This window comes from Enterobacter soli (assembly GCF_964208575.1).
GTDB classification, from domain to species: domain Bacteria; phylum Pseudomonadota; class Gammaproteobacteria; order Enterobacterales; family Enterobacteriaceae; genus Enterobacter; species Enterobacter soli_A.
This window is the reverse complement of the sequence record NZ_CAXOFU010000013.1, coordinates 1-114,028: the sequence shown is the minus strand read 5'-3', so window position 1 is coordinate 114,028 and position 114,028 is coordinate 1. Positions and strand designations below refer to the sequence as shown.

General features: G+C 56.6%; 107 protein-coding genes and 1 tRNA gene (1 of these 108 cut by a window edge). 57 read left to right on the top strand and 51 right to left on the bottom strand.

Features of this window, described 5'->3' with window-relative positions; genetic code table 11:
* Together tamB and AB6V08_RS14775 are read left to right on the top strand one after the other, a co-directional pair.
* Positions 1-1,060 carry the end of an autotransporter assembly complex protein TamB gene (tamB, locus tag AB6V08_RS14780; RefSeq protein WP_368543604.1) on the top strand. It extends 2,717 nt beyond the left edge of the window, so 1,060 of the gene's 3,777 nt are visible here — the last part of the coding sequence; its start codon lies beyond the left edge, outside the window; its stop codon occupies positions 1,058-1,060.
* A gap of 2 nt (positions 1,061-1,062) precedes the next feature.
* Positions 1,063-1,407: a gamma-glutamylcyclotransferase gene (locus AB6V08_RS14775; protein ID WP_368543603.1), complete on the top strand. Its 345-nt coding sequence runs from the start codon at positions 1,063-1,065 to the stop codon at positions 1,405-1,407.
* A gap of 230 nt (positions 1,408-1,637) precedes the next feature.
* Here the strand turns inward: AB6V08_RS14775 and ppa are convergent, their stop codons facing one another.
* Complete coding sequence (gene ppa, locus AB6V08_RS14770) at positions 1,638-2,168, bottom strand: inorganic diphosphatase (protein ID WP_010427397.1); 531 nt, start codon at positions 2,166-2,168, stop codon at positions 1,638-1,640.
* A gap of 308 nt (positions 2,169-2,476) precedes the next feature.
* On the opposite strand from ppa, the gene ytfQ reads away from it, so the two are divergent.
* From ytfQ to AB6V08_RS14745, 5 genes are all read left to right on the top strand, one after another.
* Positions 2,477-3,433, top strand: a complete 957-nt coding sequence (gene ytfQ / locus AB6V08_RS14765; protein ID WP_368543602.1) for a galactofuranose ABC transporter substrate-binding protein YtfQ — start codon at positions 2,477-2,479, stop codon at positions 3,431-3,433.
* 145 nt (positions 3,434-3,578) lie between these two features.
* Entirely contained in the window at positions 3,579-5,081 is a 1,503-nt protein-coding gene (ytfR, locus tag AB6V08_RS14760; RefSeq protein ID WP_368543601.1) for a galactofuranose ABC transporter, ATP-binding protein YtfR, read from the top strand.
* Between the two features lie 10 nt (positions 5,082-5,091).
* Positions 5,092-6,117 carry a galactofuranose ABC transporter, ATP-binding protein YtfT gene (ytfT, locus tag AB6V08_RS14755; protein ID WP_368543600.1) on the top strand — a complete coding sequence of 342 codons (1,026 nt, stop codon included), beginning with the start codon at positions 5,092-5,094 and terminating at the stop codon, positions 6,115-6,117.
* Complete coding sequence (yjfF, locus tag AB6V08_RS14750) at positions 6,104-7,105, top strand: galactofuranose ABC transporter, permease protein YjfF (protein ID WP_368543599.1); 1,002 nt, start codon at positions 6,104-6,106, stop codon at positions 7,103-7,105. Before ytfT ends, yjfF begins: the two co-directional genes overlap by 14 nt.
* 93 nt (positions 7,106-7,198) lie before the next feature.
* On the top strand, positions 7,199-8,767 hold the full coding sequence (locus tag AB6V08_RS14745; protein WP_368543598.1) for a methyl-accepting chemotaxis protein: 1,569 nt from the start codon (positions 7,199-7,201) through the stop codon (positions 8,765-8,767).
* Here the strand turns inward: AB6V08_RS14745 and AB6V08_RS14740 are convergent.
* Together AB6V08_RS14740 and fbp are read right to left on the bottom strand one after the other, a co-directional pair.
* A complete protein-coding gene (locus AB6V08_RS14740; RefSeq protein ID WP_368543597.1) occupies positions 8,742-9,101 on the bottom strand; it encodes a LysR family transcriptional regulator in 360 nt (119 codons plus the stop codon). The two genes, AB6V08_RS14745 and AB6V08_RS14740, sit on opposite strands and share 26 nt — an antisense overlap.
* A gap of 143 nt (positions 9,102-9,244) precedes the next feature.
* Positions 9,245-10,243 (bottom strand): class 1 fructose-bisphosphatase, encoded by a 999-nt coding sequence (gene fbp / locus AB6V08_RS14735; protein WP_368543596.1) that lies wholly within the window; start codon positions 10,241-10,243, stop codon positions 9,245-9,247.
* Positions 10,244-10,441: 198 nt separating this feature from the next.
* On the opposite strand from fbp, the gene mpl reads away from it, so the two are divergent.
* Positions 10,442-11,809, top strand: a complete 1,368-nt coding sequence (gene mpl / locus AB6V08_RS14730; protein ID WP_368543595.1) for a UDP-N-acetylmuramate:L-alanyl-gamma-D-glutamyl-meso-diaminopimelate ligase — start codon at positions 10,442-10,444, stop codon at positions 11,807-11,809.
* A gap of 61 nt (positions 11,810-11,870) precedes the next feature.
* Here the strand turns inward: mpl and AB6V08_RS14725 are convergent, their stop codons facing one another.
* Entirely contained in the window at positions 11,871-12,197 is a 327-nt protein-coding gene (locus AB6V08_RS14725) for a DUF5862 family protein (RefSeq protein ID WP_368543594.1), read from the bottom strand.
* 322 nt (positions 12,198-12,519) lie between these two features.
* Positions 12,520-13,068, bottom strand: coding sequence for a ribosome biogenesis factor YjgA (gene yjgA, locus AB6V08_RS14720; protein WP_368543593.1), 549 nt, complete (start codon positions 13,066-13,068; stop codon positions 12,520-12,522).
* A gap of 95 nt (positions 13,069-13,163) precedes the next feature.
* Between yjgA and pmbA the strand changes: the two genes are divergently transcribed.
* From pmbA to AB6V08_RS14650, 14 genes are all read left to right on the top strand, one after another.
* Entirely contained in the window at positions 13,164-14,516 is a 1,353-nt protein-coding gene (pmbA, locus tag AB6V08_RS14715) for a metalloprotease PmbA (protein WP_368543592.1), read from the top strand.
* Positions 14,517-14,556: 40 nt separating this feature from the next.
* Entirely contained in the window at positions 14,557-14,943 is a 387-nt protein-coding gene (cybC, locus tag AB6V08_RS14710) for a cytochrome b562 (RefSeq protein WP_368543591.1), read from the top strand.
* A gap of 319 nt (positions 14,944-15,262) precedes the next feature.
* Positions 15,263-15,601, top strand: a complete 339-nt coding sequence (locus tag AB6V08_RS14705; protein ID WP_368543590.1) for a glycine dehydrogenase — start codon at positions 15,263-15,265, stop codon at positions 15,599-15,601.
* A gap of 10 nt (positions 15,602-15,611) precedes the next feature.
* The gene (locus tag AB6V08_RS14700) at positions 15,612-15,974 is read left to right on the top strand and encodes an SFCGS family glycine-rich protein (RefSeq protein WP_003830384.1); all 363 of its coding nucleotides are present in this window, start codon (positions 15,612-15,614) and stop codon (positions 15,972-15,974) included.
* A gap of 2 nt (positions 15,975-15,976) precedes the next feature.
* Positions 15,977-16,276 carry a DUF4312 family protein gene (locus AB6V08_RS14695; protein ID WP_063926351.1) on the top strand — a complete coding sequence of 100 codons (300 nt, stop codon included), beginning with the start codon at positions 15,977-15,979 and terminating at the stop codon, positions 16,274-16,276.
* 22 nt (positions 16,277-16,298) lie between these two features.
* The gene (locus tag AB6V08_RS14690; protein ID WP_368543589.1) at positions 16,299-17,075 is read left to right on the top strand and encodes a DUF4311 domain-containing protein; all 777 of its coding nucleotides are present in this window, start codon (positions 16,299-16,301) and stop codon (positions 17,073-17,075) included.
* Positions 17,076-17,088: 13 nt separating this feature from the next.
* A complete protein-coding gene (locus AB6V08_RS14685; protein WP_260660326.1) occupies positions 17,089-17,730 on the top strand; it encodes a DUF4310 family protein in 642 nt (213 codons plus the stop codon).
* A gap of 42 nt (positions 17,731-17,772) precedes the next feature.
* Positions 17,773-18,906 carry an amidohydrolase/deacetylase family metallohydrolase gene (locus AB6V08_RS14680; protein WP_368543588.1) on the top strand — a complete coding sequence of 378 codons (1,134 nt, stop codon included), beginning with the start codon at positions 17,773-17,775 and terminating at the stop codon, positions 18,904-18,906.
* Positions 18,890-20,008 (top strand): DgaE family pyridoxal phosphate-dependent ammonia lyase, encoded by a 1,119-nt coding sequence (locus AB6V08_RS14675; RefSeq protein WP_368543587.1) that lies wholly within the window; start codon positions 18,890-18,892, stop codon positions 20,006-20,008. Before AB6V08_RS14680 ends, AB6V08_RS14675 begins: the two co-directional genes overlap by 17 nt.
* Positions 20,005-20,745 (top strand): 2-dehydro-3-deoxy-phosphogluconate aldolase, encoded by a 741-nt coding sequence (gene dagF, locus AB6V08_RS14670; RefSeq protein WP_368543586.1) that lies wholly within the window; start codon positions 20,005-20,007, stop codon positions 20,743-20,745. Before AB6V08_RS14675 ends, dagF begins: the two co-directional genes overlap by 4 nt.
* Positions 20,746-20,859: 114 nt before the next feature.
* On the top strand, positions 20,860-22,002 hold the full coding sequence (locus AB6V08_RS14665; RefSeq protein WP_368543585.1) for a lactonase family protein: 1,143 nt from the start codon (positions 20,860-20,862) through the stop codon (positions 22,000-22,002).
* A gap of 19 nt (positions 22,003-22,021) precedes the next feature.
* Positions 22,022-23,932: a transcription antiterminator gene (locus tag AB6V08_RS14660; RefSeq protein WP_368543584.1), complete on the top strand. Its 1,911-nt coding sequence runs from the start codon at positions 22,022-22,024 to the stop codon at positions 23,930-23,932.
* Positions 23,933-24,009: 77 nt separating this feature from the next.
* Positions 24,010-24,252 (top strand): type II toxin-antitoxin system RelB/DinJ family antitoxin, encoded by a 243-nt coding sequence (locus AB6V08_RS14655; RefSeq protein WP_368543583.1) that lies wholly within the window; start codon positions 24,010-24,012, stop codon positions 24,250-24,252.
* Positions 24,242-24,526: a type II toxin-antitoxin system RelE/ParE family toxin gene (locus AB6V08_RS14650; protein ID WP_368543582.1), complete on the top strand. Its 285-nt coding sequence runs from the start codon at positions 24,242-24,244 to the stop codon at positions 24,524-24,526. The genes AB6V08_RS14655 and AB6V08_RS14650 overlap by 11 nt, the downstream gene beginning before the upstream one ends.
* Positions 24,527-24,529: 3 nt before the next feature.
* Here the strand turns inward: AB6V08_RS14650 and nrdG are convergent, their stop codons facing one another.
* The 6 genes from nrdG to treR all read right to left on the bottom strand — a co-directional run bounded on the left by nrdG (position 24,530) and on the right by treR (position 32,059).
* Positions 24,530-24,994 carry an anaerobic ribonucleoside-triphosphate reductase-activating protein gene (nrdG, locus tag AB6V08_RS14645; protein WP_368543581.1) on the bottom strand — a complete coding sequence of 155 codons (465 nt, stop codon included), beginning with the start codon at positions 24,992-24,994 and terminating at the stop codon, positions 24,530-24,532.
* On the bottom strand, positions 24,995-25,309 hold the full coding sequence (locus AB6V08_RS14640) for a hypothetical protein (RefSeq protein ID WP_368543580.1): 315 nt from the start codon (positions 25,307-25,309) through the stop codon (positions 24,995-24,997).
* Between the two features lie 36 nt (positions 25,310-25,345).
* Positions 25,346-27,484: an anaerobic ribonucleoside-triphosphate reductase gene (nrdD, locus tag AB6V08_RS14635; protein WP_368543579.1), complete on the bottom strand. Its 2,139-nt coding sequence runs from the start codon at positions 27,482-27,484 to the stop codon at positions 25,346-25,348.
* Positions 27,485-27,859: 375 nt separating this feature from the next.
* A complete protein-coding gene (gene treC / locus AB6V08_RS14630) occupies positions 27,860-29,515 on the bottom strand; it encodes an alpha,alpha-phosphotrehalase (protein WP_368543578.1) in 1,656 nt (551 codons plus the stop codon).
* Positions 29,516-29,566: 51 nt separating this feature from the next.
* Positions 29,567-30,985 (bottom strand): PTS trehalose transporter subunit IIBC, encoded by a 1,419-nt coding sequence (gene treB, locus AB6V08_RS14625; protein WP_368543577.1) that lies wholly within the window; start codon positions 30,983-30,985, stop codon positions 29,567-29,569.
* A 126-nt stretch (positions 30,986-31,111) separates the two neighbouring features.
* A complete protein-coding gene (gene treR, locus AB6V08_RS14620; RefSeq protein WP_368543576.1) occupies positions 31,112-32,059 on the bottom strand; it encodes a trehalose operon repressor TreR in 948 nt (315 codons plus the stop codon).
* 386 nt (positions 32,060-32,445) lie between these two features.
* Here treR and mgtA point away from each other — a divergent pair, with 386 nt between their 5' ends.
* Positions 32,446-35,154 (top strand): magnesium-translocating P-type ATPase, encoded by a 2,709-nt coding sequence (gene mgtA / locus AB6V08_RS14615; RefSeq protein ID WP_368543575.1) that lies wholly within the window; start codon positions 32,446-32,448, stop codon positions 35,152-35,154.
* Between the two features lie 263 nt (positions 35,155-35,417).
* Positions 35,418-37,802: a beta-N-acetylhexosaminidase gene (locus tag AB6V08_RS14610; protein WP_368543574.1), complete on the top strand. Its 2,385-nt coding sequence runs from the start codon at positions 35,418-35,420 to the stop codon at positions 37,800-37,802.
* Positions 37,803-37,925: 123 nt separating this feature from the next.
* Here AB6V08_RS14610 and gbpA read toward each other — a convergent pair whose 3' ends face one another.
* The 10 genes from gbpA to arcA form a co-directional block, all read right to left on the bottom strand.
* Positions 37,926-39,380: an N-acetylglucosamine-binding protein GbpA gene (gbpA, locus tag AB6V08_RS14605; RefSeq protein WP_368543573.1), complete on the bottom strand. Its 1,455-nt coding sequence runs from the start codon at positions 39,378-39,380 to the stop codon at positions 37,926-37,928.
* A 161-nt stretch (positions 39,381-39,541) separates the two neighbouring features.
* The gene (ridA, locus tag AB6V08_RS14600) at positions 39,542-39,928 is read right to left on the bottom strand and encodes a 2-iminobutanoate/2-iminopropanoate deaminase (RefSeq protein ID WP_014068687.1); all 387 of its coding nucleotides are present in this window, start codon (positions 39,926-39,928) and stop codon (positions 39,542-39,544) included.
* 76 nt (positions 39,929-40,004) lie between these two features.
* Complete coding sequence (gene pyrI / locus AB6V08_RS14595; protein ID WP_368543572.1) at positions 40,005-40,466, bottom strand: aspartate carbamoyltransferase regulatory subunit; 462 nt, start codon at positions 40,464-40,466, stop codon at positions 40,005-40,007.
* Positions 40,467-40,478: 12 nt separating this feature from the next.
* Positions 40,479-41,411, bottom strand: coding sequence for an aspartate carbamoyltransferase (gene pyrB / locus AB6V08_RS14590; RefSeq protein ID WP_014068689.1), 933 nt, complete (start codon positions 41,409-41,411; stop codon positions 40,479-40,481).
* 34 nt (positions 41,412-41,445) lie between these two features.
* Positions 41,446-41,550 carry a pyrBI operon leader peptide gene (locus AB6V08_RS14585; protein WP_022646880.1) on the bottom strand — a complete coding sequence of 35 codons (105 nt, stop codon included), beginning with the start codon at positions 41,548-41,550 and terminating at the stop codon, positions 41,446-41,448.
* Positions 41,551-41,650: 100 nt separating this feature from the next.
* Positions 41,651-42,130 carry an arginine repressor gene (locus AB6V08_RS14580; protein WP_368543571.1) on the bottom strand — a complete coding sequence of 160 codons (480 nt, stop codon included), beginning with the start codon at positions 42,128-42,130 and terminating at the stop codon, positions 41,651-41,653.
* Between the two features lie 80 nt (positions 42,131-42,210).
* A complete protein-coding gene (locus AB6V08_RS14575) occupies positions 42,211-43,614 on the bottom strand; it encodes a YfcC family protein (protein ID WP_368543570.1) in 1,404 nt (467 codons plus the stop codon).
* A 47-nt stretch (positions 43,615-43,661) separates the two neighbouring features.
* Complete coding sequence (gene argF / locus AB6V08_RS14570; protein ID WP_368543569.1) at positions 43,662-44,666, bottom strand: ornithine carbamoyltransferase; 1,005 nt, start codon at positions 44,664-44,666, stop codon at positions 43,662-43,664.
* 127 nt (positions 44,667-44,793) lie between these two features.
* Positions 44,794-45,705, bottom strand: coding sequence for a carbamate kinase (locus AB6V08_RS14565; RefSeq protein WP_368543568.1), 912 nt, complete (start codon positions 45,703-45,705; stop codon positions 44,794-44,796).
* 10 nt (positions 45,706-45,715) lie between these two features.
* Positions 45,716-46,936 (bottom strand): arginine deiminase, encoded by a 1,221-nt coding sequence (arcA, locus tag AB6V08_RS14560; RefSeq protein WP_368543567.1) that lies wholly within the window; start codon positions 46,934-46,936, stop codon positions 45,716-45,718.
* A gap of 673 nt (positions 46,937-47,609) precedes the next feature.
* Here arcA and AB6V08_RS14555 point away from each other — a divergent pair.
* The 5 genes from AB6V08_RS14555 to AB6V08_RS14535 all read left to right on the top strand — a co-directional run bounded on the left by AB6V08_RS14555 (position 47,610) and on the right by AB6V08_RS14535 (position 54,428).
* The gene (locus AB6V08_RS14555; protein ID WP_368543566.1) at positions 47,610-48,062 is read left to right on the top strand and encodes a YhcH/YjgK/YiaL family protein; all 453 of its coding nucleotides are present in this window, start codon (positions 47,610-47,612) and stop codon (positions 48,060-48,062) included.
* A gap of 243 nt (positions 48,063-48,305) precedes the next feature.
* Complete coding sequence (locus AB6V08_RS14550; protein ID WP_368543565.1) at positions 48,306-49,214, top strand: dihydrodipicolinate synthase family protein; 909 nt, start codon at positions 48,306-48,308, stop codon at positions 49,212-49,214.
* 14 nt (positions 49,215-49,228) lie between these two features.
* Positions 49,229-51,196, top strand: coding sequence for a xylonate dehydratase YagF (gene yagF, locus AB6V08_RS14545; protein WP_368543564.1), 1,968 nt, complete (start codon positions 49,229-49,231; stop codon positions 51,194-51,196).
* A gap of 227 nt (positions 51,197-51,423) precedes the next feature.
* The gene (locus AB6V08_RS14540; RefSeq protein WP_368543563.1) at positions 51,424-52,806 is read left to right on the top strand and encodes an MFS transporter; all 1,383 of its coding nucleotides are present in this window, start codon (positions 51,424-51,426) and stop codon (positions 52,804-52,806) included.
* An 11-nt stretch (positions 52,807-52,817) separates the two neighbouring features.
* Positions 52,818-54,428: a glycoside hydrolase family 43 protein gene (locus AB6V08_RS14535; RefSeq protein ID WP_368543562.1), complete on the top strand. Its 1,611-nt coding sequence runs from the start codon at positions 52,818-52,820 to the stop codon at positions 54,426-54,428.
* A gap of 4 nt (positions 54,429-54,432) precedes the next feature.
* Here the strand turns inward: AB6V08_RS14535 and xynR are convergent, their stop codons facing one another.
* The 3 genes from xynR to argL all read right to left on the bottom strand — a co-directional run bounded on the left by xynR (position 54,433) and on the right by argL (position 56,434).
* Positions 54,433-55,191, bottom strand: coding sequence for a DNA-binding transcriptional repressor XynR (gene xynR / locus AB6V08_RS14530; RefSeq protein ID WP_368543561.1), 759 nt, complete (start codon positions 55,189-55,191; stop codon positions 54,433-54,435).
* A 173-nt stretch (positions 55,192-55,364) separates the two neighbouring features.
* Positions 55,365-56,369: an ornithine carbamoyltransferase gene (gene argF, locus AB6V08_RS14525; protein ID WP_368543560.1), complete on the bottom strand. Its 1,005-nt coding sequence runs from the start codon at positions 56,367-56,369 to the stop codon at positions 55,365-55,367.
* Positions 56,339-56,434, bottom strand: a complete 96-nt coding sequence (gene argL / locus AB6V08_RS14520; protein WP_368543559.1) for a putative translational regulatory protein ArgL — start codon at positions 56,432-56,434, stop codon at positions 56,339-56,341. Before argL ends, argF (AB6V08_RS14525) begins: the two co-directional genes overlap by 31 nt.
* Before the next feature lie 99 nt (positions 56,435-56,533).
* On the opposite strand from argL, the gene rraB reads away from it, so the two are divergent.
* The 5 genes from rraB (at position 56,534) to AB6V08_RS14495 (ending at position 59,122) form a co-directional block, all read left to right on the top strand.
* The gene (rraB, locus tag AB6V08_RS14515; RefSeq protein ID WP_014068697.1) at positions 56,534-56,956 is read left to right on the top strand and encodes a ribonuclease E inhibitor RraB; all 423 of its coding nucleotides are present in this window, start codon (positions 56,534-56,536) and stop codon (positions 56,954-56,956) included.
* A 44-nt stretch (positions 56,957-57,000) separates the two neighbouring features.
* On the top strand, positions 57,001-57,759 hold the full coding sequence (miaE, locus tag AB6V08_RS14510) for a tRNA isopentenyl-2-thiomethyl-A-37 hydroxylase MiaE (RefSeq protein ID WP_368543558.1): 759 nt from the start codon (positions 57,001-57,003) through the stop codon (positions 57,757-57,759).
* 30 nt (positions 57,760-57,789) lie between these two features.
* Positions 57,790-58,521: a topoisomerase II gene (locus tag AB6V08_RS14505; RefSeq protein ID WP_368543557.1), complete on the top strand. Its 732-nt coding sequence runs from the start codon at positions 57,790-57,792 to the stop codon at positions 58,519-58,521.
* Positions 58,522-58,626: 105 nt separating this feature from the next.
* Positions 58,627-58,711, top strand: a tRNA-Leu gene (locus AB6V08_RS14500).
* 279 nt (positions 58,712-58,990) lie between these two features.
* Positions 58,991-59,122, top strand: coding sequence for a hypothetical protein (locus AB6V08_RS14495; protein ID WP_368543556.1), 132 nt, complete (start codon positions 58,991-58,993; stop codon positions 59,120-59,122).
* A gap of 48 nt (positions 59,123-59,170) precedes the next feature.
* On the opposite strand, the gene AB6V08_RS14490 is transcribed toward AB6V08_RS14495, so the two are convergent.
* The 3 genes from AB6V08_RS14490 to AB6V08_RS14480 form a co-directional block, all read right to left on the bottom strand.
* The gene (locus AB6V08_RS14490; RefSeq protein WP_368543555.1) at positions 59,171-59,365 is read right to left on the bottom strand and encodes a helix-turn-helix transcriptional regulator; all 195 of its coding nucleotides are present in this window, start codon (positions 59,363-59,365) and stop codon (positions 59,171-59,173) included.
* A 138-nt stretch (positions 59,366-59,503) separates the two neighbouring features.
* Positions 59,504-60,142 carry a hypothetical protein gene (locus AB6V08_RS14485; protein WP_368543554.1) on the bottom strand — a complete coding sequence of 213 codons (639 nt, stop codon included), beginning with the start codon at positions 60,140-60,142 and terminating at the stop codon, positions 59,504-59,506.
* Between the two features lie 114 nt (positions 60,143-60,256).
* On the bottom strand, positions 60,257-60,394 hold the full coding sequence (locus AB6V08_RS14480) for a hypothetical protein (protein WP_368543553.1): 138 nt from the start codon (positions 60,392-60,394) through the stop codon (positions 60,257-60,259).
* 160 nt (positions 60,395-60,554) lie between these two features.
* Here AB6V08_RS14480 and AB6V08_RS14475 point away from each other — a divergent pair, with 160 nt between their 5' ends.
* From AB6V08_RS14475 to AB6V08_RS14460, 4 genes are all read left to right on the top strand, one after another.
* The gene (locus tag AB6V08_RS14475) at positions 60,555-61,334 is read left to right on the top strand and encodes an HNH endonuclease (protein WP_368543552.1); all 780 of its coding nucleotides are present in this window, start codon (positions 60,555-60,557) and stop codon (positions 61,332-61,334) included.
* Positions 61,335-61,402: 68 nt separating this feature from the next.
* Positions 61,403-61,780: a hypothetical protein gene (locus tag AB6V08_RS14470; RefSeq protein ID WP_032724090.1), complete on the top strand. Its 378-nt coding sequence runs from the start codon at positions 61,403-61,405 to the stop codon at positions 61,778-61,780.
* Positions 61,781-62,104: 324 nt separating this feature from the next.
* On the top strand, positions 62,105-65,620 hold the full coding sequence (locus AB6V08_RS14465) for an AAA domain-containing protein (RefSeq protein ID WP_368543551.1): 3,516 nt from the start codon (positions 62,105-62,107) through the stop codon (positions 65,618-65,620).
* Between the two features lie 139 nt (positions 65,621-65,759).
* A complete protein-coding gene (locus AB6V08_RS14460) occupies positions 65,760-66,749 on the top strand; it encodes a restriction endonuclease (protein ID WP_077905616.1) in 990 nt (329 codons plus the stop codon).
* A 201-nt stretch (positions 66,750-66,950) separates the two neighbouring features.
* On the opposite strand, the gene AB6V08_RS14455 is transcribed toward AB6V08_RS14460, so the two are convergent.
* The 4 genes from AB6V08_RS14455 to AB6V08_RS14440 form a co-directional block, all read right to left on the bottom strand.
* Positions 66,951-70,178: a type I restriction endonuclease subunit R gene (locus AB6V08_RS14455; protein ID WP_368543550.1), complete on the bottom strand. Its 3,228-nt coding sequence runs from the start codon at positions 70,176-70,178 to the stop codon at positions 66,951-66,953.
* A gap of 9 nt (positions 70,179-70,187) precedes the next feature.
* Positions 70,188-71,462 carry a restriction endonuclease subunit S gene (locus tag AB6V08_RS14450; protein ID WP_368543549.1) on the bottom strand — a complete coding sequence of 425 codons (1,275 nt, stop codon included), beginning with the start codon at positions 71,460-71,462 and terminating at the stop codon, positions 70,188-70,190.
* A 1-nt stretch (position 71,463) separates the two neighbouring features.
* Complete coding sequence (locus AB6V08_RS14445) at positions 71,464-74,055, bottom strand: type I restriction-modification system subunit M (RefSeq protein ID WP_368543548.1); 2,592 nt, start codon at positions 74,053-74,055, stop codon at positions 71,464-71,466.
* Between the two features lie 307 nt (positions 74,056-74,362).
* Entirely contained in the window at positions 74,363-75,661 is a 1,299-nt protein-coding gene (locus tag AB6V08_RS14440) for a Fic family protein (RefSeq protein ID WP_368543547.1), read from the bottom strand.
* A 124-nt stretch (positions 75,662-75,785) separates the two neighbouring features.
* On the opposite strand from AB6V08_RS14440, the gene AB6V08_RS14435 reads away from it, so the two are divergent.
* Entirely contained in the window at positions 75,786-76,208 is a 423-nt protein-coding gene (locus tag AB6V08_RS14435; protein WP_368543546.1) for a FosA family fosfomycin resistance glutathione transferase, read from the top strand.
* A 132-nt stretch (positions 76,209-76,340) separates the two neighbouring features.
* Here the strand turns inward: AB6V08_RS14435 and AB6V08_RS14430 are convergent, their stop codons facing one another.
* Positions 76,341-77,210 (bottom strand): phosphorothioated DNA-binding restriction endonuclease, encoded by an 870-nt coding sequence (locus AB6V08_RS14430; protein WP_368543545.1) that lies wholly within the window; start codon positions 77,208-77,210, stop codon positions 76,341-76,343.
* Between the two features lie 299 nt (positions 77,211-77,509).
* On the opposite strand from AB6V08_RS14430, the gene AB6V08_RS14425 reads away from it, so the two are divergent.
* Positions 77,510-77,965, top strand: a complete 456-nt coding sequence (locus tag AB6V08_RS14425) for a SymE family type I addiction module toxin (protein WP_368543544.1) — start codon at positions 77,510-77,512, stop codon at positions 77,963-77,965.
* A gap of 43 nt (positions 77,966-78,008) precedes the next feature.
* On the opposite strand, the gene trpS is transcribed toward AB6V08_RS14425, so the two are convergent.
* Complete coding sequence (trpS, locus tag AB6V08_RS14420) at positions 78,009-79,013, bottom strand: tryptophan--tRNA ligase (RefSeq protein WP_368543543.1); 1,005 nt, start codon at positions 79,011-79,013, stop codon at positions 78,009-78,011.
* 199 nt (positions 79,014-79,212) lie between these two features.
* On the opposite strand from trpS, the gene fosA reads away from it, so the two are divergent.
* Complete coding sequence (gene fosA, locus AB6V08_RS14415; protein ID WP_368543542.1) at positions 79,213-79,641, top strand: FosA/FosA2 family fosfomycin resistance glutathione transferase; 429 nt, start codon at positions 79,213-79,215, stop codon at positions 79,639-79,641.
* Between the two features lie 29 nt (positions 79,642-79,670).
* On the opposite strand, the gene AB6V08_RS14410 is transcribed toward fosA, so the two are convergent.
* Positions 79,671-80,057 (bottom strand): VOC family protein, encoded by a 387-nt coding sequence (locus tag AB6V08_RS14410; RefSeq protein WP_368543541.1) that lies wholly within the window; start codon positions 80,055-80,057, stop codon positions 79,671-79,673.
* Positions 80,058-80,256: 199 nt separating this feature from the next.
* On the opposite strand from AB6V08_RS14410, the gene AB6V08_RS14405 reads away from it, so the two are divergent.
* Positions 80,257-80,862, top strand: coding sequence for an ATP-dependent Clp protease proteolytic subunit (locus AB6V08_RS14405; RefSeq protein WP_368543540.1), 606 nt, complete (start codon positions 80,257-80,259; stop codon positions 80,860-80,862).
* 126 nt (positions 80,863-80,988) lie between these two features.
* Entirely contained in the window at positions 80,989-82,110 is a 1,122-nt protein-coding gene (locus AB6V08_RS14400; RefSeq protein ID WP_368543539.1) for a ribosomal protein uL16 3-hydroxylase, read from the top strand.
* 39 nt (positions 82,111-82,149) lie between these two features.
* Here AB6V08_RS14400 and AB6V08_RS14395 read toward each other — a convergent pair whose 3' ends face one another.
* A complete protein-coding gene (locus tag AB6V08_RS14395; RefSeq protein ID WP_368543538.1) occupies positions 82,150-82,335 on the bottom strand; it encodes a DUF2767 domain-containing protein in 186 nt (61 codons plus the stop codon).
* Positions 82,336-82,567: 232 nt separating this feature from the next.
* On the opposite strand from AB6V08_RS14395, the gene AB6V08_RS14390 reads away from it, so the two are divergent.
* The 3 genes from AB6V08_RS14390 (at position 82,568) to foxA (ending at position 86,110) form a co-directional block, all read left to right on the top strand.
* The gene (locus AB6V08_RS14390; protein ID WP_368543537.1) at positions 82,568-82,801 is read left to right on the top strand and encodes a DUF2171 domain-containing protein; all 234 of its coding nucleotides are present in this window, start codon (positions 82,568-82,570) and stop codon (positions 82,799-82,801) included.
* A gap of 122 nt (positions 82,802-82,923) precedes the next feature.
* A complete protein-coding gene (locus AB6V08_RS14385; protein ID WP_368543536.1) occupies positions 82,924-83,880 on the top strand; it encodes a helix-turn-helix domain-containing protein in 957 nt (318 codons plus the stop codon).
* 139 nt (positions 83,881-84,019) lie between these two features.
* The gene (gene foxA, locus AB6V08_RS14380; protein WP_368543535.1) at positions 84,020-86,110 is read left to right on the top strand and encodes a ferrioxamine B receptor FoxA; all 2,091 of its coding nucleotides are present in this window, start codon (positions 84,020-84,022) and stop codon (positions 86,108-86,110) included.
* A gap of 467 nt (positions 86,111-86,577) precedes the next feature.
* On the opposite strand, the gene AB6V08_RS14375 is transcribed toward foxA, so the two are convergent.
* Positions 86,578-87,993, bottom strand: a complete 1,416-nt coding sequence (locus tag AB6V08_RS14375; RefSeq protein ID WP_368543534.1) for a PLP-dependent aminotransferase family protein — start codon at positions 87,991-87,993, stop codon at positions 86,578-86,580.
* A gap of 176 nt (positions 87,994-88,169) precedes the next feature.
* Between AB6V08_RS14375 and AB6V08_RS14370 the strand changes: the two genes are divergently transcribed.
* Complete coding sequence (locus tag AB6V08_RS14370) at positions 88,170-88,331, top strand: DUF1127 domain-containing protein (protein WP_368543533.1); 162 nt, start codon at positions 88,170-88,172, stop codon at positions 88,329-88,331.
* Positions 88,332-88,402: 71 nt separating this feature from the next.
* Here the strand turns inward: AB6V08_RS14370 and AB6V08_RS14365 are convergent, their stop codons facing one another.
* Positions 88,403-89,794, bottom strand: coding sequence for a PLP-dependent aminotransferase family protein (locus AB6V08_RS14365; RefSeq protein ID WP_368543532.1), 1,392 nt, complete (start codon positions 89,792-89,794; stop codon positions 88,403-88,405).
* 102 nt (positions 89,795-89,896) lie between these two features.
* On the opposite strand from AB6V08_RS14365, the gene AB6V08_RS14360 reads away from it, so the two are divergent.
* From AB6V08_RS14360 to AB6V08_RS14330, 7 genes are all read left to right on the top strand, one after another.
* Positions 89,897-90,376 carry a carboxymuconolactone decarboxylase family protein gene (locus AB6V08_RS14360; RefSeq protein WP_368543531.1) on the top strand — a complete coding sequence of 160 codons (480 nt, stop codon included), beginning with the start codon at positions 89,897-89,899 and terminating at the stop codon, positions 90,374-90,376.
* 152 nt (positions 90,377-90,528) lie between these two features.
* Positions 90,529-90,852 (top strand): antibiotic biosynthesis monooxygenase, encoded by a 324-nt coding sequence (locus AB6V08_RS14355; protein WP_368543530.1) that lies wholly within the window; start codon positions 90,529-90,531, stop codon positions 90,850-90,852.
* Positions 90,845-91,243 carry an amino acid-binding protein gene (locus AB6V08_RS14350; protein ID WP_368543529.1) on the top strand — a complete coding sequence of 133 codons (399 nt, stop codon included), beginning with the start codon at positions 90,845-90,847 and terminating at the stop codon, positions 91,241-91,243. Before AB6V08_RS14355 ends, AB6V08_RS14350 begins: the two co-directional genes overlap by 8 nt.
* Positions 91,215-91,910: an ArsR/SmtB family transcription factor gene (locus AB6V08_RS14345; protein ID WP_368543528.1), complete on the top strand. Its 696-nt coding sequence runs from the start codon at positions 91,215-91,217 to the stop codon at positions 91,908-91,910. The genes AB6V08_RS14350 and AB6V08_RS14345 overlap by 29 nt, the downstream gene beginning before the upstream one ends.
* A 118-nt stretch (positions 91,911-92,028) precedes the next feature.
* Positions 92,029-92,496 (top strand): MarR family winged helix-turn-helix transcriptional regulator, encoded by a 468-nt coding sequence (locus AB6V08_RS14340; RefSeq protein ID WP_368543527.1) that lies wholly within the window; start codon positions 92,029-92,031, stop codon positions 92,494-92,496.
* A complete protein-coding gene (locus AB6V08_RS14335) occupies positions 92,496-93,563 on the top strand; it encodes an HlyD family secretion protein (RefSeq protein WP_368543617.1) in 1,068 nt (355 codons plus the stop codon). Before AB6V08_RS14340 ends, AB6V08_RS14335 begins: the two co-directional genes overlap by 1 nt.
* Positions 93,553-94,629, top strand: a complete 1,077-nt coding sequence (locus AB6V08_RS14330) for a DUF2955 domain-containing protein (protein ID WP_368543526.1) — start codon at positions 93,553-93,555, stop codon at positions 94,627-94,629. Before AB6V08_RS14335 ends, AB6V08_RS14330 begins: the two co-directional genes overlap by 11 nt.
* On the opposite strand, the gene AB6V08_RS14325 is transcribed toward AB6V08_RS14330, so the two are convergent.
* Genes AB6V08_RS14325 through AB6V08_RS14315 form a run of 3 tightly spaced genes read right to left on the bottom strand, consistent with a single transcriptional unit; the run spans position 94,626 to position 97,383 of the window.
* Positions 94,626-95,897 (bottom strand): DUF445 domain-containing protein, encoded by a 1,272-nt coding sequence (locus AB6V08_RS14325; protein ID WP_368543525.1) that lies wholly within the window; start codon positions 95,895-95,897, stop codon positions 94,626-94,628. The two genes, AB6V08_RS14330 and AB6V08_RS14325, sit on opposite strands and share 4 nt — an antisense overlap.
* Before the next feature lie 55 nt (positions 95,898-95,952).
* Entirely contained in the window at positions 95,953-96,591 is a 639-nt protein-coding gene (locus tag AB6V08_RS14320) for a LysE family translocator (protein ID WP_368543524.1), read from the bottom strand.
* A gap of 48 nt (positions 96,592-96,639) precedes the next feature.
* The gene (locus tag AB6V08_RS14315; protein WP_368543523.1) at positions 96,640-97,383 is read right to left on the bottom strand and encodes an AraC family transcriptional regulator; all 744 of its coding nucleotides are present in this window, start codon (positions 97,381-97,383) and stop codon (positions 96,640-96,642) included.
* A gap of 224 nt (positions 97,384-97,607) precedes the next feature.
* On the opposite strand from AB6V08_RS14315, the gene AB6V08_RS14310 reads away from it, so the two are divergent.
* Complete coding sequence (locus AB6V08_RS14310) at positions 97,608-100,148, top strand: penicillin G acylase (RefSeq protein WP_368543522.1); 2,541 nt, start codon at positions 97,608-97,610, stop codon at positions 100,146-100,148.
* Positions 100,149-100,286: 138 nt separating this feature from the next.
* Positions 100,287-101,657 carry an NAD-dependent succinate-semialdehyde dehydrogenase gene (locus AB6V08_RS14305; RefSeq protein ID WP_368543521.1) on the top strand — a complete coding sequence of 457 codons (1,371 nt, stop codon included), beginning with the start codon at positions 100,287-100,289 and terminating at the stop codon, positions 101,655-101,657.
* 55 nt (positions 101,658-101,712) lie between these two features.
* Here AB6V08_RS14305 and AB6V08_RS14300 read toward each other — a convergent pair whose 3' ends face one another.
* Positions 101,713-102,258, bottom strand: coding sequence for a YfaZ family outer membrane protein (locus tag AB6V08_RS14300; protein ID WP_368543520.1), 546 nt, complete (start codon positions 102,256-102,258; stop codon positions 101,713-101,715).
* 486 nt (positions 102,259-102,744) lie between these two features.
* Here AB6V08_RS14300 and AB6V08_RS14295 point away from each other — a divergent pair, with 486 nt between their 5' ends.
* Positions 102,745-103,713: a hypothetical protein gene (locus AB6V08_RS14295; protein ID WP_368543519.1), complete on the top strand. Its 969-nt coding sequence runs from the start codon at positions 102,745-102,747 to the stop codon at positions 103,711-103,713.
* A 48-nt stretch (positions 103,714-103,761) separates the two neighbouring features.
* On the opposite strand, the gene yjiA is transcribed toward AB6V08_RS14295, so the two are convergent.
* The 10 genes from yjiA to hpaH form a co-directional block, all read right to left on the bottom strand.
* Entirely contained in the window at positions 103,762-104,715 is a 954-nt protein-coding gene (yjiA, locus tag AB6V08_RS14290) for a GTPase (RefSeq protein ID WP_368543518.1), read from the bottom strand.
* Between the two features lie 10 nt (positions 104,716-104,725).
* The gene (locus AB6V08_RS14285; protein ID WP_368543517.1) at positions 104,726-104,929 is read right to left on the bottom strand and encodes a YbdD/YjiX family protein; all 204 of its coding nucleotides are present in this window, start codon (positions 104,927-104,929) and stop codon (positions 104,726-104,728) included.
* Positions 104,930-105,025: 96 nt separating this feature from the next.
* A complete protein-coding gene (locus AB6V08_RS14280; RefSeq protein WP_368543516.1) occupies positions 105,026-107,179 on the bottom strand; it encodes a carbon starvation CstA family protein in 2,154 nt (717 codons plus the stop codon).
* A 219-nt stretch (positions 107,180-107,398) separates the two neighbouring features.
* Complete coding sequence (locus AB6V08_RS14275; protein WP_368543515.1) at positions 107,399-107,656, bottom strand: HTH domain-containing protein; 258 nt, start codon at positions 107,654-107,656, stop codon at positions 107,399-107,401.
* A gap of 137 nt (positions 107,657-107,793) precedes the next feature.
* Positions 107,794-108,306: a 4-hydroxyphenylacetate 3-monooxygenase reductase subunit gene (locus tag AB6V08_RS14270; protein ID WP_368543513.1), complete on the bottom strand. Its 513-nt coding sequence runs from the start codon at positions 108,304-108,306 to the stop codon at positions 107,794-107,796.
* Positions 108,307-108,323: 17 nt separating this feature from the next.
* Positions 108,324-109,886: a 4-hydroxyphenylacetate 3-monooxygenase, oxygenase component gene (gene hpaB / locus AB6V08_RS14265; protein WP_368543512.1), complete on the bottom strand. Its 1,563-nt coding sequence runs from the start codon at positions 109,884-109,886 to the stop codon at positions 108,324-108,326.
* 218 nt (positions 109,887-110,104) lie between these two features.
* Positions 110,105-110,995: a 4-hydroxyphenylacetate catabolism regulatory protein HpaA gene (gene hpaA, locus AB6V08_RS14260; RefSeq protein WP_368543511.1), complete on the bottom strand. Its 891-nt coding sequence runs from the start codon at positions 110,993-110,995 to the stop codon at positions 110,105-110,107.
* A gap of 9 nt (positions 110,996-111,004) precedes the next feature.
* Positions 111,005-112,348, bottom strand: coding sequence for a 4-hydroxyphenylacetate permease (gene hpaX, locus AB6V08_RS14255; RefSeq protein ID WP_368543510.1), 1,344 nt, complete (start codon positions 112,346-112,348; stop codon positions 111,005-111,007).
* A 21-nt stretch (positions 112,349-112,369) separates the two neighbouring features.
* Positions 112,370-113,167: a 4-hydroxy-2-oxoheptanedioate aldolase gene (gene hpaI, locus AB6V08_RS14250; protein ID WP_368543509.1), complete on the bottom strand. Its 798-nt coding sequence runs from the start codon at positions 113,165-113,167 to the stop codon at positions 112,370-112,372.
* A 9-nt stretch (positions 113,168-113,176) separates the two neighbouring features.
* Positions 113,177-113,980, bottom strand: coding sequence for a 2-oxo-hept-4-ene-1,7-dioate hydratase (gene hpaH, locus AB6V08_RS14245; protein ID WP_368543508.1), 804 nt, complete (start codon positions 113,978-113,980; stop codon positions 113,177-113,179).
* Between the last annotated feature and the right edge of the window lie 48 nt (positions 113,981-114,028).

Below are 114,028 nucleotides of genomic sequence, written 5' to 3'. Positions count from 1 at the left end.
GATGAACTTCAACGGCATGAGCTCCACCCTGGCCGGGGTGGTGCGCACGCAGCAGGGGCAAATCAACCTCAGCGGCGACGCCGACTGGAGCCAGATAGACAACTGGCGCGCGCGCATTGCCGCGAAGGGCAGCAAGGTGCGCATTACCGTGCCGCCGATGGTGCGTCTGGACGTATCGCCCGACGTGGTGTTTGAAGCCACGCCGAGCCTGTTTACGCTGGACGGACGCGTGGACGTGCCGTGGGCGCGCATCGTGGTGCACGACGTGCCGGAAAGCGCGGTAGGGGTCTCCAGTGATGAAGTTATGCTCAACGAAAATCTGAAACCTGTCGAACAGAAGAGCGCTGGCATCCCGATCAATAGTAATCTTATCGTGCACGTGGGAAATAACGTGCGCCTCGAGGCATTTGGGCTGAAGGCGAGACTAACGGGTGATTTGAAAGTCGCGCAGGATAAACAAGGGCTTGGCCTCAACGGGCAGATCAATATTCCTGAAGGGCGCTTCCACGCCTACGGTCAGGATCTGATTGTGCGTAAGGGCGAGCTGCTGTTCTCCGGCCCGCCGGACCAGCCGCTGCTGAATATCGAAGCCATCCGTAACCCTGAAGCCACGGAAGACGATGTGATCGCCGGCGTGCGCGTGACCGGCACCGCCGACGAACCGAAGGCGGAAATCTTCTCCGACCCGGCAATGTCGCAGCAGGACGCCCTCTCTTATCTGCTGCGTGGGCAGGGGCTGGAGAGCGGTCAAAGCGATAGTGCCGCGATGACGTCAATGTTAGTCGGTCTGGGGGTTGCACAAAGTGGTCAGGTTGTGGGTAAAATCGGCGAGACCTTTGGCGTAAGCAATCTTGCGCTGGATACCCAGGGCGTTGGTGACTCTTCGCAGGTGGTGGTCAGCGGCTATGTACTGCCGGGTCTGCAGGTGAAATATGGTGTGGGGATCTTTGACTCACTCGCCACGCTCACGTTACGTTATCGCCTGATGCCTAAGCTATATCTGGAAGCAGTGTCCGGCGTAGACCAGGCACTGGATTTGCTCTATCAGTTTGAGTTTTAGCAATGCGAATATTTGTTTACGGCAGTTTACGAACCAAGCAAGGCAACAGTCACTGGATGACGAACGCCCAGCTGCTGGGTAATTACAATATCGAGAACTACCAGTTGTACAGTCTGGGCCACTATCCAGGCGCGGTTCCGGGGAACGGAACGGTACAGGGTGAGGTTTATCGAATTGATAATGCCACGCTTGCCGAACTTGATGCCCTGCGCACCAGGAACGGTGAATACGCTCGCCAGTTGATCCAGACGCCGTACGGAAGTGCATGGATGTACGTGTACCAACGTCCGGTAGAGGGATTAACGCTGATTGAAAGCGGTAACTGGTTAGACCGAGACCAGTACTGATATGAACAACGCCACCGAAAGGTGGCGTTGTTTTTTTATGCCTTTTGCCGGGTGGCGCTGCGCTTACCCGGCCTACAATCCACAATAATATTAAGAATAATGCACTATTTATTGTAGGCCCGTGCAAGCGTAGCGCCGCCGGGCGATACTTCCCGATCGCACGTAGTCACCAGGATTAAAAGACATAAAAAAGCCCCGACCAGCGGGGCTTAATCATTCGGCGATAAGAATTACTTCTTAGCAGCACGTTCGAAAGAGGCGATGATCTCCGCTTTCGCCGCTTCTGCGTTGTCCCAACCATCAACTTTAACCCACTTGCCTTTTTCGAGGTCTTTGTAGTGCTCGAAGAAGTGAGTGATCTGCGCTTTCAGCAGCTCTGGCAGGTCGTTCACATCTTTAATGTGATCGTACTCTTTGCTCAGCTTGGTGTGCGGAACCGCAACCAATTTCGCATCTTCACCGGATTCGTCGGTCATTTTCAGCACGCCAACTGGACGGCAGCGGATCACTGAGCCTGGCTCCAGCGGGTATGGCGTTGGGACCAGTACGTCAACCGGGTCACCGTCCAGAGACAGGGTGTGGTTGATGTAGCCGTAGTTGCATGGGTAGAACATCGCGGTAGACATGAAACGGTCAACGAACAGTGCGCCGCTCTCTTTGTCCACTTCGTATTTGATTGGATCTGCGTTAGCCGGGATTTCGATAACAACGTAGATGTCTTCTGGCAGTTCTTTACCCGCAGGGACGTTGAGTAAGCTCATGTCTGTGTCCTTCAAAATGGATGGTAAACAAGTGGCGAGTATTATAGCCAACTCGCGCTGAATGTCTTCGCTTGTTTTCGCCATTGCCCGCCGTCGTTTGCCCTTTTCAGCCTCTTCCGATGACAGAAAAATCCATAAACTCAGCCGCATTTTAAATGCGGAAATGAAAGCGATTACAAACTTGTGATTAACGTTTCATTCACTTTTCCGAAGTGTGATGTAACGCAATCCGTTACATCTCGCATTGTCTATAGTTTTTTCGCGAACACCTTTTAACCAACAATAAACACCCCTACGAGGACGTTCATATGTGGAAGCGCTTACTTCTTGTCACAGCAGTTTCGGCAGCCATGTCGTCTATGGCGATCGCTGCACCATTAACCGTAGGATTCTCACAGGTCGGCTCTGAGTCCGGCTGGCGCGCTGCAGAGACCAACGTTGCGAAAAGCGAAGCCCAGAAGCGCGGCATCACGCTGAAAATCGCCGACGGCCAGCAGAAGCAGGAGAATCAGATCAAAGCCGTGCGTTCCTTCATCGCCCAGGGCGTTGACGCCATCTTCATTGCCCCGGTGGTTGCCACGGGCTGGGAGCCGGTGCTGAAGGAAGCCAAAGACGCTGAAATTCCGGTCTTCCTGCTCGATCGTTCCATCGATGTAAAAGACAAATCTCTCTATATGACCACCGTCACCGCCAACAACGTTCTTGAAGGGCAATTGATCGGCGACTGGCTGGTGAAACAGGTGGATGGCAAGCCGTGTAACGTGGTTGAGCTGCAGGGCACCGTGGGCGCGAGCGTGGCGATCGACCGTAAGAAAGGCTTCGCCGAGGCGATTGCCAAAGCGCCAAACATCAAGATTATCCGCTCCCAGTCCGGCGACTTCACCCGCAGCAAGGGTAAAGAGGTCATGGAGAGCTTTATCAAAGCAGAAAACAACGGCAAGAACATCTGCATGGTTTACGCCCATAACGATGACATGGTCATCGGTGCGATTCAGGCCATTAAAGAAGCAGGCCTGAAGCCGGGCAAAGATATCCTGACCGGCTCCATCGACGGCGTGCCTGACATCTACAAAGCGATGATCGACGGGGAAGCCAACGCCAGCGTGGAGCTGACGCCAAACATGGCCGGCCCGGCCTTCGACGCGCTGGAGAAATTCAAGAAAGACGGCACGATGCCTGAGAAAGTGACGGTCACCAAATCCATCCTCTACCTGCCGGATACGGCGAAAGAAGAGTTAGAGAAGAAGAAAAACATGGGCTATTAAGGCCGCCTCTCCCCCCTCACCCTGACCCTCTCCCCGGAGGGGAGAGGGGATTGATCGTGCCAATTGTTACTATCCAGCTCCGCCCTGCCTTTCCCCCTCTCCCCTCCGGGGAGAGGGCTGGGGTGAGGGGCGAGTGGAGGACGTTATGACCACAGAACAACACCAGGAAATCCTCCGCACAGAGGGCTTGAGCAAATTCTTCCCCGGCGTGAAAGCGCTGGATAACGTCGATTTCAGCCTGCGTCGCGGCGAAATCATGGCGCTGCTCGGTGAAAACGGTGCGGGGAAATCGACGCTGATCAAAACCCTGACCGGGGTCTATCACGCCGATCGCGGCACCATCTGGCTGGAAGGCAACGCCATATCGCCAAAAAATACCGCCCACGCCCAGCAGCTGGGTATCGGAACGGTGTATCAGGAAGTGAACCTGCTGCCGAATATGTCGGTCGCCGATAACCTGTTTATTGGCCGCGAGCCAAAACGCTTTGGCCTGCTGCGCCGCAAGGAGATGGAGGCGCGCGCCACGACGCTGATGGAGTCCTACGGCTTCTCCCTCGACGTGCGCGAGCCGCTGAACCGCTTTTCCGTGGCGATGCAGCAGATCGTCGCCATCTGCCGCGCGATCGATCTGTCGGCCAAAGTGCTGATCCTCGACGAACCCACCGCCAGCCTGGATACCCAGGAAGTGGAGATGCTCTTTATCCTGATGCGCCAGCTGCGCGATCGGGGCGTCAGCCTGATCTTCGTCACCCACTTTCTCGATCAGGTGTACGAAGTCAGCGACCGCATTACGGTGCTGCGCAACGGCAGCTTTGTCGGCTGCCGTGAAACCCGCGAGCTGCCGCAGATTGAGCTGGTCAAAATGATGCTGGGCCGCGAGCTGGAAACCAACGCCCTCCAGCGCGCGGGGCGCACGCTGCTGAGCGACAAGCCCGTAGCCGCGTTCAGCGATTTCGGCAAAAAAGGGGTGATCTCGCCGTTCAGCCTCGAGGTGCGTCCCGGCGAAATTGTCGGGCTGGCGGGGCTGTTAGGCTCCGGGCGCACCGAAACCGCCGAGGTCATTTTTGGCATCAAGCCTGCCGACAGCGGCACGGCGCTGATCAAGGGCAAGCCGCAAACCCTGCGTTCGCCGCATCAGGCCTCCTGCCTCGGGGTGGGCTTCTGCCCGGAAGACCGCAAAACCGACGGCATTATTGCCGCCGCCTCGGTGCGGGAAAATATCATTCTGGCGCTGCAGGCCCAGCGCGGCTGGCTGCGCCCGATCCCTAAGCGCGAGCAAATCGCCATCGCCGAGCGCTTTATCCGCCAGCTTGGCATTCGCACGCCGAGCGCGGAGCAGCCGATTGAGTTTCTCTCCGGCGGCAATCAGCAGAAGGTGCTGCTGTCGCGCTGGCTGCTGACCAGGCCGCAGTTCCTGATCCTCGACGAGCCGACGCGCGGCATCGACGTGGGCGCGCACGCCGAGATTATCCGCCTGATCGAAACCCTCTGCGCCGACGGGCTGGCGCTGCTGGTTATCTCTTCCGAGCTGGAGGAGCTGGTCGGGTATGCGGATCGCGTGATTATCATGCGCGATCGCAAACAGGTGGCAGAGATCCCGCTGGATAAGCTGTCGGTTCCGGCGATCATGAATGCCATTGCGGCATAAGGAGTGACACGTGATGTCCCGTTCTCTTTCGCAAACCGGGCAGCCGAAGCGCCGCTTCACCTGGCCGACCGGCACGCCGCAAATCATTGCGCTGCTGCTGGTGCTGGTGGTGGACAGCCTGGTGGCGCCGCATTTCTTCCAGATAATCGTGCAGGATGGCCGCCTGTTCGGTAGCCCGATAGACATTTTAAACCGCGCGGCCCCCGTGGCGCTGCTGGCGATAGGCATGACGCTGGTGATCGCAACGGGGGGGATCGATCTCTCCGTGGGGGCGGTGATGGCCATTTCCGGCGCCACGGCGGCGTCGATGACCGTCGCCGGGCACAGCCTTCCGGTGGTGCTGCTGGCGGCGCTCGGCACGGGCGTGCTGGCGGGGCTGTGGAACGGCATTCTGGTGGCGGTACTTAAAATTCAGCCGTTTGTCGCCACCCTGATCCTGATGGTGGCCGGACGCGGCGTGGCGCAGCTGATCACCTCCGGGCAGATCGTGACCTTTAACTCGCCGAGCCTGGCGTGGATCGGCAGCGGCAAATTCCTCTACTTCCCGACTCCGGTGATCATTGCCCTGGTGACGCTGGTGGTCTTCTGGCTGTTCACCCGCAAAACGGCGCTCGGCCTGTTTATCGAAGCGGTGGGGATTAACATCCGCGCGGCGCGAAACGCCGGGGTTAACACGCGGCTGATGGTGATGCTCACCTACGTGCTGAGCGGCGTATGCGCCGCCATTGCCGGGGTAATCGTCGCGGCAGATATTCGCGGCGCCGATGCCAACAACGCCGGATTATGGCTGGAGCTGGATGCGATCCTGGCGGTGGTCATCGGCGGCGGTTCGCTGATGGGCGGGCGCTTTAACCTGCTGCTGTCGGTGATTGGCGCGCTGATTATCCAGGGGATGAATACCGGGATTTTACTGTCGGGCTTCCAGCCCGAGCTCAATCAGGTGGTCAAAGCGGTGGTCGTGCTCTGCGTGCTGATCGTTCAGTCGCCGCGCTTTATCAGCATCATTAAGGGGATCCGCGGTCATGATAAAACGTAATTTGCCATTGATGATCACGCTGGGGGTGTTTGTGCTGGGCTACCTCTATTGCCTGACCCAGTTCCCCGGCTTTGCCTCCACGCGCGTGATTTGCAACATCCTGACCGATAACGCCTTTTTAGGGATTATTGCCGTCGGCATGACCTTTGTGATCCTCTCCGGCGGCATCGATCTGTCGGTGGGCTCGGTGATCGCCTTTACCGGCGTGTTCCTCGCGAAAGCGATCGGCTATTGGGGGATCTCCCCGCTGCTGGCCTTCCCGCTGGTGCTGGTCATGGGCTGCGCCTTTGGCGCCTTTATGGGGCTTTTGATCGACGCGCTGAAAATCCCGGCCTTTATCATTACCCTCGCCGGGATGTTCTTCCTGCGCGGCGTGAGCTATCTGGTCTCCGAGGAGTCGATCCCGATTAACCATCCGATCTACGACACGCTCTCCAGCCTGGCGTGGAAGATCCCCGGCGGCGGTCGCCTGAGCGCGATGGGGCTGCTGATGCTCGGCGTCGTGGTTATCGGTATTTTCCTCGCGCACCGCACCCGGTTTGGCAATCAGGTCTACGCCATCGGCGGCAGCGCGACGTCGGCAAACCTGATGGGGATCTCCACCCGCAGCACCACGATCCGCATCTATATGCTCTCGACCGGGCTGGCGACGCTGGCGGGCATCGTGTTCTCTATCTACACCCAGGCGGGCTACGCGCTGGCGGGGGTGGGCGTAGAGCTGGACGCCATCGCCTCGGTGGTGATTGGCGGCACGCTGCTGAGCGGCGGGGTCGGCACGGTGCTCGGGACGCTGTTCGGCGTGGCGATCCAGGGGCTTATCCAGACCTACATCAACTTCGACGGCACGCTCAGCTCCTGGTGGACGAAAATCGCCATTGGCATCCTGCTGTTTATTTTTATCGCGCTCCAGCGCGGCCTGACGGTGCTCTGGGAGAACCGCCAGAGCTCGCCTGTTACACGCGTAAACACCTCCTTAACGGAGCGGTAACACGCTGAAATTGCTTGAAGTCTAAATTTATTTCGGTAGCGGCCGATAACCTTCTTTTATGCCAAGAAATATCTCGCTACCGGAAATAACATCATGCTTAAAACGCTATCGATTCGTACCGGCTTGCTTTCTTTACTGGCCGTCATGACCCTTCTGCTGCTGATTGTCAGCGGCATTGGTATTTATGCTCTCACTCAAAGCTCGTCTTCCCTCCAGCGCATTAACCACCTTCAGGGTGAGCAGATGGTGCAGCTTAACTCCGGCTATACGCTGATTTTACGCGCGCGCAACGAAGCCGGGCAGGCCGTCCGCATGATGGAGATCGGCATGCTGGACGACGCGGCGAAATCGGTGAAAACCATTAATCAGGAAATCGCCCGCGCGCAGAAAACGCTGAAAGGCGTGATCGACGGCGGCGTGGCGGACCCGCAGGGCCAGCAGCTTCTGGACAAGGTCGCCTTAAGCCTCACGGCCTATAACCAGCAGGGGATCGACCCGATGCTGAAGGCGCTGAACGAGCAGTCCGCTGACGGCTACTACGACCTGCTGGAGAACAAGCTTATTCCGGTGGCGAAGCAGTTCGATAACGACATGCAGGCGTTCCAGACCTGGAGCGAATCGCGCGGAAAAGCGGAAGTGAAAGCCGTACAGTCGAGCAAAAACCGGGTGCTGATCCTGATTATCGTGGCGGCGCTGTTGACCGCGGGCATTATCGTGCTGGCGTGGCTGGTGCTGCGCCATATGCTGTTAAAGCCGCTTTCCGCCTCGATTGCCCAGCTTGAAAACGTGGCGTCCGGTGACTTAACCCATACGCTGAACGCGCCGGCGAGCCAGGAGTTTAACCGCCTTAACGCCGCCATCGAAGAGATGCGCCAGTCGCTAATGGGCTCGGTGCTGCGCGTGCGCGACGCCAGCTCGCAGATTGATACCGGCAGCCGCGAGCTGACTGCGGGGAACATGCACCTCGCCCAGCGCACGGAATCCACCGCCACCTCGCTGGAGCAAACGGCGGCGAGCATGGAACAGATCACCGCCACGGTGAAACAGAACGCCGACAACGCCGAGCAGGCGCACCAGATGGCGAAAGCGGTGTCGGATACCGCCGACCACGGCAGCGAAATGGTCTGCTATGTGATTGAAAAAATGCGCGATATCTCCGGCAGTTCGGCGCGCATCGCCGACATCCTCAGCGTGATCGACGGCATTGCCTTCCAGACCAACATCCTGGCGCTGAACGCCTCGGTGGAAGCGGCGCGCGCGGGCGAGCAGGGGCGCGGGTTTGCGGTGGTTGCCGGAGAGGTTCGCAACCTCGCCAGCCGCAGCGCCGACGCCGCGAAAGAGATCCGCACGCTGATTAGCGATTCTCAGACCCAGGTGAGCGAGGGCAGCGAGCTGGCGCAGCAGGCGGGCGAAACGATGGATGAAATCGCCACCGAAGTGCTGCGCATGACCAAACTGATGCGCGAGATTGCCACCGCCTCTCAGGAGCAGAGCCGGGGTATCGAGCAGGTCAATATCGCCGTGAACCAGATGGACGAAACGGCCCAGCAAAATGCGGCGCTGGTGCAGCAATCTTCCGCCGCGACGCGCTCGCTGGAAGAGCAGTCCCGCGAGCTGATGGAAGCCATGTCCTCATTTAAGCTGACGGCGCAGGCTGTGTAATAGACATATCCAGCCCTGGTGCAGCCTGTGCCAGGGTTTTATGGGACGCTGAATTAAGCGCGCCAATATTATCGTGAATTCCCCCCATTAATATTTCCAGCGCAGTGGTTAAGGCCAATGCTTTTTCGGTTGGCTCAAGATATAAACCCCGACGGAAAAATAACGGTTCATTAAACAGCTGGTTAAAACGCTTCAGAGCCAGGCTTACCGCCGGGCGGGACATCTCCAGGCGTAGCGAGGCTTTGGCCATGCTGCCGCAGCGAACAACTTCGATAAAAACAGGAATGAGATTTAAATCGATGCCGGTATTAGCACGGGAAAAGTTTTTATTCACAACGACGCTCCAGGAAACTTTAATTAACTGTTTAAAATAATGCAGGAGGGATGCTGATTATTAAAGCGTCATTTTTATATTCATTTATACGGTAAAATATATAAATGAGAAGGGGAGCCAGCCGGCTCCCCTGTGGAAGGGTATTACGCGTCCGGGAACTCACGGATAAAACGCTCAACGTCTTCAACCATATGGTTGTTGCCGACGAAGAACGAGCGGCGCTGGTGCAGGCTTTCCGGCACGATGTCCAGAATGCGCTCTTTACCGTCGCTCGCCTTGCCGCCCGCCTGTTCCGCCAGGAACGCCATCGGGTTGCATTCGTACAGCAGGCGCAGCTTACCGTCCGGGTGGCTGGCGGTGCTTGGGTAAAGGTAAATGCCGCCTTTCAGCAGGTTGCGGTGGAAGTCCGCCACCAGGGAGCCGATATAGCGCGAGGTGTACGGGCGCTGGGTGTTTTTATCCTCTTCCTGGCAGAATTTGATGTACTTCTTCACGCCGTTCGGGAAGCGGATGTAGTTGCCTTCGTTGATGGAGTAGGTGTTGCCCTTCTCCGGGAAGCGCATACGCTCCTGGCTCAGGCAGAACACGCCCAGCGACGGATCGTAGGTAAAGGCGTGAACGCCGCAGCCGGTGGTGTACACCAGCATGGTGGACGAGCCGTAAACCACGTATCCGGCGGCAACCTGCTGGCTGCCCGGCTGGAGGAAGTCTTCTTCGGTCACCGGCGTGCCAACGGGCGTGACGCGGCGATAGATAGAGAAAATGGTGCCGACAGAAACGTTAACGTCGATGTTGGAGGAGCCGTCCAGCGGATCCATCAGTACAACGTATTTTGCGTGTTCGCAGCCTTCGAATACGACGATTTCATCTTCTTCTTCAGAGGCGATACCCGCAACGATGTCGCGCGCGCGCAGTGCAGCTTTCAGTTTTTCATTTGCGAACAGGTCGAGTTTTTGCTGAACCTCGCCCTGAACGTTCTCGGCACCGCTGGCACCCAGGATATCGACCAGACCGGCCTTGTTGATATCGCGGTGGATGATCTTAGCGCCCAGCTTTATTGCCGACAGCAAAGCAGTGAGTTCACCGGTAGCATGAGAGAACTCGTGCTGCTTTTCGACAATAAATTCACCTAACGTTTTCATAACACTTTCCCTGCATCTTATGTGAGTAGAGCGATCGTATGTTCACTAAAACGACTAAAGCCCAACAATCTTAACAAATATTCAAATAGTAGCGCAGAGGTGAATCGCGCCAGCAGGATACGGAATTTCCTGAAATGCGTTTCACACCCGCTGACATGTGAGTAAAATGTGCGCCACATTGAAGAAGGATAGTGACGTATGCGCATTCATATATTGGGGATTTGTGGCACTTTCATGGGCGGACTGGCAATGCTGGCGCGCTCTCTGGGCCATGAAGTGACAGGTTCGGACGCCAATGTGTATCCGCCGATGAGCACGCTTCTGGAGAAGCAGGGTATCGACCTGATTCAGGGTTACGATGCCAGCCAGCTAGACCCGCAGCCGGATCTGGTGATCATTGGTAACGCCATGACCCGTGGAAATCCGTGCGTTGAAGCGGTGCTGGAACGCAATATTCCGTACATGTCTGGCCCACAGTGGCTGCACGATTTCGTCCTGCGCGACCGCTGGGTGCTGGCTGTTGCCGGTACGCACGGTAAAACCACCACCGCCGGTATGGCCACCTGGATCCTCGAAGCCTGCGGCTATAAGCCTGGCTTTGTGATTGGCGGCGTACCGGGCAATTTCGACGTGTCTGCGCGTCTAGGCGACAGCCCGTTCTTTGTTATTGAAGCCGACGAGTACGACTGCGCGTTCTTCGATAAACGCTCCAAGTTCGTGCATTACTGCCCGCGCACGCTGATCCTCAACAACCTTGAGTTCGACCACGCGGACATCTTCGACGACCTGAAAGCCATTCAGAAACAGTTCCACCATCTGGTGCGTATCGTGCCGGGTCAGGGGCGTATCATCCTGCCGGAAAACGACATCAACCTGAAGCAGACGCTGGCGATGGGCTGCTGGAGCGAGCAGGAGCTGGTGGGCGAGCAGGGCCACTGGCAGGCGAAGAAAACCAACGCCGATGCGTCCGAGTGGGACGTGTGGCTGGACGGTGAAAAAGTCGGTGAAGTGAAGTGGAGCCTGGTCGGCGAGCACAACATGCATAACGGCCTGATGGCGATTGCCGCCGCGCGCCACGTGGGCGTACAGCCTTCGGATGCCGCCAATGCGCTGGGTTCATTCGTCAACGCCCGTCGCCGCCTGGAGCTGCGCGGGGAAGCCAACGGCGTGACCGTGTACGACGACTTCGCGCATCACCCAACCGCGATCCTCGCCACCCTTGCAGCCCTGCGCGGCAAAGTGGGCGGCACCGCGCGTATTCTCGCCGTGCTGGAGCCGCGCTCGAACACCATGAAGATGGGGATCTGCAAAGACGATCTGGCCCCGTCGCTGGGTCGCGCAGACGAAGTGTTCTTGCTTCAGCCGCAGCACATTCCGTGGCAGGTGGCAGAGGTGGCCGACGCCTGCGTACAGCCTGCACACTGGAGTGCGGACGTGGACGCGCTGGCGGATATGGTGGTGAAAACGGCCCAGCCGGGCGATCACATTCTGGTGATGAGCAACGGCGGTTTTGGCGGTATTCATCAGAAGCTGCTGGACGGTCTGGCGAAAAAAGCCAGCGTCTAAGATCCGTTAATGCTCTCCGGTCGCGATGGCCCTGCGCAATGCAGGGCCATCATTTTGCAAATCAGAGAGAACCGAAGCCCTGGCTTGCAGAACCAAAGGTTTCACGGTAGTTCTGTGCCGTTTCGGCAATCATGTCGCGACCCCAGATGAAGCCACCGACGGTGCCTGCTATGCCCCCGGCGACGACGCCGATAATAGCGGAGACCAGCTGGTTAACCGCACCGGCAATAAAACCGCCGGAACCGCTTACCTTCCCACCAATCGCAACCCCGGTAATCAGCCCGTCACCCAGACCCCAAAGCGCACCTTCAAGACGCTGAGTAAAACTCAGATCGTACCAGGCACCACCGCTAACGTCCTGCATTTCAATTAAGTTTAATTCACGCATTACTTATCTCCATTAATTTATATTCAGGTTATTTATTCCAATAACCGATTGAGCTAACAGCATTAATTAGCGGCGAGGATGCTAACAAAAGACGGGCGGCTTAAGAACTCAGCGCTCTGTGAATTGTTTTAATTCATATTTGATTTTAATTATCTCAATGATTTCACTGGTATTTTTATAGGGCGTGCGGAATCTACTTCATCATGCTTCAACAATGATGAATTGAGATTAATTATGTTATTGCGGTAGGAATATAAATGACGTGATTGATAAGAGGTAAAACGGAGGAATAATACGCAGGGCAAGCCTGCGTATTATTTAATTACTCGGCTTCCGCCAGTTCGCGTAATAACTGGAAGATCAGACGCGCAGACTTCGGCGGCTTATTCCCTTCTTTCTCTTTCTTGGCGTTACGAACAAGCGTGCGCAGCTGCTGGCGGTCGGCGTCCGGCCACAGGTTCAGCACCTCTGCCAGAGCATCATCACCATTATCAATCAGGCGATCGCGGATCTGCTCAAGCTTGTGGAACAGCGCAACCTGCTGGTTGTGACGGTTTTTCAGCTTGTCCAGCGCCTGGCGAATCGGATCGACATCGCGCTGGCGCAGCATTTTACCGATCAGCTGAAGCTGACGGCGACGACCTTCTTTTTTGATTTTCTGTGCCAGTTCAATGGCATCGCGCAGATCCTGGTCGAGCGGGATCTTGTCCAGCGCGTTTTTACCCAGTTCTACCATTTCCGCGCCAAGCTGTTTTAACTCTTCGGCGTCGCGTTTAATTTCACTTTTACTGACCCAGATGATCTCATCATCTTCGTCTTCGATGTCATCACCGGGAACGTCGTCGAGCCAGTCTTCGGGCTGCTTAGTCATGTCAGGCTCCTTAAAAAAAGAGGCTAATGTTACCAGTTAAGATGCGCACTGAAAAACGGTTCTCTGATAGACTTCACTTAACTCTCTCTTACAGTATGGCATTTGCGATGAAAGTAACCTCACAAGTTGAAGCGCAGCGTAAGATTCTGGAAGAAGCGGTCTCCACAGCGCTGACGCTGGCTTCAGGGAAATCAGATGGCGCCGAAGTGGCGGTCAGCAAAACCACCGGCATTAGCGTGAGTACCCGCTACGGCGAAGTGGAAAATGTTGAATTTAACAGCGATGGCGCACTCGGGATCACGGTGTATCACCAGAACCGCAAAGGCAGCGCGTCATCCACCGATCTCAGCCCGGATGCCATTGCCCGCACGGTGCAGGCCGCGCTGGATATCGCCCGCTATACCTCTCCCGATCCTTACGCAGGCGTGGCGGACAAAGAGCTGCTGGCGTTCGACGCCCCGGATCTCGACCTGTTCCATCCGGCAGAAGTGACCCCGGACGAAGCCATCGAGCTGGCGGCGCGTGCGGAGCAGGCCTCTTTACAGGCGGACAAACGCATCACCAATACTGAAGGCGGCAGCTTTAACAGCCACTACGGCATTAAAGTGTTCGGCAACAGCCACGGCATGCTGCAGGGCTACTGCTCGACCCGCCATTCCCTCTCCAGCTGCGTGATTGCCGAAGAAAACGGCGACATGGAGCGCGATTACGCCTACACCATCGGGCGCGCGCTCGGTGATTTACAGTCTCCCGAGTGGGTCGGCGCCGAGTGTGCGAAGCGCACCCTGTCGCGCCTGGCGCCGCGCAAACTCTCCACCATGAAAGCCCCGGTTATCTTCGCCAACGAAGTGGCAACTGGCCTGTTTGGGCATCTGGTGGGCGCGATTGCGGGCGGTGCGGTGTACCGTAAATCCACCTTCCTGCTGGACTCCCTCGGCAAGCAGATCCTGCCCGAGTGGCTGACCATCGAAGAGCATCCGCACCTGCTGAAAGGGCTGGCCTCCACGCCGTTCGACAGTGAGGGGGTGCGCACCGAGCGTCGCGATATCGTCAAAGACGGCATCCTGACCCAGTGGCTGCTGACCAACTACTCCGCACGCAAGCTGGGGCTGAAGAGCACCGGGCACGCGGGCGGCATCCACAACTGGCGCATCCCGGGGCAGGGCCTGAGCTTTGAGCAGATGCTTAAAGAGATGGGCACCGGCCTGGTGGTGACCGAGCTTATGGGCCAGGGCGTGAGCGGCATCACCGGGGACTACTCCCGCGGCGCGGCGGGCTTCTGGGTCGAGAACGGCGAAATCCAGTATCCGGTGAGCGAAATCACTATCGCCGGAAACCTGAAAGAGATGTGGAGCAACATCGTTACGGTCGGTAACGATATTGAAACGCGTAGCAATATACAGTGTGGTTCTGTGTTACTCCCGGAGATGAAAATCGCCGGCCAGTAATACCCGTTAAAGCGTTACATAATAAAAAAGGAAGTGAGCAATGCGTAAACACCTGTTAGCGATCGTCGCAGCTTCAACGCTGGTTCTTGGCTCTTCTGCGTTCGCCGCCGATCTTGCAGACGACATGGATACCCTCAGCGAAAATCTGAAGGTCGTTCAGAAGACAAACGATGCGGCGGAAATGAAAGACGCCTTGACCAAAATGCGTGTCGCCGCGCTGGATGCACAAAAAGCCACGCCGCCGAAGCTGGAAAACAAAGCGCCTGACAGCCCGGAAATGAAAGACTACCGCCACGGCTTTGACGTGCTGGTGGGCCAGATTGATAACGCGCTCAAGCTGGTGAACGACGGCAAAGTGAAAGAGGCGAAAGCGGACGCCGAGCAGTTCGCGACCACCCGCAACACCTATCACCAGAAATACCGCTAACAGACTGCGCGTCTGCACAACATCCAGGGCGAGGGCGTTATGTCCTCGCTTTTTTTATGCGACGTAATAAGTAAACCCTATCGCGGTCACATTTCTGCGAATCCTTTACCTGTTCTATTCCTTTCCTCCCCGCCGATTTACCAACGCATTGCGTGACATTCATCACGTAAAACCAGCGAAATGTCGTTATTCAGCGCATTTATGTGGCACAGATCACTGCCGCCGCTCTCCTTTCCACTTCGAAGTGGAAAACAACTCGCTACAAACAATCCACCGCCAACGTTAGTTTTAACCCAGAGACATTAACGGGGTAAGACGAGTGATTAACGGAGCGGTAATGAACGACGTTGGAGACCAGGCGGTGCAAACAGAGCAGCTCGCTAACACCATGCTTAAGCAGGTTTATGCCCTGCTGGCCCGGCACGACATCATCCCCAACGCAGTACAGGAGCAGATGCTGACGTCACACGTTCGCGCAATGGCGCACCGGTCGGTGACCGGCGAGCCGCTGCCGGAAGTGGAAGCAGAGCTGTTCGACGAAATTTCACCCGATTCAATGCGGCTGGCACGCGAAGTGGTGGCGCAGTTTGGCAACCTTCCTGATGAAGAAGCCTGGCTGCTCTCGGTTCACTTCGAAGTCGCGAAAGACAACCTTTAAGGAGCAACACATGGAACAGATTACAGTCGTGATTGGCGATCGCCTGGGTAAAGGCCAGAAAGTGGCGGCAGGCGTAGAGAAAGCAGGTGGACGCGCGGTTGTCGTGCCAGGCGTGGCAGCGGATATGAAGCTCGGTGACGTGATGAAAGCGGAAAACGCCACCTTCGGCATCTCTTTCTGCGGCAGCGGCGGCGCGGGTGCTATCACCGCCCAAACCAAATATGGCTACAAAGCGAAATACGGCATGCGCTCTGTGGACGAAGGCGTGACCGCCATCAACGAAGGCTGCAACGTGCTGGGCTTTGGCTTTATGGATAAAGAAGAGCTGGGCGAGCGTCTGGTGCAGGCGTGGCAGAAGAAGCACGGCGCGTAAGCATGAAAGAACAGTTCACAACCACGGTGAGAGTCAAAGGGAAAGGCGACGCCAAAGCGCGCGCCTTTGCCGACGCACTCAACCACGTTCAGGCCGCGGTGATGAAATCTTCACCGCATATCTTACTGCGTATTGAGCCACAGGATGTGCAGGTCGTTCAGGCGCAAGAAGCGGTGCGTAAAGAAGCTTTTCTGTTCTTCTTTTTGCGCCGGGAAAGACGCACCTACAGCGTGGAGCTGGATGTGACCGTCAACGTGACCGCCATCAATCTCGACCAGGTGGACTTTGTCACGCAACGCTGATTATTCATAAAAGGGCAGACTGATGTTCTTAATTATATTAATAAAATCGCTCATCATTGGCGGCCTGGTTGGCGTCGGTGTGGGAGCCGGGGCTGCACGCATGTTTCATGCGCCTACCACTCAGGGTATGGGCGCGTTTCGTACGTTGGGGGAACTGAACTCCTGTGAAGGGGATCCGGCTTCTCACTTCTCCTTTGGGTTAGGCTTCTTCTTTAACGCCTGGGCCTCTTCCGTCGCAGCAGGTGCATTCACGCAGGACGTTGACCACCGCATCATCCCGAACTGGGGCGCGGCGGCGCTGATGATCAAAAACCGCAACGTCGGCGAAACCCTTCACGATCCCCGCAAAATGGCGATTGCCTGCGGCCTGATCGGCATGATTGTCGTCACTTTCCTTAACCTTACCGCCTCGTCCGTTCCGGCGGCGCTTCAGGTCACCGCCGTGAAGGTGCTGGTGCCTGCGGCTAACCTGCTGGTAAACACCGTAATGCCGGTGATCTTCTGGCTGGCGGCCATCGACGCGGGCAAAAAATCCGGCTTCTGGGCGACCGTATTTGGCGGCGCGGCGCAGCTGATCATGGGTAACGCCGTACCGGGTCTGGTACTGGGTATTCTGATTGGTAAAGGCGTTGAAGAGAGCGGCTGGAACCACGTGACCAAGGTGATGATGGCGGCGATTGTTGCGCTGTTCGTTCTGAGCGGCTTCTTCCGCGGCTTTGACATGAAGATGATCGAATCCTTCCATCTGACCGTGCCGAACTGGCTCGACATGATTCACAACTCGCTCAGCGGTAAATAACAGGAGCCTCTAAATGGAACAGAATAAAGGTTTTTGGTATGCCGACTGGTCGTTCCCGATCTTCGTTGGCCTGCTCTCCTCCGGCGTGTTCGCCGGGACGCACATGTACTACCTCTACGGCATCGGCGCGTTCAACGAAGTGGCCTTCGTGGCGATGCTGAAGGCCGGGATTGATACCGGCGTATACGGCGCGGTGGCGGCGTTCGGCGCAAGCTTCCTGTTCGCCCGTATCATCGAAGGTTCCCTGGTCGGGATCCTTGATATCGGCGGTGCGATCCAGACCGGCGTGGGCCTCGGCGTTCCGGCGCTGCTGCTGGGCGCGGGCATCATGTTCCCGGTGACCAACTTTATTGCCTCGCTGATTACCGGCCTGGTGATTGGCCTGGCAATTGGTTACGTCATCATCCTGGCGCGTAAGTTCACCATCAATCAGAGCAACTCCACCTACGGTGCAGACGTGATGATGGGCGCGGGTAACGCCTCCGGTCGTTTCCTCGGGCCGTTGATTATCCTCAGCGCCATGACCGCCTCTATCCCTATCGGCGTTGGCTCCCTGCTGGGCGCGCTGCTGTTCTACATCTGGCAGAAGCCGATCACCGGCGGTGCCATCCTCGGTGCAATGCTGTTGGGCTGGCTGTTCCCGGTCGCTCTTTAATACCTGCGGGCGCTCCGGCGCCCGTCTTATCAGGAGAACCCCATGTTTGATTTACTCCTGCGCCGTGCGCGCCTTACCGACGATACCCTGACCGATATCGCCATTCAGGACGGGAAAATCGCGGCGCTTGGCGAGATTAACGCCCCCGCCCACAAAACGGTTGAGCTGAACGGCGAAGTGTTCGTCAGCGCAGGCTGGATTGACTCACACGTTCACTGCTACCCGAACTCCCCGATTTACCACGACGAGCCGGACAGCGTGGGCATTGCCACGGGCGTCACCTCGGTGGTGGACGCAGGCAGCACCGGGGCGGACGACGTGGACGATTTCTTTGAGATCACCCGCAAAGCTTCCACGGACGTTTTTGCCTTACTGAACATCTCCCGCGTGGGGCTGATTGCCCAGAACGAGCTGGCGAACATGGCCAACATCGACGCCGACGCGGTGAAGCAGGCGGTGAAACGCCACCCTGATTTTATCGTCGGCCTGAAGGCGCGCATGAGCAGCAGCGTGGTCGGCGAAAACGGCATTACGCCGCTGGAACGCGCGAAAGCGATTCAGAAAGAGAACGGCGACCTGCCGCTGATGGTACACATTGGCAACAACCCGCCGAACCTCGACGAAATCGCCGAGCTGCTGAGCTCCGGTGACATCATTACCCACTGCTACAACGGCAAGCCGAACCGCATTCTGACGCCGTCCGGCGAGCTGCGCGCGTCCATCACTTCCGCACTCAAGCGCGGCGTGCGCCTTGACGTGGGCCACGGGACGGCGAGCTTCAGCTTCGAAGTGGCGAAACGCGCCATCGCGATGGGCATTCTGCCGCACACCATCAGCTCGGACATCTACTGCCGCAACCGCATCAACGGCCCGGTCGGGTCGCTGGCGAGCGTGATGTCGAAATTCCTCGCCATCGGCATGTCGCTGCCGCAGGTGATCGAGTGCGTGACCGCGAACGCCGCCGACGGCCTGCGCCTGACGCGCAAAGGGCGCATCCAGCCGGGTCTGGACGCTGACCTGACGCTGTTCACCGTCAAGCCCCAGCCGACGGTATTAACGGATGCCGAAAACGACAGCCTGCAGGCTGAACACATTCTGGTGCCGCTTGCCGCGATCCGCGCGGGCAAGGGCTACATGACCGAACAAGGGAGCACGGAACATGCCTTCAATTTTTGAGAAGTACAACTTAAAGCAGGTTATCAACACCTCTGGCCGCATGACGGCGCTGGGTGTCTCCACGCCGCGCCCGGAAGTGGTGCAGGCGGCGATGGAAGGCATGAACCAGTACTTTGAGATCAAAGATCTGGTGAACAAAACCGGCGAATACATCGCAAAACTGCTGGATGTGGAAGGGGCGACGGTTGTCTCCTGCGCATCGGCGGGCATTGCGCAGTCCGTGGCGGCGGTGCTGGTGAAAGACAGCGACTGGCTGCTGGAAAAACTGCACGTCACCCCGATCGAGAACAACGAGATCGTGCTGCCGAAAGGCCACAACGTTAACTTTGGCGCACCGGTTGGCACCATGGTGGCGCTGGGCGGCGGCAGGCTGGTGGAAGCGGGCTACGCCAACGAATGCTCTGCCGATCAGCTGGCGGCGGCGATCACCCCGCGCACCGCGGCGATCCTCTACATCAAATCTCACCACTGCGTGCAGAAAAGCATGCTCAGCGTTGAGCAGGCCGCGGTCGTGGCGCGCAAGCACGATCTGCCGCTGATCGTCGATGCCGCAGCGGAAGAAGATCTGCACGCGTACTACCGCTCCGGTGCGGATCTGGTGATCTACAGCGGCGCGAAGGCGATCGAAGGCCCAACCAGCGGGCTGGTGATCGGCAAAACCCAGTACGTTGAGTGGGTGAAGCGCCAGACGGCGGGCATCGGCCGCGCCATGAAGGTCGGCAAAGAGGGCATTCTCGGCCTGACCTGCGCCATTGAACATTACCTGACGGCAACCAAAGAGAGCGGCGCGGAGATGGTGGCGAAAATGACCCCGTTCATCGACGCCCTCAACACCCTGAACGGCGTAACGGCGCGCGTGGTCTGGGACAGCGCGGGTCGCGACATCGCGCGAACTGAGATCAAGTTTGACGAAGCCACCACCGGCGTCGGCACCGGCGATCTGGTGGCGAAGCTGAAGCAGGGCGAATACGCCATTTACTTCCGCGGCTACAAGGCCAATGAAGGGATTATCGAAGCGGACGTGCGCAGCGTGACGGCTGACCAGCTGAACATCGTGTACCGCCGCATTAGCGAAGTATTAGGACAGGAGAAAAAAGCATGAAACTGACCCCCAATTTTTACCGTGACCGCGTGTGCCTGAACGTGCTGGCGGGCTCAAAAGCCAACGCCAGCGCCATTTACGAAGCGGCGGAAGGTCATGTTCTGGTGGGCGTGCTCTCCAAAAATTACCCGGATGTGGCAAGCGCCGTGGCGGATATGCGCGAATATGCAGCGCTGATCGATAACGCCCTGTCCGTTGGCCTGGGCGCGGGCGACCCGAACCAGTCGGCGATGGTGAGCGAGATCTCCCGTCAGGTGCAGCCGCAGCACGTCAACCAGGTCTTCACCGGCGTGGCCACCAGCCGTGCCCTGCTGGGGCAGAGCATGTCCGTGGTCAACGGTCTGGTCTCCCCGACCGGCACCGTGGGCATGGTCAAAATCTCCACCGGCCCGCTGAGCAGCAACGCGCCGGACGGCATCGTCCCGGTTGAAACGGCGATTGCCCTGCTGAAAGATTTCGGCGGCAGCTCCATCAAATACTTCCCGATGGGCGGCCTCAAGTGCCGTGACGAGTACAAAGCGGTGGCGGAAGCCTGCGCGCGTCACGACTTCTGGCTGGAGCCGACCGGGGGGATCGACCTGGAAAACTACGAGGAGATTTTGCAGATTGCGCTGGACGCTGGCGTGAGCAAAATCATCCCGCATATCTACAGCTCGATTATCGACAAAGCCAGCGGCGACACGCGTCCGGACGATGTTCGCACCCTACTGGCGATGACGAAGAAGTTGGTTAAGTAAAACAGCTCCTCACCCAAACCCTCTCCCAAAGGGAGAGGGAACCTTTACCCCCTCTCCCTTTGGGAGAGGGCTGGGGTGAGGGGAAACAAACCGCACATTCCCAAAGGAGCCGCCATGCACACCCGTAACCTGCTCGTCGCTTCACTCTCACTGCTCGCTACCGCCGCTGTCGCCCAGACGCACTATGCCTGGGTGGGGACCTACAATCCTAACGGCGAAGGGCTTTACCGCTTTACCGTTGACCCGCAAACCGGCGCGCTCGACCATAAAACCCTGGTCAGCAAGCTCCCGAATGCCGCACAGCTCACGGTCTCCAGCGACGGCAAAACGCTGTATCTGGCCAGCGAAGCAGAGCAGGGCGTGGTGCAGGCGCTGCGCGTGGGCGACGGCGGTGAGCTGACCGAGCTCAACCAGGTGTCCTCCGGCGGCGCGGGCCCGGTGTATCTTTCGCTGACGCCGAACGGCCAGCACCTGCTGGTGGCGAACTACGTCAGCGGCTCGATCGCAGTGCTGCCGGTTAAGGCCGACGGCAGCCTGGGTGACGCCACGGACACCCGTCAGGATCAGGGCGAACCCGGCGCGGCAAAACCGGAAGCGGCCGCCGAGGGGAGCTTTGCCATCAGCGATCATAATGGCCCCCATGCGCACATGATCGCCGCCGATCCGAGCGGGAAATACGTATTTTCTACCGATCTGGGGCTGGATCGCATCTACCAGTACCGTTTTGACGATCTAAGCGGAAAGCTCACCCCGAACGATCCGCCGTTTATCAGTGCGTCGTCGAAGGGGGCGGGCCCGCGCCACTTTGTCTTCACGCCGAAAGGGGATGCCCTGTGGCTGATCAACGAAGAGGCGTCGACCCTGACGCACTACGCGCTTGATGCCAACGGCAGGCTGAAAGAGGGCAAAACCCTCTCTTCGCTGCCCGCTGATTACAAAGGCACCAGTTTTGCCGCCGGGCTGGTGCTCAGCGCCGATGGAAAGCAGCTGTACGTAGCTAATCGTTTGCATAACAGCATCGGGCACTTTACCGTAACAGCGGATGGCACCCTGACGCATCAGGACGACGTCTGGACGCGCGGCGATTACCCGCGCACCCTGACGCTCGATAAGCAGGGGCGCTGGCTGTACGTCATGAACCAGCGCAGCGATAACATCACCCGCTTTCGCGTCGGGCAGGACGGCAAGCTGAGCTTTGAGCCGGGCTATACGGCAGTCGGCAGCCCATCCCAGATGGTCATTTCAACTACACCCTGAGCAGTAAGAGGACAACGACGTGCGATTTCCGAACCAACGTTTAGCGCAACTTTTCGATCTGTTGCAAAACGAAACGCTGCCGCAGGACGAGCTGGCGCAGCGATTATCGGTGTCCACGCGTACCGTTCGTGCTGATATCACCGCGCTGAATGCGCTGCTGGCAGGCCACGGCGCACAGTTTATTCTGAGCCGCGGCAACGGCTATCAGCTCAAGATTGACGACGCGGCGCGCTATCAGGCGCTGCAGGACTCTCACCCGCGCGCGCTGCGCATTCCCCGCACGGGGCCGGAGCGCGTGCATTATCTGGTGGTGCGCTTTCTGACCTCGGCGTTTTCGCTGAAGCTGGAAGATCTGGCGGACGAGTGGTTCGTGAGCCGCGCCACGCTGCAAAGCGACATGGTGGAAGTGCGCGAGTGGTTCCATCGCTACAACCTGACGCTGGAAACCCGTCCGCGCCACGGCATGAAGCTGTTTGGCAGCGAGATGGCGACCCGCGCGTGCCTGACGGATCTGCTCTGGGAGCTGGCGCAGCAGGACAGCCTCAACCCGCTGGTCACCGAAGTGGCGCTCAACGCGGGCGTGCCCGAGCAGATGGCGACGGTGCTGCACGATGCCCTGACCCGCCACCACATTCGCCTGACCGACGAAGGGGAGCTGTTCCTGCGCCTGTACTGCGCGGTGTCGGTGCGCCGCATCAGCGAGGGCTACCCGCTGCCGGAATTCCACGCGGAGGATGTGGAAGAGAACGTGCGCGACGCGGCGAAGGATATCGCGGTGTCTATTCAGCATCTGGCCGGGAAAACGCTTTCTCCCTCCGAGGAGAGCTGGCTGTGCGTCCACATTGCCGCGCGGCAGATCCAGGAGATCGCCCCGAGCGCCATCAACGCCGACGACGACGAGGCGCTGGTCAATTACATCCTGCGCTACATCAATACCCACTATAACTACAACCTGCTCAGCGACGAGCAGCTGCACGCGGATCTGCTCACCCACATCAAAACCATGATCACCCGCGTGCGCTATCAGATCATGATCCCCAATCCGCTGCTGGATAACATCAAGCAGCACTACCCGATGGCGTGGGACATGACCCTGGCAGCAGTATCGAGCTGGGGCAAATACACGCCTTACGTGATCAGCGAAAACGAGATTGGCTTCCTGGTGCTGCACATTGGCGTCGGGCTGGAGCGCCACTACAACATCGGCTACCAGCGCCAGCCGCACGTGCTGCTGGTGTGCGACGCCGGTAACGCCATGGTACGCATGATCGAGGCGGTGTTGCAGCGCAAATACCCGCAGATTGAGGTGACGCGCACCCTGACGCTGCGCGAATACGAGCTGGCGGAATCCATCAGCGAAGACTTTGTGATCTCCACCGCCCGCATCAGCGAGAAGGCGAAGCCGGTGGTGATGATTGCCCCGTTCCCGACCGACTATCAGCTGGAGCAGATCGGCAAGCTGGTGCTGGTGGATCGCACCCGTCCGTGGATGCTGGACAAGTACTTCGACGCCGCCCATTTCCGCATTATCGACAGGCCCGTCGACCAGCAAACCCTGTTCCGCGAGCTGTGCGAACAGCTTGAGCGCGAAGGCTTCGTCGGCGCCGAGTTTCTGGAATCGGTCGTCGAGCGTGAAGCCATCGTCAGCACCATGCTCGGCGACGGCATTGCCCTGCCGCACTCCCTGGGACTGCTGGCGCAAAAAACGGTGGTTTACACGGTGCTGGCCCCGCAGGGAATTCAGTGGGGCGACGAAACCGCGCACGTCATTTTCCTGCTCGCCATCAGCAAAAGCGAATACGAAGAGGCGATGGCGATCTACGATATTTTCGTCACCTTCCTGCGCGAACGCGCCATGACGCGGCTCTGCGCCTGCGAGGATTTTGCAGAATTTAAGGCGGTGGCGATGGAGAGTTTGAGTCGGTTTTGAGAGGCGCTATCCAGAATTCGATGTAATGCGAATGTAATGCTAAACTGCATTACACAATCATTTTTATCGGAGGCATAATGGCCACGCTTAACGTCCGTCTGGATGACAAACTCAAAAACGAGGCTTATGCCGTGCTGGAAAAACTGAATATCACGCCAACCGAGGCAGTACGTCTGCTGTTTCAGTACGTCGCTGAAACGGGGCGTATGCCGGTGAAAACCGTCACCATCAGCGACAGCGAAGACGCGCTGATTCAGACAGTCCGGGAGCGGCTGGCGAATCCACAAAAGGGAATTAAGGTCAATCTGGATGACTTATGAACTGGAATTTGACCCCAGGGCGTTCAAGGAGTGGCATAAGCTTGGCGATACGCTAAAAGCGCAGTTTAAGAAGAAGCTGGCAGGCGTGTTGTCCAATCCCAGGATTGAGGCGGCTCGCCTGCACGGGCTGCCAGATTGCTACAAAATCAAGCTGAGGTCTTCTGGCTATCGGCTGGTTTATCAGGTGCGGGATGAGGTGGTGATCGTCTTTGTTATTGCTGTTGGCAAACGTGAGAAATCAGCCGTTTATGAGGACGCCACGAAACGGCTGTAGCGATTACCGCAAATGATGCACAACCTGGTTGCTGCTGCCGCGCCAGATCAGCGCCGGGTCTTTTAAGTCCTGCACGAACTTGCCGTCGACCAGCACGTTGATCAGATCCACCACTTCCCTCTGGGCCGCGTTCAGCTCATCCAGCCTGTAGCCCGTCCAGATCCAGATATCTTTTCCTGCACATTCGCGGCGAATGCGTTTCACCAGCGCGAGGATCTCCGGCACGTTTTGCGGATGCAGCGGATCGCCGCCTGAGAGCGAAATCCCCTGACGCGCGATGCGCGTGTCGTTGAGGTCGTTAATGATGCGGTCGGCCATCTCGTCGGTGAACGGCATGCCGGAGTTCAGCCGCCAGGTGCTTTTGTTGTAGCAGCCGGGGCATTCGTGAACGCACCCTGAAACAAACAGGGTGCACCTTGTACCGGGTCCGTTGACTATGTCGACGGGGTAATATTGGTGGTAATTCACTTAGAGATTAACTTCGTAGTCGATCTGATCGACACAAGTTTGTGCTTTACTGTGATTATCTGCTGTGTACCATTTTCCATCTCGAATTTGCACATTTTCAAGATCCACCAATCTTAAACAACGCCAATTATAAGGAGATGAAGGATCGATTTTTCCTTTACTGCTTTCTCCACCGAATTGGAAAAACAATGCTTGCTGTTTCCCATTTTTGGTTCCTAAAGCATGTGGACACATTTCGCGATAGTAACCATCATATACAGCTGTAATTTGCTTTTTATTCAGAATTGCATCTTTGATTAACTCGTAAGTATTCATACTGCGATCTCCTGACTTTCTTGCTGTGAAAAGAACTTACCCGATCTGCCCATTCCCCAGATGCTTCACGCGGCGCTTAACCTCCTCCTGCTTCCCGGCGTTGAACGGACGGGCATCCGGGCTGCCGAGATAGCCGCACACGCGGCGGGTTACGGACACGCGGGCGGCATCGTGGTTACCGCATTTCGGGCAGGTGAAGCCTTTGCTGGTGCACTCAAACTCACCGGTAAACCCGCACTCGTAGCACTCGTCGATTGGCGTGTTGGTGCCGTAATACGGCACGTGCTGATAGCTGTAATCCCACACGTCTTCCAGCGCTTTCAGGTTGTGCTGGATGTTCGGGTACTCGCCGTAGCAGATGAAGCCGCCGCTGGCGATAGGCGGGTAGGCCGCTTCGAAGTCGATCTTGTCGTACGGGTTCACCTTCTTCTCCACGTCGAGGTGGAAGCTGTTGGTGTAATAGCCCTTGTCGGTCACCCCTTCCACCACGCCGAACTCGGCGGTGTCGAGGCGGCAGAAGCGGTCGCACAGGTTCTCGCTTGGCGTGCTGTACAGGCTAAAGCCGTAGCCGGTTTCCTCTTTCCACTGGTCAACCGCGTCGCGCAGACGCTGAACGATGGCGATGCCTTTCTCGCGCAGGGCTTCGCTGTCATACATATGCGCGTCGCCAAACAGCGCGTTGATGGTTTCATGAATGCCGATATAGCCCAGCGAAATCGACGCGCGACCGTTTTTGAAGATCTCAGACACGTCATCGTCCGCTTTCAGACGCACGCCGCAGGCCCCTTCCATATAGAGGATTGGCGCAACGCGGGCTTTCACCCCTTCCAGACGCGCGATGCGGGTCATCAGCGCTTTACGGGCCAGCAGCAAACGCTCGTCCAGCAGCGTCCAGAACGCCTCTTCATTGCCTTTGGCCTCAAGCGCGATGCGCGGCAGGTTGAGGCTGATTACGCCCAGGTTGTTACGCCCGTCGTGGATCTGCTCGCCGTTTTCATCTTCGTACACGCCGAGGAAGCTGCGGCAGCCCATTGGGGTTTTGAACGAGCCGGTCACTTTCACAACCTGGTCATAGTTCAGGATGTCCGGGTACATGCGCTTGCTCGCGCACTCCAGCGCCAGCTGTTTAATGTCGTAGTTCGGATCGCCAAACCTGTGGTTCAGGCCGTCGCGGATAGCGAACACCAGCTTCGGGAACACCGCGGTTTTGCGGTTTTTGCCGAGGCCGGAGATGCGGTTGCGCAGAATCGACTGCTGGATCAGGCGCGATTCCCAGCTGGTGCCCAGCCCAAAGCCGAAGGTCACAAACGGCGTCTGGCCGTTGGCGGTGTGCAGCGTGTTCACTTCATATTCCAGCGACTGGAAGGCGTCGTAACACTCTTTCTCGGTGCGGGAATGGGCGTAGCCGTCCGCGTCCGGGATCTGCCACTCTTCGGCAGTGCGGCGATGCTTGTTAAAGCTCGCGGTGACGAACGGCGCCAGCACCTCGTCGATGCGGTTGATGGTGGTGCCGCCGTAAATGTGGCTCGCAACCTGGGCGATAATCTGCGCCGTTACCGCGGTAGCGGTAGAGATAGACTTCGGCGGTTCAATCTCGGCGTTGCCCATCTTAAAGCCGTGGGTCAGCATGCCTTTCAGGTCGATCAGCATGCAGTTGAACATCGGGAAGAACGGCGAGTAGTCGAGATCGTGATAGTGAATTTCACCGCGCTCGTGCGCGGACACCACGTCGCGCGGCAGCAGGTGCTGACGGGCATAGTGTTTCGCCACGATACCCGCCAGCAGGTCGCGCTGGGTCGGGATAACTTTGCTGTCTTTGTTGGCGTTTTCGTTGAGCAGCGCGGAGTTGGTCTGCTCCACCAGGCCGCGAATATCCTGGTTCAGACGGCCGCGCTTCTCGCGCTGCACGTCGCGATCGTGACGATATTCAATGTACGCGCGCGCCAGCTGCTTGTACGGGCCAGACATCAGCTGGTTTTCAACCGCGGTCTGGATCTCGCTAATGTCGACCTGGCTGCGTTCGTTCATCTGGCTGCTGACGATCTCTGCGACGGTGGCGCAATAATCTGCGTCATCGACTCCCGCTGCTTTAGCTGCACGCAGAATAGCTTCTTTGATGCGCTCTGATTTAAACGGCACTTTACAGCCATCTCGTTTCATCACATGCGGTGTCATGCTCGCTCCATTTTAAAAACAGGTTATCCACAAAGGCGGAAAAGTATTCACCGGGCGAATCATCAGCCAGGCCAGAGACTTCCCTTATTCCCGACGCTTGTTATCCACAATTCCGGCACGCTGTGATGCCATGTCGTTGTTGGAATAGTAGACGATAAATACAAGATGTTGGGTCGGCGTGCATTTTAAGTGCTACATATAGTGATTTGCATCAAACATGTTTGCGATTTTTTTGATTCAGAACAAAGTAAAAAGACGAGAGTACAAATGGCGGGCGCTACAGCGAAGTGTAAATTCCGGCGGGAAAATTCTGATTAATTATTCAACAAAAACAGTAAAGTAAACCGGGCGCATCGCTGCGCCCGGCGCGCAAGATTATGACTGAAGCCACCAGACGGCCTCAAACGGACGCAGGGTCATGCTCTGCGGCGCGTTGGCGGTTTCATCATAGTTAGTGATAACAACCTGCCACTCGCCGCTGAGGGCGTCTGGCTGCCACTGCTGGCATTGGTTGCTGAGGTTCGCCGCCACAATCAGGGTCTGCCCCTGCCACTGACGACGATAGCACCACAGCGCCGGATGCTCAGGCAGCAGATCCAGATAATCCCCCCACGTCAGCACCGGCAGCGTTTTGCGCAGCGCAATCAGCGACTGGTAGGTGTAAAACACGGAGTCAGGATCGCTCAGCGCCGCGCTGGCGTTAATGCGCGGGAAGTTATCGCAGACCGCAATCCACGGCTCGCCGGCGCTAAAGCCCGCGTTTGGCGTGGCGTCCCACTGCATCGGCGTGCGGCCATTGTCGCGGGATTTGCTTGCCAGAATAGCCAGCAGCTCGTCCGCCTCACGGCCCGCGGCGCGCAGCTCGTTGAACATGTTGAGGCTTTCGACGTCGCGATAGTCGGTTATCTGGCCGAAGTGCGGGTTGGTCATGCCCAGCTCCTCGCCCTGATAGATATACGGCGTGCCCTGCATCCCGTGCAGCACCATCGCCAGCATTTTGGCGGACGGAACGCGGTATTCGCCCTCGTCGCCGAAGCGCGACACGATGCGCGGCTGGTCGTGGTTACACCAGAACAGCGCGTTCCAGGCGACGTTGTGCATCCCCTGCTGCCAGTGGCTGAACAGGGTTTTCAGCGCCACGTAGTCTGGCTTCGCCTTCGTCCATTTCTCCCCGCCGGGGTAGTCCACCTTCAGGTGGTGGAAGTTAAAGGTCATCGACAGCTCGCGTCCGTCCAGCGCGGCGTACTGCTGGCAGTTTTCCAGCGACGTCGAGGACATTTCGCCGACGGTCATCAGGCCGCGCGGGGCGAACACGTCGCGGCTCATCTCCTGCAAATATTCGTGGACGCGGGGCCCGTCGGTGTAGAAGCGGCGGCCATCGCCAACGGTATCCTCCGGGAAGTCCTGGTCTTTGGAGATCAGGTTGATCACGTCAAGGCGTAAACCGTCCACCCCGCGATCGGCCCAGAACTCGCACACCTTTTTCAGCTCGGCGCGCACGTCCGGGTTCTCCCAGTTCAGATCCGCCTGCTCCGGGGCGAAGAGGTGCAGATAATACTGTTCGCTGCCCGCGTGCCAGCCCCAGGCGTTGCCGCCAAACTTAGAGCGCCAGTGATTCGGAAGCTGCTCCGGCGTGCCGTCGCGCCAGATATAGAACTGCCGATACGGGCTGTCTTTGTTCAGCGACTCGCGGAACCACGGGTGCTGGGTCGAGGTATGGTTGAACACCATGTCGAGCACGATGCGGATCCCGCGTGAATGCGCCTGCGCCACCAGCTCGTCAAAGTCGTCCAGCGTGCCGTAAGCCGGGTCGATGGCGGTGTAGTTCGCCACGTCGTAGCCGTTATCGACCTGCGGCGAAATATAGAACGGCGTCAGCCAGATGGCGTCAATCCCGAGGGTTTTCAGGTAGTCGAGGCGCTGCGTTACCCCGCGTAAATCGCCCGTGCCGTTTCCTGTCGTGTCCTGAAAGCTTTTAGGGTAAATCTGGTAAATGACGCCGTTTTGCCACCAGTGAGGGAGGGTATTCATAGTGAGTTCCTGCAAATGCGAAGGGGCGCAACTGCGCCCCGAAAAAGAGAGTTAAACAATCTGGAGCGTTCCCTGACGGAACTTACGCTGATAGAGCACGGTGGTGAGCGCCATCGGGACGATAATCGCTACCGCCATTGCCAGCGCAAACACCTGCCAGAAGCTTGGCTGAATGGAGAGGATGCCCGGCAGCCCGCCGACGCCAATCCCGTTCGCCATCACGCCGTTCAGGCCGCACAGCAGGCCCGCCAGGCCGGAACCGATCATCGCGCAGAGCATCGGGAAGCGGTACTTCAGGTTAATGCCGTACATCGCCGGTTCGGTCACGCCGAGGTAGGCCGAGATAGCCGCAGGAACGGAGATTTCGCGCTCGTTGTGCTTGCGGCTGACGATGATGATGCCGGTTACCGCAGAGGCCTGGGCAATGTTCGACAGGGCGATAATCGGCCAGACCGGCGTCCCGCCGAGGCTCTGGATCATCTGCATATCAATCGCCAGCGTGGTCTGGTGAACGCCGGTGATCACCAGCGGCGCGTACAGGAAGCCAAACAGCGCGGCGCCAATCGGGGCGAAGCTGCCGGTCATCAGGTGGCGAACCGCGAAGGCCACGCCGTCGCCAATCATGCGCCCGAACGGGCCGATAAAGGCGTGGGCAAGGAACACGGCGATAATCAGGGAGCAGACCGGAACCACCACCAGGTAAAGGTAGTCAGGAACGATGCGCTTCAGACGCGTTTCAATAAAGCCCAGCGCCAGGCCCGCCAGCAGCGCCGGAATGACCTGCGCCTGATAGCCCACTTTGGCGATGGTAAACAGGCCGAAGTTCCACACTTCCGGCACCTGCTGACCAAGTAAGTAAGCGTTCATTAACTGTGGAGAGACCAGCGTGACGCCCAGCACGATACCCAGGATCGGCGTACCGCCCATTTTGCGCACCGCCGACCAGCAAATCCCGACGGGCAGATAGAAGAAGATCGCTTCGCCAATCAGCCACAGGAAATCGTAGATGCTTTGCAGCGCGGGATACATCTGCGCCAGGGTTTTGCCGTCGCTCATCGGCACGTCGCCGATAACGTTGCGGAAACCTAAGATCAGGCCCCCGCTGATCAGCGCCGGCAGCAGCGGGAAGAAAATCTCCGCGAAGTGGGAGATCAGCTGTTCGTGCCACTTCATATTCTGGCGCGCGGCCTTCTTCGCCTGCTCTTTATCCGCAGACGAATGCCCGGTTGTTGCCAGCAGAGCCTGATAGTAATCGCCCACTTCGGTGCCGATAACGACCTGGAACTGTCCGGCGTTGGTGAAGCAGCCTTTCACCATTTTCAGCTCTTCAATGGCCTTCGGATCGGCCTTAGCCGGATCGTTAAGCACAAAGCGCAGGCGGGTAATGCAGTGGCTGACGGTAGCAATGTTTTCGCGCCCGCCCACCAGGACGATCAACCGATCGATATCGGCTTGGTTAACTTTACTCATCATGAAACCTCATGACAGATTGATAGGGGTAATGACCTGAGCGCAAGCCTACTCCTTCGACGCCAATGCGAAAATGGGAACGTTCCCGAAATTAGGCGAAGATCACAATAAACCGATTTACGAGGGTTATGAAAGGCGGGCGGGAATCACTATCTGGCGGGGCTCTGCGCGGCCGTTAATCTGCTCGATAAGCTGCGCGGCGGCCTGCCGGCCCGACTCCGCGTAGCCCGGGTCGACGGTGATGATTTCCGGGTGCAGGAACTTCATCAGCGGCGTGCTGCCGACGCTGGCAATCTGCAGGCCGTCGATGCGTTGTTCCTGTAAATACTTGCTCGCGCCGAGCGCCAGGGTATCCGTGGCGCAGACCAGCGCGGTGGTTTGCGGCGTGAGCACGCTGGCGACCTGCTCGTAGCCCTGCTTCATGCCCAGCCCCGGCAGGGAGGCGACGGCAGGCAGGCTGTGCTTTTTGCAAAACGCCAGATAGGCTTCGTGGCGGCGCTTGCCGGTGGTGATATCCGCGTGGGGCACGCCGAGATAGCTGATGTGGCGATGGCCTTTATCGTACAGGCGCTGCATCAGCATAACGATCGCCCCTTCGTCGTCGTAGCAAACGGAGGCAAAGCCGCTGGCGTCGCGCGCCAGCATCACCAGCGAAGGCTGCCAGGGTTTGAGCATCTCTTCTTTGATGCCGGTAAAACCAAACAGCACCACGCCGTCGATGTTGCGGCGCTGCAGCATCCCCAGATGTTCTTCCACCATCTGCGGGGAGAACTGGCTCTCCATCATGATCGGGTCGTAACCCTGCTCGTAAAAGGCGGGCAGCATGGTCTGCACGGCGAGGTTTTCAGAAAGGGAATCCAGACGCGAAACGATAATCGCCACCACTTTGTCGCTTTGGCCGCGCATGGCGCGCGCGGAGCGGGAAGGGGAAAAACCGTGCTGATCCACCACCGCCATGACGCGCTCGCGCGTGCGCTCGCTGACACCACTTTCGTTGTTCAGCACGCGCGACACGGTGGATTTCCCCACGCCGCTTAAACGTGCAATGTCTTTAATCGTAAGGCGGTTTTGCATGCTGTATTCCCTGTAACAACGACAAAGTGGTCAATTGAGCCTAATGCGATAGCGTAATTTCGCTATGGGCAAAGTCTGGTTTACGTTCGGTTTATTAGCAGGGCGTTATAATACCGCCCGAATCGCTACGAACGGTACGGTTAAATCCTTATACTGCGCGGCGAAACCCTTAATTTACTTACCGGAGGTTACATGGATCCCGATCCCACGCCTCTCCTGAACGGGAGAGTTCTTTTTATCCGGTAAGCCAGCCTTTTGCTGTCTCACCGGCGTGAGGCAGCAACGTCCCCAACGTTCCTGCTAATAATTCGAGTGCCGTCAGGTACGGATTTACCGTGTCTGCCCGCAAAACTGCGTTCGCCGCTGCGCGCGCAGGAGAGTTTATTATGCTGAAAAATATTACCCGGCAGCTGTTTGCACAGCTGGGCCGCCACCTGCCACGCCGTCTCGTCCAGCGCTCCCCGCTGCCTGAGGCTAAAAACATGGCGGGTGCGACCATCCCATCTTCCCTGACCGAGCGCTGCCTGAACGTGGCGGCGATGGATGAAAACGAAGTCTGGCGCGCCTTTGGCGGCCATCCGGAAGGGCTGAACCCGGCGGAAGTGGAAAAAATCCGCGCGAAGCATGGCGATAACCAGATCCCGGCGCAAAAGCCGGCGCCGTGGTGGGTTCACCTGTGGCTCTGCTACCGCAACCCGTTCAACCTGCTGCTGACGGTGCTGGGCATTATCTCCTATGCCACCGAAGACCTGTTTGCCGCGGGCGTGATCGCGCTGATGGTGGGGATTTCCACGCTGCTGAACTTCATCCAGGAAGCCCGTTCCACCAAAGCGGCGGACGCCCTGAAGGCGATGGTGAGCAATACCGCCACCGTGTCCCGCGTGATCAACGATCTTGGCGAAAACGCTTGGCTTGAGCTGCCTATCGACCAGCTTGTGCCGGGCGACCTGGTGAAGCTGGCGGCCGGGGACATGATCCCGGCGGATTTACGCATTATCCAGGCGCGGGATCTGTTCGTCGCCCAGGCCTCCCTGACCGGGGAATCCCTGCCGGTTGAGAAGGTCGCCCGCACCCGCGACCCGCAGCAGGTCAACCCGCTTGAGTGCGACACCCTGTGCTTTATGGGCACCACGGTGGTCAGCGGCACCGCGCAGGCGATTGTCGTCGCCACCGGAGGAAACACCTGGTTCGGGCAGCTCGCCGGGCGCGTGACGGAGCAGGAGAGCGAGCCTAATGCTTTCCAGAAAGGCATTGGCCGCGTCAGCATGCTGCTGATCCGCTTTATGATGGTGATGACGCCGATTGTGCTGCTGATCAACGGCTACACCAAGGGCGACTGGTGGGAAGCGGCGCTGTTTGCGCTCTCCGTTGCCGTGGGCTTAACCCCGGAAATGCTGCCGATGATTGTCACCTCGACCCTGGCGCGCGGGGCGGTGAAGCTCTCTAAGCAGAAGGTGATTGTGAAACACCTCGACGCCATTCAGAACTTTGGCGCGATGGACATACTCTGCACCGATAAAACCGGCACCCTGACGCAGGATAAAATCGTGCTGGAGAACCACACCGATATCTCCGGTAAAACCAGCGACCGCGTGCTGCACAGCGCCTGGCTCAACAGCCACTACCAGACCGGGCTGAAAAACCTGCTGGACGTCGCCGTGCTGGAGGGCGTGGACGAAGAGTCTGCCCGCACGCTGTCCGGCCGCTGGCAGAAGGTGGATGAGATCCCGTTCGATTTTGAGCGCCGCCGGATGTCCGTGGTGGTCTGCGAGCAGCAGGATGTGCATCAGCTGATCTGCAAAGGCGCGCTGCAGGAGATCCTGGATGTCTCCACCCAGGTGCGCCACAACGGTGAAATCGTCCCGCTGGACGGCACCATGCTGCGCCGCATCAAGCGCGTGACCGACAACCTGAACCGTCAGGGGCTGCGCGTGGTAGCCGTTGCCAGCAAATTCCTGCCCGCCCGCGAGGGGGACTATCAGCGTATCGACGAATCCGATCTGATCCTCGAAGGTTACATCGCATTCCTCGATCCGCCGAAAGAGACCACCGCGCCGGCGTTAAAAGCACTGAAGGCCAGCGGCATTACCGTGAAAATCCTCACCGGCGACAGCGAGCTGGTGGCGGCAAAAGTGTGTCACGAGGTCGGTCTGGACGCCGGTGACGTGGTGGTGGGCAGTGACATCGAGCACCTGTCCGATGACGATCTGGCGAAGCTGGCCCAGCGCACCACGCTGTTCGCCCGCCTGACCCCGATGCACAAAGAGCGCATCGTGACGCTGCTGCGCCGGGAAGGGCACGTCGTCGGCTTTATGGGCGATGGCATTAACGATGCGCCGGCGCTGCGCGCGGCGGATATTGGCATCTCCGTGGACGGCGCGGTGGATATCGCCCGTGAGGCGGCGGATATCATCCTGCTGGAAAAGAGCCTGATGGTGCTGGAAGAGGGGGTGATCGAAGGGCGCCGCACGTTCGCCAACATGCTCAAGTACATCAAAATGACCGCCAGCTCCAACTTCGGTAACGTCTTCAGCGTGCTAGTGGCGAGCGCCTTCCTGCCCTTCCTGCCGATGCTGCCGCTGCATCTGCTGATCCAGAACCTGATGTACGATGTCTCTCAGGTGGCGATCCCGTTTGATAACGTGGACGACGAGCAGATCCAGAAGCCGCAGCGCTGGAACCCGTCCGATTTGGGCCGCTTTATGCTGTTCTTCGGGCCGATCAGCTCCATCTTCGACATTCTGACCTTCTGCCTGATGTGGTTTGTGTTCCACGCCAACACGCCGGAGCACCAGACCCTGTTCCAGTCCGGCTGGTTCGTGGTGGGACTGCTGTCGCAAACGCTGATTGTGCATATGATCCGCACGCGCCGCATTCCGTTTATCCAGAGCCGCGCCGCGTGGCCGCTGATCATCATGACCGGGATCGTGATGGCGCTCGGGATCGCGCTGCCGTTCTCCCCGCTGGCGAGCTACCTGCAGCTCCAGGCGCTGCCGCTGAGCTACTTCCCGTGGCTGGTGGCGATCCTCGCGGGCTACATGGTGCTGACCCAGATGGTGAAAGGGTTCTACGCGCGCCGGTATGGGTGGCAGTGAGTTTTTTACCCTCACCCTCACCCTAACCCTCTCCCTGGAAGGGAGAGGGGACTGTCCGGAGCTGTCTTTCTCCTGGGTAGAGGGATTGTCCGGAGCCGTCTTTCCCCCTCGCCCCTTTGGGGAGAGGGCCGGGGTGAGGGGAATAGCTTTCCTCCCAAATTCAACAACCTGTGATCTCCGTCATCCCATTCGCTTGACGACAAATTGAGCGCATGTTAACAGAATGTTTTGCCTTTTTTCGGCCCGTCAAATAAGGAACATTCATGTTACGGTACAGCCTCTTAACCGCCGGGCTTTTGCTCGGCACCTCCGCTTTCGCCGCGCCCGCTGGCGATCTCCCGTTAATGCCCTGGCCTGCAAAGGTCGAACGTCCTGCCACCCAGGGAGCGTTGGTGCTGACGGATAAGCTTTCCGTCAGCGTCAGCGGCGACGATCTCGGTGATGCGGTGACCCGTTTGCGCCAGCGCATCGCGCTGCAAACCGGCTGGACGCTCCAGCCGCAGGCCGCCGCGCCGGAAAGCCCGACCATCCGCATTACCATTGCCAAAAAGGTGAAGCCGCAGCCGCTGCCGCACAGCGATGAAAGCTACGCGCTAACGGTGGACGCCCGCGGCATCGCTATTGCCGCCAATACCCGCTTCGGCGCGCTGCGCGGGATGGAAACCCTGCTCCAGCTTATTCAAAACGGGCCGGAAAACACCTCGGTGCCGTGGGTGAACATTCAGGACTCGCCGCGCTTCCCGTGGCGCGGGCTGCTGCTCGACTCCGCCCGCCACTTCGTTCCGCTGGAGGACATCAAGCGCCAGATCGACGGCATGGCGGCGGCAAAGCTCAACGTGCTGCACTGGCATCTGACCGACGATCAGGGCTGGCGCTTTAGCTCGAAGCGCTATCCAAAGCTGACCCAGCTTGCCAGCGACGGCCTGTTCTATACGCCGGATCAAATGCGGGAGATCGTGCGCTACGCCACCGCGCGGGGCATTCGCGTGGTGCCGGAGATCGACATGCCCGGCCACGCCTCCGCCATCGCGGTGGCCTATCCGGAGCTGATGAGCGCCCCGGGCCCCTATGAGATGGAGCGCCACTGGGGCGTGCTCAAGCCGGTGCTGGATCCGACAAAAGAGGCGACCTACGCCTTTGCCGACGCGATGGTCAGCGAACTGGCGGCGATCTTCCCGGATCCGTATCTGCATATCGGCGGGGACGAAGTTGACGACACCCAGTGGAAAGAGAACAAGGCGATCCAGCAATTTATGCGCGACAACGGCCTGGCAGACAGCCACGCGCTGCAGGCGTACTTCAACCGCAAGCTGGAAACGATCCTCGAAAAATACCATCGCCAGATGGTGGGCTGGGATGAAATCTTCCACCCGGATCTGCCGAAGAGCATTCTGATCCAGTCCTGGCAGGGGCAGGACGCGCTGGGGCAGGTGGCGCAGCAGGGCTATAAAGGCATTCTCTCGACCGGCTTTTACCTCGATCAGCCGCAGTCGACGGCGTACCACTACCGCAACGAAATCGTGCCCCAGGGCTTAAACAACGTGGACGCGATCGGCGACAGCGACAGCGCCCAGAGCTGGCGCTTCTCGATGCCGCGCCTGAAAGGCAAGCCGGTGGAAGGCAGCTTTACCCTGGTGAAAGGGGAGTCCGGCTGGCGCGGGTTTATCGATTTCGCCGGAAAATCCCGCCGCGCGGTGCAGAACATCGAATGGCGCAGCGACGACCAGGTGACTTTCACCGTCGACACCTGGATGGGCGAAACGCGCCCGGTTGTCACGGTATCGGACAATAAATTGAGCGGCTACTTCCTGGTGGGCAACGCCCGCTATCCGGTCACCGGCCAGTCTCTTGACGAGGTGCCGAAGGGCATTCCGCCGGTGGTACCCGATGCCGCGCAGCAGGCAAACCTGCTCGGCGGCGAGGCCGCGCTGTGGGCGGAAAACGTGGTCGCCCCGGTGCTGGACATCAAGCTCTGGCCGCGCGCCTTCGCCGTGGCGGAACGCCTGTGGTCGGCCCAGGACGTGAACGATATCGACAGCATGTACACCCGCCTGCAGGCGATGGACGCGTGGACGACGGTGTCCGTCGGGCTGGAGCAGCACAGCCAGCAGCAGGCGTACTTTACCCGCCTGGCGAACAGCGCCGACACGCTGCCGCTGCAAATCCTCGCTCAGGCGCTGGAGCCCGCGCAGTATTACACCCGTCAGCATCTGAAGTTCCAGGCCGGAAACTACCACCAGTTTGAGCCGCTTAACCGCCTTGCCGACGCCCTCAGCGCCGAAAGCAACACCGTGCGGCAGATGAACAAGTGGGCCGACAGGCTGGTGAGCGATGCCGAAGACAGCGAAAGCGCCGAGGCGCTGCGCCACGTGTTTAACCGCTGGCAAAATAACACCAGCGACGCGCTGGCGCTCAGCGACGGGAACTATCAGCTGAAAGCGATCAAACCGGTGATTCAGGAGGTGGACAAGCTGGCGGCGATTGGCCTGCGGTTAACCGATCTGGTGGCGCGTCAGGGGACGCTGGATGATAAGGAGATCGATTCGATTCAGGCGGAGCTGGATAACGCGGCGAAAATTCAGGATGAAGTGGTGATTGCGGCGGTCTACCCGCTGGAAACGCTGCTGCGCGCGACGCGCAATCAGTGAAAAAAAGCCCGGTGGCGCTGCGCTTACCGGGCCTACAACGTCCGCACCAACCCGTAGGCCGGGCAAGCGCAGCGCCCCCGGCAAACAGATCGCACGGACCTGTTCACCGGGCATCAGAACAACTTAGTTCTTAAGCGTCCACGCCATTGACCAATGAGAACCTACGCCTGGTTCGAACTGGTTAGCGCCTGCTGCATACTGTACGCAGTAGCCGCTGTATGGCGCTTTCTTACACTGGTAAGTTTTGCCATCTTTAGGCTGCAGAACAACGGTACCCGCCTTGTAAGACGCGAGGTTCTGAGGGAAGGTGTAGTCGTATTTGCCGGTGGTGCTGCCAGAGGACGCATTTTCCAGCATCATATCAACCACGTCCTGCGCGAACAGCGTGCCGTCCTTGTTGGTTGCGTAGTATTTCAGCATGTGGTGACCCGCAGTCACGTCAGTCAGGTTCATGGTGACATCCTGGTTGGCGTTGTTCATTTCCTGCTTCACGTAGCCTTTTTCAGCACCCGCGTGGTTCATGACGCGTGCTTCCAGGTTGACGTTACCCTGGGTGTTTACGTGGAAGGTCACGGTCGCATTGCCGTTGTTGATTTTGCTGAACTGGACGTTAGTCACAGCGATATCTTCGCTCACCTGAGCCTGCTGCTCTTCATAAGAGATAGCAACGGATTTCAGGGTGCTGCCGTCTTTCACGTATACGCTATTTGCGCCGTGAACCGGGTTAACCACGCCGCTTTCGTCTTTCACGCCAACGCGCACGTCGCTGTGAGCGGCGTTGATCGCCTGCGCCAGGTCGTAAGACCACTGGCTTGCATTGCCCTGGGAAGCAGAAGCAACGGTCAGCTCGGTACGCATAGAGGTCACTTCGCCGTTAGCGTCGAAGAAGCGGGCGATAACTTTGTCGCCTGCGTTAACGTTATTACCGGCAATCTGACCATCCAGCGTTGTATTCCATTCGGAAACCACTGCTGGGGTATCGTCGCCCGGCGTAACGTTGCCGCCATTACCGAAATCTACGTCGATAGCCTGGTAGAAGCTATTAGTCGTATCGGCAATTTCCCATACGGCATAAATAACCTGGTAGCCAGTACGTTCTGGAACATTACAGGTCATTTCCTGACGCTGAGCTGGCGCCTGGCCATTTCCGTTAACGGTACAGAAAGGAGTGGATTCAAACTGATCGCGGGTCAGCGGTTTATTTGGATTCCAGTCTTGCTTGGTAATATACCAACGCCAGTTAACGGTTTTATGCGGTGCGGTGTGATACCAGGTAAAGGTATTTTTACCCGCAGTAATTGGCGTTTTAGTCCAGGCATTCAGGCTCTGACGATCGAGCTGTGAATACTGGGAGATACCGGCGCTTGCCAGCTGGCCGTCTGGCGGCAGTGCGCCAGTAGGGAAGCCTGAAGTACGCTCAACGCTCTGTGGTTCATATTGAACGGTACCGCAGTCGATATTTTTACCGAGCTTACACATATAAGCGCGGCTCGCTGGAGATTCAACATAACCGTGTGCTAAAGCCGATGAAGCAACCGTGAGTGTGGCAAGTGCCAGTGCAATTTTAGAAAGTTTCATTTTTTAGTCCATTAGAGGGGGATATAAAGCGGAGTGATTGTAAGAATGGAATGAAAGAACCGTCATCTAATGGTCAGAGTAAAAATATTTAAAATAACTTATCTGATGATTTAATTAAAAAAAAGGCAGCCATTGGCTGCCTTATATAATATTAAAAACAATTAGCGACGCACGGCAATCGCTTCAATTTCAATTTTCACGTCTTTAGGCAGACGGGCAACTTCCACACAGGAGCGCGCCGGGAAAGTGGCGTTGTGCTCGGTGAAGAACGCTTCGTAAGTGGCGTTAACGGTGGCGAAGTCGTTGAGGTCTTTCACGAAGACGGTGGTTTTAACGATATCGCCCACTTTCAGGCCTGCGGATTCCACAATCGCCTGCACGTTTTCCAGCGACTGACGCGCCTGTGCCGCCACGTCTTCCGGCACGGCGCCGGTTTTTGGGTTCACCGGGATCTGGCCAGAGGTAATGATCATGCTGCCCAGGTCAACGCCCTGAACGTATGGGCCGATAGCTGCTGGTGCATTTTCCGTCGCGAGTACTTTGGTCATGATTTCTCCAGAATTACAGCGTTAAGTATGTTCCCGGCCACATTATAGGGAGGCCGGGATCCTTTACCAACCTCAATTAGTTGGCCAGCACCACATAATGAGAAAACTCTTTTTCGCAGTATTTGCATTTGAGTGCGATGTCATCGGCGCGTTTTTTCACTGCAAAACTGGACGAAACCGGCTCAGCGTGGCTGATGCAGTTGCTGTTCGGGCAGACCAGCACGCTTTCGATACGATCCGGCAGATTCGGGCGCGATTTTCCGACCACTTCGTACTCGTCAATGCGGTTCACGGTGGCGTCCGGCGCGTACAGCGACAGCTGGTTAACCTGCTCGTCGGTCAGGAAGGTATTCTCGATCTTGATCAGATCCTTGCGGCCCATTTCCCCGGACGGCAGGTTCAGGCCGATGGTGATGCGCTGGTCGGTTTCGGTCAGCTTGAACAGCGTCAGCAGCTTAAAGCCAACCTGTGCAGGGATGTGGTCAATCACGGTGCCACGCTTGATGGCTTCAACCTGAAGTTTGTTATCGTGTGTCATTGTCATTTCCCCTTACAGAGCCAATTCGCGATTCAGAACCAGTGCCAGTAACGCCTGGCGGGCGAAGATGCCGTTTCCGGCCTGCTGGAAGTACCAGGCGTGCGGCGTCTTGTCTACGTCAGTGGTAATTTCGTCGATGCGCGGCAGCGGGTGCAGCACCTTCATGTTGTCGCGCGCGCCTTCCAGGTCGCTGGCGCGCAGCACGAACTGCGCCTTCACGTTGGCGTATTCCGACGGATCCAGACGCTCTTTCTGCACGCGGGTCATGTACAGAATATCCACGCTGTTCATCACCTCTTCGATGCTGGCGTGCAGGCTCCACTGAATGCCCTTTTCGTCCAGCATGTCGAGAATGTACTGCGGCATCGCCAGCGCGTCCGGGGCGATAAAGTAGAAGCGGTTGCCGTTGAACTTCGCCAGCGCCTGGGTCAGGGAGTGGACGGTACGGCCATATTTCAGGTCGCCGACCATGGCGATGTTCAGGTTTTCCAGGCTGCCCTGGGTTTCCTGAATGGTGAACAGATCCAGCAGGGTTTGGGTCGGGTGCTGGTTCGCGCCGTCCCCGGCGTTCAGGACCGGAATACCGCCGGAAAACTCGGTAGCCAGACGCGCCGCGCCCTCCTGCGGGTGACGCATCACAATCGCGTCAACGTAGGTGCTGATAACCGAAATGGTATCCGCCAGCGTTTCGCCTTTCTTACCCAGCGAGGTGTTGCTGCTGTCCGAGAAGCCGACCACGCTTGCGCCCAGGCGGTGCATGGAGGTTTCAAAGGAGAGGCGCGTGCGGGTAGAGGCTTCGAAGAAACAGCTCGCAATGACCTTATGCTTGAGCAGCTCGGGTTGCGGATTCGCTTTCAGTTTTGCCGCGGTTTCCAGAACCAGTTCCAGCTCTTCGCGGCTGAGGTCGTTTATGGAAATGATGTGTTTTTGATAAAGCGGATTCATGTTTATCTCCTGACGCCGGGCAAAAAAAAGCCCCTCAAATGAGGGGCTCTGGGAATAGGTTGAGCAACGGGAAGAAAAACGGCAGGCCAGCGTCTGATTTCAGACGCGGTAAGACGTTATGTCGTACACGCTTGACCATGCTTCCTCCCGGCAAATTGTCGGGCATTATACGCACCCCGATGTTCGGATCAAGCGATTTAATGCACGCTTTACTCAATGCAAACGGTTCTTTATGAATATTAATTCGTTCTGAGTAAATAATTAATTTGTTTATGCACCAGTGCCGTGCGCTTCACCACCCGCGGGGCGACCCAGACAATACTGCTTCCGGCAACCACGCCTAAAATTTCCGGTAACTGGTGATAATCCAGAATACGCGCCACCGCGCGGCCATATCCGGCGACGGTGTGGATAAGGATAAACTCGCTGTTATGCTCCACGCTGACCACCATTTCGGAAACGGTTCGCGCGGCGTCGGGGGCAGGGCGCAGTTGAGGATTCAACGAATAAATCTTTAGCCCTTTGGCATTTCGAATTTTTATGACTCCGAGCAACCTGAGCAGACGCGAAACGGTGGACTGACTGATGCTTTCAAACCCCCGCTCCTGCAAATCGCGGCGGATCTCCTCCTGGGAGAGATAGCTCTTTTCCGCGATCAAACGCTGGCAGACCGTTAGCTGTAGTTGCTCTTTGGGAGAGTGCTCTTCGTAATCCATCATAGTTCCCATATCAGTTCCCGAAATAACCGGTGGCACCGCACCGATCCGTAGGCCGGACACGCGCAGCGCCATCCGGCAAATTACAACAAGGCGCCCAGGCTCAAGGCCACCATAATCACCACCGTCAGGATCGCCAGCAGCGGCGCGACCCACTTCAGATAACGCACGTAGGGAACGCGAGCAATGGCCAGCCCGCCCATGACGACGGCAGAGGTGGGAGTGACGAGGTTAACGATGCCGGACGCCGACTGGTAGGCCGTGACCACCAGGTCGCGGTTGACGTTAGCGAAATCGGCAAGCGGTGCCATGATCGGCATCGTCAGAACGGCCAGGCCGGACGAAGAAGGCACAAGAAACGACAGCACCACCTCCAGCCAGTACATCACGTTGATGAACGCCACGGTCGGCAGTCCGCTTACCAGCCCCTCGGCGCTGTGCAAAATGGTGTGGGTAATCATGCCCTTATCCATGATCACTACGATACCGCGAGCGATGCCGATAATCAGCGCGACGCCCAGCAAATCTCGCGCGCCGTTGATAAAGGTTGAGGTCAGCTCCTCTTCGCTCATGCGGGCAATCAGGCCGACGATAATCGCGCTGGCGAGGAACACCGCGGAGATCTCCGCCATCCACCAGCCCAGCACCGCCACGCCGTAAATCATCACCGCGAAGGCGAGGGCGAAAATCACCAGAATCACCTTGCGCACCGGAGTGAATTCCAGCGACTGCTCGCCTTTATTCCCGAGGAAGTGGGCGAGGTTCTCTTCCTGCTTATCCGCGACGATGGAGAGGGACGGATCCTTGCGCACCTTGCGGGCGTAGCGCATCACCCACGCCACGCAGATCACCCAGCCGATCACCAGCAGCGCCACGCGCAGGGCGATACCGTTGGTGAAGGGAATGCCCGCGGCGTTGGCGGCGATCACCGTGGCGAACGGGTTGATCGTCGACCCGAGCGTGCCGATCCCTGCTCCAAGCAGCACGGTGGAGGCGGCCACCACCGGGTCAAAGCGCGCCGCCAGCATCACCGGCACCAGCAGGGTGTAAAACGGCAGCGACTCCTCCGCCATGCCGTAGATGGTGCCCCCTGCGGCAAACAGCGCCATCAGGATCGGGATCATCCACTCTTCGCGTCCGCGCAGTCGGGTGGTAACGCGCTCGATCCCCGCGTCGATCGCCCCGGTTTTGGTGACGATCCCCAGAAATCCGCCGATGATCAGGATAAACAGCGCCACGTCGATCGCGCCCGCCTGCCCGGACTCCGGATCGTATAGCCCGGCAATCGGCGCCATCAGCACGGAAACCAGCCCCTGAGGATGCGCCGCTACGGGCGCGTAAGTTCCGGCAACCGGCACCTCTTTGCCGAGGGTTTCATTCAGCGCCATATGGTACTGCCCGGCAGGGACGATCCACGTCAGCACCGCGACCACGGCAATCAGAAAGAAGAGAATGGTGTAAGCAGAGGGAAATTTGAACTTGCCCATGATGTGCTCCTTAAACCCGGCGCACCCCGCGGCGCGCCGGGCGGTGATTAGTCGCCGAGTGTCGCCACCATGACCGCTTTAATGGTGTGCATGCGGTTTTCGGCCTCGTCGAAGACGATGGAGTGGGGAGATTCAAACACCTCTTCCGTTACCTCCAGCCCCTTGAGCCCGTAGGCCATTTCGATTTCGCGGCCCACTTTGGTGTGCTCGTTATGGAACGCGGGCAGGCAGTGCATGAACTTGACGTTCGGGTTTCCGGTGGCCTTCATCACCTCGGCGTTGATTTGGTACGGCGTCATCAGGCTGACGCGCTCGGCCCAGGCCTCCTTCGGCTCGCCCATCGACACCCACACGTCGGTATAGAGGAAGTCGGCGCCGTGAACGCCTTCCTGCACGTCGTCCGTTAAGGTGATGCGCGCCCCGGTCTCTTTGGCGATGGCGCGGCACTGCGCCACCAGATCCGCTTCCGGCCAGAAGGATTTCGGCGCCACCAGGCGAATGTCCATCCCCATCTTCGCCGCGCCGACCATCAGGGAGTTGCCCATGTTGTTACGCGCGTCGCCCAGGTAGGCGAAGGTCAGCTCCGGCAGGGTTTTGCCCGGCGCGTGCTCGAGCATAGTCATCAGGTCGGCGAGGATTTGCGTAGGGTGGAACTCGTCGGTCAGCCCGTTCCACACCGGCACGCCCGCGTACTCGCCCAGCTCTTCGACGATGGCCTGCCCGTAGCCGCGGTATTCGATACCGTCATACATCCGGCCCAGCACGCGGGCGGTGTCTTTCATCGACTCTTTGTGCCCAATCTGCGATCCGCTTGGGCCGAGATAGGTGACCTGCGCGCCCTGGTCAAACGCGCCCACTTCAAAGGCGCAGCGGGTACGGGTGGAGGTTTTCTCGAAGATCAGGGCGATGTTTTTGCCCACCAGCGTTTGCTTTTCGCGCCCGGCTTTTTTGGCGGCCTTCAGCTCAATGGCGAGGTCGATCAGGTACTGGATCTCTGCCGGGGTGTAGTCCAGCAGCTTGAGGAAGTTGCGGTTTTTCAGGTTGATGGTCATGGGTAAATCCTTTTTAAAATTAATGTCTAAGACCTTACCCCTCACCCTAACCCTCTCCCCAAAGGGGCGAGGGGATGGTTTGCTCCCTCTCCCCTTTGGGGAGAGGGCAGGGGTGAGGGGAAGTTATTCAATTACGAATCAACGTGCCTTTCTCGCCCGCGAGGATCTCCGCGCCGTCCGCCAGCGCGCCGATCCCCGCTATCCCGCCGCAGGCTTCGACGAACTCCCGGCAGGCGCTGACCTTCGGCCCCATCGATCCGGCGTCGAACTGCATCTCTTTGAGCAGCTCCGGCGTGACCTGGGCCAGCGGGCGCTGGGTCGGTTTGCCCCAGTCGAGGTACACCGCGTCGGCGTCGGTCAAAATCAGCAGGGCGTCGGCCTCGATCTGGCGGGCGAGCAGCGCGGCGGAGAGGTCTTTGTCGATCACCGCCTCAATGCCGCGGTAGCCGTTGGCATTCTCCACCACCGGCACTCCGCCGCCGCCGTTGCAGATCACCAGGTGATCGCGCTGAATCAGCGCCGTAATGGCGTCGCGCTCAACGATGCGCTTCGGCTGCGGGGAGGGCACCACGCGGCGGAAGTAGCGGCCGTCGGCCTTAAACACCCAGCCTTTTTCCGCCTGCAAGGTTCTGGCCTGCTCTTCGCCGTACACCGGGCCGATGTACTTGGTCGGGTTGCTGAAGGCCGGGTCGGCGGCGTCCACTTCCACCTGGGTCAGCAGGACGCTCACCTCGCGCTGGGGCAGATGGTTTTTCAGCGCCTGCTGGAGCATGTAGCCGATCATTCCCTGGCTTTCCGCGCCGAGGATGTCGAGCGGGTAGGGCGTCACTTTGTCGTAGGCGCTGTTTTGCAGCGCCAGCAGCCCGACCTGCGGCCCGTTGCCGTGAACCAGCACCACGCGCCACTGCGCGGTGAGCCCGGCGATGGTGCGGGCGGCCAGCTCGATGTTCTGGCGCTGGACTTCCGCCTCCAGCGGCTCGCCGCGCTTGAGCAGCGCGTTGCCGCCCAGGGCGACGACCAGCGTAGGTTTTCTTTCCATGATGGCTCCTTTAAATTCCGTCACGTTCCAGCGGGCAGCTCATGCAGCGCGCGCCGCCGCGACCGCGTCCCAGCTCGTCCCCCGGGATCGGCAGCACGGTGATGCCCGCCTTGTCGTACTTCTCGTTGGTCCAGACGTTGCGCTCGTAGCCAATCACCACGCCCGGGCGGATGGTCAGGACGTTGTTGGCGTCGTTCCACTGCTCGCGTTCGGCTTCAAAGGCGTCGCCGCCGGTGGTGATCAGGCGCACCTGGCTAATGCCGAGGGCTTTTTCGATGGCGTGCAGCAGGTCGGTTTCCTGGGTGCGCAGCAGGCCGCCGCGTCCGTCCGGGGTGAGCGTCCAGCACTGGGCGTCTTTGCGCACCACTTCCGGGTAGACGGAGAAGGTGTCGACGTCGATGTGGGTCATGACGGTGTCGAGGTGCATACAGGAGCGGTGTTTTGGCAGCTCAACGGCGATCACGCGCTCCGCCTGGCGGTGCCTGAACAGGCTGTTGGCGAGGAATTCCACCCCCTGCGGCGTGGTGCGTTCAGACATGCCGATTAATACCGCGCCGCGTCCGATGACTAATACGTCGCCGCCCTCTAACGTGGCGTGGTCATAATTAATATTTTCGTCGCCGAAGTATTTAATAAAATCACCGTCGGCAAATGCCGGGTGCCAGCGATAAATCGCGCGAAGATTATTGGTTTCGCGCTGGCGCGCCGGTTTCGCCATCGGGTTAATTGACACGCCGTTATAAATCCAGCATGAGGTATCGCGGGTAAATAAATGGTTGGGCAGCGGCTTCATAATAAAATCATTCGCCGTGTGGGTATCCACCACCATATTTTTAATGGAGGCGGGAATTTCCCCGTAGGTTAATCCGCCGCTTAATCGACGCGCCAGCTCGCGGTGCGGCATATCCGCCAGCCAGCCGCGAACGTCGCCCGCGAAGGTCGGCCCAAGGCGGTAGTCAGAGATTTGCGTGTCGAGCAGCCAGGCTTTGGCGTCTGGAATATCAAGGGTTTGTGTCAGAAGGTCGGTCAACAGCAGGACTTCCACACCCTGCTCGCGCAGCGTGTTTGCGAACAGATCGTGTTCCTCACCCGCACGTTCAACCGACAGCACGTCGTCAAATAACAGCTCTTGACAATTCGACGGTGTTAAGCGTTTTAAACTGAGATTAGGGCGATGCAGCATCACGCTGCGCAATTGACCTATTTCAGAACCGACATAATGCTTTTCCATAATTATTCCTTTAACTGTTTTTCAGAATAAATAAGGCTGGGCCATGTATTTTGTTTAATGACATGGCGTCTGAGTGCAATTGATTTCACGGCTCATATTAGGCGGGTGGATATTTCATATTGTGATGCTGCTCACGCAAAGTCGGGTAAAGCAGGGTTTGTTTTAATATGCATGATGCGTATCAGACAATGACTAATTAGATATTATTTGCCGGTGAATAACTACGCGATGTTCTTTCGCTTTATTTGTATTTGTTATTATTATGTTGAATGTAATGGCTTGAAATATATATCTATATTATTGATTTTTAGCGTGTTTAATTTTCATCGAAAATGGTTATGCAATATCGCTAATTACTTATTTCCGGCTTAACCTAAATCAACAAATAATTATGGGTTTAAACCGCACAGAGTCAGGATAACGAAATGTGAGGTGGACGGGAGTTTTATGACGAGCTTTTTATAATCAGTCGGTTAGCGAAGCGCGTGAAAATCCCTTCGCCGGGGTTATGCATAACCACTGCATAATTGCCCGTAACGGTTTAACAGCCGGTTAACAGCTTTCCCGATAAACATGCGTTTGCGCAAATCTCTGCCAAAAAGTGGTGGTATGGCAGTGGGAATTCTCGTATAAAAGAAAAAATGAAACAGTGTTTTATATAAAGGATCGCATCATGATTATTGGCAACATCCATAACCTCCAGTCCTGGCTGCCGGACGCGCTGCGTCAGGCTATCGACCACGTGAAAGCGCACGTCACCGACGCCACCCCGCTTGGTAAACACGATATCGACGGCAACCGCCTGTTTTATCTGGTGTCCGAAGACACAACCCAGCCGTTCGCCGAGCGCCGCGCCGAGTATCACGCCCGCTATCTGGATATCCAGATCGTGATGAAGGGCCAGGAAGGCATGACCTTCAGCACTCTGCCGCACGGCGCGCCGGACACCGACTGGCTGGCGGACAAAGACATCGCGTTCCTGCCGGAAGGCGAGCAGGAGAAAACCGTGGTGCTGAGCGAAGGGGATTTTGTGGTGTTCTACCCGGGCGAAGTGCATAAGCCGCTGTGTGCGGTGGGCGCGCCGGCGAAGGTGCGAAAAGTTGTGGTGAAGATGTTGGTAGAGTAATTCCTTACCCCTCACCCTAACCCTCTCCCCACAGGGGAGAGGGGACTGCACCGAGCCGTCTTGTCTCCCTCGCCCCTGTGGGGAGAGGGCCGGGGTGAGGGGCAATATGTGATCCAGCTTAAATTTCCCGCACTCCCTCATCCCTTCCCATTTACCTGCGCTTTTTCTGCGTCATAGTATGATCGTTAAATTAATGAACGCTGTTCTATAATGTAGAACAAAATGATTCAGCAAGGAGATCGTATGCCGCAGTCCGCGTTGTTCACGGGGATCATCCCCCCTGTCTCCACCGTTTTTACCGCCGATGGCCAGCTTGACAGGCAGGGCACCGCCGCGCTGATCGACGATCTGATCGAGGCGGGCGTTGACGGCCTGTTCTTTCTGGGCAGCGGCGGCGAGTTCTCCCAGCTCAGCGCCGAAGAGCGTAAAACCATTGCCCGGTTTGCCGTCGAGCATGTCGATCGCCGCGTACCGGTGCTGATCGGCACCGGCGGCACCAACGCCCGGGAAACCATCGAGCTGAGCCAGCACGCGCAGCAGGTGGGGGCGGACGGTATCGTGGTGATCAACCCCTACTACTGGAAAGTGTCGGAAGCGAACCTGATCCGCTACTTCGAGCAGGTGGCCGACAGCGTCACGCTGCCGGTGATCCTCTATAACTTCCCGGCGCTGACCGGGCAGGATCTGACCCCGGCGCTGGTGAAAACCCTGGCCGACTCGCGCAGCAATATCGTCGGCATCAAGGACACCATCGATTCCGTCGCCCATCTGCGCAGCACGATCCTCACCGTCAAAGCCGCCCATCCTCACTTCTCGGTGCTGTGCGGCTACGACGACCATCTGTTCAATACCCTGCTGCTCGGCGGCGACGGGGCGATCTCGGCGAGCGGCAACTTTGCCCCGCAGGTGTCGGTAAATCTTCTGAAAGCCTGGCGGGATAAGGACGTGGCGAAGGCGGCTGAGTATCATCAGACCCTACTGCAAATACCGCAGATGTATCAGCTGGATACGCCGTTTGTGAACGTCATTAAAGAGGCAATCGTGCTCTGCGGACGGCCAATCTCCACCCACGTGCTGCCGCCCGCTTCACCGCTGGACGAGCCGCGTAAGGCGCAGCTGAAATCCCTGCTGCAACAGCTCAAGCTCTGCTGAGCCGGAAGATAATCATGACCATCGAGAAGATTTTCACCCCACAGGACGATGCGTTTTACGCGGTGATCACCCACGCGGCGGGGCCGCAGGGCGCGCTACCGCTGACCCCGCAAATGCTGATGGAATCCCCCAGCGGCAACCTGTTCGGCATGACGCAAAACGCCGGGATGGGCTGGGACGCCAACAGGCTGACCGGCAAAGAGGTGCTGATCATCGGCACTCAGGGCGGCATCCGCGCCGGGGACGGACGCCCGATTGCGCTGGGATACCACACCGGGCACTGGGAAATCGGTATGCAGATGAAGGCGGCGGCGAAGGAGATCGCCCGCAGCGGCGGCATCCCGTTTGCGGCCTTCGTCAGCGATCCGTGCGACGGGCGCTCGCAGGGCACGCACGGCATGTTCGACTCCCTGCCGTACCGCAACGACGCGGCGATTGTGTTTCGCCGCCTGATCCGCTCCCTGCCGACGCGGCGGGCGGTGATTGGCGTGGCAACCTGCGATAAAGGGCTTCCGGCGACCATGATTGCGCTGGCGTCGATGCACAGCCTGCCGACCATCCTGGTGCCGGGCGGGGCGACGCTGCCGCCGACCGCCGGGGAAGACGCGGGCAAGGTGCAGACCATCGGCGCGCGCTTCGCCAACCACGAGCTGTCGTTGCAGGAGGCCGCCGAGCTGGGCTGCCGCGCCTGCGCGTCGCCGGGCGGCGGGTGTCAGTTCCTCGGCACGGCGGGCACCTCGCAGGTGGTGGCGGAAGCGCTGGGGCTGGCGCTGCCGCACTCCGCGCTGGCGCCGTCCGGGCAGGCGGTGTGGCTGGAGATCGCCCGCCAGTCGGCGCGGGCGGTGAGCGAGCTGGATAACCGTGGCATCACCACGCGGGACATCCTCACCGATAAAGCCATTGAAAACGCCATGGTGCTGCACGCGGCGTTCGGCGGCTCCACCAACCTGCTGCTGCACATTCCGGCCATCGCCCACGCGGCGGGCTGCACCATTCCGGACGTTGAACACTGGACGCGCGTTAACCGTAAAGTGCCGCGCCTGGTGAGCGTCCTGCCCAACGGCCCGGACTACCATCCGACCGTGCGTGCCTTCCTGGCGGGCGGCGTGCCGGAGGTGATGCTTCACCTGCGCGATCTCGGCCTGCTCCATCTGGACGCCATGACCGTGACCGGGCAGACGGTGGGCGAGAACCTTGACTGGTGGCAGGCCTCCGAGCGTCGGGCCCGCTTCCGCCAGTGCCTGCGCGAGCAGGACGGCGTGGATCCGGATGACGTGATCCTGCCGCCAGGCCGGGCGAAAGCGAAAGGGCTGACCTCGACGGTCTGTTTCCCGACGGGCAACATCGCGCCGGAAGGATCGGTAATCAAGGCCACGGCGATCGATCCGTCGGTGGTGGGCGAAGACGGCGTTTACCGCCATACGGGCCGGGCGCGGGTGTTTGTCTCGGAAGCGCAGGCGATTGCGGCCATCAAGCAGGAGCAGATCAAAGAGGGCGACATCATGGTGGTGATCGGCGGCGGGCCGTCCGGCACCGGCATGGAAGAGACCTACCAGCTCACCTCCGCGCTGAAGCATATCTCGTGGGGCAAGACGGTCTCCCTCATTACCGATGCGCGCTTCTCGGGCGTGTCGACGGGGGCGTGCTTCGGCCACGTGTCGCCGGAGGCGCTGGCGGGCGGGCCGATTGGCAGGCTGCGCGACAACGACGTCATTGAGATTGCGGTCGACCGCCTGACCTTAACGGGCAGCGTGAACTTCATCGGCACCGCGGACAATCCGCTCACGCCGGAGGAGGGGGCGTACGAGCTGGCGCGGCGGCAGACGCACCCGGGCCTGCACGCCCACGACTTTTTGCCGGACGACACCCGGCTGTGGGCGGCGCTGCAGTCGGTGAGCGGCGGCACCTGGAAAGGCTGTATTTATGACACCGATAAAATTATTGAAGTCATTAACGCCGGGAAAAAAGCGCTCGGACTTTAATTATATTTTCAGCGAAAGTCGTCTACGGAAAATATTCCGTGGACGGCTTTCGATCGTCATTAATTTGTCAATATAAACAATAAGTTAAAATATATCGCGCGGCATCACAAAAGCAAAATAACGTAATTCGAAAATAAGATATGACCATTGCTGGTTAATTGAACAGCTCATTACACTCCTGTAACACGATGTTGTAATTCAGCACACTACATAAGGGTGTAATTCTGATGACGCAATTAACCATGAAAGACAAAATTGGCTACGGGCTGGGTGACACCGCCTGCGGCTTCGTCTGGCAGGCCACGATGTTCCTGCTGGCCTATTTCTATACCGACGTGTTTGGCCTGTCGGCGGGCATTATGGGGACGCTGTTTTTGGTCTCCCGCGTGCTCGACGCGGTGACCGACCCGCTGATGGGGCTGCTGGTTGACCGCACCCGCACGCGGCACGGCCAGTTCCGCCCGTTCCTGCTGTGGGGCGCCATCCCGTTCGGCATCGTCTGCGTGCTGACCTTCTACACGCCGGACTTCTCCGCGCAGGGCAAAATCATCTACGCCTGCGTGACCTACATTCTGCTGACCCTGGTCTATACCTTCGTTAACGTACCGTACTGCGCCATGCCGGGCGTCATTACCGCCGACCCGAAAGAGCGTCACGCCCTGCAGTCATGGCGCTTCTTCCTGGCCGCCGCCGGTTCGCTCGCCATTAGCGGCATCGCCCTGCCGCTGGTGAGCATCATCGGCAAGGGGGACGAGCAGGTGGGCTATTTCGGCGCCATGTGCGTGCTGGGGCTGGTGGGCGTGGTGCTGCTGTACGTCTGCTTCTTCACCACCAAAGAGCGCTACACCTTTGACGTGCAGCCGGGATCGTCGGTATCCAAAGATCTCAAGTTGCTGCTCGGCAACACCCAGTGGCGGATCATGTGCGCGTTTAAGATGATGGCCACCTGCTCCAACGTGGTGCGCGGCGGGGCGACGCTCTACTTCGTGAAATACGTGATGGATCACCCGGAGATGGCGACCCAGTTTTTACTCTACGGCAGCCTCGCCACCATGTTCGGCTCGCTCTGCTCCTCCCGCCTGCTGGGGCGCTTCGACCGCGTCACCGCCTTCAAGTGGATCATCGTCGCCTACTCGCTGATCAGCCTGCTGATTTTCTTCACCCCGGCCGAGCATATCGCGCTGATTTTCGCCCTCAACATCCTGTTCCTGTTCGTCTTTAACACCACCACGCCGCTGCAGTGGCTGATGGCCTCTGACGTGGTGGACTACGAAGAGAGCCGCAGCGGGCGCCGCCTCGACGGGCTGGTGTTCTCCACCTACCTGTTCAGCCTGAAGATTGGCCTGGCGATTGGCGGGGCGGTGGTGGGCTGGATCCTTGCCTGGGTGAACTACTCCGCCAGCAGCAGCGTGCAGCCGGTTGAGGTGCTTACCACCATCAAAATCCTGTTCTGCGTGGTGCCCGTCGTGCTCTACGCGGGCATGTTCATCATGCTGTCGTTCTACAAGCTCACCGACGCCCGCGTGGAGGTCATCAGCCAGCAGCTGATCAAGCACCGCGCGACGCAGGGCGAGGCCGTTCCCGACGCCGCGACAGCCGCATCCCATTAACCGGAGGCAATATGGAAATTACGAACCCGATCCTCACCGGCTTTAATCCTGACCCGTCCCTGTGCCGCCAGGGCGAGGACTACTACATCGCCACCTCCACCTTCGAGTGGTTCCCGGGCGTGCGCATCTACCACTCCCGCGACCTGAAAAACTGGTCGCTGGTCAGCACCCCGCTGGACAGGGTGTCGATGCTGGACATGAAGGGCAATCCGGACTCCGGCGGCATCTGGGCGCCGTGCCTGAGCTACGCCGACGGTCAATTCTGGCTGCTTTACACCGACGTGAAGATTGTCGATTCGCCGTGGAAAAATGGCCGCAACTATCTCGTCACCGCGCCCTCTATCGAGGGGCCGTGGAGCGAGCCGATTCCGATGGGCAACGGCGGGTTCGACCCGTCCCTGTTCCACGACGACGATGGCCGCAAATACTACGTCTACCGCCCGTGGGGGCCGCGCCACCATAGCAACCCGCACAACACCATCGTGATACAGGAGTTTGATCCGCAGACCGGGACGCTCTCGCCCGAGCGCAAAACCCTGTTTACCGGCACGCCGCTCTGCTACACCGAGGGCGCGCACCTGTATCGCCACGCGGGATGGTACTACCTGATGGTCGCCGAGGGCGGCACCAGCTACGAGCACGCGGTCGTGGTGCTGCGTTCAAAAACCCTCGACGGGCCCTACGAGCTGCACCCGGACGTGACGATGATGACCAGCTGGCATCTGCCGGAGAACCCGCTGCAAAAAAGCGGCCACGGCTCGCTGCTGCAAACCCACACCGGGGAATGGTATATGGCCTACCTCACCAGCCGACCGCTGCGCCTGCCCGGCGTGCCGCTGCTGGCCTCCGGCGGGCGCGGCTACTGCCCGCTTGGCCGCGAGACCGGCATCGCCCGCATCGAGTGGCGCGACGGCTGGCCGTATGTGGAAGGGGGCAAACACGCGCACCTGACCGTGAAAGGCCCGCAGATGGCCGAACAGCCTGCCATCGCTCAGGCGAACTGGCGGGACGATTTCGACGGCGGCGCACTTGACCCGGAGCTACAGACCCTGCGCATTCCGTTCGACGACACCCTCGGCTCGCTTACCGCGCGCCCAGGCTATTTGCGGCTCTACGGCAACGACTCGCTCAACTCGACGTTTACCCAGTCAACGGTGGCGCGCCGCTGGCAGCACTTTGCCTTCCGCGCGGAAACGCGGATGCAGTTCTCGCCGGTTCACTTCCAGCAGAGCGCGGGGCTGACCTGCTACTACAACAGCAAAAACTGGAGCTACTGCTTTGTGGACTACGAGGAGGGACGGGGCAGAACCCTCAAGGTGATCCAGCTCGACCACAACGTGCCGTCGTGGCCGCTGCACGAGCAGCCGATTCCGGTGCCGGAACATGCGCAGAGCGTCTGGCTGCGGGTGGACGTGGATACGCTGGTTTACCGCTACAGCTACTCGTTTGACGGCGAAACGTGGCATACCGTACCGGTGACGTATGAGGCGTGGAAGCTGTCGGACGATTACATCGGCGGGCGCGGCTTCTTCACCGGCGCGTTTGTGGGGCTGCACTGCGAGGACATCAGCGGCGACGGCTGCCACGCGGACTTCGACTACTTCACCTACGAGCCGGCCTGACGGCTCAGGCCGGGTAGCCCAGCGCGCGTGAGAGCTGGAGCCCGGCCTGCTGAAGCTGCTCGCGGAAATTAGCCAGCTCGGCGTCGTCCACGCGGGAGGTCAGCGTCGACAGGCTCAGGGCGGCAATCACGCGGGACTCGTGGTTACACACCGGCACCGCTACGCAGCGCACGCCCTGCTCGTTTTCTTCGCTGTCGAGGGCATAGCCCTGCTCGCGGGTCTGCGACAGGGCGGCCATTAAGGCTTCGCGTGAGGCGAGGGTGGCGGGAGTAAAGGTGGTGTACTGATAGCCCTCCAGCAGGGTGTTCAGCTCAGGCTCGCCCAGCCAGGCAATCAACACCTTGCCGATGGCGGTGGCGTGAACCGGCAGGCGGCGACCGATGCGCGAATAGGCGATGGCGGCGAGCTTGCCTTCAATCTTCTCGATATAAACTCCTTCACGCCCGTCGAGGATCCCCAGATGGGTGGTCTGCCCGGTCCGCTGTGACAGCTCCGTCAGCCAGCCTTTCGCCTTCTGGCGAATATCGATGGAGCCCACGACAAAATGACCGCGCTCGACCAGCTTCATGCCGAGGCGATATTTGCCGTTCTCCGGGTTCTGATCGATATAGCCGTGAAGCTGCAGGGTTTTCAGCAGCGAGTGGAGGGTGCTCTTGCTCAGCCCCATCAGTTTGCTGATGTCGGTGATCTTAAGCTCGGTGGCCTGCTCGTTGAACAGGTCGAGGATCTGCAACGCACGTTCAACAGACTGAATAATCGGCATAATGCTGGCATGTCCACGCTGGAATTAAGGCGAAAACGTACCTTTTTCGGGGTGAAAAATCAATGAAATGGAGGTAAAAGCAAAACGACAACAAGGTTGTCGTTTTTTAATGTTTGCTCCCTCTCCCCGTGGGAGAGGGCCGGGGTGAGGGCACCAGACCGCAGAGGACTCAATCACTCCCCAAGCGTCGCCACCATCACCGCCTTAATCGTATGCATCCGGTTTTCCGCCTGGTCAAACACGATGCTCGCCGCCGACTCAAACACCTCGTCCGTCACTTCCATCCCGCCGTGCAGATCAAACTCCTTCGCCATCTGCTTGCCGAGCGTGGTCTGATCGTCGTGGAACGCGGGCAGACAGTGCAGGAACTTCACGTCCGGATTACCCGTCAGCGCCATCATCTGCGCGTTAACCTGATACCCGCGCAGCAGCGCGATACGCTCGGCCCACTTCTCTTTGGCCTCGCCCATCGACACCCACACGTCGGTATAGATGAAGTCAGCGCCCTTCACGCCCGCCGCCACATCTTCCGTCAGGGTTATCTTCCCGCCATTCTTCTGCGCCAGCGCGCTGCACTCCGCCACCAGGCTCTCCTCCGGCCAGCAGGCCTTCGGTGCCACCAGGCGCAGATCCAGCCCGGTCAGCGCCGCCGCTTCCAGCATCGAGTTGCCCATGTTGTTGCGCGCATCGCCCGCATACACCAGCGTCATCTCGTTAAACGCTTTGCCCGGCAGGTGCTCCTGCATGGTCAGCAGGTCGGCCAGCAGCTGCGTCGGGTGGAACTCGTTGGTCAGCCCGTTCCACACCGGCACGCCCGCGTACTGCGCCAGGGTTTCAACCACTTCCTGCCCGTGACCGCGATACTGAATGCCGTCGTACATACGTCCCAGCACGCGTGCGGTGTCTTTAATTGATTCTTTATGCCCAATCTGGCTGCCGCTCGGCCCCAAATAGGTAACGCGTGCGCCCTGGTCAAATGCGGCAACTTCGAAAGAGCATCGTGTGCGGGTTGAGTCTTTTTCGAAGATGAGCGCGATGTTTTTGCCGGTAAGCTTTTGTACTTCCTTGCCATTTTTCTTATCAGCTTTGAGCTGTGCGGCAAGGGTCAGCAGAGAGGTGAACTGTGCAGGGGTAAAATCGAGCAATTTCAGAAAGTGTTTCTTGTACAGACTGGACATTTTATCCTCGCATGGCTAACGCCACTTATTGAATTAAAATTCACTTTATATGTGTAATTATTCATTTGCAACCCTGTTTCACAAATCTTTCTTACAAAGGTGGAGGCAAACACATCCGTGTGTGAAAATAGAAGTATCTGCCGCACTTTAAAGAGGAATGAGCCATGGCAAACCCGGAACTACTGGAAGAGCAACGCGAAGAAACGCGTTTGATTATTGAGGAACTGCTTGAAGACGGCAGCGATCCGGACGCGCTGTACACCATCGAGCACCATTTCTCTGCCGACGATTTCGAAGCGCTGGAAAAGCTGGCGGTTGAAGCCTTCAAGCTGGGTTACGAAGTGACCGAGCCAGAAGAGCTGGAAGTGGAAGAGGGCGACACCGTCATCTGCTGCGATATCCTGAGCGAAGGTGCCCTGAAAGCGGAACTTATCGACGCGCAGGTAGAACAGCTGATGAACCTGGCCGAGAAGTTCGAAGTGGAATACGACGGCTGGGGAACCTACTTCGAAGATCCGAACGGTGAAGACGGCGACGAAGACGACGAAGATTACATCGACGAAGACGATGACGGCGTGCGTCACTAATCGTACTTAGCGGCAGCTCCGGCTGCCGCTTTCAAGGCTTAAACATGGATTACCCGCAGATACTCGCCCCTGTTTTAGATTTCCTCCAGTGCCCGACCCCGCAAGCATGGATTGATAAAGCCCGCGACCCGGCCAACCTGCCGCTGCTGCTCACCGACCACATGGTGTGCGAGCTCAAAGCCGCGCAGACCGCGCTCCTGCTGGTGCGTAAATACGTCGCCGATGAAAGCGGTGCCGACGCGCTGCTCGACTGGCTCAAGCCCTACGAACAGTTCACCTTCCGCGATGGCCCGGAGCCGGACTTCATCGCCCTGCACAGGCAGATTGGCAAAAGCGTCATGCCCAAAACCGACGATCCGTGGGGCCAGGCGCTCATCGACAGCATGGTGCTGCTGATAAAAGAGGAGCTGCACCACTTCTGGCAGGTGCGCGAGGCGATGCTGGCGCGCAACATTCCTTACGTCAAAATCACCGCTAGCCGCTACGCCAAAGGGATGCTGAAGGAAGTGCGCACTCACGAACCGCTGACGCTGATCGACAAGCTGATCTGCGGCGCGTACATCGAGGCCCGCTCCTGCGAGCGTTTCGCCGCGCTCGCCCCGTTCCTCGATGAGGAGTTGCAGAAGTTCTATCTGTCGCTGCTGCGCTCGGAAGCGCGACATTATCAGGACTATCTGGCACTTGCCCAAAAGGTCAGCGACAACGATATCTCTTCCCGGATAAAGCATTTTGGCGAAATTGAAGCCACACTTATCTCAACACCGGATAACGAATTTCGCTTCCACAGCGGCGTGCCGGTGTAAACCGGCATAGCTAAAGGATAAGGATGCGAAATGAATAAAACGTGGATCCGTATTGTCGTTGTGGTAGTCCTGGCCGCCGTCGTGGCGTTCTGGGTGTATTTCGATAAGCAGCGCCTGCAGCAAAACCCCGCCCAGCAGCTTGATACGACGTTAAACGCGATGCCCGCCTGGCAGGTGCTTAAAGAGCAAGACCCCGCCCTGCAACAGCGCATCCGCGATCAGATCGTCGCCATGCAAAAGGCCGGTGATTCCGAGCAGCACATCATCGACGTGATACAGCCGCAGATCCTCAATCTGCAGATGTCGCGCCTGCAAACCGCGCCGGACCCCTACGTGGTGGATTATATGAAGGCCAACATGGAGCAGACCGCCGCCATTCAGAAGGTGAGCGACGACGCCTGCTTCCGCTTTTTATATCCCGGCGTGAAGGGCGGCGTGAACCCGATGCGCGTGCTGGATAAACAGATGATGCAGCGCCGAATGCAGGCCGATGCCGACATGATGCGCGCGGCCTTCGGCAAAAACCGCCACACCGTGACGCCCGCCGAGCGCGAGGCCGCCGTGGCGGACGTCCGTCCGATCATGAAGTCCCTTGCGGATAAATATGGCGAGGACATCCAACTGCTGCAAATGCCGGATAAAGCGGTTGGGAAAGAGAAACTTTCCTGCGATATGGTGCAGGATATGTGGGCGAAAGTGCTTAAACTGCCTGAACATCAGGCGGCTGGCGTCATCCGACTGGCGGTATCCGAGCTGGACTGACGGATGCGCTGATTTTTTGGGCACTTAGCGAAGGTTTAGCGCGTCGTCGCTTGCATGGCGGCGCGCGACAGGTATAATCCACAACGTTTCCGCATCCCCTTCAGTGCCGAAGTGGCGAAATCGGTAGACGCAGTTGATTCAAAATCAACCGTAGAAATACGTGCCGGTTCGAGTCCGGCCTTCGGCACCAAGTGATGCAATAATTAGCTACCTAAGGGTGGCTTTTTTTGTGTCTATTTCCGTCCAAATTCGTCCATATCTGACTGTAAAGGTCTTGATATTCATTTTAACTCCAGCAGATCCAGACTGTAGTATCTAAAATTTCGCTCTGTAAACAAAGAGAAACGTATGGCGTTAGTCCCATGTCCTCTCATTTCTTTTGCAATATAAAGTGAAAAGTAAGCGGATAATAAGAAGGCTTATTTTATACGGCAATAATCCGGCGGAAAAAACAGAAAGTAAAATCAGGATGGAGAGCACCTTTCGGGTAAGGACGCCGTTTGGCGCGTTAGGGATGCAGGACAGTATCAGTAACATCCGGCTCATTTGCGACTGGCTGACCTGGACCATCTCCTGTTCTCCGGTATTGCTGGCACCGTGAAGCCAGCGGTTGAGCAGGTGTGAAGCGCACATAATCTTCCTCCGGCATTCAGACATCGCGTGTGAGGCGGATGCGCTGGTGGATCCACGCGTCCACCTCGCTTTCCAGCCAGGCGACGTGGCGGATGTTGAGCCGGATGGACGGCGGAAACTGTTGCAGCTGTATTTGCCGGTAAATCCACGATTTACCGAAGCCGATTTTGTCTTCCACCTGGCGTAAGCGTAAAAATCTGTCGCTATTCATAACCATTCCTCCTGTGTCCAGATTCGTTCACATCAGCACGATGGGCGTGGTTATCAAAGCAGCAGCGTCCCTGCCAGGCAGTAAAAATCCTTATCTGGGTTAGTGAGAGTTGTTAGTTGAAAGGGTTAGTTGATCGCGTTACGGCGGTGCGCCGCGCTGGAGTGCGGTTTTCAACGTCTCGGGGCTCAGCGGCAGGTGCATACCTTCCTCACGCGCCCAGCATTCGAAAATGTTCAGCAGTTTGTAAGGATGCTCCAGCATTTCATCGTCCAGTTGCGGGTTGTGCTTGCAGGCCAGCCACAGCAAACGAGATAGTGCTGTGGTGATTCGTTCCTTTGATTCCGGCTGATGACGGGTCAGGAAGGCCTCGAGATGAGTGCGGCGGATGACGAATAGTGCGTCAGGAGGCAATGTATCCTGCAGGTAGCAGACGGACAGACTGAGCCGGGATTTAAGGTCATTGCGACCATTACCATATAACTGGCCAATCAGCAGATGTAGCTCTTCCTGAAGGTTGTTTTGCGTGGCGAGCAGTTCCAGTAAAAGCTCCCGCAACAATTTGCGGCAACAGAGTTGGTGGTAGCTGTCGTTTTCATCGCCGACCACGATGCCAATCTGGTTGCAGCAATGGGTATCTTTGGGGCAAGGACGATTCAACGTTTTCGCCAGTTGCTGGTGGAGCAGTAGGCGCTCAAGGCCAATTAACGGCAAATTCCACAGATGGCTGGTGGTCAGTTGCAGAGTTGGGTCGCGTCTGAACGGCGGAGAGGTCGCCATCACTTTGCGGTTGCCGGGTTTGTTGCACTGCTAAGGCGGAAAGGGAGGCTTGCTGAATCGGCAGGCAAAGCGGCAAGGGGGATTGAGTGGTCTCAGAAGTACGGGAGAAGGGAACTAGACCGAGAGTGGCAGATCGCCGTGCAGGGTATGGTGGATCAGGTCCGCGGGCAGCAACGTGATGTTGTGCTGCCGGATGACTTCTACGGCCTCATCCAGCGTCAGCCACTCCTGGCGGATTTTGCGCGGGGGCATGGCGTGTTCCTTTTTGTGTTGTTGGTTGCGTGTTCTGCTTGTTGATGGTGAAAACCGGTGTGAGATGTTTTTGCTAAAACAACTAACCTGATCAGTTTAGTTAACGATCTTTTCAGACATAATCTGGTGATTAATTACGCTGGAAAAACAGGATGTAACATTGAATAGCTCGGAAGACGATTTGCTTGAAGTGGCGTGGTATTTGTCGAAGTACGGTAAATCTCAACCACCCGTAGGACTGGGTGTTCAGAAATGGAAAGAGGCTTTTGCCTTGTTTTATCCCCGTTTTGGCGCGGGCAAAACCGCCAGCGAGTTTCACAATAGTCTGAGAAATAGTCGTGATCGCTTTGACTCGTGGCTTACTGATGCGCGTGTTGGCTGGCGTGACGAGCAGGGCGCTCCTGCTGCGCTTTCTCATTCAGCGCAGCGAGTGCATCAGCGATTGAGTCTGCTTTCAGAGAGTGCGATTGAGCAGCGCGTTCTTTCGTTAATATCTTCTGATGGAGAGGAGCAGGCACAACGTGATTGTCTGGCTATTCAGCAGGATAAAAGTATTGAAGATACCGTACGCGAGCAGTTGATTGCGGCGCGGCTGGGGCAGGGGACCTTTCGAAAAAATTGTCTCATGCTGTATCCGGCATGCCCTGTTACGGGAACGACGTTTGCGCCGTTACTCCGTGCCAGCCATATAAAACCGTGGGCTGCCTGCGAGAATGGGAACGAACGCCTTGATCCTTATAATGGAATTATACTGGCTGCACACATTGATATCCTATTCGATCAGGGATGGATTTCGTTTGAGAACGATGGGCGCTTATTAATTAGCAATGAGCTGGATATTAGTGTTAAAGAGCAGCTTTTGTTGCCAGAGAAAATAAAGGCATTTTCTGTTGAATCGTATTGTTATCTGGAATGGCATCGGGAGAATTTACTGAGATAGTTAAGTTTTGACGAGAATGCCTTTGATATAGGATGTCATGATTCGTTTGATAAGGGGAAAGGTATAAAATGAAGATGGTAAAAATATATTCAACAGGAAGTTGTGATGCTGCAACACGTGAAGGTTCGGCGGAAGTTGTGCTGGAATGCGAAGGGAAAATAAAATATCTGACCTTCTCCTACAGTGATACGACCGCAAATAGATGCATTCTCCAGGGCTTTATTGATGGTGTGAATTGTTTGAAGAAACCCTGTAACGTTGAATTAATCAGTTCATGTGAGCTCGGTGTGAAGAAAGCGCAGAAAGGAAAGGGTGTTAATGTAGATTTGCACAAGGAATTATGTGGAATCTTGATAAAGAAAGAATGTGAATATTCTTTTTCTGTCATGCATGGTGAAGGCGACATTTTGAATGCTTTTATTCGCAAGCATCGGACAAAACAATAGCTGGAGAGCCTACATACAGAACCATCTTCGACAGCGCTATTTTCTGAACTTACAGGTTCCAATATTGCATTGAACGCTGCCAGTAGGGCTCACTGGCTTCTGGAGCGTGCTGTGCAATCGGTAACCCTCTGCTGCTTCTGTTATAAAGCTTTTATGTGCCATGCAGCAGGATATGGTCGTTTTCTGAACTCCGTATAACCTGAGTATTTGTATCGAAGCGTGAACAAAACATTGCAGCCAGCGTTTCAACGTGGACAATAGTTATCCATACGGTGATTTTATATTCGATAAATCAATGGATTTTATTGAGTCATAGGACTGGTAATGGATGAAAATGCTTTAGGGTTTGCCTCATACTGGCGCAACTCGCTTGCAGATACTGAGTCAGGAAAGGGCAGTTTTGAACGGAAAGACGTCAAAAATTTCACTCACTGGCATGAGATAGCGATGGGACGTCTTGACGAAGCGATGGTCGGTAAATTTTTTGAAGGAGAAAAAGACGACGTCGAAACAGTCGATGTCATCTTGCGGCCAAAGGTTTATTTCCGGTTACTGCAGCATGGAAAGGATCGTTCCGCTGGCGCGCCTGATATTGTTACCCCGATAGTGACGCCCGCCCTGTTGAGCCGTGAAGGTTTTTTATATCCGACGCCAGCGACCTCCATTCCCAGAGACCTGCTTGAACCTTTGCCAAAAGGGGCATTTTCGATTGGTGAGATTGAGCAGTATGACAAATATAAAACGACACATACCTCATTCTCTATCAACGTAGATGACAGCGTTGATAAGACTGCTGAAACGGATGAAGAACGAGAAGCACGATATGCAGCCTGGCAACAGGAGTGGCGTCAATATCTGGATGATTCAGAAAGGCTGCTGAAGAACGTTGTCGGCGACTGGATAAAAAATCCCGAGCAATATGAACTCGCTGAACATGGTTATATGGTGAAAACGGCGCAATCTGGCGGTGCCAGTTTCCATATCCTTTCGCTTTATGATCACCTGCTTGTTTGCAAAAAGGATGTGCCGCTCTTCAATCGCTTCGCCTCGCGAGAGGTTCATGCTGCAGAGTCATTACTTCCTCCGGAAGCAAAATTCAGCGACAGACTTGGACACTCCGGGGATAAGTTTCCGCTGGCAAAGGCTCAGCGCGATGCCTTAAGCCATTTTCTTGATGCCAGGCATGGCGATATCCTTGCCGTTAACGGCCCTCCGGGAACCGGGAAAACCACGCTGGTGCTTTCTATCATCGCCACGCAGTGGGCCAGAGCGGCTCTCGAAAAAGCGGAACCTCCGGTTATTATCGCGACTTCAACAAATAACCAGGCTGTAACGAACATTATCGAGGCGTTCGGGAAAGACTTTTCCCAGGGTACTGGTGCAATGGCCGGACGATGGTTGCCAGAGCTGAAAAGCTTCGGCGCTTATTTTCCCTCAAGCACTCGTAAAGCCGAGGCAGCCAAAAAATACCAAACTGAAGATTTCTTCAACCAGGTTGAGTCAAAAGAGTATGTAGAGGATGCACTGCTGTTTTATCTGGATAAAGCTAAGGCAGCCTTCCCTGAAAAAGATTGTTCATCCCCTGAAAAGGTCATTGAACTCCTGCATGGTCAGTTGGCAGCAAAATACGAACAACTGGTAAGGCTGAACGCAGCATGGCAAACGTTAAGCCAGGTTCGGGCTGCGCGTGAGCTTATTGCTAATGACATTGAGCAATATCTCGCTAATCTAAATAAATTACTCTCCGGGCAAGAAAAAAAAGTCACTCAACTAAAGAGTGCTAAAGCGGAATGGAAAAAATATCGCGCCGGTGAATCACTGATCTATTCATTATTTTCCTGGCTACCAGCGGTTCGCAGTAAGCGGCAGTACCAAATACAATTGTATCTCGAAGATAAATTAGGTGAGCTGATTGCGGGGAATCAGTGGTCTGATCCTGAAACCATTGAACGTAATATTAATGGACTTCTCAACTCCGCTGAGCGTGAGCAAACAACATACCGGCAGCAGATTGACTCCGCCCATGAAATTGTTCTTAAAGAACAGCAGGCGGCTCAGGAATGGCAGAGGCTGGCACTTGATTTAGGGCATGAGAGCGACAAGGAATTGAGCTTCTCACAGGCAGATGAACTGGCTGATACGCAGATTCGTTTCCCTGCATTCTTACTGACGACCCACTACTGGGAAGGTCGTTGGCTAATGGATATGGCGAAGATCGATGATCTGCAGAAAGAGAAGGGCAAGAAAGGTGCTAAAGGGGTAACTGCTCGCTGGCAACGCCGAATGAAACTTACTCCATGCGTAGTCATGACCTGCTATATGCTGCCCGGCAATATGCAGATAAGCGAACACAAAGGTCAGCGTAAATTCGAGAAAAGTTATTTATATGATTTTGCCGATTTACTCATTGTCGATGAAGCCGGGCAGGTGCTTCCTGAAGTGGCTGCTGCCTCGTTTGCCTTGGCTAAAAAGGCATTAGTAATTGGTGATACGGAACAGATCCCGCCAATATGGAGTATTGCTCCCGCTATTGATATAGGTAACATGCTGGCGGAAAAAATTCTGTCAGGCAGTACGCAAGAAGAGATTACTGAGAAATATACGGCAATCGCAGAGCTTGGTAAAAGCGCCGCATCTGGCAGCGTCATGAAAATAGCGCAGTGTGCCTCACGCTATCAATATGATCCCGAACTGGCTCGTGGAATGTACTTATATGAACACCGCCGGTGCTTCGATAATATTATTGGATACTGCAATACGCTCTGCTATCACGGTAAGTTGTTGCCTAAAAGAGGGTGTGAAGAGAGCAATTTAATGCCCGCAATGGGTTATCTCCATATTGATGGTAAAGGCGAGCTGGCAAGTAGCGGAAGTCGATATAATTTGCTGGAGGCTGAAACGATAGCTGCCTGGCTGACAGATAACCAGCAGGATATTGAAGCACATTACGGCAAATCGCTTCATGAGGTTGTCGGTATCGTGACGCCTTTTAGCGCGCAGGTATCGACCATCAAACAGGCGCTGGGTAAACAAGGTATCAGCACTGGCGCGAATGAAACGTCGCTCACGGTGGGCACCGTGCACTCTCTTCAAGGAGCGGAAAGAGCGATTGTGATATTCTCGCCAGTCTATTCAAAGCATGAAGACGGCGGGTTTATTGATAGCGATAACAGCATGCTGAACGTTGCTGTTTCCCGTGCGAAGGACAGTTTCCTGGTCTTCGGCGATATGGACCTGTTTGAGATTCAGCCAGCCTCATCTCCGCGGGGAATACTGGCAAAATATCTCTTTGAGTCAGAGAAGAATGCGCTCACTTTTGATTATAAAGAGCGTAAGGATTTAAAAACTTCCGAGACCAAAATCTATACACTCCATGGTGTGGAGCAGCATGATAATTTCCTGAATCAGACGTTTGAAAATACCGGTAAACACATCACGATAGTTTCTCCATGGCTAACCTGGCAAAAACTGGAGCAAACCGGTTTTCTTGATTCTATGATTGCGGCGTGTTCACGTGGTATTAATGTCACGATTATCACTGACAGAAGCTACAACACTGAACATAGTGATTTTGAGAAGCGAAAAGAGAAACAGCAGAACCTCAAAGCGGCGCTGGAGAAACTGAACGCCCTTGGTATTGCGACAAAACTGGTCAATCGTGTTCATAGCAAAATTGTTATTGGGGATGATGGTTTGCTGTGCGTGGGATCGTTCAACTGGTTTAGCGCGACACGTGAAGCGCGATATGAACGATACGATACATCAATGGTTTATTGCGGTGATAACCTGAAGGGCGAGATTGAGGCAATTTATAATAGCCTTGAGAGGCGTCAGGTTTAGGGTAGGAATTTGATTGGCCATCTTATCGACTGTTTTCCAGCGTAAGATGGCTGAATGGAATGACCATATCCTGGTAGACAGTTTCTGCCCGTACGGTGAGGCATTTTCAGAAGGAATTATTGTGGCGACTAAAATGTGGATGATCCGCGGCGATGGCGGAAAATTGTATGATGACTTCAGGGACAAACAGGTTGTTGCAATCGGCTGGTCGCAGCTCGCTCCCTATGTGAAACCGGGATGCTCAAGAGAGCAGTTGTTTACCCGGTATCAGGAGCTTGAGCCACAGACTAAGCCAGGCACAGTTCGTTCCGGTGCTTCCCAGGTCTGGCGCTTTGTGAATGAGATGCAGAAAGGTGACTGGGCTATCACTTATTCACCTTCTAATCGGACTTATTTGATAGGGAAAATCGCCTCAGATTTTGAGTTTCATGCCGAGTGGCTTGAAGATGGCATGGGCATTGCACGTAAAGTGAAGTGGAACGCGGAAGAGATTAAGCGCGATAGTCTGAGTGATGCAACCAGAAACACCCTTGGCTCAACGCTGACGGTTTTTCAGGTGCCTGATTTTGCTGTGAATGAATTAGTGCAGGGCAAAAAGCCTGTCTCAGATGTCGTGCCGGAAGTACCTGTTTCAGGTGAAGAGGATGAGGTTGTTTCTAATCCTCTGCGCGACATGGAAATGATCGCTTTTGAAGGCATCAAGGATCGTATCAACCGTCTCGACTGGGATGAGATGCAGAATCTGGTCGCAGGCGTGTTACGCAGCATGGGATATAAAACCCAGGTATCGCCTGCTGGTGCTGACCGTGGGAAAGATATCATTGCTTCCCCTGACGGTTTTGGCTTCGAAAATCCGCGTATTATAGTTGAGGTGAAGCACCGACGGGAACAGATGAGCAGCCAGCAAATCCGTAGCTTTATCGGTGGCCGTCATAAAGACGATCGCGGGCTGTATGTCAGCACCGGTGGATTCAGCAAGGATGCACGCTATGAGGCCGATCGTTCTACAATCCCGTTGACGCTATGGACGCTGGACGATTTGGTACGTGCGTTAGTGGAAAACTATGAGCAAGTGGATATTGAAACTAAGCTGTTGGTGCCACTTAAGAAAACGTATTTGCCTGCATGAATTTGCAACGCCTGTTTTTGTATAGACAGGCGTTGCTGTATCCACCATCAGACACTTGCAGGGGAAAAAAGGTAGGTTCAGATCTGAAAGGTAGATTTAACCAGAATATTACCAATAAATTTTATTGAGTTCATGATGCAGTACCTCTGAAATAAGAACACTCAGCATAAATGTGGCAAGACTTATGCTGAGTGAATCACATCAAATCACATCACCAACAATATCTGTGTCACTTAAAAAATCATTTTTTTGTGCAAAAATAAACTGTTTTAAAAACTGTTCAATGCGTATATTCAACTTAAATAAAGGTATGCTTACGCCATCTTGTTTTTCAAAATAGATTTTTGCTTTTGCCTTATCTACCGATTCTTTTAATGCGTCGAAGCGACCAAAATCGTTTAGGTTTTTCGCATTAACACTATCAACCATTAATGCTATGAGCAGTTCTTTATCTAAACCAAGAGCATTAACAACGGCGTTTATTTGCGCATTTTCAGCGTTATCTTTGTAGATGTTGATGTAGTCTCTGAAAGTATGGCCTCCAACTAGCTGCGCATCGCCGCGCTGCAAGTCGTGCAAGAAGAGTTTGGCGTATTTTTGCTCAATTTGGGTGAGCGTTGCAAACGACTTGTGCAGTTCATTTAATGTGGATTCAATGCTTGCAGGATCCTGGTGTTTGTTTAGCTCTTTTAAATATTTATCGAATCGGCTATTCATATAGTCGGCATCGATTTTGCCGGTATCTATTTCAGTTAAATAACCACTGATATCAAAAGGCACATCGCCACCACCTGCACCATCGTGCTCACCTTTGGCTGTTAATTCTTTATAGCGCAGGACTAGACTCAGGTAAGTTTGTTCGTCTATAGACAGCGTTACTTCATGTTCTGCATTATTTTCAGTAAAGGAATAGACCGACTGTTCCCAATGGAAGCCTTGTACTTTAGCCGCTTCCAGGTGCTGGCTAAAGGTATTAAACAACTTGGCAAATTGGGCACAGGCTTCTATATCGTCTGGCAGTTTTTCAAAATTCTCCACACCAGCGGTAACAAACAGCTCGGTAATGTCAGCTACTAATTCATTTATGGCTTTAAGATTGCTTTCTAACTTATCAACAAACAAGCCGATAGGCTTATCGCCGGAATAGAGTTTTACTGCAGCATTAATGTGCTGCTCCATTGTATGCGGATAGCGGTAATAACGGATGATACCGTGGGGTTTGTCGGGACCAAACAAGCGATTGGTACGTGAGAACGCTTGAATTATATTTTGGTATTTAATTACCTTGTCTAAATACAAAGTATTAAGCCATTTAGAATCAAAACCAGTAAGCATTTGATCCACTACAATCAATAAATCTAATTGTTTTGAAGGCTCGGTATGAATGCGTTCGTAAGGTTTTTTATGAGCAAGGCGTGCCGCTAGATCTTTTTTAAAAGCGGCGTGGCGGGCAAAATCAAAATCGTGGCCATAACGCTTATTGTAGTCACTCATAATTTCATCCAGCCCATCGCCTTTAAAGGTTGGGCCTCGGTCACCACTACCGTCGTTATCAATATTTGGGTCAAACAAGGCTGAGATTTTTAGCTCAGGTTTGGCCGCTTTTAAACGCCGGTAATAGTCAATCGCTTCAGCGATGCTATTTGTGGCTAAAATCGCGTGGAATTTATTGCCTTGGCTGAGTACATCCCATTTATCTAAAATATCACTGACGACTTTTTCCTGGTGGGTAGCCGTTAAATATTGGCTTTTAGGTATATAGTCTTCAATGCCTTTGTGATATTTTCCAGTGCCATCTTTATAGCCTGCCATCGGTACGTCATTTAAAAAGTGATTAAACTTTTTCTTTTTTGCTGGATCCGCCATCGCATCAGCAACCGATTCAGCCCTGGCTTGTTCTAATGCAACTTCTTTCCTTAGGTCACTATCTCTAAAGGTAGGAACTTTGTAAGGATCAAAGCCCAAAACGTTACCATCACGTATACCATCAGCTATGCTATAGCGATGTAACTCGTTACCAAATACATCAGCGGTAGTATTGCTATTGATTTTATTTTCATCATGAATTGGCGTGCCGGTAAAACCAAAAAAGAGTGCCTTAGGGAACGTTTTTTTAATGCTTACCAACATGCCTAGCTTATTTTCTTTGCCTCCACTCATCGTCGAGCGGTGTGCTTCATCAATAATAAATACCAGGCGCTTAGCTCGGATCTTTTCTATATCAGCTGAATTTGTTGCTGTTCCCTCATTATCAGCTTCTTCAAAAATATTACTCATTTTTTGAATGGAGCTAACAATTAACGTATCGGAAGTTGCACTGCTTTTTAATTTGGTAATGAGTACATGAGTATTCTCTGTAGCTTGAACGGTTTCACCATCGCTAGCAAAATTGCGATATTCCGTCAGAGATTGGGTACCCAGCTCAATCCTGTCCATTAAAAAAATCACTTTATCGGCATCTTTCGATTGGGCAATTAACTGCGCCGATTTAAAACTGGTCATGGTTTTTCCCGAACCGGTAGTATGCCACACATAACCCCCGAGACGCTCAGGGTTATTAGCGCTACCCAGCTGTTGCCAGTTGGTTTTGGCTACTTTGTCTGATATCGCATTGGCGGCGTAATACTGATAACTGCGCATTACCTTAAGCACGCCGTCGGTATCGTCGGCGACGGTATAAAAGCCAATCAACTGATGCGCCATAGGAATAGAAAGCAAGGTAGAGGCGATGTCTTTCCAGTAGTTCATGGGTTCGTTATTAAAATCGGCCCAGTTAAACTGATAATCGGGGTTAAACTTGCCGTCTAGTCCGGGGTTGGCAAAGTATTTGGTCTCGTTTGGCTCCATGGCCACAAATACCTGGATGAGCGAAAACAGGCCGTTAAATAAACCTTCTGTACTGTACTTTTCAATTTGGTTTACGGCCTGGCTAACCGGAATACCGCTGCGCTTTAGCTCGACATGGATCACTGGCATACCGTTAATCAGCAGCAGCACATCACCTCGTCTGTCGTTACGTAAAGGACTGCCACGTTCAAATTTTGGCTGTTGTACAATTTGATAACGGCTTTGTCCTGCGGCGATTTCCTGGCGATCGTATATTTTTAAGCTGACTTCTTTGCCTATATGCAAGGTATCGGCTGGGTTATCGCGCTTAATAGCCACGGTTTTACCATTAATTAAACCGTTCAGCTTGAGCGGGGTTTTAAGCTCTTTGATTTGCTCAATAATTTGCTGCATTTCAGTCGCGGTAAGCGGGACATCGTTTAAGCGATCCCGCTGACGATTATTTTCAAACAAAATGGACGCCCAATTTTGTAGCAAATCGGCTTCGGTTTTGTTTTTGAGTATCTCCGGTTCCCAGCCCTTGTTGGTGAGTACTTCAATAAAGGCTTGCTCAAATTGCGCTTCGTTTTTGAAGGTGATCATGTGCACTCCCTATACAAACATTTTGCTCAAGCAAGCCTGCTTGATGTTATTGAGTTTGGTGATTTGTTGTTGGTGTTGATTGATTAGCATATCGAGTTTCTGGAAGTAATTTCCTATTGCGGCTTGTTCTTCCGAACTCTTTGGAAATGCAACATTTGTGTTCTGTATTGCAGTTTTTGATATTGATAATACTTTTGTACCTTGCATCAATGATAAAAGCTGATCATGGTATGAAGATGAATTTAAGTAGTAACCAAGATACTTGGAAGCAAACGGCAATGTAGGTCTAACGGCAATCGTGTGCAATCCAGAAAGAACTAACTGCTCATTTATATTAAATAATTCCGTGCATTTTCCAACAGTACTATCTTCGGCTGCATCAGCAATGATAACGTCACCATCGCGTAAGGTGGCATGTTTTAGCTTGTTGGCCACGTCATCGTTAGTAATAAATGGTAAGATCTCATTACTTGCATCCAGAATTTCACCAAGTTTAATTAGTACGTCGCCGTAGTGAATATTTTTGGCCAATCCAGTTTTGTAGTTTAAGTTGGCTCTAGAAAGCGTGTTGTTCGGTACGTTAACAAAGCAGTCTCCAAACGGCTTCTCCTCCCACTCCCCACTAAATCCTTTAAAGCGGATTTCTGGGATAGTTTTGCCTTGTTTTGGGAACATTTTGTCCAGCATGCTTTTTTTAATATTGCTGAGTTTGTCATGCTTTTGTTGGTGCTGAATGATTAGGCTATCGAGCTTTTGGAAGTAGTTGCCGATAACGATTTGCTCTTCTGACTTCGGTAAAAATACGAATAGATTTTTTAACGAATCGATCCCAATATTTCTTTGGGAACCAGTATTTATATCTAACTCTATTTTTTTTTGAGTATTATCCGTCTGAAAGCAATAGAACAAAAATTTACCATAAGAGGTATTGTTTGTCTTTATAATTGCACAGGAGTAAGAAATTAGAAAATCAATTTTTGTTTCGACATAACGTACAGAACCAACTGAAGCATAACGAGCAAACAATATATCGCCATATTCAGGTTTTATTTTTTTTGATAAGAGCTCGTAATCCTCAATGGATATTAACTTGGCATTTTTAAAATCAAGGCCGTTAATGCCGCAGAAGTCTCCCGTCATAAGGTAGGGAATGCCCATTGTTTTAGATTCAGGCATGCGATGATCTATATCACCAATGAGGCAGAGGCTTCCCAAACATCTACCATTCCACTCCTCACCAAAGTCATTAAACCGAATCTCAGGCACCTTTTTATCCATACTCATCTTATTCACCCTTCAATAAGCTGGTGAGTTCAGCCAAACCCTGCATATCAAACTCATTGCCAGTGAGCTCGCCCATCATTTCCGCCAGTTCTTGCTCGGTGATTTTTATCTCACGGGAGACTTGCGAATATGTGATGGCGTATTTATCAGCAAGAGCTTGTACTTGGCTCGTAAGTTGGCCAATCACTGCGTTTGGCAAGGCAGCCAGCTCCATACTTAATGGCGCAATCCATTTAAGGTGCAGCAGGTTGTTCACTTGCTCATCAGTTAATGTTTCGATGGTCGTTTTGGTTTTCAAGTGCAGGGCAGCGGTCGCATCTTTGACCATTTTTTTCAGGTTTTTTTCTTCATCGATTAATTTGTTCGCGCGAATGATTTTGGCTTCATAGCTTTCTTCGGCAAATTTAATTTTGCTGTCTTTTTGTTCTTTCAAGAAAGCCTTAGCGGCTTTGCCGACTTCGGCATTGGCAAAACCGTCTTTGCTTTCTTTGACCGTATCTTGTTCTCTTTCTTCTTCGGTGAGAGATTCTAAAATTTCTTCCAGAGCGCTAGCGATTTCTGCCAGGCGGGTTTCCTTATCTGCCAAAGCTTTTAAGTCATGACTTAAATAAGTTTGTTGCACTAAATCAAAGGGCAGTATGTGGCCTTTCCAGCCGTCTTGTACTTCGGTGTCTTTGCCGTCTTTCTTCTTGATGACAATATTCGGGTCAACTTGTTTGGTGGCGGCAAAGCCTTCGGTTTGCATCATTTCTAAATCAGCGCTGATGATTTGCCATTGGTTGTTCAGACATTGGTAGGCCTGGTATTTGTCGATTAAGGCAATAGGTGCTAAGCGGGCAAATAGCTCAGCACTTAATACTGCTTCTTGCTGGTTACGCTTTACGCTTTGCCAGTTTTGTATTAACTCGGTGTTTAGGTGGTCATCAAAGCCATTAAAAGCCTGGTTGTAGGCGCTGATAAACTCTAACACTTGCAGGTGCCCGCTAATGCGGTCGTTGACGTCCTGTTTATCAATTGCAAGCTCACTGTAAGCAGCTGATTTTGGCGTAAATAAAGTACTGCGCAATTGAGGGAAGGCCAGCCAAAAGTTGTCTAACTCGGCAATTTCCCTATTGGGAATACCGCCGAGCATGGTGGCGTGTAAATCCCAGCTTTCTGCCGTCGCAGAGGAATCCACATAGCGCGGTATGTTGAGGTTGTAACCATTGTCGCGTAGGGTTTGTTTGCTCACCAGTTTCGAGAACTTGTCGATACTTTCGCGGTTAATCACCGCATCAGTAATGCGCTTAATATCACTGACTTGCAGTTTGTTGTTTTTGCCTTCTTTCATAAAGTGTTTGGAGGCATCGACCACCAATACATCGGTACTTTGACGTTTTTGCTTGAGTATCAAAATCACCGTAGGAATGCCGGTGCCAAAAAAGATATTGGCCGGTAAACCAATAATGGCATCAATATGATTCTGTTCAATGAGTTGCTTGCGAATTTCACCTTCTTCACCACCACGGAACAAGACACCATGAGGTAGCACGATAGCCATAATGCCATCGGGCTTTAGGTGATAGAGATCGTGCAGCAAAAAAGCAAAATCCGCTTTGGTTTTAGGTGCCAGGCCAAAACGTGAATAGCGCGGATCGCTGTCTTTAAAGCTGGGGTCCCAGTTTTGTGAGTAAGGAGGGTTGGACACCACGGCATCGACATGTAAGGCGTAATATGAGCCTTGAGGATCGCTGTCATCAAAATACGGCCAATCGTCTTCCAGGGTGTCACCATTACGGGTTTTAATGTTGCTGGCTTTAATACCACGCATGATGAGGTTCATACGGGTCAGGTTGTACGTGTTGGCTTTTAACTCTTGGGCGTAATAGGTGATGCAGTCTTTATTTTTCGCGTATTTCTCGAATGCCTCACCGATAGTGATTAGCAATGAACCTGAGCCAGAAGTAGGGTCGTAAATTTTAATGGTATCTTTGTGCTTCAACTCATGTGCGATGATGTTCGACATGAGTACAGAAACTTCATGTGGCGTGTAAAACTCACCAGCTTTTTTCCCGGCATTGGCGGCAAATTTTTCAATCAGGTATTCGTAAATATAGCCCAGTACGTCATACCCTAGATTACCAGTCATGGGAATGCTATTGATCAGGTGCATTAAGTCGCTGATGGCTTTGGTGCGTTTGCCAGCACTTTCACCCAGTTTACTTAATCCTGTTTCTAAGGTAGTAAAAATGCCTTCAAACAGTTTTTTGTACGTTGGCGAAATCAAACGGCTAAAGGCCGAGAGCGCATCACGTACGTTAGATTCATCAAATTCGGATGTTGGATCAATCCATGTAGAAAACAGATTATCGTAGGCTATAAAGTAGCCTAGATTGTCTTGCACGTATTTAACGGTGTCGGCGTCTTCTTCGTTGAGGGTTTTGATGTCTTCGGGCGTCATACCCTGTTTGGTGACAAACTGCACCAGTTGGTCACTTAGGTACTTGTAGAAGATAAAGCCGAGTATGTAGTCTTTGTATTCGTTGGCTTCAATTTTAGACCGCATCTGGTTGGCAGATTCCCAGATTTTCGCCGCAAGCTGTTGTTTATTCACTGTAAATCCTGTTAAAAGCAATTCTTTTTCGATAAGAGCTATTTTAAGGTGTCGATTGTACGTTTGATAAGAGCTTCTCGCTAGCAACAAAGCTTTACGAGTCTGTGTCAGTGTATAGTCTCGATTCCTACCCAAGACGGCTAGTAGTCTTCAGGGAACATACTCATAGGAGCAGTTACGAGACTTTGATGCGCTGGACTCATCCCACACTCTGCATTATCCCACTGGACAGTTTCATCCCTTTAGTCCAGCCATAACTCCCAATGTCGTTTAAAATAATGCTGTTAATTTATTCACTCTCCCGGATTTAGTTCAGTTCCCGAGATACCTTATAAACCGTTTTCTGGTCGTTTTCTGATATCTCGGTTAAGAGATTTTCACGCGCTAAGGTGCGGAGGTCATTACGCGCAGTGTTATCCGATACGCCAAGCGCCTCAGCTACGCCAGCTGCGGAGTATTTCTTACCAGGCTCCGCCAGAATGATGTTGAGTAGTGTGACTTGCCGTCCGCTCAGCCGCGATAAGCTCCCTGATTTATACAAAAAATGGTCAATTCGGGCTGCGCGGGCGACCAGATTGTCTACATGCTTTAAGAGCCTTGTCATAGCCCGATGGATAATACTGGCCTGATATTCAAGGTAGTAAGTCAGATCTATACCATCGGTTTCAGTGTACTGGTAGCTGTGGGCATATTTGGCCGGGGCTGCATGCAGTAGCTGGCTGATAGAGACGTACTTAAACACGTCATACTCTGATTTCAGCATGTACCAGTAAAATAGCCCACGGCTTGTTCGCCCATTACCGTCTCGGAAAGGACGTTCATGGGCGATCATGAAGTGAAGAACACAGGCTTTTACCAGAGGGTGAACGTAGGATTCTGTGTCGTTTACGAAGTCACACACCATTTGCAGACGTACCTGCAGGTCGGTGGCGGCTGGCGGTTGATGAACAATGTTACCGTCATAATCTGCAATCACCACATCATCGGTGTCGCGGAATTCTCCAGGACGATATTTCTCGTCATTAATTCCATCCATGCCAACGGCATGGAAGCGACGGATTAAGTCTGGTGTTAATGGCTCCTGGATAAGTTCCGGTATTTCGGCCATCAACCGCGCATTACCAGCGATCATGTGTTCATCTTCGGTATGGGGGGCTCTGCCACTTTCCAGCATGTCCCGCGCGACAAGCGTAGTTGTGTTAGCGCCTTCCAACTGTGATGAGGTGATGGGTTCTTCCATACTTAGTGTTGTTAACTCTTTTCCTGCCCCCCTGAGTCTGGAGGTAAGTTCTTTGAGCGCCAGCCTTGTGGCGTGCTTGTCCACCAGTTCACACACTGACATGATGTCAGGTGTAAGGACAAAGCCAGCCTCATCGACTGCTTCGTTGCGATAATGGATGCGTTGCATGGCTGAGTCACGCGCGCGCCGCGTAAGCGTCCAGGCGATAGAGACATTTTCCCCGCTGGATGTGCGGCGGCAGAATTCGTCAAACGGAAGATAGCGACCTTTATCGTCGGTAACGCGGCTGTAATGTTGGTGGGTTTCCAAATCCGCTCCGGTGAGTTGGGAAAATGGAATAAGTACCGGTGGTCTTTTGATTGGCATGTCGCTATCTCAAAATTTTATGAGTTTGAGATAGTGTAGATCATCACTTAAAACTATCTCAATTTTTATTATTTTTGAGATAAATTATTCCCCTGTTAAGGCATGATAATTTATAGGTATCCCTATGCTTCAATCTCTGAATCACTTAACGCTCTCCGTCAGTAATTTGCAAAGTAGCCTGACCTTCTGGCGCGGTTTGCTGGGGTTGAAGCTACATGCTGAGTGGGATACCGGCGCTTACCTTACCTGTGGCGATCTTTGGATTTGCCTTTCTTACGACGTATCACGTAATTACGTGGCACCGCAGGAAAGTGACTATACCCACTACGCATTCAACATCGCGTCAGAGGATTTTGAGCCGTTCTTGTATAAGCTGAAACAGGCAGGAGTGACGGTCGGGAAAGACAACAAAAGCGAAGGGCGATCTTTCTATTTTCTTGACCCGGATGGCCACAAGCTGGAGCTACATGTGGGAGATTTAGCATCTCGACTGGTGCAATGCCGTGAGAAGCCTTACTCTGGAATGCGTTTCGGACCTGGAAAATAATCACGCAACTTTGTGATCTTCCACCCAGTATTCAATTTTATGTCCCATTCTGGGGGCAAATCCCCAAAATAAATCCTCATAACTCATTAATTTTCAATAGATTAAACGAAAAGGCGAGTCCGGCCTTCGCACTCACCCCCTAAACACCTCTCTCCGATGCCACTCCACAAACCCCTCCCCCGGGTAATTCCCTTTCACCATCGGCAGTGCAATCTGCTTCCCCGCAAAATCCCAGAACAGCCGCCCAACGATCCCGCTCCCGTTCACCGCCTCAGACACCAGTACGCGCATACTCTCATCCAGCCCAATCGACCCCTTATCAAACGCCTTATGATGGATCGCACACAGGGCCAGTCCGTTGGGTATTTCACACGGCCCGCCGAACTGCTTCCACTTGATATGCGCGGCTTCGAGCGCAACGGAGGCGTTATCATGCCGCATATTGAATCCACATATTGCGCACTCGTAGTTATAGGCGCGCAGCACCTGCTGACGGAACAGCGGATCGCGAACCTTACGGATCTGCCGGATATCAAAACCCATCTCATCCGCGATCTCTTCCTGAATGCTTTCCGGAAAATGCGCTTCGAGGATCTGCTGCGCCAGCGAGCCGATCAGGTTTTTGTTCTTACTCAGCAACGCAAAGTGTTTTTCATCAAACCCGCCTGCAACGTTATGCTCTACAAGTTCTTTAACGGGCGGTTGCTTACTACCAGTGGTTGAACAGAACTCAGTATTCTGAAGATCCCAAAATCCATCCCCTTTGAGCCGCCAGAAGGGCATATTCGGGTAATGCGTCTTCCGCTGGGGGCCAAAGCGCTCAAGCAGACTCAGCAGTTGCTCATGAACCTCCGTACCGTAATCAAACAGCCGCGCATGCCCCTCCTGGTAATTCGCCAGCACATATAAGAGCAATAACGGCTTATGCGGCGCGCGTTGTTCGCCTTTGCGCCAGATGGTGATGTCGGCAATTGCCTGTTCGAGAGTTTTGCTGGAAGCCATCGCGTTACGTTATGAGGTAAATAATTGCATCATGCTCGCAAACATTTACCCATTCAACCCACAACGAACAAAAACATGACATTACCCCACACAACCCTATTTCCTGAATCCTCCTCGCAAATTCCAAATTTACCCCACCCAAAACCGCTGTATTTATATTCAGCCCGGTATAATGATCACCAGAAATTACGCGAACGGCAAAGGAAGTATTTAAGGAATATTTAAAGAGAGAATTCGCGATATGAAGGTGCTGCAACACCCGCATACCGCTAACCACAGGCAACTGAAAAGGAGTTGAAATGGCTGCGACGAATTTTAAGCCAGAGTTTACCGTTTGCAAAACGGAATCAGACGCTTTCTCCGGCACGATCGAAAACCGCGAGCTGGTACGCAAAAACAGCGCCCGCCGTCTCCACGGCAAGCAGACCAGCGCGGCGCCCGCGCATCCCCGGGCGGAAACGCCGCAGAACAGCGCCGCCTGCTGCGAGCTTTACGCCCGGGTAGACAATAAATATCTGCCTCTGAGCGGCGACTGGTTAACTCGCGCGGGCTTTATCAACGGTATGCCGGTCAAAATCCGCGTCATGAAAGACTGCATCGTGATTACGCCACAGCATACAAGAGAATTATGGGGCTGCCTGGAAGGGATGAGCGTGGTGAATATCAATAAGCAGAAAGTCGCGCAGTGGTTAAATACGTTTCCGTGCGCGCTAAATGATACCGGGGATATTCCAGTGATTAAGCGCAGCGCCTGAACATTATCCCGGCCCTGCGCCGGGATGATTATTTAAGCCGCCGTCAAAATACCGGCACCCCCAGCCCCCTCTTCACCTCTTTCAGCGTTGCCTGCGTCACCTCCTGCGCCCGCTCCGTGCCGCGCTTGAGTATCGCCATCAGCTCTCCCTTATCGCGCATGTACATCGCCCGCCGCTCCCGCATCGGCGCAATCAGCTCCTGCAAACACGCCTCCAGCTCGTTCTTGCACGTCCGGTCACCCAGCCCGCCCGCCTGGTAGTGCGCCTTCATCGCCGCCACTTTCTCCTTGTCCGGGTGAAACGCGTCGAGATACGTAAACACCACGTTGCCCTCAATCTGCCCCGGGTCGCTCACCTTCAGGTGGTTCGGATCGGTGTACATCGCGCTGACCGCACGGTGAATCGCCTCTTCGCTGGCGGAAAGGTGCAGCGTGTTGCCCAGCGATTTCGACATCTTGGCGCTGCCGTCGACGCCCGGCAGGCGGCTAGTGTCGCTCAGTATCGCCTTACAGTGGTGCAGCACCGGGGCGGGCAGCAGGCTGTTCATCTTGTGAACGATCTCGTTGGTCTGCTCGATCATCGGCAGCTGGTCGTCGCCCACGGGCACGCACCCGGCCTTAAACGCGGTGATATCCGCCGCCTGGCTGATGGGGTAGGCCATAAACCCGACCGGCAGCGAGCGGGCGAAGCCTTTCTGCGCAATCTCGTTTTTCACCGTCGGGTTACGCTCCACGCGGGCGACGGTGACGATGTTCATGTACAGCATCGTCAGCTCGGCGAGGGCGGGTAGGGCGGACTGCAGGCAGAGGGTGGTCAGGTTCGGGTCGATGCCGGCAGCCAGATAGTCGGCCAGCACTTCGGGGATGTTGTCGCGGATCTTCTGCGGGTTGCTGCCGTTGTCCGTCAGCCCCTGCAGGTCGGCGATCAGCACGTACTGCCGATGCGTGTGCTGTAAGGCGACGCGCTGGCGCAGCGAGCCGACGTAGTGCCCAAGATGCAGCGGGCCGGTGGGGCGATCGCCGGTGAGGATAGTGGTATGAGTGTTCATAAAGACTCCTTAATGTGCAGTTGCCGAAAGGGGTCTTAGAAATGTGAAAGCCGCCTTTCGGCGGCTATCTGAAAATGGGATAAACAATTCCGGGCCGCCTTTAGAAAGGCTGCCACCAACGATTTGCGGTGATTATGGCGGAATGTGTATTCATAAAAATACCGTATCATGTCTTAGGCAAAAAACAAAAGGGCGCGTCATGCTGCAATCACTCAACCATCTGACCCTGGCGGTCAGCGATCTGCAAAAAAGTCTCTCCTTCTGGCACGAACTGCTGGGGCTGACGCTGCACGCCCGCTGGGATAGCGGGGCGTATCTAACCTGCGGCGATCTGTGGCTCTGCCTGTCGTATGACGAGGTGCGCCAGTACGTGCCGCCGCAGGCGAGCGACTATACCCACTACGCCTTTACCGTCGCCGAGGCGGATTTTGAACCGTTCTCGCAAAGGCTGGAACGGGCGGGCGTCACCGTCTGGAAGCAGAATAAAAGCGAAGGGGCATCGTTTTATTTTCTCGATCCGGACGGACACAAGCTGGAGCTGCACGTGGGCAATCTCGCCGCGCGGCTGGCGGCGTGTCGGGAAAAACCCTACGCCGGGATGGTCTTTTATCCGCAGGACGGCGCCTGACGAACAACCCCCGGCGTTTTAGCCGACCGTCACTCGCCCACAATCTCAATCAGATTGCCGTCCGGATCGGTCAGCACCGCTTCGTAATAGCCATCCCCGGTCATGCGCGGCGGGCTTTTTAATATCCCCGCCCGGCGCGCGCGTTCTGCCAGTTCGTCAACCTGGGCTTTGCCGCCCACGTTCAGGGCAAGATGCGCCCAGCCGGGGAACTCTTTATTGGCAGGGGCGTCGGCGAGGGTGGGAAGCGCCATCAGCTCAATCGTGGGGCCGTCGTCCAGGGTGATGAAATAGGATTCAAACCCCGGGCGGTTTTTGCTGCGGTACTTCTCGTTAGGCTTCCCGCCAAAAAACTGCTGCCAGAAGGTGGCCTGGGCGTCCAGATCCCGCGTCCAGAGCGCGACGTGTGCAATGTTCATAGCGATCCTCATGGGTAATGCTGCGTGATTTTCATGCGCTTAGCACAGAAGGTACTGCAAAAAGGTCTGCGGCGGGATGTTTTTGCGCGATCGGGTAGTGCAAATCGCGCAGGACGTTCGCATTATATGTGTCTGAGGACTTTGCCAGGCAAAACAGGCTACACTCTGGTTTTGAGCGCGACATGCTGAGGAAATAATAATGCACTACACACTGAAAGATGGCGGTGATAAAGAGAAAGCCGAAGGGACAAATGGCGCGGGCGCGATACAGCAAAAGCTGCTGGAGTCCCGTTCGATTGTGATCTCCGGTGAGATCAATCAGGAGCTGGCAGAGAAGGTGATCACCAAAATGATCCTCCTGCAAAGCGTCAGCAACGATCCGATCAAACTCTACATCAACAGCCAGGGCGGCCACGTGGAAGCGGGTGACACCATCCACGACTTCATCAAGTTCATCCGTCCGGACGTTCACGTCATCGGCACCGGCTGGGTGGCCAGCGCCGGGATCACCATCTTCCTGGCGGCGAAAAAAGAGCACCGCTACTCCCTGCCGAACACCCGCTTCATGATCCACCAGCCGCTGGGCGGCGTGCGCGGTCAGGCGACGGATATCGAAATCGAAGCCCGCGAAATTATCCGTATGCTGGATCGCGTGAACAAGCTGATTGCGGACGCCACCGGCCAGCCGCTGGAAAAAGTGAAAAAAGACACCGACCGTAACTTCTGGATGTCTCCGGCAGAAGCGCTGGATTACGGCATCGTGGGCAAAATCATCGCCCACTATGACGATCTGAAGCTCGACTAAGTTTTAGCCGTGCATTTGTGTCGGGTAGCGGCTCTGCCTTACCCGACCTAACTTGACCCACGACAATACAGCCCCCCACGCTCTCTTCCATAATCGCGCCTGTTTCCCCTCTTACTGGTGCTTCCTATGGCGTATCAACTGAACCTGAACTGGCCGGAATTTCTTGAAAAATACTGGCAAAAACAACCCGTTGTGCTGAAAAATGCCTTCCCGAATTTTGTCGATCCGATTACGCCGGACGAGCTGGCCGGTCTGGCGATGGAGCCGGAAGTCGATAGCCGTCTGGTAAGCCACGCCAACGGTAAATGGCAGGCCAGCAACGGCCCGTTTGAGCATTTCGATAATCTCGGGGAGACCGGCTGGTCGCTGCTGGCGCAGGCGGTTAACCACTGGCATATGCCGGCCGCCGAGCTGGTGCGTCCGTTCCGCGTTCTGCCGGACTGGCGTCTTGACGATCTGATGATCTCCTTCTCCGTGCCGGGCGGCGGCGTGGGCCCGCATATCGATCAGTACGACGTGTTTATCATTCAGGGGATGGGAAGCCGCCGCTGGCGCGTGGGCGACAAGCTGCCGATGCGTCAGTTCTGCCCGCATCCGGCGCTGCTGCACGTCGATCCGTTTGAGCCGATCATCGATGAAGATCTGGCGCCGGGCGATATCCTCTACATTCCGCCTGGATTCCCGCACGACGGCTTTACCCACGAAACCGCGCTGAACTACTCCGTCGGCTTCCGCGGGCCAAACGGTCGCGATCTGATCAGCAGCTTTGCCGATTACGCGCTGGAAAACGATCTGGGCGGGGAACACTACAGCGATCCAGATCTGACCTGCCGCGAGCACCCGGGCCGCGTTGAGCAGTACGAGCTCGACCGCATTCGTCAGATGATGATCGACCTGATTAGCCAACCGGATGATTTCACGAAGTGGTTCGGCAGCTTTGTTTCTACGCCGCGTCACGAGCTGGACATCGCCGCCGCCGAGCCGCCGTACACCCCGGAAGAGGTGCTCGACGCCCTGCAGGGCGGGGAAACCCTGTCGCGCCTGAGCGGGCTGCGCGTGCTGCACATCGGCGATCGCTTCTTCATTAACAGCGAGCTGTATGAAACGGTGGATGCGAACGCCGCTGACGCCCTGTGCCGCTACACCGAACTCGGCCAGGCCGAGCTTGGCGCGGCGCTGCAAAACCCGGCGTTTATCGACGAGCTGACCGGGCTGATTAACCAGGGCTACTGGTTCTTCGACGAGTAAGCGCGGGCGGCGTTTAGCCAGGCTGAACGCCGCCACCTTTTAGACCAGAATATTACAGGCCTTCCAGTAGTTCAGGAGCCGTTCGTCGTCCTGCTCCCTCTCCGCTTTGAGCTTCATCGCCTGCGCCAGATTTTGTCGCGACACTTCGTGGCCTTTCTGGACGATGTCTAGTACCGCTTCACCAAGAGCCAGCGAAATTTCTGTACGATTATTTTCTATCGTCATAAATATCTCCTCCGTGGGTTGCGTTAATTAAATTATGCAGGATAAATAATTACCCGGTAATAATTCATCCTATTCTTATTTCTGCCGATTAATTTACGCGCGGTGCACAGATAGTCGCATTTTTATATTCTGTCAATGATGTTTCAAAATGCTAATACGCCCCCGAAACGCGAATTTATGCGCTACAGTTAATTTCGTGCAACAGCCATATAACCGAAACAGGAGAATTAACATGGTAAATAAAAGCGACATTAAGGATCACACTCAGGTTGTAGCCAGCTGCGGAACGCACGTCGGCGTTGTGGACCATCTGGACGGCGAACGTATTAAACTCGCGAAGAGCGATCCGGAATCTGGCGGTAAACACCACTATATTCCTCTCGGCTGGGTCGATAAGGTGGACGATAATAAAGTCGTTCTGACCAAAAACCATAAAGAGGTTTTTGCTGAGTGGCAGGAAGCGTAATTAACGTGCTCGCACAGAGTTAATACATGGCTCCGGCACCCGCCGGAGCTTATTTAATTGCATTGCCGCTACGATAAATGAATGGTACTGTTTTGCCTCACGTTTATCGATGCAGGCCCCGCATGATGCTCCAGAATGAAAAGACTTCAGCGAAACGCATTTATTTGGTTGAGGATTTTCAGGTTTTCGGCGAGCGCTACGGTATCGACTATCGTTTTCCGCAGTTAACTGACCCCACCGCCATCGGCAGCCCGGTTTTGCAGGGCGATGTAGAAGAGATGATGCTCTCCTCCGGCATTTCCCTTACCCATTCCGACGTGCGCGTGTTACAGCCCTACGAAACCACCTCTCGCCACTCAAGCCCGCTGTACATGCTGGTGGTGCTGGAAGGGTGCGTCACGCTTACCCTGAACGGGGAAGCATTCGTGGTGCGCTCCGGGATGGCGTTCAGCGCCCGCCTGAGCGAAGAGCAGGCCATGAGCGCCCGCCACGATGCCAACAGCACCCTGAAAACGCTCTCCTTTGGCGTCTATCCCCACGATACAAAGCGCGACAGCCTGCTGGACTCGCTTCTTGACGAGTGGCAGGCGCTAAACGCCCCGGCGTTCGTCTGGCAGGTGCCGGGCTTTGTGCTGTCGGGCATTCAGCACGCGCAGCAGCCGGACTTAAGCGTACTGTCGCGCAGGCTGCTGCTGGAGGGGCTGATGTGTCAGCTGCTGGGCCACGGCCTGAATCTGTGCCAGCAAACCCGTCCGTCCCGGCCAGAACATGCGCGTCTTGAGCGCGTGCGCAGCCTGCTGGAGCAGTCTCCGGAGCAGGAGCACACCCTCGCCCAGCTCGCGGCGCTGGCTGCCATGAGCCAGAGCAGCCTGCGCAGCAAGTTCCGCAAGCGCTACGGCTGCACGCTGTTTGACTATCTGCGCGACTGCCGCCTGGCGCTGGCGCGGCGCTATCTGCTGGAAGGCCACAGCGTTCAGCAGGCCGCGTGGATGTCCGGCTACCAGCACGCCACCAACTTTGCCACCGCGTTTCGCCGCCGCTACGGTATCTCGCCGGGCTGCCTGCGCCATCCCCGCTAATCCACTTTTGCCTCCCGCGCGAACGTTATCCGTGCGGTTTGTCACCGCGCATACGTAACCTGGCGGCGCGCATAGCCGTTTGTCATTTCAAAAAGGTAATAATTCTTATTACCAATTAGAATTACCTTTGGAGAGGGTCATGTTTGCTAAGTCGCGTCTGGCATTGCTGGTGGGATGGGTTACCGGTAGCGTCGCTTTTCCTTTACTGGCGCAGGATGCCCAAAAAACTGAAACCGTGGTGGTCACTTCTCAGATGCAGAGCGGCGCGACCAAACTTGAAACGCCGGATATCGAAACGCCGCAGTCGGTGTCTATCGTCACCCGCGAGCAGTTCGAAGAGCAGGGGGCAACCAGCGTGCGCCAGGCGGTGAGCTACACGCCGGGCGTTTACAGTAACCAGATTGGCGCATCGAATCGCTTTGATTACATGGTGCTGCGCGGCTTCTCGGACGGCAGCCTGGACAACGTCTACCTCGACGGCCTGAAGATGATGGGCGACACCAACTCGCACAGCTCGCTGGTGGTCGATCCCTGGTTCCTCGAAAACATCGAAGTGGTGCGCGGTCCGGCGTCGGTGCTGTACGGTCGCTCATCGCCGGGCGGGATCGTGGCGCTCACCTCCCGCAAGCCGTCGTTCGATCCGGGCGGGGAGATCAAGCTGTTCGCCGGGAACAATAGCCAGCGCGGCGCGATGTTCGACGTGACCGGCCCGGTGGACGATAGCGACCGCGTGGCGGTGCGTCTGAGCGGCATGACCCGCTACGCCGATTCCCAGTTCGATCCGCTGAAAGAGGAGCGTTACGCGCTGATGCCAAGCCTGACCTGGCGCATCACCGATAACACCCGTCTGGATCTGATGGCCTACCTGCACCGCGACCCGGAAGGCGGCAGCCACTCGGGCCTGCCCTATGACGGCACCGTCGATCCGCATTACGGCAAGAAGATCTCCAACACCTTCTTCGAGGGCGAGGACGATTACGACAAGTACGATCGTCGCGAGAACATGGTGGGCTACAACATCGAGCATATGTTCGACAGCGGCTGGTCGGTGCGCCAGAAGCTGCGCTATTTGCACACCAAGGTGGAGCTGAATCAGGTCTACGCGGCGGGCTGGCTTAACGAAACCGAGCTGAACCGCGGCTATTCCGGCTCGGACGAGAAGATGAACGCGGTGACGCTCGATAACCAGGTCGACGGCAGTTTCGACACCTGGGCGGTGAACCACCGCGTGCTGATCGGCATGGATTATCAGGATCGCACCAACAACGTCACCGGCTACTACGGCGGCTTCCCGCCGATCGACGCGTTCCACCCGGTGTACGGCGCGAAGCCGGACTACATCACCCAGTACAGCAGGGAGAAGCACAAGCTGCGTCAGACCGGCTACTACCTGCAGGATCAGATGTCCATCGATCGCTGGCGCTTGACGCTCGGGGGCCGTTACGACCAGGTGAGCGTGTCGAACGTCGACAACTTTAACCATACCCGTAGCGATCTGGATAAGAACAACTTCAGCAGCCGCGCGGCGCTGCTGTACCTGTTTGATAACGGCGTTGCGCCCTACGTGAGCTATTCCACCGCCTTTACGCCGACCAGCTTTGCCGACGAGCAGGGCAATATTCTTGACCCGATGAAGGGCAAGCAGTGGGAAGCGGGCGTGAAATACGAGCCGGAAGGGATGAACAGCCAGTTCAGCGCCTCGGTATTCCGCATCAATCAGAAGAATATCGCCACCAAAGAGGAGCCGACCGATCCGTACCGCTCCATCGGCGAAATCGAATCCGAGGGCGTGGAGCTGGAAGCCATCGGCCAGCTTACTGACAGCTTGCGGATGCAGGCGGCGTATACCTACACCGACATTCGCTACAAGAAAAGCAGCCCGGAAGAGGAGGGCAAGCGCGCCGTGTATGCCCCGCGCAACATGGCCAGCGCCTGGCTGAGCTACGACGTCAAAACCGGCCCGCTGGACGGGCTGACGGTAGGCTCCGGCGTGCGCTACGTGAACGGCGTGACCAGCGATCGCCAGAACACCCATACGCTGCCGTCCTATACGCTGGTGGATATGGTGGTGGGCTACGATCTGTCGAAAGTCGGGCTGACCGGCGTGAGCGCGCAGCTTAACGTCAATAACCTGACGGACAAGAGCTACGTGGCGGCGTGTAACTCGCTCTCTTACTGCTACTTCGGGGCAGAACGCAGCATCGTGGGTAGCGTGTCGTGGAAGTTTTGAGTTTTAGAAGAATTGGGGTGAGGGGAACATACGGCTGTGGAGGTCATTCCGTTCACCTTACGTTCCCTGCTTCTCTGTCACCACACGACCTGTGAACGTGTCAGGGAGGCTCGCCGCCGCCTCCCTGACCACCCTGGCTCCCGGCAAGAAAATCGCCGCTTCGCGGATTGTTCGTCCCATCCATGGGACTCACCCCTTCGGGGCCAGCGCAAGCGCTGTCCAAAATTGCTCCCGGCAATTTTGTCCTCAGCGTTTGCTCCAGGCTTATCGGGGACGGGCGGATGAAACGTCCCTGTAAAGCCGCCCTCGACGCGCATCCATGCGCCTCGCCCCGGCCTTACGGAAACGCTTCGGCGATTTTCGGCCGGAACAGGGAGCCGCTTTAAGATTTTCGCCGATGCAGGCAATTGAATCGCTGTGTTCCCTCTCCCTGTGGGAGAGGGCCAGGGTGAGGGCACCAGCCCGCACTACTCCTCCATCGCAATCACAATCGCCTCGCCCATCTTCTTCAGCGCCTCGCGGTTTTTGTCCGTCGGCGGCAGCGCCACGTTGATGCGCAGGCAGTTGCGATACTTCCCGGAGGCAGAGAACAGCGACCCCGCGGCGGCCTGAATTTTCAGCCGGCACAGCTGTTTGCTCACGCAGACCATGTCCACCGTTTCCGGCAGCTCCACCCACAGTAAAAAACTCCCCTGCGGACGCGTCACGCAAATCTCCGCCGGGAAAAACTGCCGCACCCAGCAGGTGTAGGTTTCCATATTTTGCTGATAAATCTGGCGCATCCGCCGCACGTGGCGATGGTAATGCCCGTCGCGGATAAACGCCGCCATCGCCATCTGGGTGCCCGGCACGTTAAACCCGCCCGCGGCGTATTTCATGTGCATCACCCGGTCGTAATAGCGCCCCGGCACAATCCAGCCCACGCGCAGCCCCGGCGCCACGGTTTTGGTAAAGGAGCTGCACAGCAGCACGCGACCGTCGATATCCATCGAATGAATGGTGCGCGGGCGCGGGTATTCCGCCGCCAGCTCGCCGTAAATATCATCTTCGACGATGACGATATCGTGGCGCTGGGCCAGCGCCAGCACCTGCTTCTTACGCGCTTCCGGCATGATAAACCCAAGCGGATTGTTGCAGTTCGGGACCAGGATCACCGCCTTGATCGGCCACTGCTCCAGCGCCAGCTCCAGGGCCTCGATGCTGATCCCGGTTTCCGGATCGGTAGGAATTTCAATGGCTTTAATATCAAACCCGCGCAGCATCTGCATGGTGCCGTGGAACGACGGCGACTCGACCGCCACGATATCCCCGGGCTTGCAAATCGACAGCAGGGCAATCGACAGCGCGCCGTGGCAGCCGTTGGTGATGACAATCTCGTTGGGCGCCACCGTTGAGCCGCCGTCCAGCATCAGGCGGGCGATCTGTTCGCGCAGCTCCAGACGACCGTCGAGCACGTCGTAGCTCAGCATCTCCGCCGGGTTGTGCTGCGCAATGCGGCTCATCTCGCGCCACAGGGGCTTCAGGCTCGGCTGATTGACGTCCGGCGACCCGCCGCCGAAGGAGATCATCTCTTTGTCGGCGCGCGCGTCCAGCAGCATCATCACCTCATCCCACTGGGTTACTTCTACAGGGCGCTGAACCGGGCGCGTCATCGCCGGAACGGGCGGCTGCGCCCTGCGCTGCGAAACGAAATAGCCCGAGCGGGGCTGCGGGGTAATAAGGTGCAGGTTTTCGAGGATGTGGTAAGCCTGCTGGATGGTGCTGATGCTCACGCCGTGCTCCTGGCTCAGCGCCCGTACCGACGGTAAACGCTCGCCGCTGCGGTACAGGCCCTGTTCGATACGTTCGGCCAGAATATTGGCCAGATGTTGGTAGCGCGTCATGCTGTATCCTCTGTTTGCACCATACAGATAATCAAACCAGTACAGATTGCGGGTAAAAACGGCATTCAGATACCGTTTTAGCGGATCTGTATGTTAAAAAAAAGTTGTTTTTGCATCTGTATTGTAGACGCCAATTTCCACGATGATAACCCCACTGGCACAGCGAGGAGAGCATCATGGAATTTCACGAAAATCGTTCAAAACGTCCGTTTATTGTCTTTGTCTGGATCGGGAAAACGGTACAGCAGTGGTATCGCATCAACCGCACACGCCGCATTTTGAGCCAGATGAGCGACGAGCAGCTTAAGGACGTGGGGTTGTCCCGCAATGAGGTGTGAGCTGGCGCTACGCTTACCGGGCCTGCATGAGAGCGCAGGCCGGGTAAGGCGCAGCCGCCACCCGGCGATGTTCAGCGCAACAGCGCAAGCGTCTGCCGTTTTGGTCGTTCCAGCAGTTCAACCGCCTCCTGATACGTCCGCACGTTGTTGTAGCCCATCACCAGCCCGTAGCGTTTGCCCGACCCGCGATACCACTCCGACAGCGCGTTAACCTGCAGCTGATGCTGCTGCCAGCACTGCGCCACCTCGCGATCGCCGCTGCCTGTGGTTAAAAACGCCACGATGTGCATCCCGCCGTCGTTTTGCTCGGTGAAAAACAGATCGCCGTACACCTCGTTCAGCGCGGCAATCATCCAGTCCCGGCGGGTCTGATACAGCGCGCGCATCTTTTTGAGGTGGCGGAAAAAGTGTCCCTCGTCGAGAAAGCGGGTGAGGATCTTCTGCGTCAGCACCGGCTGGCCGCTGGCGACGATATCCGCGCAGTCGGTGAACGCCTCCACCGTGCTGGCGGGCATCACCACGTACCCCAGACGCAGCGACGGCATGATGGTTTTGCTGAAGGTGCCCATAAAGATCACCCGGTCGTGCCGGTCGAGGCTTTTCAGCGAAGGCAGCACCTTGCGGGTGTAATGGAATTCGCCGTCGTAATCATCCTCAACGATCCACGCCTCGTTTTGCGTGGCCCAGTCGAGCAGCTGCTGCTTGCGTGGCAGGGAGAGCGTGACCGCCAGCGGGCTTTGGTGCGACGGCGTAACGATGGCAAACCGGGCATCGCGATGGTTGCGCAGCAGGTATTCGGTATCGAAGCCTGAGCGATCCACGGGCACGGTGTGCAGGCGCGGGACGATCCGCTTCAGCAGCTGTTGCCCCATAAAATAGCCCGGATCTTCGAACACCACCTTGTCGCTGCGGCTCGCCAGGGTGTCGAGGATCAGGCGCAGGCTGCCGCTGTAGCCGCTGGTGATCAGCACCTGTTCAGCGGTGCAGGACAGCCCGCGGGAAATGTTCAGGTAGCGGGCGATGGCTTCCCGCAGGGGATACCAGCCCATCACGGGCGGGTTAAGCATCTCCTCCTGGCGCATGGATCGCGTCGCTTGCCCCGCCAGCAGCAGCCACTTTTTATAGGGAAAAACGTCGAGCGCCGGAATGCCGGGACGCAAAAATCCGGCGCGCTCGCGCTGGCTAATGAGCGATGCCGGGAGCGTGCCGGTCACCGGTTCGGCAGGAGGCGTCACCGCGGCGGGCAGCGACAGGTCGGGGTTGACCCGCGTGCCGCGCGCGCCCTGGCTCACCAGATACCCTTCCCCGATAAGGATGGCGTAGGCGGTTTCGACCGTTTTGCGCGCGACCTTTAGCTCCTCCGCCAGCACCCGAATGGCGGGCACTTTGTCGCCGGGCTTCAGCACGCCGCGCGTAATGTTGTCGCGATAGCGGGTGTAAATATCGTGATAGCCCGGCTTCATGTCCTACCTCATTTCATGCTTTTTGTATCTTTTTACTATGTCATTAACGGCGTAGATTTGCCTCATCGCATTGCGTATGCCGCACACAAAAGAGGAAAGACAATGAGCACTCGCGTTAACCACCATAAAGCTACACCTGCACTCGCCAAAGCGCTGTCCGACCTGAGCATGGAGGTGGCAAAAACCTCCCTCGATCCGGCGCTGAAGCACCTGATCGACATCCGCGTTTCCCAGCTGAACGGCTGTACCTTCTGTCTGGATATGCACTCGAAAGAGGCCAAAATTGCCGGCGAGCGCGAGCTGCGCCTGTACCATCTGGCGGCGTGGCGCGAGTCACCGCTGTTCAGCGCCCGCGAAAAAGCCGCGCTGGCCTTTACCGAAGCGCTGACCCAGATCGGCGTTCACGGGGTGAGCGATGCGCTGTACCGCAGCGTGGCGGAACACTTCTCGGACGTGGAGATTTCAGAGCTGAACTTCGCGATTGTCGCCATCAACGCCTGGAACCGCCTGGGGATCACCTCCCGCATGGAGCCCGGCTCGCTGGATGCGGCCTACGGTCTGAACAAGGCGAACCTGGAGTAACGCCGCGTGGTAGCCAAAAGCCCCGCTTGACGGGGCTTTATTCCGTAGGCCGGATAACCCCGCCGCCAGCCGACAAAACGCTTCGCTCCCCGCCGAAGCATCGCGTCCGTTTTGCCTTCATGCTCTGCGTCACACCACAACGGAGAGACACCATGATCGCAGTCATTTTCGAAGCCAAAGCCGAGCCCGCCCATCAGGCGCGCTACCTGCAGCTGGCCGCTGAGCTGAAGCCGCTGCTGGCGGATATCGACGGCTTTATCGACATAGAACGGTTCCAGAGCCTGACCACCGACGGCAAAATCCTGTCCCTCTCCTGGTGGCGGGACGAAGAGGCCGTCCGCCGCTGGAAGCAAAACGTGTTTCACCAGGCCGCTCAGGCCGAGGGTCGGGAATCGATTTTTGCCTACTACCGCATCCGCGTGGCGCAGATGGTGCGGGAATACACTTCTGAAGCGCGGGGGCACGCCGATGTATGACGTTCACGTGATTTTCAATAATGCTCCGGGCGAGCTGGCGCGGTTTGGACAGCTTCTCGGCCAAAATGGCGTGGGGCTGGAGGGGGGAGGCGTGTTTGGCCTGGAGGCGCATTTTCTGGTGGAGGAGGGGGAGAAGGCCCGGCAGGTGCTGCTTGCGGGCGGGTTTAGGGTGCAGTCGGTGCGCCAGCCGCTGATCCGCAGGCTGAAGCAGGAGCGACCGGGCGAGCTGGGGGAGATTGCCGCGGCGCTGGCCGCTGCGGGCGTGTCTATTCTTACCCAGTACAGCGACCACGCGAATCACCTTATTCTTCTGACCGATGATGATAAGCTGGCTGCCGAAATCACCGAACCCTGGGCTGCCCATGTTAAAGACCCGCACCTCCCCCGATAGCCACGCCGCGCTGGAGCAGGCCGTGGCTGCGATAGCCGCCGCGATGGCCGATCCTTCGCGGGTGAAAATGCTCTGCGCGCTAATGGACGGGCGGGCGTGGACCGCCACCGAGCTGAGCGCGGTGGCGGATGTCGCCCCCTCAACCGCCAGCGGGCATCTCGCCCGGTTGGTGGAGGGCAAGCTGATCGGCTGTCTCTCGCAGGGCAGGCATCGCTATTACCGCCTGGCCGGGCACGAGGTGGCAGAGCTTATCGAGCAGATGATGGGGCTGTCGTGGAGCCGGATCGCGCCGCCGGAGACAACGGCTCCCCCGTCCATGCGCGAGGCGCGCACCTGCTATGACCATCTGGCGGGCAGGGTCGCGGTGCAGATCTACGACTTTATGCAGGCCGAAGGCTGGCTTGCGCCCGACGGCGCGGCGCTGACCCCTTACGGGCAGGAGCAGTTCCTGGCGCTGGGGATCCCGCTGCGCGCCCACGCTCGCCGCAAAGCCTGCTGCGCCTGCCTCGACTGGAGCGAGCGCCGGTTCCATCTCGGCGGCGAAGCGGGGGCCGCGCTGCTGCGCTATCTGGACAGCAAAGCGTGGATAAAAAGAGTGGAAGGCTTTCGCGAGGTCGCGATCACCCCGTCCGGACAGGCCGCCATTCTTAAGCACTTCAGCCGCTAATCACGCCCGCGCGTCCGGGCGTTTTCTCCTTTTCGCAATTCCTGCTGTTTAGCCTCTCGTTTCTTGATGGTTATCCTGATAACTATTATCCTGCTTCGGTGTGATGAGAGGACTCCCCATGAGTGAAGAAGATCTGTTTTGCCGCAGGCCGATGGGCATGCGGATGGCGATGATCGTGCGTCAGTGGCGCGCGGTGATTGATGACGCCATCGTCGACACCGGGTTAACCCAGTCGAGCTGGACGGTGATGATGCAGCTTTATCAGCTTGGGGATAACGTCTCGGTCAGCGAGCTGGCGGAGGTGCAGGGCATCGAACTGCCGCCGCTGATGCGCACGCTCACGCAGCTGGAAAAGCAGGGATATCTGCTGCGCACCACATCGCCCTACGACAAGCGCATCCGGCTGTTGGCCCTCACGCCCGAGGGAAAGGCGGTTCTGGGCACGCTCACACGGGTTATCGAAAACTTTCAGGCGCGGGTGTCGCAAAATATCCCGCCGGAACATCTCGACATTTTTAGCACCACCCTGAATCAAATCGCCTGCAATTTGCGGACAATCCGCGAAGAAGATAATAAGACTGAATAATCATGACGCCTGAACAAAAATTTGCCCGCTGGGTAAGGGTCAGTATTGCCTCTTTCCTGCTGATGTTTGTCTATTTTATCGTCGCGGATATCTGGATCCCGCTGACGCCGGACTCCACCGTGATGCGCGTGGTCACCCCCGTGTCGGCGCGCGTGTCCGGCTACGTGGCGGCAGTGCACGTCCACAACAACAGCCAGGTGAAGAAGGGCGACCTGCTCTTCGAACTGGACGACACGCCGTTTCGTAACAAGGTCGAAGCGGCGCAAATCGCCCTGCAACAGGCGCGCCTGACTAACGATCAGCTGGACGCGCAAATCGCGGCGATGCAGGCCAGCCTCAAAACGGCGGTGCTGACCGCGCGTAACGACAGGGTGACGTTTGAGCGCTATCAAAAGCTCAGCACCCTGCAAAATGTATCGCAGTCGGATCTGGATAAAGTGCGCACTACCTGGCAGAGCAGCGAGCAGTCGGTCAGTTCGTTGAACGCCAGCCTTCAGAACCTGCGCATTCAGCGCGGCGAGCGGGACGAGCACCGCAACGTCACGCTGCAAAAGTACCGCAACGCGCTGGATGAGGCCGAGCTCAACCTCGGCTGGACGAAGGTGTACGCCGAAGCGGACGGCACGGTGAGTAACCTGCAGCTCAGCCCCGGCTTTTACGCCTCCTCCGGCTCGGCCGCGCTGGCGCTGGTGAATAACCAGACCGATATCGTCGCGGATTTCCGTGAAAAAAGCCTGCGCCATACCCATCAGGGCACGGACGCCGCCGTGGTGTTTGATGCCTTCCCGGGGCAGGTATTTCGGGCGCATGTCTCGAGCAGCGATGCGGGTATTCTGGCGGGGCAGGAGGCGGTGAACGGCGAGCTTTCCCAGCCGGAAACCTCCAACCGCTGGGTGCGCGACGCCCAGCGAATGCGCATTCACGTCACGCTCGATGAAACTCTGCCGAAGCATCTGCCGACCGGCGCGCGCGCCACGGTGCAGCTTTACAACAGCGAAGGGCCGTTCGCGCGCTTCTTCTCCGGAATGCAAATCCATCTGGTGAGCCTCCTTCACTATGTCTATTAGCACGCTGGCGCGGGTCTTCACCCCGCATGGCAATATCGTCTATACGCCGAATGACTTTCGCCAGACGCTGCGCATCGTCTTTGCCGGGATGATTGCCCTCAGCATTTCGAGCTTTTACAACACCAGCTACGGCGTATTTTTTGTGGTTTACCCCATCATGCTGCTGTCGCTGGTGCCGGTCTTTAACCGCCACGTTGCCAAACAGTTTATCTTCAGCGCGTCGCTGAACTGCGTCGAAATGGTGATTATTATCGGCTATCTGTCGCAATGGCCGCTGATCATGACGCTGGTGGTGTTTGCGCTCTACGTGATGCGTTTTCGCTTTATGAGCAAAGGGCCGCTGTTTCTGTTTGGCTCGATGGGCGTGGTGTGCCAGAGCGTGATGCTCAACTTTATGAGCTACCCTACGACCAACTGGCACACGCTGCTGTTCTCCAACATCGAAGCGAGCGTGATGGCGGTGTGCCTCAGCGCGCTAATGAACTACCTGCTGCCGGACGTCGAACCCCGCAGGCCGCCGCCGCTGATTGAAAAAGACGACGCCCGCGTGCGCCACGAGTCGCTGCTCTCCGGCACCGTTGCCACGATGATTTTTGTCATCTTCCAGATAAGCGACCTGAGTGATTCCCTGTCGGCGCTGATGGCGGGCATTCTGATCCTGTTCCCGATGCACTATCGCGGTGCGGTGATGAGCTCCATCTGGCGCGTGGTTGGCGTGGTGCTGGGCTGTCTGTACATTCTGGTGGTGCAGCTGATCCTCTACGACCACAGTAGCCACATGCTGCTGATGATGCCGCTGATCGGCCTCGGGCTGGCGTTTGGCGCGCGCCTGCACGTGATGGAGAAGGTGGGGGCGGGCGTCGGGTTTGCCAGCATCACCACCATCGGCATTATGTTCGGGCAGAACATGCACCCGGACAGCGACCTGGTGTTCAGCGACCTGTACCGCATCAGCTCGGTGACCTTCTCGCTGGTCGCCACGCTGACGATGGTCTTCCTTATGCATCTGATACTCAACCGTTTCGCCGCGACACGCTACATCATCGCGCCCCCTCAGCAGGATTAACGCGCCAGCACCTCGGGCAGTTGCGAGAGCAAAAACAGGATCAGGCCAATGGTGCCCCCCACAAGGGTGCCGTTGACGCGGATAAACTGCAGATCTTTGCCGATGTTCAGCTCGATCTGGCGCGACATATCCCTCGCGTCCCAGCTTTTCACCGTGTCGCTGATGTGGCGAGTCAGGAAGGCGGCGAAGTCCGGCGCCACGCGGTGCGCCGCCTGCTCCAGATGCTCGTTCAGCGAGGCCTGCAGGCTGGCGTCCGCCGTCAGCGTTTCGCCAAACCATAGCCCGGCGTTGGCGATGCGCTGCTTCACCCGGGAATCTTCGCTTTGCATGTCCGCCTTCAGCCACTGGCGCAGGTCGGCCCACATCTCGCCAAGATAGCGGTTAAAGGCTTCATCGTTTTTCAGGTAGTGCTTGATGTTGTCGGCTTTGGCCGCCATCTCCGGGTCGTTTTTCAGGTTGTCGATAAACCTGAGCGTGGCCCGGTCGAACGCCTGACGGATCTGGTGCGTGCGGTCGTGGCTGATGTCGTCCAGCAGGGTGTTGACCGCGTTGGAGATCATCTCCGCGCTCTGGTCGCCCAGCCATTCGGTCGGCAGCACCATCGCCTTGCGCGGGTGCTCCGTCTCCAGCCAGTGAACCACCTGCGCGGCGATAAACTCCCGCGAGCTTTCCCGCTGAATCAGCGTAATCAACCGGTTGATAATGGCGTCCAGCAGCACCTGATGGCGGCTGTTTTTGGTCATGCTTTCCAGCATCACGGCGCTGGTTTCGGTGAGATCCACCTTGTCGATGGCCTTATGCACCGCGCGCTTGAGCAGGCGCTGAATGCGCCCGTCATCGGTCAGCTCCAGAAAACCGCTCATCACCTGGATCAGATGCTGACCCACGCGCTGGGCGTTGTCCGGCTGGCTGAACCAGGCGCCGATCATCTTCGCGGGCTCATAGCGGTGGATCAGCGCGACCAGCGACTGCGTATCCAGAAACTTCTCCTGGACGAACTGGCCAAGGTTGTCGCCAATCCGGTCTTTGTTGCGCGGGATAATCGCCGTATGGCGCGAGATAAACGGGATCGGCACCCGGCGAAACAGCGCGACGACCGCAAACCAGTCCGCCAGCGCGCCGACCATTGCGGCTTCCGCAATAGCCTTGACGCCACGCACCCACAGCGTCTGCGGCAGGAAGAGGGTGGTGATAAACGCCGCCATGGCAACCAGCAGCAGCGACAGCGCCAGCAGCTTGGCGCGTTTAAGTTCGGTATGTTTTTCCATGGGTTAAGGATAGAAGGTTATGGGGGGGAAGTGCAAAGTGGTGAGTCCCTTTAGCTCAGATCGTCGTTTCAACCAACCGCCACAAAATCCACCCGCCAAACGCCATCAGCACCCCGCCCGCGCCGCGCTCGATAAGCCATATTGAGCGGCTCAACCTCTGCTGTACCGCGGGCAGGCCGATAACCGACACCAGGGCGAGATCCCACGCCAGCACCACCGTTACCATCCAGATGCCGCATGCGGACTGCTGAAGCAGGGTCACGTCCGGCCCTAGCAGGGACGTCATCAGCGCCAGGTAGAACAGCGCGTTCTTGGGGTTGAGCAGCGCGGAGCCGAGGCCGAGCAGGATCTGCTTAGGCCACGAGGGGCGCTGCTGCCGGGTTTCGTGAAGCGCCAGCGCCTGCGGGCGGCTGCGCACAAGGTGCGAACCTATCCAGAGCAGGTACAGCGCGCCGCACAGCTCGATAAGGGTGAACAGCCCCGTAAACTGGCGCAGCGCGTTCCAGCCGATAATCACCAGCAAAATATACAGACCATTGCCCGCCGCGATCCCCAGACACAGCCCGGCGCTGCCGCGCAGGCGATAGCGGGCGGCGTAGCCTACCAGCAGGAAGAAATCCGGGCCGGGGCTTAACAGGGCGACGAAGTGCGCCAGCGCCAGGGCAAGAAAAGCGGAGGGAAATAAGAGTTCCATAGCGACCTCAGAAGCGAATACCGAGGCCAGACTACTGCGCGGAGAAACCTATTTATTGTCAGATATTGATCGCCCCGTCGCGTACTGGCGCGGCGTGGCCGCCGTATAGCTGACGAAGGTTTTGTGGAAATGGCTCTGATCGGCAAACCCGCTCTGGTAGCCCACGTCCGCGATGTCGTCCCCGGCGCGCAGCCGCGCCTTGGCGTATTCCACCCGCGAGATGTTCAGAAAGCTGCCCGGCGTCAGGCCGGTGTCCTGCCGGAAGGTGCGAATCAGCGTCTCTTTGCGCAGGGAAAAGGCCTGCGCCAGCGCGTCCAGCGAGGGCGGATTGGCTAGCTCGGAGGAAAAAACCTGCTGTAAGTGCTGGCTGGTGGATCGCAGTGCTTTTTCCTCGTTTATGCGTCGGGGAAGGGCTGCGAGCAGCGCGTTCAGGGAGGCTGTCGACATGTTCTTCACCACCTCAAGGTAAAGGCTAAACAGGTTTTCATCGCGAATCACCTGCGGCGCGACGGGGAGATCGGCGTCGATGTAGAGCATGTGATAGCTGCGCGGCGCTCCCGCGACCGGATTACAGCTGTGCGGGACGTGCGCCGGGATAACGATGATGTCCCCCGGAGCCAGAAGGTATTCCTCCTCGCGGCACGTGCAGCGCGTGTTCCCCTCCACGATTGCCCCCACGGATAGCTGCGCGTGGCTGTGACGCTTATAGGCCTGGGTGCTCTGCCAGGTGCTGCGCAGCTCAACGCCGGGACGGCGGGTAAAGGTCTGATCGATATCGCGCGGAGTAGTCATCGCTCTGTCCTGAGGGGGTTTTTACCTGTTATATCACAGCGGAAGCGCGCGTCAGAGGAAGGTGTGTTTAGAAGTGATTCGTTTCAGATCACATTTAAGTATTAATTGTATCAATAATTAGCTATCAGACTCACAGTTCATACTGAAATCATTCCAGGTGGATAGATAACGACCGCGCGGTTGCTAGTATCAACTCGCTAATCATACACCTGCAAGAGGATACAATGAAAAACAGAAATCGTATGATCGTGAACTGTGTTGCTGCTTCCCTGATGTGTACCTGGAGCCTGTCGGCGCTGGCGGAAAACGCGCCGACGGAGATCAAGATTGTTCGTGATAAATACGGCATGCCGCATATCTACGCTGACGATACCTATCGCCTGTTTTACGGCTACGGCTACGTCGTGGCGCAGGACAGGCTGTTCCAGATGGAGATGGCGCGGCGCAGCACCCAGGGAACGGTGTCTGAAGTGCTGGGGAAAACCTTCGTTAAGTTTGATAAGGATATCCGCCAGAACTACTGGCCGGACTCGATTCGGGCGCAGATCGCGGCGCTGCCGGAAGAGGATAAGGCTATTTTGCAGGGCTACGCCGACGGCATGAACGCGTGGATCGATAAGGTCAACGCCAGCCCGGACACCCTGTTGCCCAAACAGTTTACGACCTTCGGATTTGCGCCGACGCGCTGGGAGCCCTTTGACGTGGCGATGGTTTTTGTCGGCACGATGGCAAACCGCTTCTCCGACAGCACCAGCGAAATCGACAACCTGGCGCTGCTGACCGCGCTGAAAGACAAATACGGCGCCCGGCAGGGCATGGCGGTGTTTAACCAGCTGAAGTGGCTGGTTAACCCCTCCGCGCCGACCACCATCGCGCCGCAGGAGAGCCGCTACCCGCTCACGTTTGATCTGAAAAAGGCACAAACGGCGGCCCTGCTGCCCCGCTACGACCTGCCCGCGCCGATGCTCGACAGGCCGGCCAGGGGCGCCGACGGTGCGCTTCTGGCGCTCGGCGCCGGGCAGAACCGCGACGTCATCGCCGCACAGTTTGCCCAGAGCGGCGCCAACGGCCCGGCGGGATACCCGACGACCAGCAACATGTGGGTGATCGGCAAAAGCAAAGCCCAGGACGCGAAGGCGATTATGGTCAACGGCCCGCAGTTTGGCTGGTATGCCCCGGCCTACACCTACGGCATTGGCCTGCACGGGGCGGGGTATCACGTCACCGGCAATACGCCGTTTGCCTATCCGGGGCTGGTCTTCGGCCACAACGGCGCAATTTCATGGGGATCGACCGCAGGCTTCGGCGACGATGTCGACATCTTTGCTGAAAAGCTCTCGGCGCAAAAGCCGGGGTATTACCAGCATAACGGCGAGTGGGTGAAAATGCTGAGCCGCGAAGAGAAGATTGCGGTGAAGGACGGCGAGCCGGAAACCTTCACCGTCTGGCGCACCGTGCACGGCAACGTGATCAAAACCGATCCTGCAACCCACACGGCGTATGCGAAATCGCGCGCGTGGGACGGCAAAGAGGTGGCGTCGCTGCTGGCGTGGACGCACCAGATGAAGGCCAAAAGCTGGAGCGAGTGGACGCAGGAGGCGGCGAAGCAGGCGCTCACGATTAACTGGTACTACGCGGATCTCAACGGCAATATCGGCTACGTCCACACCGGGGCGTATCCGGATCGCCGACCGGGCCACGATCCGCGGCTGCCCGTTCCCGGCACCGGAGAGTGGGACTGGAAAGGGCTGCTTCCCTTCGCCATGAACCCAAAGGTGTATAACCCGCAGTCGGGCTATATCGCGAACTGGAACAACTCGCCGCAGCAGGGGTATCCCGCTTCGGATCTGTTTGCGTTCCTGTGGGGCGGAGCGGATCGCGTCACCGAGATATCTACCCTGCTCGACGAGCAGCCGCGCTTTACCCCGGATCGGGCGTGGGACATCATCCGCAAAACCAGCCGTCAGGATCTTAACCTGAGGCTGTTCTTGCCCGCGCTGCAGCAGGCGACGGCGAGCTTACCGCAGGACGATCCGCGCCGTCTGCTGGTGGCGACGCTGGCGGGCTGGAACGGAACTAACCTGCTGAACGAAGACGGTAAAACCTGGCAACAGCCGGGCTCGGCGATCCTGAATGCCTGGCTCACCAGCATGTTAAAACGCACCGTGGTGGCCGCCGTGCCGGAGCCGTTCAGCGCGTGGTACAGCGCCAGCGGGTACGAAACCACGCAGGACGGGCCGACCGGATCGCTGAACATCAGCGTGGGGGCGAAAATCCTCTATGAAGCGCTGCAGGGGGATAACTCTCCGATCCCGCAGGCGGTGGATCTCTTCGGCGGCAAGCCCGCGCAAGAGGTGGTGCTGGCGGCGCTTGACGAGACCTGGAAGACGTTGTCCACGCGCTACGGCAAGGATATGGCGCAGTGGAAAACCCCGGCGATGGCGCTCACCTTCCGGGCCAATAACTTCTTCGGCGTGCCGCAGGCGGCTCCGGAAGAGGCGCGGCATCAGGCGGAGTATCAAAACCGTGGAACGGAGAACGACATGATTGTCTTCTCGCCGTCGTCGGGTGACAGCCCGGTTGTCGCCTGGGACGTGGTCGCGCCGGGCCAGAGCGGGTTTATCGCTCCGGACGGTAAGGCCGATAAGCACTATGACGATCAGCGGGAACTGTATGAAACCTTCGGCAAAAAACCGCTGTGGCTGACGGCGCAGGAGGTTAATGCCCATAAGGAGTCCGAGGAAGTGCTGCGGGTGACGCGGTAAGGGCTGCCGTCCCCCCGGCGTGCATCCGCGGGGGACGTTAAGCGGATCGGAAACCTCCGGATATACCCAACTTTACCTTCACGCCCAGTCGTATTGACTACCCTTAATACCCTAAGCGGTAATTAATGGAGATTCGATATGGCTTACCAGACAGTAAATCCTGCCACCAACCAGCTCATCAAAGAATATCCCTCCCACACCGATGCGGATGTCGAAGCGGCGCTAAAAGCGGCCGATGCGCTTTACCACTCCGACTGGGCGAAAGGCGACATCGAGCAGCGTTTGCCCGTGCTGCATAAGCTTGCCGATCTGATCGACGAGCGCGTGGAGGATCTGGCTAAAATCGCCAGCCAGGAGATGGGTAAGCTCATCGAACAAAGCCGCGGTGAAGTGAAGCTCTGCGCGAAGATTGCCCGCTACTACGCGGACAACGCGAAGGAATTCCTGGCTCCCGTGAAATACGACTCCGGGCTCGGCGACGCCTGGGTGGAACATCACCCGATCGGCGTGCTGATGGCCGTCGAGCCGTGGAACTTCCCCTACTACCAGCTGATGCGCGTGCTGGCACCAAACCTGGCGGCCGGTAACCCGGTGATTGCCAAACACGCCAGCATCGTTCCGCACTGCGCAGAGACTTTCGCCCATCTGGTGCGCGAAGCGGGCGCGCCGGAAGGGGCCTGGACGAACCTGTTTATCTCTTCCGATCAGGTCTCGAACATCATTGCCGACGATCGCGTGCAGGGCGCGGCGCTGACCGGCTCTGAAAAAGCGGGCAGCGTGGTGGCGGCGCAGGCAGCGAAGCACATCAAGAAATCGACCCTGGAGCTGGGCGGAAACGATGTGTTCGTGGTGCTGGACGATGCTGACCTCGAAAAAGCGGTGAAGATCGGCGTCAACGCGCGCCTCGCAAACGCCGGGCAGGTCTGTACCGCGGCCAAGCGCTTCATCCTGCACGAGAAAATTGCCGACGCGTTCCTCAGCAAATTCACCGAGGCCTTTAAGCAGGTGAAGATTGGCGATCCGCTGGACGAAACCACGACCCTGGGGCCGCTCTCCTCCAAAGATGCGCTTGAAACCCTGGCTAAGCAGGTTGATGAAGCGGTGAAAAACGGGGCGAAGCTGCACTACGGCGGTAAACCGGTGCAGCGTGACGGCAGCTTCTTCGAGCCGACGATCCTGACCCATATCTCCCGCGAGAACCCGGCGTACTTCGAAGAGTTCTTCGGCCCGGTGGCGCAGATTTACGTGGTGAAGAACGACGACGAAGCGGTCGCGCTGGCGAACGATTCCCACTACGGGCTGGGCGGCGCGGTGTTCAGCCAGGACATCGAGCGGGCGAAGAAAATGGCGTCGCGCATTGAGACCGGGATGGTGTACATCAACTGGCTCACCGATACCGCCGCAGAACTGCCGTTTGGCGGGGTGAAGCGCTCCGGCTACGGCCGCGAGCTGTCGGATCTGGGGATCAAAGAGTTTGTGAACCAGAAGCTGGTGGTGGTGCGGAAGTAACGGCGCCCATAAAAAAACCTGCCTGACGGCAGGTTTTTTTTATTCTGAGGGAGCCTTAGAAGCTCACGCCGCCGCCAACGTAGGCGCCGTCAATCAGGGTGTGGTTAGGACGACCGTCTTTGCCGTCAACGCTCACGTGGCGGTAACCCACTTTCAGCGTGACAGGCTTGATTGGCGTCCAGCTTACGCCGCCGTTGGCTTCAACGTAGTTTTTCACGCTGTTGTTCAGGCCGTCCGGTGCCACATAGCCTTCGCCGAAGACGTGAATGCTGTCGGTCAGAGCCACATTCACGCCGCCACCGATTGGGAACGCGACGCCGTTATCGCCTTTTTTCGGGCCGATGTAGATAGCTTTTGCCCCTGCGTTCAGCATCACCGGGCCCACTTCCAGGTTATAGCCTGCGCCAACGCCGCCGGTCTGGGTGCCATCATCGGTATTTTTGAGCCAGTTACCTTCGGTGTACAGACCGGAAGTGGATTTCCCCATCTCTACGTTCAGGTTGGTAAAGTTTTTACCCTGCTCGATGCTGCCGCCCATTGCCAGTGCGGAGCCAGATACGGCGGTTAGTGCGGAAAGGATAAGGATGTTAAGCTTTTTCATGAGTATTTCCTCGTCATCAAATTAATCTGAGGGCACCTTACCAAGCGATGTTTATGACTGCAAATGTGACTGTGGTCGCGTTTTTATGCTGTTTTTGTTAACAGTTATGCGAGTGGATGTTGCTGAGAAGTTGGTTTGTCGCGGCGTCAATGCGTAACATTTTCGCGTTTAGGCGAGGTTTAATTTTTTGTCTAAACGAACGCTGAACAGGCCCGGGATATTGATTTGAAGCGAATTAATTGAGTTTCTAATAATTTCCGAAAGTGTTTCAGATGACATATATAAAAACGTAAATTTACATTTAAGCGCGCATTATGACATTCAGATGAAAGATTTCATGTGTTCGCGTAAGACCCACTTTTTCTGCTCATACGCCTTTTTTTAGGTAACAAGTAGCCGCACAATTAAAGTTCTTGTATATAATCTCGTTTATTCTTGAATGGTAGATAAAGTTTTATTAATTTATTCAATTGGTTAAGGGACAATATGATAGTGATACGAGTGTGGCGAGGTGCTTTGGAACATTTTAAAGAAAAAAAATTAGATGCAGCAGTATCTATTTATTGCATTTTTGGAGTTGCCTTTGCACCAAAAGCAATCGAAGATAGTAATTATATTATGGCGGTAATTTCTATTATCTTCGTGATTTTTGCTTGTACGCAAAGTAAGCGAATTGAAGAGTATTTTAATTTCTTTATTAATGAAAATAACGAAACGACTTTATCAAAGTCAGCTGGTAGCTTTGTTTTGTTATCATGCTGTTTATTTATAATATTACTTTTTTCGGTGAATATTCTCCCAAATGTAATAACTTATTGGGTTGCTTTTTTATTTGCCTTAAGTATTCTTATAAGTGCTATTTTAACAATATTTGATCTCGAGAAAGAAAAAAACAGTAAAGCGATCGGAATAAGAATAATCGTTTTCTCGGCTATCCCTCTGATTTATACGTTTACCAGTAGTTACTCGTCGAGCCTGTTTCTAGAGATTAGTAACCTTAACATCGCAGTTTCACCGTGGCTTGAGTATTGTTGGAAAGTTTCGGCTTTTCTTATTTTATTTTTAATGTTATCCCAGCCTTTTTGTTACGTTCTATTCTTAGCATTCAGCGATAAAGCCAAAGGATACAGAATTTTTACTCTTTTTGGAGTTTTAATTACGTCAATATTTTTATTCGTTCTTATCCCCTCTATGCTTGGTGGTGTGGCTTACTATGTCTTGAATTCGGCTATTAATAGTGAATGGAATAGCAAAGCAAAATGCGGACAATTGATTATCAGTAATCCTTGGGAAAAATATTTCGGATTTAACACCGAAAAATATACTGTTTTTTATTCTTTCAGAAATGGTATGTGGGGGTTTGAAGAGTTTACATGTAAGAAAAGGCCCGACGGTGGGGACTATTATGTCATTGAGTCCTTACCTACGAATAGTATTCCTAATTGGTTGAGATAATTACATTGAGCCTACACTTTAGCGTAGGCTCAATGCTCGTACGTCTGGTTACTTCTTCAGCCCCGCAAACGCCGCCCGAATGTCCTCTTCCGGCAGCGCTAAACCAATAAACACCATCACGCTACGCGGCGGTTCGTCGCCCCAGGGTCTGTCCCAGTCGGCGCTGTAGAGGCGCTGTACGCCCTGGAACAGCAGGCGGTTTGGCTCGCCGTCGATCCACAGCATCCCTTTGTAGCGCAGCAGCTTATCGGCAAACGATAGCAGCAGGTTTTCCATGACGCGGGAAACGTCGCTGATATCCACCGGGTAATCCAGCTCCACCACAATCGAGGAGACATCGTTTTGCTTGTCGGCGATGAAGTGGAAGCGCGGTTTCGCGGTGACGTTCTCTTCCAGCATAAAGCCGTTGGTGTTGAACAGCTGATACAGGTCGATATCGCCGTGGGTCACGGTATAAATCGGCGCGCGGGCGTTGATGCGGGTCAGGCGCTCGCGCAGCTTGACGCTTTCGCCCGCCACGTCGGTTTTGGTCAGCAAAATGCGGTCGGCGTAACCCACCTGGGACTGGGCGATAGTGAACTGGTTCATCTGCTCGTCAGCGTGAACCGCGTCGACGAGGGCAATCACGCCGTCCAGCAGGTAGCGCTGGCAGAGGATATCGTGGGAGAAAAAGGTCTGAATAATCGGGCCGGGGTCGGCCATGCCGGTGCACTCAATCACCAGGCGGTCGAAGTCGATCTCCCCGCGATCGCGGCTGTCAAGCAGGTCGAGCAGGGCGTCTTCTAATTCGTTTGAGCGGGTGCAGCAGATGCAGCCGTTGGTCAATGTTTTGATCTGCGTGGCGCGATCGCCAATCAGCTGGTCGTCTACCGAGACTTCGCCGAACTCGTTTTCGATGACGGCGATTTTGAAGCCGTGCTGCTCGTTCAGAATGTGGCGCAGTAGGGTAGTTTTACCGGCGCCAAGAAAACCGGTCAGCAGGGTAACAGCAATCGGGGTCATGGTTTCTCCTTTAGCAGCAGCGGACGCCGCCTTCTCCACTTCCGCCGTAGCGCGCTTCCTGGCGCTCGCGGAAAAATTCGGTGTAGGTCACGTAGGGCTTATCCGGATGGTTGGTCTTCATATGCTCAACGTAGTTGTCATAGTCCGGAATGCCAATCAGCATTTTCGCCGCCTGACCGAGGTATTTTTTTGCTTCGCCTAAGTTACCAAACATTGTGGGTTCCAGATAGAAAAAGCCCGGTGGCGCTACGCTGACCGGGCCTACAGTACCGTTGTAGGGCGGGTTAGCGCAGCGCCACCCGCCATTGTTTTAGTGGTGTGATGAGGTCTTCACGCCGCCTTCAGGAACCGGCACGTACGGGGTCTCTTTATCCGTACGACCTTCGGCGTTACGCACTTTCATCCAGGTTTTGATACCGTAGAAGATGATGCTGTAAACCACCACCAGGAACAGGATACTCAGGCCTGCGTTGGTGTAGTTGTTCACGACGATATGGTTCATGTTAGCAATCTGCTGGGCAGTCAGGTCACCGCCGCCCGCCGCAATTTTCTCTTTGTACTGGTTAGCCATGAAGAAGAAGCCTTCCAGCTGCGGGTTGGTGCTGAACAGCTTCAGACCCAGCGCCCAGGTGGTGCACAGCAGCAGCCACAGCGCAGGCACCACGGTGACCCAGATGTATTTGGTGCGCTTCATCTTCACCAGCACCACGGTGCCGAGCACCAGCGCCACGGCGGCCAGCATCTGGTTAGAGATACCGAACAGCGGCCACAGGCTCTTCACGCCGCCCAGCGGGTCGACAACGCCCTGATAAAGCAGATAACCCCACAGGCCTACGCAGCCCGCCGTACCGAGAATGCCCGCCACCAGAGAGTCGGTTTTCTTCAGGAACGGTACGAAGTTGCCCAGCAGGTCTTGCAGCATAAAGCGGCCAGCACGGGTACCCGCATCCAGCGCGGTCAGGATGAACAGCGCTTCGAACAGAATACCGAAGTGATACCAGAAGCCCATGTCGGCCCACGGCAGCACTTTGTGGAACACGTGCGCGATACCGACCGCAAGCGTTGGTGCACCACCGGCGCGGTTCAGCACGGACGGCTCACCGATGTCTTTCGCGGTCTGCATGATCTGCTCAGGCGAAATCACGAAGCCCCAGGAGCTGACGGTTGCCGCCGCGTGTGCGCTGGCCTCTTTCAGCTGCGCCATGATCAGCGCCGCGTTGTCACCACCCATCTCATGCAGGTTTGGCATGGTAATGCCCAGACCCGCCGGCGGGGTGTTCATCGCGAAGTACAGACCCGGCTCGATGATAGACGCGGCAACCAGCGCCATGATCGCCACGAAGGACTCCATCAGCATCGCGCCGTAACCGATAAAGCGGGCGTCGGTTTCGTTGGCCATCAGCTTCGGCGTGGTGCCGGAGGAGATCAGCGCGTGGAAGCCAGAGACAGCGCCACAGGCAATAGTAATAAACAGGAACGGGAACAGCGCGCCTTTCCACAGCGGACCCGTGCCGTCGACGTACTGCGTCACCGCAGGCATTTTCAGCTCTGGGTTGATGATCACAATACCAATCGCCAGACCGACGATAACGCCGATTTTCAGGAAGGTCGCCAGGTAGTCACGCGGTGCCAGGATCAGCCATACCGGCAGCAGGGCAGAGACAAACGCGTAGCCAATCAGCACGAAAGTAATGGTGGTGTCTTTGAAGGTCAGCGCCGGGCCCCAATACGGGTCGTGAGCAATCACGCCGCCGAAGTAAATCGACGCCACCAGCAGCACAATACCAATCACCGACACTTCGCCCACGCGACCCGGGCGCAGGAAGCGCATGTAGATACCCATGAACAGCGCAATCGGTACGGTAGAGCAGACGGTAAACACGCCCCACGGACTTTCCGCCAGCGCTTTCACCACGATCAGGGCCAGCACTGCGAGGATGATGATCATAATCAGGAAGCAGCCGAACAGGGCAATTGTCCCCGGCACGCGGCCCATCTCTTCTTTGATCATCTCGCCAAGCGAGGAGCCGTTACGGCGCGAGGAGATAAACAGCACCATAAAGTCCTGCACCGCACCCGCCAGCACCACGCCCGCCAGCAGCCACAGGGTACCCGGCAGGTAGCCCATCTGCGCGGCAAGCACCGGGCCCACCAGCGGGCCAGCGCCTGCGATGGCGGCAAAGTGGTGGCCAAACAGCACGTAGCGGTTGGTTGGCACGTAGTTCAGGCCGTCATTGTTAATGACCGCAGGCGTGGCGCGCGTCGGGTCGAGCTTCATGACCTTCTGCGCGATGTACAAGCTGTAGTAGCGATAAGCCACAAGGTAGACGGAAACAGACGCGACCACGATCCACAGGGCGCTGATGTGCTCGCCCCGGCGCAGTGCGACAACCGCCAGACAAAAAGCGCCGAGGATCCCGAGTATGGCCCAGGGCACGTGCTTCAGTAGTTTTTTCGTATCCATAGTTAGACCTGGTTTTTTATGTAAAGAAAAATGGGTCAGAGTTTGTTGTGAGGGGGTATTGATTAGTGCTGGTGCGATCGTGCCAGAGGATCGGGCGTGTAAAGGACGGTAAATGGGTGAGTGGTTGTAAGCGGTGGGTAAGCGGTCAAAGGTGGGGGCGAGTGGTTCAGGCTCGCCGACAGCGGGCGGAAATATGTGATTGAGATCACTCAGGTAAGTCTAGATCCCGACGGGATCGGGCTTCGCTTCCGGGCACTGTCCGCATCGACAGTGCAGGAAGGCGGCGTTCAGCCGGTACTGCCCTTCGCCGTCGTGTTCAACGATCGGCGAGAGTGCCTGTAAATCCCGGTACACCGTGCGTTCGGTAATGCCAAATTTTCGCATCAGATCGTTGCGGTTAACGCACCCGTCGCGGTGCAGGGAAAGAATAATATCAACCAGACGTTCAGCCGAGCGGCTGCGGATTGAAGGGGCCATAAGACCTTCCAGCGTTAAGCGGGCCAGCGTGAAGACCCGGAAAATTTATCTTATGGATAGTTAACGGCGTACCTTAGCGGAAACCTTAATGTTTTTTGCGGGAACCGCGCTGGCCGAGGCCGACCAGCGCGTGGGGATCAGATAACGGCGTCCATCTCCATCATCACCGGGTGGAAGCGGCGTTTGAAATAAATCAGGCCGTGTCCCTCCTGGCTGAGAACGATATTTTTGATTTCAACCAGATAGACCAGATGCGTCCCGATGGCCTGCACCTGGCTTATCTCCCCTTCGAGGCTCGCGAGCGCGCCTTTCAGCACCGGCTGACCCTGGGGGCCTTTTTGCCAGCAGGCGAGGCTAAACCGCTCCTCCATCGTCATGCCGGTCATGCCCGCAAAGTGGCGCGCCATGATCTCCTGCTCGTGGTTCAGCACGTTCACGCACAGCCTGCCGTTGCCCTGGAACACCGGGTTCATGGCGCTGTTAGCGTTAATACAGACCATCAGCGATGGCGGGGTATCGGTCACCGAACAGACCGCGGTGGCGGTAATGCCGCAGCAGCCCGCGTCACCGTCGGTGGTCACGACGTTAACCGCCGCCGACAGGCTGGCCATGGCATCGCGAAAGCGCAGGCGTTGTTCATCAGTGTGCATTGAAACCTCCCGCTGCGTTATTTCAGCAGCTTATCCAGCATGTTGATATCGGTATTGTTGTGCAGGTGCGGTACGGTCCAGCCGTGCTGGTCGTACTCGGACATGCAGCGGTCAACCATCGCCATCATCTTGTCCATGTTGCCCGAGCTCTGCGCCTGGCGCAGGCACTGCAGGCGAATTTCATCCTGACTACCGGAGTAGTTGATTTCGTACAGCTCGTGACGGCCGCCAAACTCGCTGCCGATAGCGTCCCACATCAGCTTCAAAATCTTGATGCGCTCGACGTGATCCATGCCGTTCGAGCCGCGCACGTATTTCGCCAGATACCGATCGATCTGCGGGTTGTTCAGATCCCGCGCGCTGGACGGCAGATAGATCAGCCCGGAGGTGACGTTACGTTCGATGATGTTCTTGATCTTGGCGTAGGCCATCGGCGCCATCACGCGGTAGGTTTGCAGCGCGGCGTGATCCGGCAGATACGCCCCGTTGACCCACGGGGTGGCTTCGGAACACATGGAGTCGCTCAGCGCCCAGAACATGTTGCGCCAGGCCACTACTTCGCCGAGGTCGGCCTGCACCCCGCGGAACTCCAGCGTGCCGGTACATTCCAGCGACTTTTTCAGCAGGGCGGTGATGAAGTCGAGCTTCACCGCCAGGCGCACGCAGGCCTGCAGCGGATACATGCGGGCAAAACCCCCCTCCATCGTCCAGCGGCGGCAGCGGTCGAAATCGCGGTAGATCAGCACGTTTTCCCATGGGATCAGCACTTTATCCATCACCAGGATCGCATCGTTCTCGTCAAAACGGCTGGAGAGCGGGTAGTCATACGGCGATCCGGTGGCGCCCGCCACCATCTCGTAGGAGGCGCGGGAGATCAGCTTCACCCCCTCGGCGTCCATCGGCGCGACGAACATCAGCGCGAAGTCCGGGTTTTCGCCCATCACCTGCGCGGAGCCAAAGCCGATCATGTTGTAGTGGGTTAGCGCCGAGTTGGTGGCAACCACCTTCGCGCCGCTGACGATGATTCCGGCGTCGGTCTCTTTTTCCAGCTTGATGTAGACGTCTTTCACTTCGTCGGCGGGCTTATGGCGATCGATAGGCGGGTTCACGATGGCGTGGTTAAAGTACAGGCCGGTTTCCTGAATGCGCGTGTACCAGCTGCGGGCGTTCTGCTCGAACTGGCCGTAGAAGGCCGGGTTCGCGCCAAGCGCGCAGCCGAACGCCGCCTTGTAGTCCGGGGTGCGGCCCATCCAGCCGTAGCTCAGGCGCGACCACTCGGCGATGGCGTCGCGCTGCTGGCGCAGATCGTCGGCGCTTTTCGCCACGCGGAAGAACTTATGGGTGTAGCCGCCGCTGCCGGTGTCGGTGCCCCAGCAGAGGGTGTCCTGCATGTCCGGCTTGTGCAGCGCATCGTACATCTGGGCGACGGAGGCCGCCGCGTTGCGAAATGCCGGGTGCGTCGTGACGTCTTTTACGCGCTCGCCGTAGATATAAATCTCGCGGCCGTCCTGCAGGCTTTTTAAATACTCTTCGCCGGTTAACGGACGTTTCGCATCGGTGCGGAAATCTTCAGGCTTCATAGGGACCTCGTATCGGAAGTTGGTTTGTTAAATTTATGTTTTGTTTTTGTTGTTCAATTGAAGCCTGAGAGGGGCGGAACGTGAAGGGACGATTGGGACAACGGCGGGTACTTTTCGGGCGGGTATTGGAATTGTGATCGGTGTCCCCTCTCCCCAAAGGGGCGAGGGGGTAATCGTTCCCTCTCCCCTTTGGGGAGAGGGTTAGGGTGAGGGGGGAATCACGACACCGGTACTTTCTGCGCCCGATACGCGCTCGGCGAGCACCCCACTAAGCGATTAAAAAATCGTGCAAAATAGGCCGGGTCCTTAAATCCCAGCTGCCAGGCGATCTCATTCACCGCACTGTCGGAAAACAGCAGCAGGCGCTTGGCTTCACGCAGCTGACGGTCGAAGATCAGCCGCTTCGGCGGGCGGTTGGCGAAGCGGCGGCAGATATCCGTCAGGCGGGATTCGGTGATGTGCAGCGCGCAGGCGTAGTCCGGCACCGTCCAGTGCTGGTGGAAGTGGGCGTCGATCGTCTGGTTAAAGCGCTGGAACAGCTTCAGCTCGCCGCGCATCCCGCCCGCGGCGTGGTCGTCGAGCTTCGCGTTGCGCAGCAGCAGGGTAAACACCGCCTGCGCCAGCAGGACCAGCGTATGCTCTCGCCCCGGCAGCTGCGCGGTGGATTCCCGCTCGATCAGCTGCCAGTAGTGCTTCAGCGCCGCCAGCTCGTCGGGTTTATCCGCCAGCGACAGGCACATTCCCGGCAGGCCGAAGGCTTCCCGCGTGCCGGGGTAGAGCACCTCCAGCAGCGGCCAGATCAGATCCTCGCGCACCGTCAGCACGTGCCCGTCGCTGTCGGATTCGGTGATAAACGCGTGCGGCACCGACGGCGGCGTGAGGACGAACAGCGGGGCCTGCACCGAGTAGCGGTGATCGTCGAGCTGCAGCTCAATCTGCCCGGTATCGAGAAAGTGCATCTGAAAGAACTGGTCGTGGCGGTGCGCCTGCATGTCGCGGCCAAAAAAGGCCGCCATGCGCGCAAACGACTGATAGTGCACGTCGTCGGTGCCCAGACTCTCGTCGTACTCTTTGCTGATATCGATATTGGCGATCGGGCTTTGGCACATAGCCGCTCCTTAATGACTCTTCTGCGCCGCCATGCCCGGCTCGCGCTCAAGGCTCTCACGCTGGGTCATCGGGATGCGCGTCAGCACCAGCGCGCCCACCACCAGCAGCCCGGCCACGAACCACAGCCCCGAACTGAAGCTCCCGGTGGCGTCGCGCAGAATCCCGATCAGCAGCGGGCTCACGGCCGATCCGACGTTACCAATGGCGTTGATCACCGCCAGCGCCACTGCGCGGGATCGCAGGCTGATAACCCGATCCGGCGTAGTCCAGAATATCGCCATAGCGGTAAAGGATCCGGTTGAGGCCATGATGATGCCAAAAAGCTGGATCAGGCTGTGATCGGTGGCCGAGGCCAGCATCCATCCCGCCGCCGCGAACAGGTACGGCAGGATGGTGTGCTTTTTTCGCTCTTTCAGCCTGTCCGAGCGGCGGCTCCACCAGATCATCCCGAGGATAGTGCAAAACTGCGGGATCGCTGCCAGCAGGCCGATGACGATATTGCTGCTTCCCGTGTTGAAGCTTTGCAGGATCTGCGGCGTCCAGATGTTGATCGCGCTGAGCGTATTGGTCAGGCAGAAGTAGGCCAGCGTGTAGAGCAGTACCGCCGGGGTCAGCACTTCGCGCAGGGTCGAGCGCGCCGAGGAAGGCTGCGCCACGGCCAGCTCCTGCTCCCGGGCAATCATCGTTTTCAGCGCCTGCTTTTCGTCGTCATCCAGCCAGGTGGCCTGATCCGGCGTGTCGTTGAGGAAGAACCAGGTCACCACCCCGAGCACCACCGACGGCAGCCCCTCCAGCAGGAACAGCCACTGCCAGCCCTTCAGGTTCCACAGCCCGTCCATCGCCAGAATGTAGCCGGAGAGGATCGAGCCCAGCATCATGGTCACCGGCATGGCAATCATAAACAGCGCGTTGGCGCGGGCGCGGTGGTACGCCGGGAACCACCACGTCAGATACACCAGGATCCCCGGCAGGAAGCCGGCCTCGGCAATGCCCACCAGCATGCGCAGCACGTAGAGCGTTTCCGGGCTGGTGGCGAACATGGTGCAGGTAGAGGCGATGCCCCACACCACCATGATCCCGGCGATCCAGCGGCGTGCGCCGACCTTCGCCAGCATGATGTTGCTCGGGATCCCGCACAGCACGTAGGTGACGTAAAACAGCGTCGCGGCCAGGCCAAACATGGTGGAGGTCAGCCCCAGATCTTTGCCCATCGTCAGCCCGGCAAAGCCGATGTTGATCCTGTCGAGAAACGAAAAGACGAACAGGACAAAGAGAAACACGATCAAACGACGAAACAGCTTGTTTATAACGCGATGTTCAACAGCTTTATTATCATGTGTTTGCAGGGTCATAGGGTGCTCCACATCGTACTGTTAGTAGACGGATTTATTGTTATTAAGTGACGTAACCGGACTCTCGATAAAGCGTGCCGCCAGCGCTTCGGCGCCGCGGGCGAGCAGGGTGGTGTCGACCCCGACGGCGACGAACAGCGCCCCGAGTTCGAGATAGCGTTTTGCCAGCGCTTCGTTTGCCATCAGGATGCCGGGGGCTTTACCCGCCGCCCGGATTTGCGCGATAGCCTGCTCAATGGCGGCCTGCACCTCCGGGTGCTGCGGGTTACCGGCGAAGCCCATGTCGGCGCTGAGATCCGCCGGGCCGATAAACACCCCGTCGACCCCTTCCACGTCCAGGATCTGCGGCAGGTTTTTCAGCGCCTCGCGGGTTTCTATTTGCACCAGCACGCACATGGCGTCATTGGCGCGCTGGAGGTAGTCCGGAATGCGGTTCCAGCGCGAGGCTCTCGCCAGGGCGCTGCCCACGCCGCGAATGCCCGCAGGCGGGTAGCGGGTGGCGCTCACCGCCAGACGGGCTTCGCTGGCGTTTTGTACCATCGGCACCAGCAGGGTTTGCGCCCCGACGTCCAGCAGCTGTTTGATCTGCACCGGATCGTTCCACGACGGGCGCACCACCGGCTGGCTGGCATAGGGGGCGATGGCCTGAAGCTGGGTAAGCACGGTTTGCACGCTGTTTGGCGCGTGCTCCCCGTCGATGAGCAGCCAGTGGAATCCGGCGCCCGCCAGCAGTTCAGCGCTGTAGCTGCTGGTCAGCCCGAGCCACAGGCCGATTTGCGGCGTTCCGGCTTTCAGCGCGGCTTTGAATGCGTTTTCCATGGCCTTCTCCTACACAAAGCGGCAGCTGATGGAGCCCATGTTGCCGTAGTCGACGTGGAAGGTGTCGCCCTTGCTGGCGGCAACCGGGCGGGTAAAGGAGCCGCCGAGGATGATCTGCCCGGGTTCAAGCTGCACGTCGTACGGCGCGAGCTTGTTCGCCAGCCACGCCACGCCGTTAGCCGGGTGATTCAGCACCCCGGCGGCAACGCCGGTCTCTTCAATCACGCCGTTGCGGTAGAGCAGGGCGGAGATCCAGCGCAGATCCAGAGCGTCGGGCTTAATCGGGCGGCCGCCGAGGATCACCCCCGCGTTGGCGGCGTTATCCGAGATGGTGTCGAACACCTTGCGCGGGCGCTGGGTGTCCGGATCGACGTTATGGCAGCGGGCGTCAATCAGCTCCAGCGCCGGGATGACGTAGTCCGTGGCGTTGTACACGTCGAACAGGGTGCAGTTCGGGCCGCGCAGCGGTTTTGCCAGCACGAAGGCCAGCTCCACCTCAATGCGCGGAACGATAAAGCGGTCGGCAGGGATATCGCTGCCGTCGTGGAAAAACATGTCGTCGAGCAGCGCGCCGTAGTCCGGCTCGCTAATCTGGGAGCTGGCCTGCATCGCTTTGGAGGTCAGGCCAATTTTGTGTCCTTTCAGCACGCGGCCTTCGGCGATTTTCAGGTTCACCCATTCGCGCTGTACGGCGTAGGCGTCTTCAATCGTGATCTCCGGGTATTCCAGCGAGATCTGGCGGATCTGCTCCCGGGACTGCTCCGCCTGGTGCAGGCGATGGGCGATCAGGGTATGGGTGTGTTTGTCGAGCATGGCGATATCCTGTTTTATGTTTTTTCTCCCTCTCCCCGTGGGAGAGGG

Excerpts from the sequence above, each read along its gene's own strand:
- AB6V08_RS14350 (WP_368543529.1), top strand. The coding sequence starts at position 90,845 with ATGTATGACGTTCACGTGATTTTCAATAATGCTCCGGGCGAGCTGGCG.
- dagF (WP_368543586.1), top strand. The coding sequence starts at position 20,005 with ATGAAACTGACCCCCAATTTTTACCGTGACCGCGTGTGCCTGAACGTG.
- yagF (WP_368543564.1), top strand. The coding sequence starts at position 49,229 with ATGACCATCGAGAAGATTTTCACCCCACAGGACGATGCGTTTTACGCG.
- xynR (WP_368543561.1), bottom strand. The coding sequence starts at position 55,191 with ATGCCGATTATTCAGTCTGTTGAACGTGCGTTGCAGATCCTCGACCTG.
- AB6V08_RS14325 (WP_368543525.1), bottom strand. The coding sequence starts at position 95,897 with ATGGAAAAACATACCGAACTTAAACGCGCCAAGCTGCTGGCGCTGTCG.
- AB6V08_RS14370 (WP_368543533.1), top strand. The coding sequence starts at position 88,170 with ATGGAATTTCACGAAAATCGTTCAAAACGTCCGTTTATTGTCTTTGTC.
- gbpA (WP_368543573.1), bottom strand. The coding sequence starts at position 39,380 with ATGAAACTTTCTAAAATTGCACTGGCACTTGCCACACTCACGGTTGCT.
- AB6V08_RS14400 (WP_368543539.1), top strand. The coding sequence starts at position 80,989 with ATGGCGTATCAACTGAACCTGAACTGGCCGGAATTTCTTGAAAAATAC.
- AB6V08_RS14315 (WP_368543523.1), bottom strand. The coding sequence starts at position 97,383 with ATGACTACTCCGCGCGATATCGATCAGACCTTTACCCGCCGTCCCGGC.
- AB6V08_RS14460 (WP_077905616.1), top strand. The coding sequence starts at position 65,760 with ATGATCCGCGGCGATGGCGGAAAATTGTATGATGACTTCAGGGACAAA.
- AB6V08_RS14375 (WP_368543534.1), bottom strand. The coding sequence starts at position 87,993 with ATGACGCGCTACCAACATCTGGCCAATATTCTGGCCGAACGTATCGAA.
- treC (WP_368543578.1), bottom strand. The coding sequence starts at position 29,515 with ATGAATACCCTCCCTCACTGGTGGCAAAACGGCGTCATTTACCAGATT.
- argF (WP_368543560.1), bottom strand. The coding sequence starts at position 56,369 with ATGTCCAGTCTGTACAAGAAACACTTTCTGAAATTGCTCGATTTTACC.
- miaE (WP_368543558.1), top strand. The coding sequence starts at position 57,001 with ATGGATTACCCGCAGATACTCGCCCCTGTTTTAGATTTCCTCCAGTGC.
- hpaH (WP_368543508.1), bottom strand. The coding sequence starts at position 113,980 with ATGCTCGACAAACACACCCATACCCTGATCGCCCATCGCCTGCACCAG.
- AB6V08_RS14295 (WP_368543519.1), top strand. The coding sequence starts at position 102,745 with ATGATAGTGATACGAGTGTGGCGAGGTGCTTTGGAACATTTTAAAGAA.
- AB6V08_RS14685 (WP_260660326.1), top strand. The coding sequence starts at position 17,089 with ATGGAACAGAATAAAGGTTTTTGGTATGCCGACTGGTCGTTCCCGATC.
- yjfF (WP_368543599.1), top strand. The coding sequence starts at position 6,104 with ATGATAAAACGTAATTTGCCATTGATGATCACGCTGGGGGTGTTTGTG.
- AB6V08_RS14675 (WP_368543587.1), top strand. The coding sequence starts at position 18,890 with ATGCCTTCAATTTTTGAGAAGTACAACTTAAAGCAGGTTATCAACACC.
- treB (WP_368543577.1), bottom strand. The coding sequence starts at position 30,985 with ATGAGTAAAGTTAACCAAGCCGATATCGATCGGTTGATCGTCCTGGTG.
- AB6V08_RS14355 (WP_368543530.1), top strand. The coding sequence starts at position 90,529 with ATGATCGCAGTCATTTTCGAAGCCAAAGCCGAGCCCGCCCATCAGGCG.
- AB6V08_RS14385 (WP_368543536.1), top strand. The coding sequence starts at position 82,924 with ATGATGCTCCAGAATGAAAAGACTTCAGCGAAACGCATTTATTTGGTT.
- AB6V08_RS14275 (WP_368543515.1), bottom strand. The coding sequence starts at position 107,656 with ATGGCCCCTTCAATCCGCAGCCGCTCGGCTGAACGTCTGGTTGATATT.
- ppa (WP_010427397.1), bottom strand. The coding sequence starts at position 2,168 with ATGAGCTTACTCAACGTCCCTGCGGGTAAAGAACTGCCAGAAGACATC.
- AB6V08_RS14345 (WP_368543528.1), top strand. The coding sequence starts at position 91,215 with ATGTTAAAGACCCGCACCTCCCCCGATAGCCACGCCGCGCTGGAGCAG.
- AB6V08_RS14640 (WP_368543580.1), bottom strand. The coding sequence starts at position 25,309 with ATGAATACTTACGAGTTAATCAAAGATGCAATTCTGAATAAAAAGCAA.
- AB6V08_RS14775 (WP_368543603.1), top strand. The coding sequence starts at position 1,063 with ATGCGAATATTTGTTTACGGCAGTTTACGAACCAAGCAAGGCAACAGT.
- AB6V08_RS14575 (WP_368543570.1), bottom strand. The coding sequence starts at position 43,614 with ATGGGCAAGTTCAAATTTCCCTCTGCTTACACCATTCTCTTCTTTCTG.
- hpaI (WP_368543509.1), bottom strand. The coding sequence starts at position 113,167 with ATGGAAAACGCATTCAAAGCCGCGCTGAAAGCCGGAACGCCGCAAATC.
- AB6V08_RS14430 (WP_368543545.1), bottom strand. The coding sequence starts at position 77,210 with ATGGCTTCCAGCAAAACTCTCGAACAGGCAATTGCCGACATCACCATC.
- AB6V08_RS14490 (WP_368543555.1), bottom strand. The coding sequence starts at position 59,365 with ATGAATAGCGACAGATTTTTACGCTTACGCCAGGTGGAAGACAAAATC.
- pyrB (WP_014068689.1), bottom strand. The coding sequence starts at position 41,411 with ATGAATCCGCTTTATCAAAAACACATCATTTCCATAAACGACCTCAGC.
- trpS (WP_368543543.1), bottom strand. The coding sequence starts at position 79,013 with ATGAACACTCATACCACTATCCTCACCGGCGATCGCCCCACCGGCCCG.
- fbp (WP_368543596.1), bottom strand. The coding sequence starts at position 10,243 with ATGAAAACGTTAGGTGAATTTATTGTCGAAAAGCAGCACGAGTTCTCT.
- AB6V08_RS14665 (WP_368543585.1), top strand. The coding sequence starts at position 20,860 with ATGCACACCCGTAACCTGCTCGTCGCTTCACTCTCACTGCTCGCTACC.
- AB6V08_RS14725 (WP_368543594.1), bottom strand. The coding sequence starts at position 12,197 with ATGCGTGAATTAAACTTAATTGAAATGCAGGACGTTAGCGGTGGTGCC.
- AB6V08_RS14425 (WP_368543544.1), top strand. The coding sequence starts at position 77,510 with ATGGCTGCGACGAATTTTAAGCCAGAGTTTACCGTTTGCAAAACGGAA.
- AB6V08_RS14410 (WP_368543541.1), bottom strand. The coding sequence starts at position 80,057 with ATGAACATTGCACACGTCGCGCTCTGGACGCGGGATCTGGACGCCCAG.
- AB6V08_RS14610 (WP_368543574.1), top strand. The coding sequence starts at position 35,418 with ATGTTACGGTACAGCCTCTTAACCGCCGGGCTTTTGCTCGGCACCTCC.
- ridA (WP_014068687.1), bottom strand. The coding sequence starts at position 39,928 with ATGACCAAAGTACTCGCGACGGAAAATGCACCAGCAGCTATCGGCCCA.
- AB6V08_RS14340 (WP_368543527.1), top strand. The coding sequence starts at position 92,029 with ATGAGTGAAGAAGATCTGTTTTGCCGCAGGCCGATGGGCATGCGGATG.
- AB6V08_RS14495 (WP_368543556.1), top strand. The coding sequence starts at position 58,991 with ATGGAGAGCACCTTTCGGGTAAGGACGCCGTTTGGCGCGTTAGGGATG.
- AB6V08_RS14280 (WP_368543516.1), bottom strand. The coding sequence starts at position 107,179 with ATGGATACGAAAAAACTACTGAAGCACGTGCCCTGGGCCATACTCGGG.
- argL (WP_368543559.1), bottom strand. The coding sequence starts at position 56,434 with ATGAATAATTACACATATAAAGTGAATTTTAATTCAATAAGTGGCGTT.
- AB6V08_RS14285 (WP_368543517.1), bottom strand. The coding sequence starts at position 104,929 with ATGTTTGGTAACTTAGGCGAAGCAAAAAAATACCTCGGTCAGGCGGCG.
- AB6V08_RS14310 (WP_368543522.1), top strand. The coding sequence starts at position 97,608 with ATGAAAAACAGAAATCGTATGATCGTGAACTGTGTTGCTGCTTCCCTG.
- AB6V08_RS14480 (WP_368543553.1), bottom strand. The coding sequence starts at position 60,394 with ATGCCCCCGCGCAAAATCCGCCAGGAGTGGCTGACGCTGGATGAGGCC.
- ytfQ (WP_368543602.1), top strand. The coding sequence starts at position 2,477 with ATGTGGAAGCGCTTACTTCTTGTCACAGCAGTTTCGGCAGCCATGTCG.
- AB6V08_RS14505 (WP_368543557.1), top strand. The coding sequence starts at position 57,790 with ATGAATAAAACGTGGATCCGTATTGTCGTTGTGGTAGTCCTGGCCGCC.
- argF (WP_368543569.1), bottom strand. The coding sequence starts at position 44,666 with ATGACCATCAACCTGAAAAACCGCAACTTCCTCAAGCTGCTGGACTAC.
- AB6V08_RS14465 (WP_368543551.1), top strand. The coding sequence starts at position 62,105 with ATGGATGAAAATGCTTTAGGGTTTGCCTCATACTGGCGCAACTCGCTT.
- AB6V08_RS14300 (WP_368543520.1), bottom strand. The coding sequence starts at position 102,258 with ATGAAAAAGCTTAACATCCTTATCCTTTCCGCACTAACCGCCGTATCT.
- AB6V08_RS14435 (WP_368543546.1), top strand. The coding sequence starts at position 75,786 with ATGCTTCAATCTCTGAATCACTTAACGCTCTCCGTCAGTAATTTGCAA.
- AB6V08_RS14455 (WP_368543550.1), bottom strand. The coding sequence starts at position 70,178 with ATGATCACCTTCAAAAACGAAGCGCAATTTGAGCAAGCCTTTATTGAA.
- hpaX (WP_368543510.1), bottom strand. The coding sequence starts at position 112,348 with ATGACCCTGCAAACACATGATAATAAAGCTGTTGAACATCGCGTTATA.
- nrdD (WP_368543579.1), bottom strand. The coding sequence starts at position 27,484 with ATGACACCGCATGTGATGAAACGAGATGGCTGTAAAGTGCCGTTTAAA.
- AB6V08_RS14450 (WP_368543549.1), bottom strand. The coding sequence starts at position 71,462 with ATGAGTATGGATAAAAAGGTGCCTGAGATTCGGTTTAATGACTTTGGT.
- AB6V08_RS14535 (WP_368543562.1), top strand. The coding sequence starts at position 52,818 with ATGGAAATTACGAACCCGATCCTCACCGGCTTTAATCCTGACCCGTCC.
- AB6V08_RS14405 (WP_368543540.1), top strand. The coding sequence starts at position 80,257 with ATGCACTACACACTGAAAGATGGCGGTGATAAAGAGAAAGCCGAAGGG.
- AB6V08_RS14305 (WP_368543521.1), top strand. The coding sequence starts at position 100,287 with ATGGCTTACCAGACAGTAAATCCTGCCACCAACCAGCTCATCAAAGAA.
- AB6V08_RS14440 (WP_368543547.1), bottom strand. The coding sequence starts at position 75,661 with ATGCCAATCAAAAGACCACCGGTACTTATTCCATTTTCCCAACTCACC.
- AB6V08_RS14550 (WP_368543565.1), top strand. The coding sequence starts at position 48,306 with ATGCCGCAGTCCGCGTTGTTCACGGGGATCATCCCCCCTGTCTCCACC.
- arcA (WP_368543567.1), bottom strand. The coding sequence starts at position 46,936 with ATGGAAAAGCATTATGTCGGTTCTGAAATAGGTCAATTGCGCAGCGTG.
- AB6V08_RS14390 (WP_368543537.1), top strand. The coding sequence starts at position 82,568 with ATGGTAAATAAAAGCGACATTAAGGATCACACTCAGGTTGTAGCCAGC.
- hpaB (WP_368543512.1), bottom strand. The coding sequence starts at position 109,886 with ATGAAGCCTGAAGATTTCCGCACCGATGCGAAACGTCCGTTAACCGGC.
- AB6V08_RS14365 (WP_368543532.1), bottom strand. The coding sequence starts at position 89,794 with ATGAAGCCGGGCTATCACGATATTTACACCCGCTATCGCGACAACATT.
- AB6V08_RS14330 (WP_368543526.1), top strand. The coding sequence starts at position 93,553 with ATGTCTATTAGCACGCTGGCGCGGGTCTTCACCCCGCATGGCAATATC.
- AB6V08_RS14695 (WP_063926351.1), top strand. The coding sequence starts at position 15,977 with ATGAAAGAACAGTTCACAACCACGGTGAGAGTCAAAGGGAAAGGCGAC.
- cybC (WP_368543591.1), top strand. The coding sequence starts at position 14,557 with ATGCGTAAACACCTGTTAGCGATCGTCGCAGCTTCAACGCTGGTTCTT.
- AB6V08_RS14565 (WP_368543568.1), bottom strand. The coding sequence starts at position 45,705 with ATGGAAAGAAAACCTACGCTGGTCGTCGCCCTGGGCGGCAACGCGCTG.
- AB6V08_RS14680 (WP_368543588.1), top strand. The coding sequence starts at position 17,773 with ATGTTTGATTTACTCCTGCGCCGTGCGCGCCTTACCGACGATACCCTG.
- AB6V08_RS14320 (WP_368543524.1), bottom strand. The coding sequence starts at position 96,591 with ATGGAACTCTTATTTCCCTCCGCTTTTCTTGCCCTGGCGCTGGCGCAC.
- treR (WP_368543576.1), bottom strand. The coding sequence starts at position 32,059 with ATGCAAAACCGCCTTACGATTAAAGACATTGCACGTTTAAGCGGCGTG.
- AB6V08_RS14655 (WP_368543583.1), top strand. The coding sequence starts at position 24,010 with ATGGCCACGCTTAACGTCCGTCTGGATGACAAACTCAAAAACGAGGCT.
- AB6V08_RS14540 (WP_368543563.1), top strand. The coding sequence starts at position 51,424 with ATGACGCAATTAACCATGAAAGACAAAATTGGCTACGGGCTGGGTGAC.
- AB6V08_RS14270 (WP_368543513.1), bottom strand. The coding sequence starts at position 108,306 with ATGCACACTGATGAACAACGCCTGCGCTTTCGCGATGCCATGGCCAGC.
- AB6V08_RS14700 (WP_003830384.1), top strand. The coding sequence starts at position 15,612 with ATGGAACAGATTACAGTCGTGATTGGCGATCGCCTGGGTAAAGGCCAG.
- yjgA (WP_368543593.1), bottom strand. The coding sequence starts at position 13,068 with ATGACTAAGCAGCCCGAAGACTGGCTCGACGACGTTCCCGGTGATGAC.
- fosA (WP_368543542.1), top strand. The coding sequence starts at position 79,213 with ATGCTGCAATCACTCAACCATCTGACCCTGGCGGTCAGCGATCTGCAA.
- AB6V08_RS14360 (WP_368543531.1), top strand. The coding sequence starts at position 89,897 with ATGAGCACTCGCGTTAACCACCATAAAGCTACACCTGCACTCGCCAAA.
- hpaA (WP_368543511.1), bottom strand. The coding sequence starts at position 110,995 with ATGTGCCAAAGCCCGATCGCCAATATCGATATCAGCAAAGAGTACGAC.
- pyrI (WP_368543572.1), bottom strand. The coding sequence starts at position 40,466 with ATGACACACGATAACAAACTTCAGGTTGAAGCCATCAAGCGTGGCACC.
- AB6V08_RS14470 (WP_032724090.1), top strand. The coding sequence starts at position 61,403 with ATGAAGATGGTAAAAATATATTCAACAGGAAGTTGTGATGCTGCAACA.
- AB6V08_RS14585 (WP_022646880.1), bottom strand. The coding sequence starts at position 41,550 with ATGGTCAAGCGTGTACGACATAACGTCTTACCGCGTCTGAAATCAGAC.
- yjiA (WP_368543518.1), bottom strand. The coding sequence starts at position 104,715 with ATGACCCCGATTGCTGTTACCCTGCTGACCGGTTTTCTTGGCGCCGGT.
- AB6V08_RS14395 (WP_368543538.1), bottom strand. The coding sequence starts at position 82,335 with ATGACGATAGAAAATAATCGTACAGAAATTTCGCTGGCTCTTGGTGAA.
- ytfR (WP_368543601.1), top strand. The coding sequence starts at position 3,579 with ATGACCACAGAACAACACCAGGAAATCCTCCGCACAGAGGGCTTGAGC.
- AB6V08_RS14650 (WP_368543582.1), top strand. The coding sequence starts at position 24,242 with ATGACTTATGAACTGGAATTTGACCCCAGGGCGTTCAAGGAGTGGCAT.
- pmbA (WP_368543592.1), top strand. The coding sequence starts at position 13,164 with ATGGCATTTGCGATGAAAGTAACCTCACAAGTTGAAGCGCAGCGTAAG.
- foxA (WP_368543535.1), top strand. The coding sequence starts at position 84,020 with ATGTTTGCTAAGTCGCGTCTGGCATTGCTGGTGGGATGGGTTACCGGT.
- rraB (WP_014068697.1), top strand. The coding sequence starts at position 56,534 with ATGGCAAACCCGGAACTACTGGAAGAGCAACGCGAAGAAACGCGTTTG.
- mgtA (WP_368543575.1), top strand. The coding sequence starts at position 32,446 with ATGCTGAAAAATATTACCCGGCAGCTGTTTGCACAGCTGGGCCGCCAC.
- AB6V08_RS14690 (WP_368543589.1), top strand. The coding sequence starts at position 16,299 with ATGTTCTTAATTATATTAATAAAATCGCTCATCATTGGCGGCCTGGTT.
- AB6V08_RS14745 (WP_368543598.1), top strand. The coding sequence starts at position 7,199 with ATGCTTAAAACGCTATCGATTCGTACCGGCTTGCTTTCTTTACTGGCC.
- AB6V08_RS14580 (WP_368543571.1), bottom strand. The coding sequence starts at position 42,130 with ATGATGGATTACGAAGAGCACTCTCCCAAAGAGCAACTACAGCTAACG.
- AB6V08_RS14555 (WP_368543566.1), top strand. The coding sequence starts at position 47,610 with ATGATTATTGGCAACATCCATAACCTCCAGTCCTGGCTGCCGGACGCG.
- AB6V08_RS14485 (WP_368543554.1), bottom strand. The coding sequence starts at position 60,142 with ATGGCGACCTCTCCGCCGTTCAGACGCGACCCAACTCTGCAACTGACC.
- mpl (WP_368543595.1), top strand. The coding sequence starts at position 10,442 with ATGCGCATTCATATATTGGGGATTTGTGGCACTTTCATGGGCGGACTG.